We start from the raw sequence: 115,343 nt of genomic DNA on the forward strand, positions 1-115,343 counted from the left end.
GAAAAGGCCGACAAAGCTTCCGACTTTGCCGACCTCTTTAATCGTAGCTACTAAGCACTAACAAAACCACTTCTAGTGGTTCAAGCGCAGCGTTTCAAACCTCCACCTTTGGTGGAGGTCATGACTTTGCCGGCGTGTCCAGGCCGACCGCCGCGGCAATGAAATCGGCAATGGCAAGAGTGTCATCGAGGTCGAAGACGGGAAGCGAACCGGCATCCTCTACGGGATGATCGGCGGCGATGGCGACGATATGCCCATCGTGCGGAGCGAGCGGTTCGCGGTTGGATGCTTGCAACCGGCGGGCCTCGATCTTGGGGATCGGCTCGCGCTTGTAGCCTTCGATCAATACGAGGTCGCAAGGGGCGAGGCGTGCCAATATCTCTTCGAAACCCGGTTCGGGTTCGCCACGCAGCTCGTGCATGATGGCGTAACGCGTCCCGGAAACGATGGTGACCTCATGGGCTCCCGCCTCGCGATGGCGGAAGCTGTCGGCGCCGACCTTGTCGATATCGAAATCATGATGCGCATGCTTGATCGTCGAAATCCGATAGCCTCTCCGGGTGAACTCGGTCACCAAGCGCACGGCAAGGCCGGTCTTGCCGGAGTTCTTCCATCCCGCGATGCCGAAGATTCTGGGCCGTGATGTCGTCATGGCATGCTTTCCAGTGCCGCCAGCCATTTCTCCGCTTCGATCAGATCGGCAGGCGTATTGATGTTGAAGAAAGGGTCGAGAGGGCCGATCGGTGTTTCGACCGCGGCAAAATCCACGCGCCGGACCTGATGGCGGGCAAGAAAATCCCTGACGCGCCGCTTTTCGTCGGAGACGATCCACGTTCCCAAGTCGGCGGCGATGGAGACCGGCCAGAGGCCGAAAACGGGATGGTCCTGGCTCAGCGACGCTGCGATCGCAATCTCGTTGGGGCCTTCGATGGCCTGTGCCAGCCGTGGAGCAAGGTCGAGCGGAAAGAAGGGGCTGTCTATGGGGAGCGTCGCGACGTGAGAGGCGTGAGGATAGCGCAATGTCGTGTCCTGCATTGCGGCAAGCACGCCCGCAAGTGGCCCGAGCTTCCCGGGGATCCGGTCGGGAACGAGGTCCATCCCCATGGTGTCGGGCCAATCGGTGTCGGCATTGAGCGCGATCGGCTTCATCTGCCGCTGCGCGATGCGTGCGGCGATGCGAGCGAGCAGACTCTCTTCGCCAAGCAGGGAAAATGCCTTGTTTGCGCCCATGCGGCTCGATCGTCCTCCCGCAAGGAGAACGACGGGAATGTCTTCCGTATTGGCGATGAAGCCGGGCATGGTTGCGACCTCAGGCGGGAACGCGGGGTTCTGATTCCTGCGCGACAGGCTCGGCGCTCCGCCGCTTGCTTTCGCGATAGAAGGTATAGATGCCGGAGGCGATGACAATGGCCGCGCCGAGGATGGACCAGCCGTCCGGCATTTCCCCGAAGGCGATCAGGCCCAGCAGGGTGGACCAGATGAGGCTCAGATAGCGGAATGGCGCGACGAAGGAGATTTCGCCCATGCGCATTGCAAGGATGACCGCCTGATAGCCGATCAGCACGAGAACGGAGGCCAAAAGGATCTGGAGAAGCGATGTCGTGCTCACCGGCTGCCAGCCGCCAAAGGGAACGATGCACAAGGCTCCGAAGACGGAAATGGATATGGCGGTGCAGAGCGTGACCATCAGCGACGGCACCTCCTTGTCGATGCAGCGCGTCGCCAGATCGCGGGCCGCGGTTGCAAACATGCAGGCGATGGCAAGGAGGGCGGCCGTCGTGAACCCTTCGCGACCGGGCCGGATGATGATGAGCACGCCGACGAAACCAACCGCGATCGCCGTCCAGCGCCTCCATCCCACCGGCTCCTTCAGGAAGATCATTGCGCCGAGCGTCACGGCAAGGGGCACTGCCTGCTGGATAGCGGAGGCATTGGCGATGGGCATCATTCCAAGAGCGGTGATATAGGTTGCCGCCGCCGTCGCTTCACAGGCGATGCGCAGCGCGATCATCGGCTGGAGCATGACCTTCCAGGATCGCAGGGCGCCCATGCGGCGGGCGAGGAGATAAACGAAAAAACTCGTGAACAAGCCGCGAATGAAGATGATTTCGCCTGCGTTCATGGAGGCGATAACCGCCTTGGACAGCGCATCGCTGCAGGAGAAACCGGCCATGGATGCAGCCATGAAAAGCGCACCCTGCGTATTCTTGGTCAGTCGCATGAGAAAATTGAGTCCCCCGAGGTATTCGTCTGGAGTAGCGCCGTTTTCCATAAATTGGAATCGATTGTGCGCCTGCCTTGGCCGAATTCGATTGTGCGCTGCGGTGGAGTTGTTGCGCCTGGAACAGTTTTTTCGCGCAATGGTCGTATGATTGTGCGGTGGTTGTAAGATTTTTGCCGATATGGCGGCTTTTGCTCGGGCAATTAATTCTTATTCAATCTTATTTCCCGACGCTCGCTGCGGTTTTGCATGAGGCATAAGCCCTACCGCAGCGCAGCAGGAATGACGATCCCGCCTTCGCTGGAGATTTTTAATAATCCAGTTGAGGCGCCGCATGTTTTTCATTGATCGTCTTTTGCAAGGCCGCAGGATTGTCACCAAGGTTCTTATTTTCGTGGTGCCGCTGGTGGTTCTCATCGCCGGTGTCGGCCTGGCCGGTTATCACACGGCCAATATTCTGAACGGTCATATGACCGTGACGCGCGCCACGATCGAAAATATCAGCGACTTCGAAAACCTGCAGGCGGCGCTGCAGGAGTTTACCGCTTCGCCGTCCGAAGAGACGCGCCAGGCGCTGGCGGATAAAATCGATGCACAGGAGCAGGGCGTCCATCGTCTGAGCGGGCTGTTGAGCGACGATCAGCGGGCCAAGATCGTTCAGGTCAGCGAGCTTGCCGCCAAGATGCGTGCGCAGGAGACAACGCTCTGGGCGATCCGCCAGAAGCAGGACAGCGATGTCGATGCCATCCAGAAGGCGGTGCAAAGCATCGAGGCGATCGCCAAGGCGGCCGGCAAGCAGATCGACATCATCCGCAAGGATTTCAGCGACAAGGAAACCTTCGCCAAGGAACTGCTCTACGATGCCGCTGCCTATAAGGGCCTGTCGGAGAAGATGAGCAACTTGCGTATCCAGGTGCAGATGGCGGCCGATTCCACCGAAGAGATTTCGGACGCGCGCACCTACGCCGATGCCATTCTCAAGCAGGTAACCGTTTCCAAGGCGCTGGTCTCCAAGCGTGGCGCTCCTCTCGTTGCGAACGCTTCCGATGCCGCCGACAAGCTCGACGCAGTGCTGAAAAGCTCCGGCACGCCCGACCAGAAGGTCGAGGCGATGGGGCCGATCCTGCAGAGCTTCGTGAAGATCGAGGGAGAAATGACCCTGCAGTCGGCCAAGAACAGCGATACCGCTGCCGATCGCTTTGTCAGCCTCGACAAGATTATCGACGGCCAGAAAGAGCTTCTGGATCATGTCGACCAGGCCCTTGGTGTTGTCGACCGCCTAACGCTGCATGCGTCTCGTATGGAAAATGTCCGTGACTCAGCATCGCGCGATCTCGTCCTTGCGGATCTCAAGGATCTGCAGGCGGCCGCTGCCCGCATTTCGGAGCTTGGACAGACCAACGCCACCATGCGTGATTTCACGGCGCACATGAAGCCGTTGATCGATGGCCTCACCAATGGATCGGCCGATCTGCTGCAAACCGCGGCCGACTGGAAGACGACGCGCGTGCAGTCCAATGGCCTGCTCGCCGAAGCGATGACCTCGCTGCGCGGCTTCGTCGCCCAGGCCCAGGAGCTCGGCAAGGAAGACAGCGAGCGTTCGGCCAATGTCTCGGTCATCGCCATGATCGTCGGTACGCTGCTTGCCATCGTCGGCGGCCTGATGCTGGTCGAGACCTTGCGCGGCCCGCTGAAGCGCGTCACCGAAATCATGACGCGCCTTGCAAGCGGCGACCTCGAGGTGGCGATCGACGGCCGCAATCGCGGCGACGAGATCGGCGACATGGTGCGCTCGGTCAGCGTCTTCCGCGATGCGGCGCTCGAGAATGTTCGATTGGAGCGAGAAGCCGAGAGCGCCCGCGCGTTGTCGGCAGAGGAGGCGGCCCGCCGCGCCGCCGAACGCTCCCGCATCGAGGCCGAGCAGAAGCAGGCGCTCAATGCGCTGGCCGACGTTCTCGCAAAGCTTGCCGACGGCAATCTGGAAGAGGGCATGCGCGAGGATCTCTCCGCCGACTTCGTGGAAATGGCCTTCACCTACAATCATGCCGTCGAAGCCCTTCGCGAGACTTTGACGGATGTCCGTTATACCGCTGAAGAGATCAAGGGCGGCACCGGCAACCTTGCCATGTCGGCTGACGATCTGGCGCGGCGCACCGAACAGCAGGCCGCTGCCCTCGAAGAAAGCTCGCGCGCGCTGCATCGCCTGAGCGACGTCGTACGCTCGACCGCCGATCGCGCGCGGCAGACGGCGAGCTCCGTCAACGAAACGCAGGCCTACGCGACACAGTCCGGCGAGGTGGTCGCCAAGGCTGTGGGCGCCATGAGCGAGATCAACCGCTCGTCGGAGAAGATCGCCACCATCATCGGCGTCATCGACGAAATCGCCTTCCAGACCAACTTGCTGGCGCTGAATGCCGGCGTCGAGGCTGCCCGCGCTGGCGAAGCGGGCCGCGGCTTTGCCGTGGTGGCGCAGGAAGTGCGCGAACTGGCGCAACGCTGCGCCAATGCTGCCAAGGAGATCAAGGGCCTGATTTCGGCAAGCTCCGCCCAGGTGCAGAACGGCGTTCATCTGGTCGAGCAGACCGGCGCGGCGCTGGCGGAGATCATCAGCCACGTCACCGGCGTCCAGAAGCTCGTTGCCGATATTTCTTCGGCTACCACCGAGCAGTCGACCGGGATCGAGGAAGTGACCCGCGCCGTTGCCGAAGTGGAGCTGATCACCCAGCGCAATGCGGCCATGGTCGAAGAAAACAACGCCGAGATCCACGGTCTGCGCCAGCGTGTCGATACGTTGTCCGAAAAGATCGACCGCTTCCGGACCGGTGAAGACGAGGTGAATTACGCGGAGTACGGCAACGCGGAGGCGCGCTATCGCGCCGCGTAGCGAGGGTGTCTACCAAAGAAACGCCATCACGAACAACAGCGCCGGGCCCATGGTCCGGCGCTTTCGATTGAGGCTTACTGCGGCGTTCGTCACGAGGCCGGCGAGTTACCGGCCGAGATGAAGCGTTTCGCCATCGGCGGGGATCAGCAGCCGCGAGGGATCGAGACCGGCAGCATCTGCCGCCTGGCGGAGATCGTGCCGCGTCACGGTGGCGTGATCGAGCGCTTCCATATGGGTTGCGACGATGGTCGCCTGAGGCGCCATGCGGCTGACTTCCAGCGTCTGCTCCGCATCCATGACGATCAGATCGCCGTCCCAGCGTGCGCCGCAGGAGTGCGTGACGATGATGTCGGGCGAAACTTGCCGGATCGTCTCGACGACCGGCGGATAAAGCACCGTATCGCCTGCCCAGTAGACGGTAGGCTCGCCTGCCGCCTCCAGCGTGAAGCCGATCACGGAGCCCATCTTCTCTGCTACGGGGCCGACGCCATGGCTGCCTTGGCGCGGCGTGATCGTCAGCCCTTGCCATACGGTTGATTCGGTGAGGGGCGTGACATCTGTGAAGCCGGCCTCGCGGATATTCTCTTCGTTGCCGGGTTGGCAGAGGATCGGCAGCGACTTCGGGACGCGCTCTTTCGCCACACTATCGAAATGATCGGTGTGCAGATGCGACACGATCACCAGTTCGACGCCCTCGAGGATGTCGTCGATCGGGCGCGGCAGCTCCGTCATCGGGTTGGGGGAACGGCCGGTGAAGGATGGAAGACTGTGGCGCGGCGCGAAATAGGGATCGATCAGCAGCACATGGCCGCCATAGATTACCTTCAGCGTCGCATTGCGAATAAGCTCAAGCTGCATGTTGATTTTCTCGATGGGGTTTAGCCGCCGGTGACACTCATGTGGCGTGAGACCGCCGGCCGATTGTGCGTGCGGTCGATGATGAAATCGTGGCCTTTCGGCTTGCGGGTAATCGCTTCGTCGATTGCGGTGTGCAGCAGGGCGTCGTTTTCGCTGGCGCGTAGCGCCGTGCGCAGGTCCGCCGCGTCATTCTGGCCAAGGCACATGTAGAGCGTGCCCGTGCAGGTGAGCCGCACGCGGTTGCAGCTCTCGCAGAAATTATGGGTCATCGGCGTAATGAAGCCGAGGCGGCCGCCGGTTTCGGCGACTTCGACATAGCGGGCCGGTCCACCCGTCTTGTAGGGAATGTCGCTCAGCGTGAACTGGCGCTCGAGATCGGCGCGCAACTCGGAGAGCGGCAGGTACTGGTCGGTGCGATCCTCATCGATCTCGCCCATGGGCATCGTTTCGATGACGGTCAGGTCCATGCCGCGACCATGCGCAAAGCGCAGCAGCTCGGGAATTTCGGTCTCGTTGAAGCCCTTGAGCGCGACTGTATTCAGCTTGATTTTCAGGCCAGCCCTTTGCGCCGCATCGATTCCCTCCATGACCTTGGAGAAGTCTCCCCAGCGGGTAATGGCGTGGAACTTGTCGGGATCGAGCGTGTCGAGGGATACGTTGATGCGCCTGACGCCGCAATCGTAAAGCTCGTCGGCATGGCGTGCGAGCTGCGAGCCGTTCGTCGTCAGCGTCAATTCGTCGAGATCGCCTTTTTGGACGCTCTTGCCGAGCTGCCGGACCAGAAACATGATGTTCTTGCGCACCAGCGGCTCGCCGCCGGTAAGCCTGATCTTGCGCACGCCCTTGGCGATGAAGGCGGAACAGAGCCGGTCGAGTTCCTCGAGGGTCAAGAGATCCTTCTTCGGCAAGAAGGTCATGTGCTCGGCCATGCAGTAGGTGCAGCGGAAATCGCAGCGATCAGTAACCGAAACACGCAAATAGGTGACGGCGCGACCGAAAGGGTCGATCATGGGGGTCGCATCCGCCTGAAGCGGCGATGCGTTGCCAATGTTGCCGACGATGGTGTTCACTCATGCCTCCGTTAGATTCCTAATGTGGGCATAGGCGATTGTTGCGTCAAGGAAAATGCTTTTCGATTACACTTGCGCGTGACAGAGCGGCGGCATAATTCTCGGAATGACACTGAAAGGCGTGGGGAAATCGATGAGCGACGTTTGGCCGACCGAATTGCGGGTATCGAAAGACCGTCATCACCTCAGGGTGACATTCGATAACGGCGCGAGCTTCGACCTGCCGGCGGAAATGCTGCGCGTGCTGTCGCCTTCGGCCGAGGTGCAGGGGCATGGCCCGGGACAGAAAGTCACCGTACCGGGCAAGCGCAATGTCGGCATCATGTCCATCACGCCGACCGGCAACTATGCCGTGCGCATCGGATTCGACGACATGCATGACACGGGCATCTTCACATGGTCCTATCTGCGCGAACTCGGCGAGAAGGGTCATGAGCTTTTCGCGGCCTATGAGGCCGAATTGAAGGAAAAGGGTCTCAGTCGCGACCCGAGCGGAAGGCCGCACTAGCACAATCTCCATCAACGGAAAGAAGGGCGTAGGCATGATCCTTGGGGGTAGGGAAAACTGGCTTCGCGCCAAGGGCAGCAAGAACGAGAGCAAGGTGTCTTTCGTCGAGCTGTTTTTCGATCTGGTGTTCGTTTTCTCGATTTCGCAGCTTGCGCACGCGCTGGCGGAGCATTTCACGCCGCTGGGGGCGCTCGAAGCCATCATGCTGATCTTCGCGGTATGGTGGGTCTGGGTTTTCACCGCATGGGTCACCAACTGGCTCGATCCGGATCGCATGCCGGTGCGCATCATGCTGTTCACGCTGATGTTCGCGGGGCTCATCCTCTCGGCCTCGATCCCCGAGGCTTTCGGCGAGAAGGCGATCTATTTTGCCGGTGCCTATGTCTTCATGCAGGTCGGCCGCTCGCTCTTCACGGTCTATGCCCTGAAGGATGCGAGCCAGGCCAACCATCGCAATTTTCTGCGCATCACGAGCTGGCTCGTGCTGTCAGCTGTCTTCTGGATCGCCGGCGCACTGATCGAAGGCGAGGCGAGGGTCATACTCTGGCTGATCGCCCTCGCCATCGAATACGCAGCGCCCGCGCTCGGCTTCCGGGTGCCCGGCCTCGGTAAGTCGACGACGGCGGACTGGGATGTATCGGGCGCGCATCTGGCGGAGCGTTGCGCGCTGTTCATCATCATCTGCCTCGGGGAAGCGGTGCTGCAGGCCGGCAAGACCTTTGCCGAGCAGCCGGTGACGCCTTTGATCGTGGCGGTGTTCATTACCGCTTTCGTCGGCACGGTTGCGCTCTGGTGGATCTATTTCCAGTTCGGCCATGAAAGGGCGGCTCATCGCATCGAGCATGACGACACGCCGGGCAGCATGGCGCGGCAGGCGTTTACCTACGCGCATATTCCCATCCTCGCCGGTATCATCCTCAGCGTCGTTGGCGATGAATTCCTGTTTGCGCATCCCCACGATGCCGCCGACATGCATGCCGCGGCCGCCGTTCTCGGCGGCCCGGCGGTCTTTCTGTTTGGAAACCTGTGGTTCAAAGGGGTGACCACCGGTCGGCCGCCGCTGTCGCATATGGTGGGGCTCGCCGGGCTGGCGCTGCTGCTGCTGACCCTGCCGATGGTCGTGGTCTACCAGCTCGGCATTCTCGCAACGGCGGTGCTCGTCGTCGTCGCCATCTGGGAGTTTGCGTCTTTGAACCGCGTCGTTCCCTCCGCGCGCTCGGCCGGCGATCACTGATCGTCGGCAAACTCCAGCGGTTCGCGTTCTTCCTGTATCAGGAGGCCGACGACGCGCTCCATATGCACCGCAATGGCCTCGCACTCTTCGATCGGCGCGTGCGAGAGCATGCGATCGATGAGGGCGGTCTGGATGGTCATGGCTTCCTTCGTGACGCGCCGTCCTTCCTCCGTGAGGTAGAGGCGCAGCACGCGCTTGTCGTGCCTGTCGCCGCGCCGCTCGATCAGCCCTCGCTTTTCCATCTGCGGCAGCAGCATGCTCATGTTGGACCGGCCGACCAGCAGCTTGCGGGCGAGTTCCTGCTGGGAAATCCCTTCGAAGCGAAACAGGTTGACCAGAATGTCGAGATGCGGCGGCTTGATGTCGAGATGCGCCAATGCCCGCGATAGCGATTGCTGCATGAGCTGGCAGGCGCGCGCCACGGCGATCCAGCTTCGAAAACGCGGATGGTCCCAGGGAAGGGATTGATTTTTGTTCATCGTTGTACTTTATTGTTCATAGTTGAACATTATCGGAATCCCACTATGCCATCCTTTGCGCTCAAGGTCACCCGGTCGGGACTGTCCGGCCTCGGAAGGCTGTCGCCGCGGCTTGCCGGCAAGGCAGCTTTCCGGCTTTTCTGTCTGACGCCCTCGCGCCAGCCGCGTGGTTCCAAGGCCAAAGCGGCCCATATGGAGGGGAGGGAGCGCCTCCTCACGGCCGAGCAGGTCATGCTGCCGTTTCCCGGCGGCCGCGCAATGGCCTATCGCTTCAATGGCGGAGCGAAGGGGCTGCGAAAGCGCTACCTCGTCGTGCACGGCTGGGGCTCCAGCAGCGAATACATGTCCGAGCTCACGCTTTTTCTGGCAAACAGCGGCGCGGAAGTGATCTCGCTCGATCTTCCCGGGCACGGCCGCTCCGGTGGGCGGTTTCTGAACGTGCGTTTGGCCGTCTCGGCCATCGCTGCCGCTTCAGAGCGCTTCGGCACCTTCGATGCCGCTATCGGACACTCTTTTGGCGGTGCGTCTCTGGCGCTGGCGTGTGCGGGCTTTCTGCCTGATATCGAGCCCTTTTCCCCAGGCAAGTTGGTTCTGATCGGAGCGCCGAGCGCCATGGGATGGCTGTTCAGGGACTTTGGCCGGTTGATGGGTCTCGGGCCTGCGACGCAGGCGGCTTTGGAAGACGAGGTGCGCCGGGTGACGGGCAGGACGCTTGCTTCCTATGACCAGAAGCGCGGCGTTCTCGATCCGAACCGGCCGGTCCTGGTGATCCATGCCGAGGACGACAAGGAGGTCAGCGCCGATCATGCGCGCACCTATGCCGCCGAGGGATCGCATGTCCGCCTCTTCTGGGCCAACGGCTTCGGGCATCGGCGCATCGTCAGCGCCGCCCCAGTGTTTGAGGCAATCGAAGCCTTTCTCGCGGAGGCTCCGAAGGCGGAAAATCCGCTCGAAAACGGCGACGGGACGGTGCTATCGTTCTACCGAACCCCGCTGCGTCGCTCGTCATAGCGAACTTGCGTCGCGCGGGCTTAGGGCAGATCGCCACAAAACGCGCGAGGCAGCATGCGTATCGTTACGTCCATCGAGGAACTGAAAGAGCTCTACGGCGTGGTCGGCGAGGCGTCGATTACCAAGGTGACGGGCGTTCTGACGCCGCTCTATCGCCGGATGATCGAGGCTTCTCGGTTCATGGCGCTGGCAACGGTCGGGCCGGAAGGGCTGGATTGCTCGCCGCGCGGCGATCTCGGCGGTGTCGTTCGTGTCTGGGATGAAAAGACCCTGCATCTCCCCGATTGGCGCGGCAACAACCGCGTCGATTCGCTTGCGAACATCGTGCGCGACCCACGCGTAGCATTGATGTTACTGGTTCCGGGGTCGAACACGACGATGCGGCTCAACGGTCGCGCGGTCGTCTCCATCGAGCCGTCCTTGCTGGAAAGTTTCGAGATGGACGGCAAGCATCCGCGTTGCGTCGTCGTGATCACGATCGACGAGGTCTATTTCCAATGCGCGCGGGCGGTGATGCGGGCCGAACTGTGGAATGCCGAACGGTTTGCCGATCCGGCAAGCCTGCCGAGCCCAGGGATGATGCTCAAGGCGGCGAAGGGCGATTTCGATCAGGAGGCCTATGATCGCGAGTGGCCGGCACAGGCGGCCAAGACGCTTTGGTAGCGGGATGCTTTTGTAAGCAAGCCGCCGGCATGCCTGGGAAAGCAGCGCCGGCGGTTGGTTGGCTTCGCTTCTAGTTCTTGTAGATGAGCCAACTTTTGGTGAAGTCCTTCTGCATGCCGTCCTGATAGACGCTCGAGCAGTTACGGCCGGCATTCTTGGCGCAATAAAGCGCAAGGTCGGCCTTGTTGTAAAGCTCGCCGGAATCGGTGGCCTCGGAGGCCATGCAGATGCCCAGAGACAGAGTGATCGGACCGTAATCGACCCTGGTGCGGGAATTCTTGAACGGCGTCATCTCCAGCGTGCGGCGGATTCGTTCGCAGACTATGGTGACTTCCTCGATGCTGGTGGCTTCCAGGATCAGAGCGAACTCCTCGCCGCCGACACGGGCCACGAAGACATCGCGCCGGACATTGGCGCGGATGATGGAGGCAACGGTGGCGAGAATCTTGTCGCCGACCGGATGGCCGTACGTGTCGTTGATTCTCTTGAAGTGATCGATATCGGCAAGCACCAGCGCCGTCGTCTGTCTGGTCAGCTGATTGTCGAAGATGGCGACCAGCCGGTCCTCGAAAGCGCGGCGATTGGAAAGCCGGGTCAGAGCATCGGTATTGGCGATGCGTTTGTACTCATCCAGTTCCTTGCGGACCAGCTCCATTTCCTGGCTGCGCTGGACGACGTTCTCGACCGTCTTTTCACCCTGAGCCATGGTATCGCCGGTTGCCACGGCGAGCATGTCGATGGCGCTGCGCAGCAGTTCCGCGCTGTTATGGCTCCGTGAGCTTATGCTTTCGCAGGTCTCGCCGAGCAGGCGATTGTAGCTCTGGAGCGTAGTCTGTTCCTGGCGCAAGGCGCGCAGCACGCCATCCAGCTCGGTCGTCAGGCGGGCGTGCGCATCATCGAAAACACGGCCCGCATGGTGCGGAAAATATTTTGCTCCGATCGCGTCCAGTTCCTCCTGGGTCGCGCTCTTGCCGAGAGCTGCCAATTCCCGGGTCAGCGCGGGATTGGAGCCGATATAGGCTTCGTAAAAAAGTTCGTAGTTGCGCGGAATAGGTGCGACCCCCATGGATCGCATGGCGTAGGTAATCTGCCCTGCCACGTCGGGAATTTGCGCCTTGGGCGCAATCGCCGTACTCATCGGTGAGCTCCGTACATGTATTTGTTAATTCCCTCTTCTACTTATGCAGAGATTCTTTGAAAAAATATTAAGGAGATGGTTATGAGAAATCCTCTGTCATTACGGCTCTATTCGAAGAAACTACAATTCAGGCACGTTTTACAGAAGAGGACGCCGTCGGCGCCCTCCTTTGATCAGCTCGATATCACGCGTTGACCTTTATCCCAGATTGAGCTCCTGGAAGAAGTCGTTGCCCTTGCCGTCGATGACGATGAAGGCGGGAAAGTCCTCGACCTCGATCTTCCAGACGGCCTCCATGCCGAGCTCCGGATATTCCAGCACCTCGACCTTCTTGATGCAGTCCTGGGCGAGGCGCGCGGCAGGGCCGCCGATCGAGCCGAGATAGAAGCCGCCGTATTTCTTGCAGGCTTCGCGCACCGCACGCGAGCGGTTGCCCTTGGCGAGCATGACCATCGAGCCGCCGAACGACTGGAACTGATCGACATAGCTGTCCATGCGCCCGGCAGTGGTCGGGCCGAAGGAGCCGGAAGCGTAGCCGGCCGGCGTCTTTGCCGGGCCGGCATAATAGACCGGATGGTTCTTCAGATATTCCGGCATGCCTTCGCCTTTTTCCAGGCGCTCGCGGATCTTGGCATGCGCCAGATCGCGCGCGACGATGATGGTGCCGGTGAGCGACAGCCGGGTCTTGACCGGATGCTGCGACAGCTCGGCCAGGATATCGGCCATCGGCCGGTTGAGATCGATACGGATCATCGATTCGGAAAGCTTCGCCTCGTCGATCTCGGGCATATACTTGGACGGATCGGTCTCGAGCTGCTCGATGAAGATGCCGTCGCGCGTGATCTTGCCCTTGGCCTGCCGGTCGGCGGAACAGGAAACGCCAAGGCCGATCGGCAGCGAGGCGCCGTGGCGGGGCAGGCGGATGACCCGGACGTCGTGGCAGAAATACTTGCCGCCGAACTGGGCGCCGACGCCGAGGCTCTGCGTGAGCTTGTGGATTTCCTTCTCCATATCGGTATCCCGGAAGGCATGCCCGCTTTCGGAGCCTTCCGTGGGAAGACAGTCCAGATATCGCGTCGAGGCGAGCTTGACCGTCTTCAGGTTCATCTCCGCCGAGGTGCCGCCGATGACGATGGCGAGATGGTAGGGCGGACAGGCTGCCGTGCCGAGCGTCAGGATCTTCTCTTTCAGGAAATCCAGCATGCGATCGTGCGTGAGCAGCGACGGCGTGCCCTGATAGAGAAAGGTCTTGTTGGCCGAGCCGCCGCCCTTGGCGACGAAGAGGAATTCATAGGCGTCGGTGCCTTCCTCGTAGATGTCGATCTGCGCCGGAAGGTTGTTCTTGGTATTCTTTTCCTCGAACATCTTGATCGGCGCGAGCTGCGAGTAGCGCAGGTTCTTCTTTTCGTAGGCGTCGAGCACGCCCTTGGCCAGCGCGCCGCTGTCGCCGCCCTCCGTCCAGACCCGGCGGCCTTTCTTGCCCATGATGATGGCGGTGCCCGTATCCTGGCACATGGGAAGTACGCCGCCGGCGGCGATATTGGCGTTCTTCAGCAGGTCGTAGGCCACGAAGCGGTCGTTGTCGGTGGCTTCAGGATCTTCGAGGATCGAGGCGAGCTGCTTCAGGTGGCCGGGGCGCAGCAGGTGGTTGATGTCGGCAAAGGCCGTTTCGGCAAGCAGGCGAATGCCTTCGGGATCGACGGTCAGGATTTCCTGGCCCTTGAACGTATCGACGGAAACATAATCGCCTGAAATCTTGCGATAGGGGGTCGTGTCGTCGCCGAGGGGGAATAGATCGTCAGCCATGTGGGAAACCTTTCAAGCCGGATGGCGGAGGAGGATGTTTGGAAACGATCTAAATGCGGCTCGTGTCAAATGCAATCGGCTGAAAACCGGCTCGGCGCGTCAAAAACGCCATTGTCAACGAGGCGTAGACAATCGGTGCTGAAATCACCGGCTTCTAAGAACAGTCAACGAGGAGCACATTCAGGCCAAGCGGGAGGGCGAGGGCGCCCGGACCCGAAGCAGGGATCTGAGATCATGGATATCTCGCACAATCACCATCACCACATCTCGCCGGCCGTCATTGCGGCTGTTGTCGCCGGGGTCGGCATATTCGGTCTCGTTCAGGGTGGCTATCTGAAGGGTGCGTTTCACAAGGAGATCCTCGCCAGGATCGATCCCGCCACTGTCCTGATCGCCACGGAGACGATTCCGCAGGAGCGGCGGGCTACGATGCCGAGCGACGAAAGGCTGAGCTCGGTAAGCGTCCACTAGGGAAAGACGGGGCAGGTATTCCGGACGAGCCGTCCGGTGCCTGCCCCCTTTTCGATTTTACTTCGGGCCGATCATCGTTTCGGGCCGGACGATGGCATCATATTCCTCGGAAGATACCAGCCCGCTTGCCAGCGCCTCTTCCTTGAGGGTCGTGCCGTTCTTGTGTGCCGTCTTGGCGATCTTGGCGGCATTGTCGTAGCCGATCTTCGGGGCAAGCGCCGTCACCAGCATCAGCGAGCGTTCCAGGCCGGCCTTGATGTTGTCTTCGCGGGCCTCGATGCCGACGACGCAATTGTCGGTGAAGGAGATGGCGGCATCGCCGAGCAGCTGCACCGACTGCAGGAAATTATAGGCCATCATCGGATTGTAGACATTCAGCTCGAAATGGCCCTGGCTGCCGGCAAAGGTGAGGGCGGCGTTGTTGCCGAAGATGTGGATGCAGACCTGCGTCAGCGCCTCGCACTGGGTCGGATTGACCTTGCCCGGCATGATCGACGAGCCCGGCTCGTTTTCCGGCAGCGCCAGTTCGCCGAGGCCCGAGCGCGGGCCGGAGCCGAGCAGACGGATGTCGTTTGCGATCTTGAAGAGTGCCGCGGCTGCCGTATTGATGGCGCCGTGGCTGAAAATCATCGAATCGTGCGCTGCGAGCGCTTCGAACTTGTTTGGAGCGGTGACGAAGGGCAGGCCGGTGATCTCGGCGATTTCATCGGCGACTTTTTCGGCGAAGCCGATCGGGGCGTTGAGGCCCGTTCCGACGGCCGTTCCGCCCTGGGCGAGTTCGCAAAGGCCCGGCAAGGTCAGTTCGATGCGCTTGATCGAGGATGCGACCTGCGCGGCATAGCCTGAAAATTCCTGGCCGAGCGTCAGCGGCGTCGCGTCCTGCGTATGGGTGCGGCCGATCTTGATGATGTGGGCGAAGTCGGCGACCTTCTTTTCCAGCGCCGCATGCAGATGCCGCAGGGCGGGCAGCAGGTGATGGACGATCTGCTCGGCGCAGGCGATGTGCATGGCCGTGGGGTATGTGTCGTTCGACGACTGGCTCATGTTGACGTGATCGTTCGGATGCACCGGCTTCTTCGAGCCCATGACGCCGCCGAGCATTTCGATCGCTCGGTTGGAGATCACTTCGTTGGCATTCATGTTGGACTGCGTGCCCGAGCCGGTCTGCCAGACGACCAGCGGGAAATGCTCGTTCAGCTTGCCGTCGATGACCTCCTGTGCCGCGTCGACGATGGCCTTGCCGATCGCGGGATCGAGTTGCCCGAGCGCAATGTTGGCGCGCGCGGCCGCCTGCTTGACGATGCCGAGGGCGCGGACGACCGATAAGGGCTGCTTTTCCCAGCCGATCTTGAAGTTGCCGAGCGAGCGTTGCGCCTGTGCGCCCCAGTAGCGGTCGCTGGCGACCTCGATCGGGCCAAAGGTATCGGTTTCGGTGCGGGTGGCAGTCATGTTCCTGGTCCTGCTTTCCATTGAGACGGATAGCAGCCATATAGGCCTGAACGGCGCCCATGAAAACATCAAAGCGCTATTTCATGATTATAATCATCATGTTTTAGCACGCTCCCGGGAGCGTGCTTTTTTTGACACGCTCCGCATATATTCGCAGAGGCGCATTTTCCGCCCCTCAAAAAGCCTGGGAAATTTCAATAAAAGATTAACCAATAATTTCATAATTTTGTGTGAACTGAACCGCGAAAAATGCCGCCGCTTCGTAACGCGAAGTTGAGGCATTGAACGAAAGGCGGGGTCTCGCCGTTTTCATAGTAGTGGGTATACGATGTCTGGGACATCGCGGCCGAGTTGAAAACAGCACCGTCAAGCTCGAAGTTACCGCACGATACAGGGACTGATTAGAGAATGAAACTTGCCATCAAAGCCACAGCATCCGTCCTGGCTCTCTCCTGTTGCCTTTCCTCAATCGGCGCAACCTCCGCAAGTGCCATGACTCTCATGGATTTTATCCGTGGCGGTCAGGGGCGTCAGCAGAGCACGCAGGTTTCAGCCCCCGTCCCCGAAAATCCGGGGCAGGCCGTGCTGAACCCCGACCAGCCGCCGCAGGCCAAGCAGCCGCTGCCGACCGTCAGTGCTCCGAAATACTATACCTATAAGGCCGACTCGATGCGGCTGGTGTCGACGGCGCATTTCTCCGATCCCGTGGTGACCGGTGCCGTCGCGGACGCTTCGCCGGCTCCCGTCGCAGTCGATACCGAGGCTTCCCAGCGCCGCTATCTGGCGGATGCGCGTGTCATGGCGACCAATGACATCGCCAAGGCCATCGAGGCTTATTACGCCGATCAGAGCAAGCCGCTTCTCTGGGTCGCCGATCATGCCGTCAGCGAAAAGGCGAAGGCTGCCATGGGCGTCCTCGCCGATGCCGGCTCCGTCGGCCTCGACCCCGCGGATTACGCGGTGACGCCGCCAAGCGCCGATGCTGCAAACGCCGATCCGGTGATGCGTGACCGCGCCCTGATGCAGTTCGAGCTGGCGCTTTCCAGCAAGGTGCTGATGTTCGTCCAGGATACGATCCGCGGCCGTCTCGACCCGAACAAGATCTCCGGCTACCACGACTTCAAGCGCAAGGACGTCAACCTGACGGCAATGCTCGATGTGCTGCGGGCAAGCCCGGATGTTTCCGCCTATCTCAACAGCCGCAACCCGTCCAACCAGCAGTTCGCGTTGCTGAAGGCGGAGCTTGCGAAGCTGCGCGCCGAGTCCGGATCGGACGGCAGCAACATTTCCATTTCCTTGACCGGCACCCTGAAGCCGGGCGGCAGCTCGCCGGAAATGGCCAATATCGTCAAGGCAATCCAGCATCGCGGCTCCGATGCGCTGAAGGCGGCTCATGCCGATCTTTTCGACGCCTATCTCGGAACGCCGGACTATACGCCTGAGCTCGTCTCTCTGGTCGAGGACTTCCAGAGAGAGAAAGGGCTGACCTCGGACGGTGTCATCGGTCCTTCCTCCATTCGCGCCATGGTCGGCGAGAACAATGACGTGAAGATCCAGAAGTTGATCATTGCGATGGAGCAGCTGCGCTGGCTGCCGGCCGAACTCGGACCGCGCTACGTCTTCATCAATCAGCCCGCGTTCATGGTTTATTACTACGACAACAACCAGGAACAGCTGTCGATGCGTGTCGTCGTCGGCAGCAAGCAGCACCAGACTTTCTTCTTCGAAAACCAGGTGCAGACGGTTGAGTTCAACCCCTTCTGGGGCGTTCCGCAGTCGATCATCATCAACGAAATGCTGCCGAAGCTGCGGGCCGATCCGAACTATCTCGACCGCATGGGCTATCAGGTCGAAGTAGGCGGCCAGGCCGTCGCATCGTCCAGCGTCGATTGGTACGGTTCGACGAAGAGCATCTCGGTTCGCCAGCCGCCGAGCAGCGACAACGCTCTCGGCGAGCTGAAGATCCTCTTCCCGAATTCGCATGCGATCTACATGCATGACACACCGCAGAAGAGCTTCTTCAAGAAGGACATGCGCGCGCTCAGCCACGGCTGCGTCCGCCTCGCAGATCCGCGCGCAATGGCCGCCGCTGTGCTTAACACCACGGTCGACGACGTCGCCAAGCAGATCGCCACCGGCCAGAACAAGGGCGTCTCCGTGCCGCAGAAGTTCCCGATCTACATCGCCTATTTCACGGCATGGCCGAACAAGGATGGCGTTATCCAGTATTTCAACGACGTCTATGATCGCGATACCGCGACGCAGAAGGCGATCGATGCGACCTCAAAGGCACGCACTGCTCAGATCTGAGGTCCGTTCGATCCTAAAGTCATGACCTCCACCAAAGGTGGAGGTTTGAAACGCTGCGCTTGAACCACTAGAAGTGGTTTTGTTAGTGCTTAGTAGCTACGATTAAAGAGGTCGGCAAAGTCGGAAGCTTTGTCGGCCTTTTCTTGGTTCCGGATATATTGTCTGACGACCTGCTCATTATAGCCCGTCGTCGACACGAAATACCCACGTGCCCAAAAGTGATACCCTTTGTAGCGGCGCTTACGCGCGTACTTGTTGGCAATGTAAAGAGCCGTCTTGCCCTTCAAAAATCCAACTATATGCGCGACCGAGTATTTCGGCGGGATCGATATCAACATGTGGACATGATCGGGCATCAAATGACCCTCTTCGATCTGGCAGCCCTTTTGCTGAGCCAGACGACGTAAGAGTTCACCCAACTCTCGACGCACATCCCCGTAGAGTCTTTTCGTTCGGTATTTGCTGCCAAAAACAACGTGATATTTGCAGTCCCACGTCGCATGCGAGAGCGATTGCTCATCCATATAACCTCCTTGTTTGAAGTCTGGGCCACGCCAGCGGTTCAAGCAGGAGGTCTCTCAACTACCGTGTAAAACTCGTCCAGTCCTCCACCGTAGGTGGAGGTTTATTCTTGATATAAGTAAAAGGCGGCCCATCGGCCGCCTTTTTCAATTCGCCTTGCGGGACGATATCCGGCGCTGTCCAGGCGTCTCAATCCTTGGCCTCGATGCGCCATTCCCGACTGCCGAAAGTAACATCGAAGCGTGAAAGGAAGGAGCGGCCGAGCAGCCCATCGATCTCATCACCCAAAGCCGCGTTATCATCCAGGATGACTGTGGTGATGTCGCTGGCCTCCACCTTTCCGACCTTGACCGTCGCCGCGGTCGTGTGGGTGGCATGGGAAACGCCGTTGGCCGTCTGCAATGAAATTCCATTGCCGTCATCGACGGGCAATTTGGCTTTTTCGGCAAAGGCCTTGTTCACCGCCACGAAACTTGCGCCGGTATCGACGATGAACCTGCCTTCCGTGCCATTGAGCGATACTCTCGCGACGATAACGTTCTTGCCCTGCGTCGGAAAGCGATCGCTGCCAGTGGCATAGTTCGAGGCGCATTTGCCCTCGTTCTCATATTCCTTGATGATGCCGCGTACGACGGCCGTGTCGTTGCGATCGGGATTGGTGGAGACCCAGAGCTGGAGCGGCCCGATCGCCTCGCAATAGGCGCCGAGTTCGCGATAGCTGTTCGAGATTCCCTCAAAGACGGTGCTATTCAACGTGGCGATATCATCGGTCAGACCGATGACCGAATAATAGTCATCGATTGCATCGCGATACTTCTTCGCGCTTTGCCGGATCTGTGCCCGCTGGTAGTAGAGGCCCGGCATTCCCGGCGACATCGCGATCACATCGTCGGAGATCCTCAGCGCCTCATCGAAATCGCTGAGATCGCCGAGGATACCGACGGCGGCGCTCAAGGCGACGTTGGATGGCGTGCATTTGTTGGAGAAGGCGACGAAGACCTTGGCCGCTTCGCGACGATAGCCCTGGTTCTGCAATTCCGTGGCAAATTTATAGGCTGCATTCCAGTCGCAATGTTCGCGCCGCAGCATATCGAGATCCGCGGCCATGGCCGCTCTGCCTGCAACGACGTTCGGCAGCGGAGTGATGTCGAAATGCTGATACACGGCCAGTAGCGCCGGATCAGGGGGCGCCGATGTTGCTTGCTCCACATAACCGACGACGCGGTCGCCGTAGATGTAGAACCAGATGCCGGCGCACAATGCGGCGCAAATGACGAGTGTCCTGACGATTGGAGCAAACCACCCTCTGCGGTTTGGCAATCTACCGGCGTTGCGGTCTTCGGGATCTGCTGCGAGCAAGGGGGGCGCTCCACCATCGAGTTACCTTCTGCCTCGGCAACGATCCTGCAGAGAGCTTTTCCTCATGCAGTGGCGGTGCTGGCAGCAAGACGTCGATAGGTTGTGGCGGAAGCGCGTGAATCGCGCAAGGTCCGCTACAACCTGGCCCATTGAATCAACAGAGATTTTAGTGGCTCAGGCGGCCAGCAGCCCTTCGACGAGTTCCGGCGTGAGTTCGTCGTAGTGGTATATGATCCTGTTCGGGCCGAGCGTTTCGATGCCGACGTCGGAATAGCCGAAAGGAACCGCGATCGAAGGCACGCCGGCGTTTCGGGCAACGAGGATGTCGTTGACGCTGTCGCCGATCATGACCGTGCGCGCGATGTCGCCGCCGGCGCGCTCAATCGTGCCGATCAGGTGTTCGGCATTCGGCTTGCGCACGGTGAAGGTGTCGCCGCCTGTTATGGTCTCGAAGTAATGGGTCAGCTCAAGCCGGTCGAGCAGCGTGCGAGCGAGCGATTCCATCTTGTTGGTGCAGACGGCCAGCTTGTAGCCTTGGCCCCTGAGCGTGGTAAGCGCTGCCAGAAGCCCCGGGTAAGGCTGCGTGACGCCCGGCATCGTCTCGGAATAATGAGTGATGAAGCGTTGCAGGAGGGCGGGCAATTCCTCCGATGTCAGCGTATAGCCGTGCAGCTTGCACGCCCGCTCGATCATCACCTGCGCGCCGTTGCCGACGAGATGCGTCACGTCGTCGTAGCTGACGGGCGGAAGCTTGAGGGCGGCGATCGTATAGTTGAGGCTGACGATGAGGTCCGCATGCGTGTCCAGCAGCGTGCCATCGAGATCGAAGACGACAAGGGGAGATTTCACGAGGAATCGGCCTTTGCATAGAAAAGAGAGCGTCTTTCGGAGTTAGAAGATCACGCGGGCAATTGCAACCGAAGGAGCCCGGAAGCCTTGGGAAAGAGGCGCGGGGATTTCTATATCACGCCATTATTTTGGCTTTCGTTTGGTTGGAGAGCCGTGTAAACAGCAGACCAACGTAACAATGGGAGCAGGTGGCGCATGGACGCCCGCCAGATGAAAATCGAGGCTGCGAGGGCGGCTCTGGCTCATGTCGAGAGCGGCATGCGGCTCGGGATCGGCACCGGCAGCACTGCCGAGGAGTTCGCTCGGCTGCTCGCCGAGAAGGTGTCTGCGGGACTTTCGATCCAGGGCGTACCGACGTCCGAGAGGACGGCAAAGCTTTGCAACGAGCTTGGCGTGCCGTTGAAGTCGCTCGACGAGCTTCCCGAACTCGATCTCACCATTGACGGCGCCGACGAAGTGGATGGCGCGCTGACCCTGATCAAGGGCGGCGGCGGCGCGCTGCTGCGCGAAAAGATCGTGGCCGCTTCCTCCGCGCGCATGATCGTCATCGCCGATCAGAGCAAGGTCGTGGAGACGCTCGGCGCCTTTCCGCTGCCGATCGAGGTCAATCCGTTCGGTCTTGCGTCCACCCGTATCCTCATCGACAGAGCCGCTTCGCGCCTTGGCCTTTCGGGTTCGCTCAACCTGCGCCAATCGGGTGGCGACACCTTTGTCACCGATGGCGGGCATTTTATTATTGATGCATCTTTCGGCCGCATTCCTGATGCAGAGGCGCTGTCGAGTGAGCTCAATTCGATTCCCGGCGTTGTCGAACACGGGCTCTTTATCCATATGGCGACATTGGCGATCATTGCCGGCCCTGCCGGTGCGCGCACGTTGCAGGCGAACAATACATAGGAGCACTCATCTCATGATCAAATTTGCGGGTCTTGGCCGTCTTGCCGCTGCAACCATCCTTCTTTCCGGCATTGCCTTTGGCTCTGTGAACGCTCAGGAAGTTTCCGAGGACCAGATCAAGGCTGCGCGCGCCGCGATTAATGCTCTGGGCATCACCAACCAGTTCGACAACATCCTGCCGAACCTGGCCGAGCAGCTGAAGAGCACGATGATCCAGGCCAATCCGAATTTCGGCGATGCCATCAATTCGACGGTCGATGCGACCGCTCTGGCGCTCGCACCGCGCCGTGCCGATCTCGAGCGCGAAGCTGCCATCACCTACGCCAAGGCCTTCTCTGCGGATGAACTCAAGGCGATCGCCGATTTCTACAATTCGCCGGCCGGCAAGAAGCTCCTCAAGGATGGGCCGCTTGCCACCCGCGAGCTCTACAAGGCTGCCGACATCTGGAGCCAGGGCATTTCGCGCGATCTCGCCAACCAGAGCAACGATGCTCTGCAGAAGGTCGTCAAGCAGCCGGTCCTTGCGCCGGACGCCGGCGCCGCCGCGCAGCCCGCGCCGAAGCAGTAATCCACGGCTCGCCGCCACGCCCGTTCCGGAAGCTGGGTTTCATGCTTTCGCTGTGAGTGGCAGGCAGTTGCAAATTCGAAGCCCGGATCGATTCCGGGCTTTTCTTTTTTGGCCGCGGCTCCCTATATGAAAGCCGACCCCCAATGGCGCGTCGCGCGCATGTTCATGTCTATAGGAGCCATCGATGCCCTCGTTTGATTTCGACCTTTTCGTAATTGGCGGCGGTTCCGGCGGCGTGCGCAGCGCGCGCGTGGCCGCGTCGCTCGGCAAGAAGGTCGGCATCGCGGAAGAATATCGCTATGGCGGCACCTGCGTCATCCGCGGCTGCGTGCCGAAGAAGCTGTTCGTCTACGCGTCGCAATACAGCGAGCATTTCGAGGATGCGGCCGGTTTCGGCTGGACGGTCGGCGAAAGCAGTTTCGACTGGAACAAGCTGATCGAGGCGAAGGACAAGGAAATAGCCCGGCTGGAGGGGCTCTACCGCAAGGGGCTCGACAACGCCAAGGCCGAGATCTTCGATACCCGCGCCGAACTGGTGGATGCTCACACGGTCAAGCTGCTGAAGACCGGCCAGACCGTCACGGCGGAAACGATCGTCATCGCGACCGGCGGGCGGCCGAACCTGCACACGGCGTTGCCGGGGCATGAGCTTTGCATCTCCTCCAACGAGGCCTTCCATCTGAAGGAGCTGCCGAAGTCGATCCTGATCGCCGGCGGCGGCTATATTGCCGTCGAATTCGCCAATATCTTCCACGGGCTCGGCGTCGAGACGACGCTGATCTATCGTGGCGCCGAAATCCTGTCGCGCTTCGACCAGGATTTGCGCAAGGGCCTGCACGAGGCCATGGAAGAGAAGGGTATCCGTATCCTTTGCCACGACATCCTCTCGAGCATCGAGAAGGTGGAGGGCAGGCTGCTCGTCCGGACCAAGAACGACAAGGTTCTGACGGTCGATACCGTCATGCTGGCGCTCGGCCGCACGCCGAATACCGAAAATCTGGGACTTCAGGCTGCCGGCGTTGCGATCAACGATCAGGGTGCCGTCATCGTCGACGAATATTCGCGCACGTCCGTTCCGAACATCTACGCGCTTGGTGATGTCACCGACCGGGTACAGCTGACGCCTGTCGCGATTCATGAAGCCATGTGTTTCATCGAAACCGTCTACAAGAACAATCCGACGCGGCCGGATCACGAGCTTATTGCGACGGCGGTGTTCTCGCAGCCTGAGATCGGCACGGTCGGACTGACCGAGGAAGAGGCGGCGAAACGCTATCCGGAACTCGAAGTCTATCGCGCGCAGTTCCGGCCGATGAAGGCGACGCTTTCCGGCCGCAGCGAGAAGACGATCATGAAGCTGATCGTCAATGCTGCCGACCGCAAGGTAGTCGGTGCCCATATTCTCGGTCACGAGGCCGGCGAGATGGCGCAGCTGCTCGGCATCACGCTCAAGGCCGGCTGCACCAAGGACGATTTCGATCGCACCATGGCGGTGCATCCGACCGCGGCGGAAGAATTGGTGACGATGTATTCGCCAAGCTATCGGATCCGCAACGGCGAGCGCGTGTAACGTGCCCGATAGGGGCAGGGATCGTCTCCGCCACAAAAGATTCGCACAGTAGTTCGTCTGCCTTTGCAAGCAGGCGGCAAAGGTTTATAAGCGCGCGTTATTTACGACGACGGGCCGCCCGGCCGAGATCGGGCGCACAAGCAGGTGAGTGAGATGGCAGAGAATTGGACCCCGAGCAGTTGGCGGCAGAAACCGATCCAGCAGGTGCCGGATTTTCCGGACAAGGCAGCGCTTGCAGAGACCGAAGCGCAGCTCGCAAGCTATCCGCCGCTGGTTTTTGCCGGTGAAGCTCGCCGCCTGAAGGCGCATCTTGCCAATGTTGCCGAGGGCAACGGCTTTCTGTTGCAGGGCGGCGATTGCGCCGAAAGCTTCGCCGAGCATGGTGCCGACACGATCCGCGACTTCTTCCGCGCCTTCCTGCAGATGGCCGTCGTCCTGACGTTCGGCGCGCAGCTGCCGGTCGTCAAGGTCGGCCGTATTGCCGGCCAGTTCGCCAAGCCGCGGTCTTCGAACATCGAAACGCAGAATGGCGTCTCGCTGCCGAGCTATCGCGGCGACATCATCAACGGTATCGACTTCAACGAAGAGTCACGCATCCCCAATCCGGAACGGCAGATGATGGCGTACCGCCAGTCTGCCGCGACGCTGAACCTGCTGCGCGCCTTCGCCATGGGTGGCTATGCCAACCTTGAAAACGTGCAGAAGTGGATGCTCGGCTTCGTCAAGGACAGCCCGCAGGGCGAGCGCTACCGCAAGCTCGCCGACCGCATCGGCGAGACCATGGACTTCATGCGCGCGATCGGCATCACCGCCGAGAGCAATGCGAGCCTGCGCGAGACCGATTTCTTTACCAGCCACGAGGCGCTGCTTCTGGGCTATGAAGAAGCCTTCACCCGCGTCGACTCCACGACCGGCGACTGGTACGCGACCTCCGGCCACATGCTCTGGATCGGCGACCGCACGCGCCAGGCCGATCACGCCCATGTCGAGTATTTCCGCGGCATCAAGAACCCGATCGGCTTGAAGTGCGGTCCTTCGCTTCAGGCGGACGATCTGCTCAACCTGATCGACATCCTCAATCCTGCGAACGAAGCCGGCCGTCTGACGCTGATCTGCCGTTTCGGTCACGACAAGGTTGCCGACAATCTGCCGCGCCTCATTCGCGCGGTTGAACGTGAGGGCCGCAAGGTCGTATGGTCATGCGATCCGATGCACGGCAATACGATCACGCTCAACAACTACAAGACGCGCCCGTTCGAGCGCATCCTGTCGGAAGTGGAAAGCTTCTTCCAGATCCATCGCGCCGAAGGCACGCATCCGGGCGGCATCCATATCGAGATGACCGGCAAGGACGTGACCGAATGCACGGGCGGCGCCCGTGCCGTCGGCGCCGAGGACCTGCAGGACCGCTACCACACGCATTGCGACCCGCGCCTCAATGCCGACCAGGCACTCGAGCTGGCCTTCCTGCTTGCCGAGCGGATGAAGGGCGGCCGCGACGAGAAGCGGATGCGCGCTCACGGCTGAGCGAATGCAGATATGAGAATGGTGAAACGGGTCGGCTCCACGCCGGCCCGTTTCGCTTTTGTACGGGTCGTATCAATGCGGCTGAAAGGTCCTTCATTTCTTTGAGATTGACCGCGGCAAGGTTCTCGGGAAGGCTCCCCGAAAATCGGGAGCGACTATGACAAGCGAACATACCGGAGGCTGCCTTTGCGGCAGCGTACGTTTAAGAACCAGCGGCAGACTGCGAGAGGTCGTCGCCTGCCATTGTTCGCAGTGCCGCAAGCAGACCGGGCTCTACTATGCCGCGACCAACGTGGCGGTCGATACGCTTTTCATCGAAGGGGAGGAGTCGATCACCTGGTATCGCGCCAGCACCTTCGCCCGCCGCGGCTTCTGCAAGACCTGCGGCTCCGCGCTGTTCTGGGCGGCGGATGGCGCCGACGAAATATCGATCATGGCGGGGCTGTTCGACCAGCCAAGCGATTTGCGGCTCGCCTATCACATTTATTGTGCCGACAAGGGCGACTATTACGAAATCACGGATGGCCTGCCGCAATACCGGCAAGGTCGGCCCGGATTGTTGACGGCGGGGCCTTCGGAATAGCGTTTGCCGGGGCAGGGCGTCTCTGCGTGGCGGATCGCCAGCCGTCTCGCTATTTGCGGATGATCGCCTCGATCGCCGATCCGATGATTTGGGGCACAAAGGCCAGCATCGCGATCAGCGACCATTTCCACAGGGCCTTGTATTGTTCCTGCTCGGCCATCTGCGGGGCGGAGACCAGTTCGTTCCTGAAATAGATGCAAAGCGCGAAAGCTATGACGGATAGCGCCGCAAACAGCGCCAGCGACACGAAAGCGGCTTTGCGGCCGAGCGTGGAGAGGCAGGCGACGGTAATGACCGTCAGCACGCAAGCAAGGCCCGCGCCGGTCGAGAACGCGGCATCCGCCCATTGTGGGTGAACGAGCTCGGTACCGCGAAAGATCCCTTGCCATGCTGCGATCCAGCTCAACAGAGCCGTGGGCGTGAACCGGAGTAGCGTGGCGAAGATCTTCATTGCGGTGCTTCGATCCAGGCCGGCGCGAAGAACGAGCCGACGACGATCTTGTTGCGATCCAGAATTTCGTATCTCGCGTTTTCGAGCGTCGGATTTTTGGGCATCGAAACGGTGAAGCTGATTTCGTTTTCTTCGGGGTTGGCGATTTTCCAGCTCATGTCCTTGAAGGAGGAGGCCGCACGCAAATAGGCCGCAGCCGGGCTTTCGCTTTCAAGCCTTATCGTCATATCCAGCGGATTGCCTTCGTCGCGGCCTTCGATGCGGGAGAATCTGTAGGCTATGTTCTGCCGGTAGTTTCCCTCGCCATCGAGGTGCGTCGATGTTTTTCCTTCGATTTTCAGCATCGTGTCGTGAGACTTCTCGCGGTCCGAAGGGGCGAAAAGCTTGAAGAGCGTGTCGATATAGTCGGGTATCTTTTCGAGAATCCTGTCGCCGACACTGGTCGCTACGGGTCGGCAGCCGTCGCTATCCTGCTTTTGCATCTGCGTGCTGTCGGTGGCATGGCCGAGATACGGATCCACCAGCATTTCGGAGAGCGGCCCATATTCGAGGCAGGAATGCGCATCGATCGTCTGCCGGTTCACGAAGGTTCTCGATGAAGGCACCGCTTCACCCGGGAGCACGTAGCTTTTAGGCCCGGGTATTTTCCAATCTATCCAGAGATCCTTGTCTCCGTTGTTTTTAACGCAGCTTTCATAGACCTCCACATTTGCATCCCTATAGACACGGCTGGACGTTTCGAACGCGATACCGTTGAGCTGATGCGGCTTTACGATCTTGCTCGGACACTCGTCGGCTGAAGCGCCGTACACAGGCACGAGCAGGATCATGGCGGTCGAAATCGCCAAGAGAGACAGAGTGTGAAATTTCATGCGGCAATCTGGCATAAGCGGCCTCGCTCGGTGATCGCGTTTCGGGATCAACTCTTCAAGGATACAAACAGATTTCGGATGCTCTGATGCCGATCGGAACTTAATACTTGTGGTTTTCTACCGTCCGTCTTCGCGAATATATTAGATTTACGGCCGAGCCGGAAGCTTTAGTTTTTAGACACGCTTCCGGCGCTTGCTTCCATGTGCCTTCTAAGGACGGCAAATTCTTCCCGCAATGTGGCAAGCTCCGTCAGGACCTGCATATCGATCTTCTGGTGCAGCGAGAGAACTTCCAGTTCGGCCTTGAGATTGACCTCATAGTCCTTGGCGGCTTCGAAGCGGTCCCGCTCGGCCTGCCGGTTCTGCGACATCATGATGATCGGAGCCTGGATGGCCGCAAGCATGGAGAGGACAAGGTTCAGGAAGATGAAAGGATAGGGGTCGAAGGCGCGCGTGGTCAGAAGGATGGTGTTGATGAGGCACCAGAAGACCAGGAACAGCAGAAACGCGACAATGAAGCCCCAGGAGCCGCCGACGCGGGCGATACCGTCCGCCAGACGCTGTCCGGTGGAGGATTCTGCCTTTATGGCCGCATTGATATCGGTGGATATGATTTTCCGCTCGTGCGCTTTCGCGAGGACGCGCTTTTCGATGTCACCGAGTTCATCGGCTGACTTGTCGAAATGCAGATGAACGAAGTTGGGCAAATTGTGCATAAGGGGGCTCCGGGAATCCTGATGGCATTCGATGCAACTATTCGACCAATGGGAAAAAATGCAACGGCGAAAGAGCTTTGGTCCCGATCGCGTAGGGAGCGACGGTATTGCTCCGCTTTGTGGCAACGGCATTGCTGTGCGGGAACAAAGGCTCGCATGTTCGAGGTTCTGGCCAGCCGAAAAGCCTCAGCCGGCCGCTTGCACTATCGTTGATGACGTCGAAGCTCGGATGCCGGTACGCCGGACCGCGTTCGTATCGTCATGCCTCGGCCAATGCGTCAGGGGAATTGTTCCCTCGAATCGCAGCGCGGGCTCTAGCTGCTTTCCTGGCCGACAATGTCCGCATGGGTGGGGAAGAAACGCTCGAGCCCATATTGCTGTCCAAACATCATGTCATGCTGCAGATAGCGGTAGTCGCGCATCATAGGGTCGATATCCTGCTCCTTGCGCGCCCAGTCCGGGAAAGCCTGGTTGTCTCGGGTCGCCAGCTGATAGCGGTCGACGATGTTGTATTTCTTCTGCACGCGGCCCAGGAACCCGGTGTAGAAAGGGTGCTCGTAGCCGGCGGTTTTCAGCAGCTGGTAGGGCAGCTGCGAGGGGCTGATGGTGCCGATGTCCTTGCGGGCGCCCTTCTTGCTCGACCAGATGACGAGTGGCGTCTCGTGCTCCTTCTTCATGACGTCGAGCGGCGCTTTCCGGGTCGCGACCTGCTGCGGCATATAGCCGGTGTCCGGGTAGACGTTGCCGAGGGGCGGCAGATGATCGCCCCAAAGGACGACGATCGTTTCGCGGTCGCGCTTTTCGGCCCAGTCCATCAACATCCTGAGGCTGGCGTCGGCTTCGCGCACGCCCTGCGCATAGGTGGCAAGCGTCGCGCGGTCGTCATCGTTCAGATTTCCGCCGATACCGACGGTATTCTCAGCGTAGCGGTTGGCTTCGTAGGGGCCATGTCCCTGAAGGGTGACGGCAAAGAAGAAGAACGGGCGCTCGGCCGCGTCGCCCTCGCGCATGATTTCCTTCATCAGGGAGTCGTCGGCGGCGAACATGCCGCGCTTGTCCATGGGCGGCAGGGTTTCCTGCGTATGGAATTCCTCGAAGCCAAAAGCCTTGTAGACCTCGTTACGATTCCAGAACCAGCCGCTGAAAGGGTGAAGGGCGCGCGCCGTATAGCCTTCACCACGGAAGAAGGTGGCAAGCGAGGGCATCGGGCGGCGCACATATTGCTGATAGGGAATGCTGCCATAGGGCAGGAAGGCGTTGGAGAAGCCGGTCAGCGCCTCGAATTCCACATTGGCGGTCATGCCGCCGAACTCCGGCGAGAAGACGTTTCCGGATTGCCGGGCGCGGATCGTCGGCATCGGATCGGGCGTGAAGGCGATGTTGGAAAGCCGTGTCGGATCCCAGAGGGATTCGCTCATCAGCACGATGACATCGGGCTTCTGGCGCGGACCGGAGAGATAGCCGTAGTTCCGCGCCGGTATGGCGTCGATCGCGTTCGATCCGTAGCCGGCCGGTGACTTGACGTCGGCCATGGGCAGATTGAGCGCGAAGGCGATGACGAAGCCGTTATGGCTATAGTTTTCCTTCTGGTCCCAGACGATCGGAATGATGCCCAGCTTTTCGCGAATGAACGAATATTGCGTCGGGTCCATCTGCGAGACGAAAAGCGCTGCCAGCGGCAGACAGATCGAAAGCCTGCCGAGGCGCTCCTTCGGCGAGAGCGCTGCGGCATGACGCCGGATATAGCGCCAGAGCAATGTCATGGCGGCTAGGCAGACGACGATGCCGGCGACGAGCGCGACCGCCGTCCAGGGGCGATCCCTGACCATGACCGGCATCAGCTCCATGATCTGCCGTACGAACAGCAAGTCGGAGGGATAGAGCGGGTCGGACAGATAGTTCTGCTTCTGACTGGAAATGAAGGCAGGCACGACGAGCAGCGGCGCGACGATCAACGCCGACAGGTGCACGCGGCCGATCAACGCGTCGAGGATGAGCATCGTCAGCATGACGATGCCGACCGTTGCCAAGCCGGGGCGGGCGGTCGAAAGCAGATAGGACGGGATGGGCGCGAACTCGCCGCGTGCGATCCATTCGACGGCGATGACAATGGACAAGGAGAACAGCATGGTCAGCGTCAGACTCAGAAGCAGGCGCACGACAGCGGATCTTTGTCTCGCTGCGCCGATCTTCTGGAAAAGAGCAAGCCTGCCCGCCAAGGCGGACTCGATGACCAATGCGACCAAGGATTTCTCCAAATGCTACAAAGTATTCATAGAAGTGTCATGCTTCTGTCATGAACGGTGGATGAACCGCAAGGCAGGCTTAGTAATTTTCCGAGTAAAAATACCGCCTATGCGAGCAGCTCGATCTTTGACGCCTGGCGGGGAAGGAAGGCGGTTGCGGAAGAAAGATGCCGTCGTTAAATGTATGGCATGACAGAGCAAAGCCCGATTACCCACACCATCCGCATCGCCGTCGCGCAGCTTAATCCGACGGTCGGTGACGTCTTAGGCAACCTCGCCAAGGCGCGAGAGGCGCGGGCGGAAGCAGCGCGCGAAGGCGCGCAGCTCATATTGCTGACGGAATTGTTCATTTCCGGCTACCCGCCGGAAGATCTCGTGTTGAAGCCGGCCTTCATTCGCGCCTGCTGGAAAGCGGTGGAAAGCCTTGCGGCAGATACCGCCGACGGCGGCCCTGGCGTCGTTATCGGTTTTCCCCGGCAGGACGATACCGGCCGCTACAATTCGGTAGCCGTGCTGGACGGCGGCAAGGTCATCTTCATCCGGGACAAGGTCGACTTGCCGAACTATGGCGAGTTCGACGAGAAGCGGGTTTTCGACGAAGGGACGATCGCAGGGCCAGTCAATTTCCGTGGCGTCCGTATCGGCATACCGATTTGCGAGGAGATCTGGAACGATCTCGGAATCTGCGAGACGCTGGCGGAAAGCGGTGCGGAAATCCTGCTGGTCCCCAATGGTTCGCCTTACTATCGCGGCAAGGTCGATGTCCGTCATCAGGTCGCTTTGCGGCAGGTGATCGAGTCGGGCCTGCCGCTCATCTTCGCCGCGCAGGTCGGCGGTCAGGACGAACTGGTTTTCGACGGCGCAAGCTTCGGCTTCAACGCCGACAAGACGTTGGCCTTCCAGATGAGCCAGTTCGAAACCGCCCTGGCGGTCACCACCTGGAAGAAGAACGGCGATGGCTGGCACTGCGCCGAAGGCCCGATGGCGCATATTCCGGAAGGCGAGGAGGCGGATTATCGCGCCTGCCTGCTGGGCTTCCGCGACTATGTCAACAAGAACGGCTTCAAGTCCGTCGTGCTCGGCCTTTCCGGCGGCATCGATTCCGCGATCTGCGCTGCGATCGCCGTCGATGCGCTCGGCGAGGAGCGCGTGCGCACTGTTATGCTGCCTTACCGCTATACGTCGCAGGATTCGCTGAAGGATGCGGCCGACTGCGCCAAGGCGCTTGGCTGCCGCTACGATATCGTGCCGATCGAGGATCCTGTCACCGGCTTCAGCTCGGCTTTGTCCGACCTGTTCGAAGGCACGGAAAGCGGTATCACCGAGGAAAACCTGCAGAGCCGCGCCCGCGGCACCATCCTGATGGCGATCTCCAACAAGTTCGGCTCGATGGTGGTGACGACGGGCAACAAGTCGGAAATGTCTGTCGGATACGCCACACTCTACGGCGACATGAACGGCGGCTTCAATCCGATCAAGGATCTCTACAAGATGCAGGTCTATGCGCTGTCGCGCTGGCGCAACCTGCATGTGCCGCCCGGCGCGCTCGGGCCTTCGGGCGAGGTGATCCCCTACAACATCATCGACAAGGCGCCTTCGGCGGAGCTCCGGCCGAACCAGACGGACCAGGATTCGCTTCCGCCCTATCCGGTGCTCGACGATATCCTCGAATGCCTGGTGGAGAAGGAAATGTCCGTCGAAGAGATCGTGGCGCGCGGCCATGACATCGCGACGGTGCATCGCGTCGAGCATTTGCTCTATCTCGCTGAATACAAGCGCCGCCAGTCGGCGCCGGGCGTGAAGATCACCAAGAAGAATTTCGGCCGCGACCGTCGCTATCCGATCACCAATCGGTTCCGCGATCGCTGATCGCGCCTTCATCGCAGGAAGAGGACGAATGCGCAGCTCGGTCGAGATCTACAACATCCGCACCGGCGGGAACCGGGTTGTCTGGCAGACGGACCAGCTGGTCGAGGCGCCGAACTATTCGCCGGATGGACGCTATCTGCTGCTGAACGGCGATGGGCTGCTGTATCGACTGCCGCTGGATGGCAGTGGCGAGGCCGCGCCTGTCGATACCGGCTTTGCGACGCGATGCAACAACGATCACGGCATCTCGCCCGATGGCTCGCTGATTGCGATTTCCGACAAGACCGAGCATGGCAAGGCCTGCATCTATGTCTTGCCGGCAGAGGGGGGCACGCCAAGGCAGGTGACGACCAATCTGCCGTCCTACTGGCATGGCTGGTCTCCGGACGGAAAGCGTTTCTCCTACTGCGGCATCCGTAACGACGTCTTCGATATCTACACGATTTCGATCGACGGCGGCGAGGAGACGCGGCTGACACACGGCGAGGGCCGCAACGACGGCCCTGATTTCTCAGCCGACGGGCAGTGGATCTACTTCAACTCGAGCCGCACCGGCCTGATGCAGATCTGGCGTATACATCCCGATGGCACCGGCCTGCAGCAAGTGACCCATGACAATTACGGCAACTGGTTTGCGCATCCGTCGCCGAAGAACGACAAGGTCGTCCTGATCTCCTACGATCCGGACGTCTTCGATCATCCGCGCGACCTTAATGTGCGGATGCGGCTGATGGACATGGATGGCAGCAATATCACGACGCTGTTCGAACTCTTCGGCGGCCAGGGCAGCATCAACGTGCCGAATTGGTCACCGGATGGTGATGCGTTTGCCTATGTGCGTTACGAGCCCGTCTGACCCTCTGGACAGAGTGCAACCGGCGCTATAGATCTGGGTGCGTTCGCAGGGCGCATCCGATCCGCGGGAAGGGCAAGGCCCACCTGATGCACGTAGAATGAGACTGCCACACCTCTTTTCAGTCTGTGGGCGCGGATACCGGACGTAAATGGAAGGAGGTCTATCGTGACCACGCGCTCTTTGGCGAGCACCGCCACACTCGATTCCCTGAAAAAGCAGGCCAAGTCTTTCCTCAAGGCCGTTCAATCCGGCGATGCGTCGGCATGCAGCCGCGTCGCGCCGTATTTTGCCGACATCGCCCATGTCGGACTGCAGGACGTCCAGCTCGTCCTCGCCCGCGAATTCGGCTTCTCCAGCTGGACGAAGCTCAAGGCGCATCTGGAAAGCGGCGACCGCAAGCATATTCCGCGAGATCAGCTGGCCAACGGTTTCCTATCGCTCGCAACGGTCTCCTATTTTGGCAACATTCCGGCCGATCCAGCGCGCTTCGATGAGGCGCGGCAGTTGCTCGAGGAAAATCCGGATATTGCCGGGGAGAACATCCATATTGCCGCGGCGCTTGGGGATGCCGATGGCATCGGGCGCTGGCTGGATCGCCAGCCGCAGCTGCTCGACCGCAGGGGCGGGCCCTACGACTGGTCTCCGTTGATGTATGCCGCCTATGCCCGCCTGCCGGGCAGATCCAGCCTGCCGGCCGCCCGCGAGCTCGTCAGGCGCGGGGCCGATGTCAATGCCTTCTTCCTCGATAGCGGTCAGTATCGGTTCACCGTGCTGACCGGTGTCTTCGGGGAGGGCGAGGCGGGAAAAATCCGCCAGCCGCAGCATCCGGATTGCAATGCTTTCGCGCGTCTGCTGCTGGAGGCCGGCGCCGAAGCCAATGACAGCCAGGCGCTTTACAACCGGATGTTCGAGCCGGACGATACGTGCCTGACCCTCCTGCTGGAATACGGTCTTTCGGCCGAAGACAGGAACAATTGGCTGGTGCGCGAAGATGGCAGGCTGGTCGCAAATTCGCAGACCGTGTTCGACTATCAGCTGGCATGGGCGCTGGAGCATCGCATGGGCTCGCGCGTGCGCCTGCTGGTGGAGCATGGCGCCGATGTCAGCAGACCGGTTAACGGCAGAACACCCTATGAATGGGCGCGTCTTGGCGGCGACAGCGAGCTGGCGGCATATCTGGTGCGCAAGGGCGCGGTCGCGGTTCGCCTAAAACCGGCGGATTGGGCTTACATCCAGATAAAGAGCGGCGATATATCCGCCGATCAGATCAACGCCGTTTTCAGGCAAATGCCGGGCGGGGACGACCTCGATATCGCGGCGGCGTTGCAGAAGGCTCATCCCGCCATGCTGCACGAAGCTGCCGGCGACAACGATCTCGGCGTCGTCCGCCGGATGCTGGACCTCGGTGTCGACGTCAATGCCATGACCAGCCGCACGCCGCTGCATGAAGCAGCGCTTCATGGCAATATGGACATGGCCAAGCTGTTGATCGAGCATGGTGCCGATACCACCCTGCGCGATCCATATTTCGCCGCGCCGGCGATCGGCTGGGCCGAATACAACGGCAAGGCGGAAATGGTCGAGTTTCTGAAAGCCTATCCGCTCGATGTCTTCGCTGTCGCGGCCTTCGGCCAGGTTGAGCAGTTGACGGATCTCCTCAACCGACATCCGGAGCAGCTGGATATTCGCTTCGGCGACATCCGCCCGCACGGGCAGCCTACCGATCGAGATTGGATGACGCCGCTCGGCTTTGCCATCGGCAACCGGCGGGCTGACGCCGTGCGTTTCCTGCTTGAGCGCGGTGCCGACCGCGCGGTCAGAGATGCATCCGGAAGGTCCTATCGCGATCTTGCGCAGGAGACGGATGACGATGTCATCGTTTCCCTGCTGCGCCAGCCCGGTACGGCTTGAAAACATGGCGGCCGGAGCTGTTTCAAAGAGAATGGACAGGGCTTTCCGGCCCGCTTTGCGTGAAAGCGAATAGATGGGGCGGTCAGGCGAGTATGAAACGCTTGGCCGCTCTATTGCGCCTGCTGCGGCCCGGTTGCCTTCGGGTGCTTCAAGTCGATGCTGCCCTGATCGGTCGCCAGAAATTGGGGGCCGACTTGGCGGACCTTGTGGGCTGAAGGATCGTAGGGGCGATCCGGCGGAAACTGCTGCGGTTCGGCTTGCGTTACCGCCGGCGCTTTCGTCTGGGGTGCCTGCCGTCGCTCGAGACTGGAATTCTTCTGGAGCCTGGGCGCTTCGATGACGGTGATGGAGCTTTCGGGCTGCGCCAGGGACTGTTCCTGCGGCACATAGGCATCCAGTTTCGTGCGGGTGTCGATGACGATATCCGGCGTGGCGGAAGCCGGCAGGCTGCAGCCGTTCCGTTGCATCGTATCCAGCAATTGCCGGCGCTGCACGGTCACGACATCGTCTCGGCCGTGGCTCTGCTCGCGCTGGTCCATCAGCGTGGCAAGATCGTGCCGCATCTGATCGAGCGACGTCCTCATGTCGTCGCAGGCGCCCTGATCGTCCTGTCCTTCGATCGCCACGCCGCCATAGTCTACGCAACCCTGATTGCGCAGATCGCTCATTGTCCGGCGGATCATCATGTTCTGCTGCACGATGTCGCGCGACAGCTGGCGCGTCTCCTGGCTCGCGCCGATCACTTCGTTGATGTTCACGTAGCGACCGCGCAATTCGTCGCAGAAATTAACCTGCGCGAAGCTGGGTGTGGCCGTCAGCAAGGACAGCAAGGCAAAGGAAGCGTATTTTGTGCCGCGATACACGGTTCTTCTCTCGAAAGCGGTTCGATTCCGCTGAAGCCTATACCTTCGAGCTTAACAACGTATCCATCAAAACACATGGATTTCGAGAGGAATTTTACGAAATTGCAACTCGCAGCCGCCATCCGGCGGCTGCGAGAAAGAGTTGATCAGGCAAGCTGCGATGCTTCAACCACGGCGAGAGCCGCCATGTTGACCACACCGCGGGACGTGACCGAAGGCGAGAGTATGTGGGCCGGAAGCGCCGTGCCGAGCAGGATCGGGCCGACATGCAGGCCATCGGTCATCGTCTTGACCACGCCAAGCGTGATGTTGGCGGCATCCAGATTCGGGAAGACGAGCAGATTGGCTTCGCCGGAAAGCGCGCTGTCCGGCATGACATGGCGGCGCAGGCTCTCGGAAATGGCGCTGTCGCCGTGCATTTCGCCGTCGATTTCCAGGTCGGGCGCGGCTTTGCGCACCAGCGCCAGAGCGTTGCGCATCTTTGTCGCGCTTTCGGATTCCCGGGAACCGAAGTTGGAATGCGAGACGAGAGCGGCGCGCGGCTCGATGCCGAAGCGCTTGATTTCCTGCGCGGCCAGCACGGTCGATTCCGCGATTTCCTCGGCGGTCGGATTAAACGTCACATAGGTATCGGCGTAGAAGGTGGTGCCGCGCTGCGAAATAAGCAGGCTGAGCGCGGAGAAATCCCGAACGTCCGGCCGCTTGCCGATGACCTGCCGGACGACGCGCAGATGGCGCTCGTAGCGGCCTTCGAGGCCGCAGATGAGCGCATCGGCTTCGCCGCGCTTCAGGGCCAGCGCGCCGATCACGGTCGTGTTGGTACGTACGATCGTGCGAGCGGCTTCGGGGATGACGCCGGCGCGGCCGACGAGCGAGAAATAGAGCTCGACATATTCGCGGAAGCGCGGGTCGTCTTCCGGGTTGATGACGGCGAAATCGGTATGCGGGCGGATCTTCAGGCCATAGCGCTTCAGGCGGGTCTCGATGACGGAAGGACGGCCGATCAGGATCGGGACGGCCGTGCCTTCTTCCAGCAAGACCTGGGCGGCGCGCAGCACGCGCTCGTCCTCGCCTTCGGAGAAGACGACGCGCTTGCGTTCGGCGATCTTCGCGGCCGCGAAGATCGGCTTCATGATGAAGCCGGAGCGGAAGACGAAGCGGTTGAGCTCGTCCATATAGGCGTCGAAATCGGTGATCGGACGCAGCGCCACGCCGCTGTCGGCAGCCGCCTTCGCCACGGCCGGCGCGATGCGCAGGATGAGGCGCGGATCGAAGGGCGAGGGGATCAGGTAGTTGGGGCCGAAGACTGGCGTCTCACCGGAATAGGCGCGGGCGGCGACGTCGGACGGCTCCTCGCGGGCGAGAGCGGCGATGGCGCGCACGGCGGCCATCTTCATCTCTTCGTTGATCGTCTTGGCGCCGCAATCGAGCGCGCCGCGGAAGATATAGGGGAAGCAGAGAACGTTGTTCACCTGGTTCGGGAAATCCGAACGGCCGGTGCAGATCATGGCGTCGGGACGGGCCGCGCGGGCGAGATCCGGCATGATTTCCGGCGTCGGATTGGCGAGCGCCATGATCAGCGGCTTTTCCGCCATCTGCTCGAGCAGTTCCGGCTTCAGGACGCCGGCGGCCGAAAGGCCGAGGAAGACATCGGCGCCCGGAATGGATTCGGCCAGCACGCGCTTATCGCTGTCCTGCGCGTAGATCGACTTCCATTCGTCCATCAGGACGTTGCGGTCCTTGTAGACCAGGCCTTCGATGTCGTGGACCCAGATGTTTTCGCGCCGAGCGCCGAGCGTCACGAGCAGGTTGAGACAGGCGAGTGCCGCGGCCCCTGCGCCGGAGGCGACGATCTTGACGTCTTCGATCTTCTTGCCGGCCAGTTCCAGCCCGTTGAGGATGGCGGCTGCGACGATGATGGCGGTGCCGTGCTGATCGTCGTGGAAGACCGGAATTTCCATCTTCTCGCGCAGGCGGCGTTCGACGTCGAAGCATTCCGGCGCCTTGATGTCTTCGAGGTTGATGCCGCCGAAAGTCGGCTCGAGCGCCGAAATCGTGTTGACCATCTCATCGACGGTGGGAGCTGCAATTTCGATGTCGAAGACGTCGATGCCGGCGAACTTCTTGAAGAGAACGGCCTTGCCTTCCATGACGGGCTTGGAGGCGAGCGGGCCGATATTTCCAAGGCCGAGCACGGCGGAGCCGTTCGAAATCACGGCAACGAGATTGGCGCGCGACGTATAGTCGGCCGCCGTTTCCGGATTGTCGCGGATGGCTATGCAGGGGGCTGCGACGCCCGGGGAATAGGCGAGCGCGAGGTCACGCTGGTTGCCCAGCGGCTTGGTCGCCTGAATTTCCAGCTTGCCGGGGCGGGGATAGCGATGGAAATAGAGCGCCTGTTCGTCGAGATTTCCGCTCGCCATGTTCTTGGCTGCTTTCGAAGTGTCGTTCGTATCCAAGTCGCGTCTCCATTCCTGCCTGCGCTAGAGCCCCCTGCATACATCAATCGCTCCGCCTTCACAGTATGCAATCGACGTCGCAATGCGTTTTTGCCATGGCAAAACTGAATTGCCTTTTCTGCAATGGTGACACGACGGCCTTCTCGCGGGTCGCATTTGTTGCGCGCGCGTCGTCGGTCATTCGTTGCGCCGATGTCGGTTGCTTCGATCCTTTAGCTCTTTCGACGGGATGGCGTGATGGTGCATGGCTGGATGAGCGGCACATACTGCGAAGAGCCATGTTTCGCCTTGGTGTTGCCAGTTTTTCAAGCGACCGTCCGGACCTTGCGATCGCGGCGGGACGCGGCTGAACCTGGCCTATAAGCCGTCAAACACAGGGCTTGTCATCTTCCTGAAACACGAGTCTGGTTTTGGAATAGCCAAGGTAGGATAGGGCACGGACAAAAAGTTCGTGAATGAAAACATGGACACCCGGCGATTTCGAACGCTGTTCATTTCTGACGTGCACCTGGGCTCGAAGGCCGCCAAGGCGGACTACCTGCTCGACTTTCTCCGCTATCACGAAGCCGACACCATCTTCCTGGTCGGCGATATCGTCGACGGCTGGCGGCTGAAGCGAAACTGGTACTGGCCCCAGGATTGCAATGACGTCGTACAGAAGCTTCTGCGCAAGGCGCGCAAGGGCACGCGCATCGTCTATATTCCCGGCAACCACGATGAATTCCTGCGGGATTTCCCCGGCATGCACTTCGGCGGCATCGAGGTCGCGCAGCGCGCCATTCACGAAACGGCCGACGGCAAGAAGTATCTTGTCCTGCACGGCGACGAATTCGACGTCGTCGTCCGCAACGCGCGTCTGCTCGCCTATCTCGGCGATTGGGCCTATGACATGGCCATCCTGATCAATATCGGTCTTGCAGCGGTGCGCCGCCGCCTCAACATGCCTTATTGGTCCTTCTCGGCCTGGGCGAAGCTGCAGGTGAAGCACGCCGTCAACTTCATCGGCGAATTCCAGCGCGTCGTCGCCGAAGAGGCCAGGCGCAACGATGCCGATGGCGTGATCTGCGGCCATATCCACCATGCCGTCATCGAGGATCTGGATGGCGTGCGCTACATCAACACCGGCGACTGGGTGGAAAGCTGCACGGCGATCGCCGAGCACGAAGACGGCACCTTCGAGCTCATCACATGGCGAACCATCCTGGAGACGCAACCGGCAGGTTCCCCGGCAGAGGAATTGCTGCGGCCTCTCGGCGCTCAGGCGGCGTAAGTTTTACGCCTCTTCACGGCCCTGATAATAGCGTGTCATAATTATTGATCGCTTAAGAACGGCTGCGCCTCGGGATTTTTCCGAAACGTTACGGTTTTGGCCATTTCTCGCCATAGTCGTGCTCACGATAGCGTGATAGGGACAAATCAGTTCCCCTTCAGGTCTGTCATGATTCCCGCGATAAAGTCCTTCCAGGGCGAGGGTGCGCCCCCGTATTTCCGCTTGCGCACCGCCTTGTCCTATTGCGCGCCGTTGTTCGTCAACGGAGTTGCCCTGCCGTTCTTTCCCGTCTGGCTGGCGGGGCTGAATTTCAACGACCACGAGATCGGTCTCGTGATCGCCATTCCCATGGTCGTGCGCGTTCTCGTGACGCCCGTCATCGCCACGCTGGCCGATCATATGACGGAGCGCGCCGACGTGCTTCTATGGTCCGGCGCCCTTTCGCTTCTGACAGCGATAGCGCTCTACTGGACCAGCGATTTCTGGCCGGTGCTTCTGGTGTACGGCATCCAGGGCGCGACTTATGCGCCATACGTGCCGGTGGTCGAATCCATCGCCATGTCGGGCGTGCGACGTTGGGGGTTCGATTACGGCTCCATGCGGGTCTGGGGATCGATCACCTTCATCCTCTCGACCCTCCTCGGCGGTCAGCTGATCAGTATGTGGGGCGGAACCACCGTGTTGCCCGTCATGGTGGCAGGCTTCATCCTCACGACGCTGATGGGGCTGTTCGCCCCGCGCATCGGACCGACGCGCCGCCAGAACCAGCCGATCAACCTGCAGTCGCCGACCGGGAATTTGCGTTCTCCGCAGCTGCTCATAACCATGATCGGGGTATCGGTGCAGCAGTCGAGCCACGCGATGCTTTATACGTTCGCGTCGATCTACTGGCGCAAGCTTGGCTTTTCGGGTGCCGAGATCGCCGTTTTGTGGAGCATCGGCGTCGCGGCCGAGGTCATGGTCTTCTTCCTGTCGAAAAAATTGAGCCGGCGGTTCAGCGCATGGACGCTGATCTTCTTCGGCTCGAGCATGTGCATTCTGCGTTGGGTCCTGTTTCCGATCAATCTCGGTTTCATCGGCTATTTCGTGCTGCAGTGTTTTCATTCCTGCACCTATGCCTGCGTCCATACGGGCATTCAGCGCCGCATCGTCGCATCGGTCCATGAAACGCAGGAATCATCCGCCCAGGGCGCCTACTATTTCTACAACGGCATGTTTCTCGGCCTGATGACGCTGGCATCCGGATATCTCTATGCGTGGCTCGACCTCTCGAGCTACTATGTCATGGCCGGTGTCGCCGCCCTGGGCCTCGCCATGGTCGTTTTCGCCTATGGGCTGAGGACCAGAAACCCGGTGATTGGCGGAGGCGCTCACGGCGTATCCTGACACGGCTTAACAAATTCATTTGGATATCAAAAACCCGTGACATATGTTGTCGGCGGCATGAGATGGATATTCCCTGTTCGGTCGGTGTATGAAGCATCGATTCCAGCGAGCTCTCCGAGTCGGTATGTTGTGACAGATTTGAAAGACGCATGAATTTGAAAGCAGCCGAACAGAAGTCCGACGCACCGAGGATCGATGATGCGCCCGAGGGTGCAGGCCATCGCTATCGACTTGAGGGCAATTGGCGCAGCGCCAACGTGCATGGCGTCTTGCGACAGATCGAGCAGTTGTCGAAGCGCAGCTCCGGCGGCGAGGTCGTGATCGATCTTTCAGGCCTCTCGGATGTCGATACCGCCGGCGCGCTGCTGATTCGTCGTCTCAAAGAGAGTCAGGAAGCACACCAGGCTCATGTTACGATCGAAGGATCGGACCCCCATATCGACGAATTGCTGACGGCCTTCGATGCGCATCCGGACGATCAAGCTGCATCGCCGAAGCCGGAGAAGTCCTTGCCGGAACGGCTTTTCGCGCCCATCGGCAAGAGCGTCTACGACATATGGGGCAATCTCGTCGCCGCCATGTACATTTTGGGTTCGGCGGTGCGCGGCGCGCAGCTCAAGTTCGGGCGCGGCAGCGGCGTTTCGCCGGCTTCGATCATCAATCAGATCGACCATATGGCGGTGCGCGCCGTTCCGATCATCCTGCTGATGTCGTCACTGATCGGTGCGATCATCGCGCAGCAGGGCGCTTTCCAGCTGCGCTATTTCGGTGCCGAGGTCTTCGTCGTCGATCTGGTCGGCATCCTGCAATTGCGTGAAATCGGCGTGCTTCTGACGGCGATCATGATCGCCGGCCGTTCCGGCAGCGCAATCACCGCGGAAATCGGCTCGATGAAGATGCGCGAGGAAGTGGACGCGCTGAAGGTCATGGGCCTCAATCCCATCGGCGTGCTCATTTTCCCGAGGCTCGTGGCTCTGACGGTTGCCTTGCCGCTGCTGACAGTCATTGCCAACTTCGCTTCGCTTTTCGGCGCTGCCATGGTCGCATGGGCCTATTCCGGCATCACCGTTGCGACCTTCATTTCGCGCCTGCACGAGGCGATCAGCCTTTCCACGGTCATTTCGGGCATGATCAAGGCGCCGTTCATGGCGCTGGTCATCGGCATCGTCGCGGCGGTGGAGGGATTGAAGGTTGGAGGCAGTGCCGAGTCGCTGGGTCAGCATGTGACCTCATCGGTGGTGAAATCGATTTTCGTGGTTATCCTGATGGACGGGCTGTTCGCCATGTTCTACGCAGCGATCGATTTCTGAGGGATGTCAACGATGAGCGCGCTTCACTCGGAAATCCCATTGGACAAGGATGAACATGGCAGGGACATCGTGCTGTCGGCGCAGGATGTCACCGTTGCCTTCGGGTCGAAGGTCGTCCTCGACAAATTGAACCTGAACATCTATCGCGGCGAAATCCTGGGATTTGTCGGGGCCTCGGGTGCCGGCAAGTCCGTTCTGCTGCGCACGGTACTGCGATTGCTGCCACGCCGCTCGGGCAAGATCGAGATTCTCGGCGAAGATTACGACAAGCTCGACGAGCAGGACCGCAACCGGCTGGACATGCGCCTCGGGGTGCTCTTCCAGCAGGGCGCGCTGTTTTCTTCGCTGACGGTGAAGGAAAACATCCAGGTGCCGATGCGGGAATATCTGGATCTGCCCAAGGAGATGATGGACGAGCTGGCGCTGATGAAGATCCGCATGGTGGGTCTGGCTGCCGACGCCGCCGACAAATATCCGTCCGAGCTTTCCGGCGGCATGATCAAGCGCGCCGCGCTGGCCAGAGCCCTGGCGCTCGATCCGGATCTCGTCTTTCTCGACGAACCGACATCGGGTCTCGACCCGATCGGCGCCTCGGAGTTCGACGAGCTGATCGCGAGGCTGCGCGACACGCTCGGCCTCACCGTTTATATGGTGACTCACGATCTCGACAGCCTGTTTTCCGTCTGCGACCGTATTGCTGTTCTCGGACAGAAGCGGGTATTGGTGGAAGGCACGGTCGAGGACATGCTCGCCTGTGATGACCCCTGGGTGCAATCTTACTTCAGGGGAAAGCGCGCACGCTCGATCGTGCCGCGGGAAGACATCAGGGAACGCAACGACGACAAAGGCGCAAGCGCCCACAGCCGCGAGAAGTGACTGGAGACAATGGAAACCAAAGCCAATTACACGATCGTCGGGTTCTTTACGCTGCTTGTCATCGCGGCCGCCTTCGGTTTCGTCTACTGGATGGCGGAGTATGGCCGGGGCGGTCCCATGGTCGAACTCGTCGTGCGCATTCCCGGTTCGGCGAACGGATTGAGCGTCGGCTCGCCGGTTCGCTTCAACGGTATCCAGGTCGGGTCTGTTCAGAGCCTCTCCATCGACGCCGATGATCCAAACTATTCGCTGGCTTTTACGCAGGTGCGCGCGGATGCGCCGGTCTACACCTCGACCAAGGCCATCCTTGAAATCCAGGGTCTCACGGGCGCTGCCTATATCGAGCTTTCCGGCGGCCGCAACGGCGACGAAAACATCCTGAAGCGCTCGATCGATACCGGCAAGCGGGCGGTGCTGCTCGCCGACCAGTCGAGCGTGACCAACTTGCTGACGACGGCGGACAAGATTCTGAACCGTGCCAACGACACGATCGGCGACATCCAGGGCTTCGTATCGGATTCGCGCGGACCCTTGACCGATACGGTGCGCAACGCGCAGAAGTTCTCCAAGGCGATTGCCGACAATTCCGACAATATCGACAAGTTCCTGGCAAGCGTCGGCCAGCTTTCCGATACCTTCAAGACGGTATCGACCCGTGTCGATTCGACGCTGGACGCGATCGAGAAGCTGGTGCGTGCGGTCGATGCGCAGAAGGTCAACGACGTCATAGCCAATGCGGACAAGATCACCGCGAACGTGGCGGATGCGACGACCGATCTGAAGGCGACGGTCGCAAGCTTCAAGCAGACGGCGGATACGTACAACACCTTTGGACAGAACGCGCAGAAGACGCTCGATCGCGTCGATGCGATCGTTGCGCAGATCGATCCCGCCAAGATCAAGGGATCGGTTGACGATATTGCCGACGTGACGAAACAGGCGCGCGTCGCGGTCGCATCCATACGGGATGTCGCCAATTCGGTCGCGGCCCGTCAGCAGGACATCGATCAGACGATCGCCAATGCCCGCGATATCTCTACGAAGCTCAATGCGGCGTCCGGCAAGGTGGATGGCATCCTCACCAAGCTTGATTCCCTGCTTGGCAGCGACAGCACGCAATCGCTGTTTGCCGAGGCCAAGGATACGCTCCAGTCCTTCAAGAACATGGCTGACAACCTCAATTCTCGCATCGGTCCGATTGCCGACAATCTGCAGCGGTTCTCCAGCAGCGGCCTGCGCGATGCGCAGACCCTCATCAACGACATACGGGGCACGGTTGACAATCTGAATAGCACAATCACTAATTTTGACCGCAATCCGCAGCGACTGATTTTCGGTGGCGATACGGTCAAGACATATGACGGCCGCGCGCGGCATTGATGAAGAGCGATATCTGGTCTCCGGGGGATAAGCTGAATATGGTCGGTTGCGTGTCGAGTGAGCGTCATCAGGTGTGGAAAGCTGTGATCGCATTGCCGTTGCTTGCGGCCCTGCTTGCAGGCTGTGGAACCTCTTCCAACAACGATACCTACGATCTTTCCGCGTCGGTGAAGGCGAACGGGCCATCGGTCAAGAAGCGCCAGATCCTTATTCCGCCGCCGACCGCATTACAGGCGCTGGACAGCAACCAGATCGTCATCCGCGTTTCGGGTTCGGAGATCCAGTATCTCGGCAAGTCGCAATGGAGCGACAAGCTGAGCCGGATGGTGCAGTCGAAACTGGTCGAAGCGTTCGAAAACACCGGCAAGCTCGGTGGCGTCGGCGTGCCGGGGCAGGGGCTTGCGATCGACTATCAGATCGTCACGGATATCCGTGCCTTCGAGATCAATGCATCGGGCGGCCAGAAGACGGCTACGGTCGAAATCTCGGAAAAGATCCTGAACGACCGCACGGGTACGGTGAAGGCGCAGAACGTCTTCCGCAAGGTCGTGCCCATCAGCGGCAGCAGCAATCCCGATTTCGTTCGTGCGCTTGACGCTGCGTTTGCAGGCGTGGCGGGTGAGCTCGTCGACTGGACCTTGCGCTCTCTCTAGGCGCGGATTTCCGGAAGCACTGCGCAGCTTATTCGTTTTTGCCATATGGTTCCGAACAGAGGCGGCTGTGCACCTTTGCCGGAGCCATCCTAGCGCTCCATAAGCTCTTTCAGCGTTTTCAGGTCCCGCATGACGTGCGCAGCGTCAGCCGCGAACTGTTGCTCGTCCATGCCCGGGAGCCGGAGCAGCGTGAACATGACCTCGCTGCCATCGCCGTTCGGTACGATGCGCAACGTATTGTGAACCTGAAGGCCGGATTCCAGTGTCACCCGATGGTCGATGACGCCGAAATCGTTGGGCGGCGCGAAGCGCACGCGGGCCGTCCCAAGGGTGCCTTCTGCGATCCAGTCATCGCCGTCCTGCGTCAGTCCCGATGCCAAGCCGGAAGCCCATGACGGCATGTTTTCCGGGCGGCTGGCATAGTCGTAGACCTCTCTCCAGTCGCGATCGATGGAGATGTGCACGATCTTTGCGCTCATGGTCGACATGGTGGTTTCCTCCTCTATATCATCCTGCATACGGCTCTGAACGGTCGTGTAGACGCTGGTTCGGAAATGCATGAATCACGAATCCCGCAACATTCTTGCACAGTCCTGCAAAGGGAACGATTCACGGCTCGCGAAGGCTTGCCGTTTTTCGTCCGGAGTGCAACAACAACCCCCAACGCAGGGCTGTCGCCGGTCGCGCCGAGCGTCGGCGGGATTGCGTCATATCGGATGTTGCTGCGTCTTCCGGGTCTTCAGGGTGGGGCCGGATGCAGTCAACGAGTCACTGGAGGATTGTCGTGGAAAAGGCAGAAATCGGGCTGATCGGTCTCGCTGTGATGGGATCGAATCTGGCGCTCAACATTGCCGAAAAAGGCAACAAGATCGCGGTGTTCAACCGTACCCCGCAGGTAACGGATGAATTCTACGCGAATGCGGGCGCTCTCAAGGACAAGATCATTCCTTGCAAGACGATCGAGGAGTTCGTCGACGCGATCCGACCACCGCGGCCGATCATCATCATGATCAAGGCCGGCGATCCGGTCGACCAGCAGATGGCGGCGCTGCAGCCCCATCTCGACAAGGGCGACATCATGATCGACGCCGGCAACGCCAATTTCCGCGATACGATCGCCCGCTTCGACCGGCTGAAGGACACCGGCCTGACCTTCATCGGCATGGGCGTGTCCGGTGGTGAGGAAGGCGCGCGCCACGGCCCGTCGATCATGGTCGGCGGAACGGAGGAATCCTACAAGCGCGTCGAAAAGGTCCTGACCTCGATCGCCGCCAAATACAATGACGATCCTTGCGTTGCCTGGCTCGGCAACGGCGGCGCCGGTCATTTCGTCAAGACCATCCATAACGGCATCGAATATGCCGACATGCAGATGATCGCCGAGATCTACGGCATCCTGCGCGATGGCCTCGGCAAGAGCGCCGCCGAGATCAGCTCCATCTTCGGCGAGTGGAACAAGGGCCGCCTCAACTCCTACCTCATCGAGATCACCGAGAAGGTTCTGGCGGCCAAGGATCCGGCAACCGGCAGCGCCGTGCCCGATATCATTCTCGACAAGGCCGGCCAGAAGGGCACCGGCAAGTGGTCCGTCATCGAAGCGCAGAACATGGGCATTCCGGCGACCGCCATCGAAGCCGCCGTCGCTGCGCGTAGCCTCTCTGCCATCAAGAGCCAGCGCGAGGCCGCCGAAAAGATCTTCGGCAAGCCGGACTACAAGTTCCCGATCGCGTTCGGCCCCGACCTGTTAAAGGATCTCGAGCTCGCATTGTTTGCTGCCAAGATCGGCGCCTACGCTCAGGGTTTTGCCGTCATGGCCGAAGCGTCGAAGGAGTTCAACTGGTCGCTGCCGATGCCCATCATCGCCAAGATCTGGCGTGCCGGCTGCATCATCCGCTCGCAGTTCCTCGACGAGATCACCAGCGCCTTCACGAAGACGCCGGATGCGGCGAACCTGATCGTCACTCCGGCTTTCGCCGAAATGGTGAAGGAATCGATCCCGTCGCTGCGGCGTATCGTTTCGGCTGCGACAGCCGCCGGCCTGCCGGTTCCGGCGCTGGCTTCGGCATTGACCTATTTCGATGCCTACCGCCAGGCTCGCGGCACGGCCAACCTGATCCAGGCCCAGCGCGACTTCTTCGGCGCTCACGGCTTCGATCGCGTCGATGGCAAGGATATTCACCACGGCCCTTGGGGCAGCGGCGCCCACGGCTGATAGAACCATCGAACTCTATGTGAAAAGGCCCGCCGGAGAGATCCGGCGGGCCTTTTGTCGTCAGCTCTTTGGCCAATCGGGCTCACTGATGCTTTGCAGCAGTTGCGGTTCTATCCCGTCGATGCGAGCGATAACGGCCTTGGCCAGCTCGCGGCCGCCGTGGCGCACGTCCTCGTAGATCGTGATGATTTCCGGGCGGATCCAGTTCAGCACATCGGTCGATTGCTTGGCGACCATATCGATGTCGCGGCCGAGGCGAAATCCGGCCGCTTCGATGCCCGCGTTGACGGCAATGGCGCCGCCGCCGCTAGAGCAGACGATACCATCCGGTGGATGCGACGAGCGCATCAGCGCCTCGACGCTGTCCCTGATATCGGCCAGGGGGGCGTCGGTCGTCACCCTCAGGGGAATTTCCTCGGCGCCGAATTCGTGCAGGCCGATCTGGAAGCCGATGCGGATGTGCGAATAATAGGTGAGCTTGCTGGCGGGCTGCAGGAGCGCGAGGCGACGCCGGCCCTTGGCGACCAGGGCCCGAACGGCCTCGTGAGTGAAGGCTTCGTTGTCAAAGTCGTGGAAGGGGTGAACGATGCCCATGTCCGTCCGCCCGTGCGTGGCGAAGGGCAGGCCGCGTTCGTGCATCAAGCGGACGCGCGGATCGTCCGGCTCGGTTCGCGATATGATGACGCCGTCTGCGGAGCCCGTGTCGAGAATATAGCGCACCGGCAGCAGGGGATCCTTGCTGTGCGAATGCGGGGTGATCACCAGATGATACTGCGTGCTCGCAAGAACTTCCGAGATGCCGAAAACCATCTGGCTGGTGAATCCCATGATTTCCTCATCGATGCTGAGCACCAGTGCAATGACATTGGTCTTGCCGGTCCTCAGGCGCACGCCGGCGCGATTCGGCTGATACCCCAGCTGCCGGGCGACCATGCGCACGCGCTCCTTGGTCTCCGCGCCGATATCCGAGGCATCCTTCAATGCGCGCGAAACGGTGGTAATCCCGAGTCCCGTCATGAAGGCGATGGTCTTCAGCGTTGGTCGTTCGGGTGCGGACGATGTTCCGCCCCCTGAGATTTTCTTATTGTCCATTCCGTTCAAGCTCGCCTCCCGGCCGCCTCCCGCAGCCAATCCGCTTATATTGCCCACATGCCCGCCGCAAGCATAGACGCAATGCGACACCTCTTGGACTAATGTTAAAAACTGTAACGATACAGTTCAAAAGTCGAGTGCTATTTTGATGCGCGTTTCCGTTGATACTCCCTTGGTTGTGTCAGACGGCACAACCGAGAAAAACTCTAGCGGCAAAGCGATGAGGTGGTGTGTTATAGGAACGGAGCAGAATATATGACGTATTATCAATGATATATGGCATTTTTCGTCAAGAGAATCCGGTTCGCGTCACATTGCGGTACTTCCGTCTTCCACAGGAGGGATATAATTTTAGGTTGTATAATCGGTCGCTGCTAAAAAATTACAGATAGGCGGTTGCGTGTCGAAAATGATTCGACTACGTTTTTCCGGCAACGTTTCAGTGAGGGAGGAGAACTCATGAATATTCGTTTGATGGCTGCCGCTTTGCTTGCATCTGTCGCGATTCCGGCTTTTTCAGTAAATGCGACCGATCTTGAGGTAACGCATTGGTGGACATCGGGCGGTGAAGCTGCTGCCGTGAAGGTTCTGGCGGATCAGTACAATGCTCTGGGCGATAATCACTGGGTCGACGGCGCGATCGCCGGATCCGGTTCCACGGCAACGCCGCTGATCGTCAGCCGCATTCTCGGTGGCAACCCCATGGGCGCAACGCAGCTCAATACGGGCCGCGACGCCGAGGAACTAGTCAAGGCCGGCCTTATGACCGATCTGACGGATCTCGCCGAAAAGGAACACTGGAAGGACATCATTCGTCCGGCCAGCCTGCTGGCTTCCTGCACTTACGAAGGGCGCATCTATTGCGTTCCGCTCAATATCCATTCCTGGCAGTGGCTTTGGCTCAACCGGCATGTCTTCGAAGACAACGGCCTGAAGGTTCCGGCCAACTGGGATGAATTCGCGGCCGATGCGCCGAAGCTGCGCGAGAAGGGCATCGTTCCGCTCGCAACCGGCGCCCCGTGGCAGGTGGACGGCGTCCGCAACGTCATGCAGGTCGGCATCGGCGGCAAGGACACCTATCTGGCGATCTACGACAAGAAGAACGCCGATGCGGTCAACAGCCCCGAGAACCGCAAGGTGTGGGATGCTTTCGCACAGGCTCGCGACATGGTCGATGATAGCTATTCGGGCCGCGACTGGAACGTCGCCACCAACATGGTCATCACCGGCAAGGCCGCTGGCCAGATCATGGGCGACTGGGCGCAGGGCGAGTTCGGTGTCGCCAAGCAGGTTGCCGGCAAGGACTATGACTGCCTGCCGGGTCTCGGCTTCCACGCGCTGCTCGATACCGGCGGCGACAGCTTCTACTTCCCGAAGAACAGCAATGCCGACATCACCAAGGCGCAACTCGAGCTTGCAAGCATGCTGGTCTCCAAGGAAACCCAGGTGAAGTTCAACCTGGCCAAGGGCTCCCTGCCTGTTCGCGGCGACGTCGATCTGGCTGCTGCCAACAGCTGCATGAAGAAGGGTCTGGAAATTCTGCAGAACCCGGACAACGTGCTGCCGGGTGTCACGCAGCTGCTCGATCCCGATACCCGCGGGCAGATGACCGATCTCGGACTGCAGTTCTTCTCGTCGAAGATGACCGTCGACGAGGCGCTCGCAAAGCAGGCCGACATCATCAAGCAGGCGCACTGACACACGACCATCCTATCAATCGCGATGGCAAGCATCGGGGCGGGCGAGGGTTCTCGCCTGTCCCGATGCGCGCCACCAACGGAGGTATCGATGGCTAACGCTGTCCGGCCACTTGGTTTGTTCCGCAACCTCAATGCGAAGATCGCCGCCATCCCGATGGTGCTGACCGTGATCGTCGTCTTCGTCGGTTGCACGCTCTGGACCGTCATCTATTCGTTCACCGACTCGAGGCTGCTCCCCAGCTCCAATTTCGTCGGCCTGGCGCAGTATCAGCGCCTGTGGGGCACCGATCGCTGGAATATTTCGATCGGCAACCTCGCCACTTACGGCATTCTCAGCTTGATTTTCGCCTTCGTCGTCGGCTTCTTTCTTGCCGTGCTGATGGATCAGAAGATCCGCTTCGAGAATACGTTCCGAACCATTTTCCTCTATCCCTTCGCTCTGTCCTTCATCGTTACCGGCCTAGTCTGGCAATGGATCCTCGATCCGGCGCTCGGGTTGCCGAAGTTGATGCAGGATATGGGATTCACAAGCTTCAATTTCGCGCTGCTCGGCAATCAGAAGACCGTGCTCTATGCGCTGGTCATTGCCGGTCTCTGGCAGGGCACCGGGCTTGTCATGGTGCTGATGCTGGCGGGTCTGCGAGGGATCGACGGCGAGATCTGGAAGGCGTCGCGCGTCGACGGCATTCCTGCCTGGCGGACCTATATCTTCGTTGTCATTCCGATGATGCGGGGCGTCTTCGTCACCACGCTCGTTATCGTCGCCTCGGGCATCGTGCGCGTCTACGATCTCGTCGTCGCCATGACATCAGGCGGACCGGGCTTCGCGTCCGAGATGCCGGCCAAATACGTCTACGACTTCATGTTCCAGCGTTCCAATCTGGGCCAGGCGCTTTCCGCCTCCACCGTCATGCTGGTCACCGTGTTCATCTTCGTCGTGCCGTGGGCTCTCATCGAGTTCCGCCAGAAGCGCCGGTAAGGGAGGAACCCATGGCACTTGCCGCTACCATCGAACCTTCGGGCACCAAGCCCAAGCGCCGCTTCGAACCGCGCACGATCATGCTTTACGGCATTCTCGGGCTGGCCGCGCTCTACTATCTCCTGCCTCTCTATGTGATGGTCGTCACCTCGCTCAAGGGAATGCCGGAAATTCGCATGGGCAACATCTTCGCGCCGCCCATGGAAATCACCTTCGAGCCATGGGTGAAAGCCTGGTCGCAGGCCTGTACCGGCCTCTACTGCCACGGTATCCAGATCGGCTTCTGGAACTCGGTGAAGATCCTCGTTCCGAGCGTCATCGTTTCGATCGCGATTGCGTCGGTCAACGGTTACGCGCTGGCGAACTGGCGCTTCAAGGGATCGGAAGTCTTCTTTACGATCCTGCTGTTCGGCGCGTTCATTCCCTATCAGGTCATGCTCTATCCGCTGGTCATGGTGCTGCGCGAACTCCATCTGTTTTCCACGCTCGGCGGCATCGTGCTCGTGCATACGATCTTCGGCATGCCGATCAACACGCTGCTGTTCCGCAATTACTTCGCCTCGCTTCCGCCGGAGCTTTTCAAGGCGGCGCGCGTCGATGGAGCGGGCTTCTGGCAGATCTTCCTGCGCATCATGCTGCCCATGTCGCTGCCGATCTTCGTCGTCGGCATGATCATCCAGATCACCGGCATCTGGAACGACTTCCTGTTCGGCGTCATCTTCGCCGGCACGCAGAACTATCCGATGACCGTGCAGCTCAACAACGTCGTCAACGCCGTGCAGGGCGTGAAGGAATACAACGTCAACATGGCCGCAACGCTACTGACCGGCGCGGTGCCGCTTATCGTCTATTTCGTGTCCGGACGGCTCTTCGTCCGGGGCATCGCCGCCGGCGCAGTGAAGGGGTGATCCATGAACAGCAGCGTTTCCATCAAAGACCTTTCGCTGAATTTCGGTGCGGTCAACGTTCTGAAAAATCTCAATCTCGAGATCAACGACGGCGAGTTTCTGGTGCTTCTCGGCTCGTCGGGCTGCGGCAAGTCGACCTTGCTCAACTGCATTGCAGGGCTGCTCGACATCAGCGAAGGGCAGATCTTCATCAAGGGCAAGAACGTCACCTGGGAGGAGCCCAAGGACCGCGGCATCGGCATGGTGTTCCAGTCCTACGCGCTCTACCCGCAAATGTCGGTCGAAAAGAACCTCTCCTTCGGCCTGCGCGTCGCCAAGGTGCCGGGAGATGAGATCAAGAAGCGTATCGCGCGTGCCGCCGAGATCCTGCAGATCGAGCCGCTCCTGAAGCGCAAGCCGGCCGAGCTTTCGGGCGGCCAGCGTCAGCGCGTCGCCATCGGCCGCGCCCTGGTGCGCGATGTCGATGTCTTCCTCTTCGACGAGCCGCTGTCGAACCTCGATGCCAAGCTGCGCTCGGAACTGCGCGTGGAAATCAAGCGGCTGCACCAGTCGCTGAAGAACACGATGATCTACGTCACCCACGACCAGATCGAGGCGCTGACGCTCGCCGACCGTATCGCCATCATGAAGAACGGCGTCATCATGCAGCTCGACGACCCGACGACGATCTACAACGAGCCGCGCAACCTTTTCGTCGCCGGCTTCATCGGATCGCCGTCCATGAACTTCCTGCGCGGCGAGCTGGTCAATCGCGAGGGCAAGGTGGTGTTCGCGACCAATGACGTGCTGTTCTCCCTCGATGGCTACAAGGCAGGCGAGGCGTTGCAGGCCGGGCGCAAGGTCGTGCTGGGTGTTCGCCCGGAACATATCAAGGTCAATGAAGAATTGGCTTCGGGCGCGGAGGTTCACAATGCTACCGTCGATATCGAGGAGCCGATGGGCGCCGATAACCTGCTGTGGCTGAAACACGCCGGCCATACCATGTCGGTCCGCGTCAACGGTTCCCGGCGTTTTGGCCCCGGTTCGGCTGTGAAACTCGGCTTTGACATGTCTCTCGCATCGCTCTTTGATGCGCAGACAGAACTCAGAATCTGATCCCATGCTCGGAGGCGGCAAAGCCGCCTCCGTCTTACAGCGGTCCGGGGAGGTCCGATGTCGTCTTCGATCAATGATAACTTCACCGTCGATCTGGCCGGGTCGTGGAGGCTGACGTCTCCCCACAGCGACCATTCGCTTTCCATGTCGCTACCCGGTGATGTCCACACGGCCCTCCACGCGGAAGGGCTCATCCCCGATCCTTACTTCGGTCGCAACGAAGAAGTGGTGCAGTGGGTCGCCAAGCAGGACTGGGAGCTGACGCGCAGCTTCACGCTCGATGATGCCGGCGGAGACTGGTATCTCGACATCGACTATCTCGATACGGTCGCGAGCGTCTACGTCAACGATGCGCTGGTGCTGGAGGGCAACAACTGCTTCCAGCGTTATCGTCCCGATGTCTCGAAGGCATTGAAGACGGGTGAGAATACCATTCGCATCGTGCTGCATTCGAGCATCGCGACCGGGGCCGCGCTCCAGGCGAAACAGCCCTTCTACATCCCCTACAGCACCGGCAATTCTCCGATCCCTAACGGTAACATGCTGCGCAAGCCGCAATGCCATTTCGGCTGGGACTGGAACATTGCGATCGCGCCGCTCGGGCTCTACGGCACTATCGCGCTGAAGAAGCTCGAGATCGCCCGCATCGAGAATGTCGTCACCCAGCAGATCCATAATGACGACGGTTCCGTCGATCTCAAGGTGACGGTGGCGCTGTTCGCCAAGGGAACCGGCATCGCGCAGCTCTATTTTTCGCTCGATGACGAGCGGGTGCGCCTCGATGTCGGCGTCAATGCCGGCGAGACGTCCATCACTCATGTCTTCCATGTCGACAAGCCCAGGCTCTGGTGGCCGGCCGGCAATGGCGAGCAGGCGCTTTATGCCCTGTCCGTCGAAACCAGTTTCGAAACCGTCACGCGGCAGATCGGCCTGCGCACGGTCGAGTTGATGACCGACGAGGACGAGGCCGGAAGCCGCTTCGCGCTAAAGGTCAACGGCCGCGAAATCTTTGCCCGCGGGGCCAACTGGATCCCGGCCGATGCCCTGTTCTCGCGCTCCAAGCCGGAGCTGACCGAGGATCTGCTGCAATCTGCGGCGGCCGCCAATATGAACGTCATCCGCGTCTGGGGCGGCGGCTTCTACGAACATGACTGGTTCTACGACACCTGCGACCGCTTGGGGCTGATGGTGTGGCAGGACTTCATGTTCGCGTGCAATCTCTATCCCTCCACGGGCGATTTCCTGGAAAATGTCGAGGCGGAGGTGGACTATCAGGTGCGCCGGCTGGCGACACATCCTTCCATCGTTCTCTGGTGCGGTGATAACGAGCTGGTGGGAGCGCTCACCTGGTTCGAGGAATCGCGTAGGGATCGCGATCGCTATCTCGTTTCCTACGACCGGCTGAACAGGACGATCGAGAAGGCGATGAAGAAGGCGTTGCCGGATGCGATCTGGTGGCCGTCCAGCCCGGCTTCGGGCTATCTCAATTTCGGCGATGCCTGGCACGCCGATGGCTCCGGCGACATGCATTACTGGTCGGTCTGGCACGAAAACAAGTCCTTCGACAATTATCGCACCGTGCGTCCGCGCTTCTGCTCGGAATTCGGCTTCCAGTCCTATACGTCGCTGCCCGTCATCAAGACCTATGCCGACGCGAAGGACATGAACATCGCTTCTCCGGTCATGGAGCTGCACCAGAAGAATGCCGGCGGCAACGAGCGCATTGCCGGCACGATGTTCCGCTACTTCCGCTTCCCGAAGGATTTCCCGAATTTCGTCTATCTGAGCCAGGTTCAGCAGGGCCTCGCCATCAAGACGGCGGTGGAATATTGGCGCTCGCTGAAGCCGCATTGCATGGGCACCATCTACTGGCAGCTCAACGACACCTGGCCGGTGGCCTCCTGGTCCAGCCTGGACTATGGCGGCCGGTGGAAGGTCATGCATTATCTGGTGCGGCGGTTCTTTCAGCCGGTATCGGTCGCGGCAATTCCGTCCGAGGACAACAAGACCATCCGCTTTTCACTGGTCAACGACACCAACGCCGACATCACGGCCGATATTTCGGTATCGCTGTTGAAGCTCGACGGTGAGCGCGTGCCGCTGACGACTGCCCATGCGGTCTGCACGCCGGATGCGGCGATTACCGCATTGTCGATCGACGCGGATCAGGTGCCGGCCGATTGCCTGCTGGCGTGGCGTTTCACCGCATCGAACGGCATGGGCGGCGAGGGGCATTATGTCCACGGTACCTACAAGGCGCTCGAGCTTCAGCCCGCCGGCTTGACGGTGCTCAGGGAGGAGACGACGGAGAACGGGACGGTGGAACTCACTGTCACCGCCAAGGGACTCGCGCTGTTCGTGATGATCGAGAGCGAGGTAGAGGGGCGCTATTCCGATAACGCCTTCGATCTTGCCGCCGGCGAAAGCCGCCGCATCGTCTTCACGCCGGCAAGCCCATTGACAGGCGGCATGCCGGACTTCCGTATCTACGATCTGGAAACGAGCCAGTCGGTGGCCGGCCAATCGACGAATTGAGCTATTCGCGCCGCCACGGCGGCAATTTCGGGGCCAAAAGCCCAAGACAGACGGCCGGGAGGCCATTGGAGGAGTATCGATGACGAAACTTGGATTTCAGCTTTATAGCGCCCGCAATTTCCAGCCTTATTCGGAGATCTTCGTCAAGCTCGGCAAGGCCGGCTACGCTGAGGTCGAAGGCTTTGGCGGCATCTATGCCGATCTTGACGAGACGGGTCTCAAGAATCTGCGTGCCGAACTCGACAAGAACGGCCTGACCTTGGCGAGCGGCCATTTCAGCCCGGATTTTCTCGACGGCGAAGTGCAGAAGTCACTGACCATTGCCAAGACCCTCGGCATGGATTCGATCTATGCGCCGCACATCGCTGCCGACCAGCGCCCGACGGACGCCGCCGGCTGGCGCGCTTTCGGCAAGCGCCTGCATGAAATGAGCAAGCCCTACAAGGATGCGGGCTTCGAGTTCGGCTGGCATAACCATGACTTCGAATTCGTGAAGCAGGCCGACGGTTCGCTGCCGATCGAGCAGATCTTCGAGGCCGCGCCGGATATTTCCTGGGAAGCCGATATCGCCTGGGTCATCCGTGGCGGCGGCGACCCCTTTGCCTGGATTGAAAAGCTGGGTCCGCGCATCACGGCCGTTCACGTCAAGGACATCGCGCCGGCCGGCGAGAACAAGAACGAAGACGGCTGGGCCGACGTCGGTCACGGCACGGTTCCGTGGGCGAAGCTGCTCAAGGCTCTGGCCGGCACGAAGGCCAAGCATTTCGTCGTCGAACATGACAATCCGAGCGACGTCGATCGCCTGATCACACGCTCCATCGCATCCTTCAAGAGTTTTTGAGGCACTTCCAAATGGCTAAGGAACTTGGCGTCGGCATCATCGGATGCGGCAATATTTCAACGACTTATTTCTCGCTCTCACCGCTCTTCAAGGGCCTGAAGGTGCTGGCCTGCGCGGATATCAACATGGATGCGGCGCGTCTGCGCGCCGAGGAATACAAGGTCAAGGCCCAGACCATCGACGAACTGCTCGCCAATGACGAGCTTGACGTCATCGTCAACCTCACCATCCCGGATGCGCATTTCCCGGTTTCCAAGCGCATCCTCGAAGCGGGCAAGCACGTCTACTCGGAAAAGCCGCTCGTGCTCACCTTGGAGCAGGGCGAGGAGCTGCGCCGCATCGCCAAGGAAAAGGGGCTGGCCGTCGGCTGCGCTCCCGATACTTTCCTCGGCGGCGCGCATCAGCTCGCGCGCAAGTTCATCGATGACGGCGGCATCGGCCGGATCACTTCGGGCGCCTGCTACGTCATGAGCCCGGGCATGGAAATGTGGCATCCGAACCCGGACTTCTTCTTCCTGCCCGGCGGCGGCCCGATCCTCGACCTCGGACCGTATTATATCGCCAACCTCATTAATCTGATCGGCCCGGTGAAGCGCGTCGGCGCGATGACGTCGATGGCGTCGGAAACCCGCACCATTACCAGCCAGCCGCGCAATGGCGAGACCATCCCGGTGAAGACGCCGACGACGATCCAGGCGCTGCTGGAATTCGTCAGCGGCGCACGGATCACGCTGACGGCAAGCTGGGATGTGTGGTCGCACCGTCACGCGAATATGGAGCTCTACGGCACCGAGGGCTCGCTCTACGTGCCGGACCCGAACTTCTTCGGCGGGACGGTGGAAGCCAGCGGTCGCGACAAGGATATCAAGCCGCTGGAAAACTGGGCGCATCCGTTCGGCATCGCCAATCAGGAAAGCCCGAGCGGCCCGCGCGCCAACTATCGCACGGCCGGCCTTGCCGACCTTGCCGCGTCGCTGATCGACGGGCGTGATGCGCGTTGCTCGCTCGACCGCACGCTGCACGGCGTCGACGTGATGACGTCGATCCTGAAATCGGGCGCGGAAAACCGCTTCGTCGATCTGACCACGACCTGCACGCAGCCGGCGGCGCTCTGCATCGAAGAGGCGCAAGCGCTCTTGAAGTAAGCGCAGGAAAAGCTAGTTTGCGCGCGGGTGAACAACCCGCGCGTTTTTTCATCTCGAAGGAATAGTTATCATGGCTTGGCAACCGGCATCCGACCGCTATGCGAAAATGAAATACAACAGGGTCGGTCGCTCCGGCCTGAAGCTGCCGGCGGTCTCGCTGGGGCTTTGGCACAATTTCGGCGGCGACACGCCGCATGACCGCAAGATCGACATGTGCCGCACGGCTTTCGATCTCGGCATTACCCACTTCGATCTCGCCAACAATTACGGACCGCCTCCCGGCAGCGCCGAGACCGCTTTCGGCGAAATCCTGCGCACGGAATTCGCCGGCCTGCGCGACGAGCTGATCATCTCCTCCAAGGCGGGCTACGACATGTGGCCGGGCCCCTATGGCGAATGGGGCAGCCGCAAGTATCTGATCGCCTCCTGCGACCAGAGCCTGAAGCGCATGGGCCTCGACTATGTCGATATCTTCTATTCCCACCGCTTCGATCCGGATACGCCGCTCGAAGAAACCTGCGGCGCGCTCGACCATATCGTCCGTTCGGGCAGGGCGCTCTATGTCGGCATCTCCTCCTATAACTCGCAGCGCACCCGCGAGGCTGCCGCGATCCTCAAGGACCTCGGCACGCCTTGCCTCATTCACCAGCCGAGCTATTCCATGCTCAATCGCTGGGTCGAGGATGACGGTCTGGTGGATACGCTCGAAGATCTCGGCATCGGGTCCATCGTCTTCTCGCCGCTGGCGCAGGGCATGCTGTCGACCAAGTATCTCGGCGGCATTCCGGACGACAGCCGTGCGGCGCAGAACCACTTCCTGAAGCGCGACTTCATCCGTCCGTCGATCATCGACAATATCCGCAAGCTCAACGAGATCGCCGAAAAGCGCGGCCAGACGCTGGCGCAGATGGCGATTGCCTGGGTTCTGCGCGGCGGCCACATCACCTCGGCCCTGATCGGCGCCAGCCGTTCGTCGCAGATCGTCGATTGCGTCAAGGCGCTCGACAATCTCGAATTCACGGCGGAAGAGCTGAAGCAGATCGATGTCTATGCCCGCGAGGCCGACATCAATCTCTGGGCCAAGTCGGCCGAACGGGACTGACAATCATAAAACGCCCGGAACCAGGTTCCGGGCGTTTTACTATATACTGCCGCTCGTCGAGGTCTCTGGAGGAGAGAGTTTCATGATCCGCAATCCGATCTTGCCGGGTTTCAATCCCGACCCGTCCATCTGCCGTGTCGGCGAGGACTACTATATCGCCACCTCGACATTCGAATGGTATCCGGGCGTACAGATCCATCATTCGCGCGATCTGGTGAACTGGACTCTGGTCCGGCGGCCGCTGGAGCGTGCGTCGCAGCTCGACATGCGCGGCGAGCCCGACAGCTGCGGCATCTGGGCGCCTTGCCTCTCTTATGCGGACGGCCTGTTCTGGCTCGTCTACACCGACGTCAAGCGCTACGACGGCAACTTCAAGGATGCCCATAACTATATCGTGACCTCCCCGAGCATCGAAGGCGAGTGGTCCGAACCGGCCTACGTCAACTCCTCGGGTTTCGACCCTTCGCTCTTCCATGACGATGACGGGCGCAAGTGGTTCGTCAACATGCAGTGGAACCACCGCACCGAGAGCTACGGCGGCTCGCCGAAGACGCCGGCTTTCGACGGTATCCTGCTGCAGGAATGGGATCCGGTGGAAAAGTCGCTGAAGGGGCCGATCAGAAACATCTTCGCCGGCACGGAGCTGGGGCTAGTCGAAGGGCCGCATCTCTTCAAGCGCAACGGCTGGTACTATCTGACCACGGCCGAAGGCGGCACCGGTTATGACCATGCCGTGACGATGGCCAGATCGCGCGACATTGCCGGCCCTTACGAATTGCATCCGAACAAATACCTGATCACATCGAAGGATCATCCGGAAGCGTCGCTGCAGCGTGCAGGTCACGGCCAATATGTCGAGACGCATGACGGCCAGTTCTATCACACGCATCTTTGCGGACGGCCGTTGCCGCCGCATCGCCGCTGCACGCTCGGTCGCGAGACCGCTCTGCAGAAATGCCTGTGGAAGGAAGACGGCTGGCTCTATCTCGAGAACGGCACCGCCGTTCCGGATGTCGAAGTGCCTGGCCTGAATGGTGCACAGCGCATCGAAAAGCCGCGCCGCAGCGGCTATAACTTCGACGAACGCCAATTGCCGATGGATTTCCAGTGGCTGCGCACGCCGCAACCGGAGCGCATCTTCAGCCTGACGGAACGTCCGGGGCACTTGCGGCTCTTCGCCCGCGAAAGCATCGGTTCCTGGTTCGAGCAATCGCTTGTCGCCCGTCGTCAGGAGCATCACAGCTTCCGCGCCGAAACTGTCGTCGAATTCGAACCCGACACCTATCAGCAGGTTGCCGGACTGACGCATTACTACAATCGCTTCAAGCTGCATGCCATCGCCGTGACGCTGCACGAGAAGCTCGGCCGCTGCGTCACCATCATGACCTGCCCGGGCGACTACCCGAACGGCCGGCTGAGCTTTCCGATCGAGGGCGGTGTTGCCGTGCCGAACGGGCGGATTCAGCTTGCCATGGAGGTGCGCGACAACGACCTGCAATTCTTCTGGCAGGCGGAAGGCATGGGCGCATGGCAGGCTGTCGGCCCGGTGCTCGACGCCGGCGTCATCTCGGATGAGGGCGGCCGCGGCGAGCACGGATCCTTCACCGGCGCTTTTGCGGGCATGTTTGCCTTCGATACGTCGGGGCGGGCAAAGACGGCGGATTTCGACTGGTTCAATTACGATGAGTTGTGAGGCTGTCGACGGCTGGCGGCGGTGCGGGCACAAGGTCGGGCCGACCGATCGGGTCCATTACGGAATTGTAATTCGACTGTCAGATTCGTTTCATGTCTGTCACGATAAGGTCGCGCGCAGATTCTGAAATGAGGAAACAACCAATGAGAAAAATCTTCACTGTCCTTCTCACGGCGTCCGTCCTGGCGATGCCGCTGGCTGCGACGGCGCAAGTCAGGCCGGCACCGGCGGCCAAACAGACGGCTGTCCAGAAAGACGTGGTGAAGAAGAAGGTGGTTGTCCGCAAGGGCGGCTGGGTCAAGGGGCGCCGCCTTTCTGCTTCCGACCGCCGCCGTGCGGCGGAAATCGACTATCGCGCCTATCAGCTGTCCACACCTCCGCGCGGCTATCACTGGGTTCGCATCAACACGAACTTCCTGCTGGTCGGCATTACGAGCGGCCTGATTTCAAAGGTGCATGAAGCCCGGTAGGCTGGTCGCGATCATTATCGAATAAAGCAAGGGCGGCTCACAAGGACCGCCCTTTTTTCATGCCGAAAGCCGGACCAACGCCCCGAAGTCATGACCTCCACCAAAGGTGGAGGTTTGAAACGCTGCGCTTGAACCACTAGAAGTGGTTTTGTTAGTGCTTAGTAGCTACGATTAAAGAGGTCGGCAAAGTCGGAAGCTTTGTCGGCCTTTTCTTGGTTCCGGATATATTGTCTGACGACCTGCTCATTATAGCCCGTCGTCGACACGAAATACCCACGTGCCCAAAAGTGATACCCTTTGTAGCGGCGCTTACGCGCGTACTTGTTGGCAATGTAAAGAGCCGTCTTGCCCTTCAAAAATCCAACTATATGCGCGACCGAGTATTTCGGCGGGATCGATATCAACATGTGGACATGATCGGGCATCAAATGACCCTCTTCGATCTGGCAGCCCTTTTGCTGAGCCAGACGACGTAAGAGTTCACCCAACTCTCGACGCACATCCCCGTAGAGTCTTTTCGTTCGGTATTTGCTGCCAAAAACAACGTGATATTTGCAGTCCCACGTCGCATGCGAGAGCGATTGCTCATCCATATAACCTCCTTGTTTGAAGTCTGGGCCACGCCAGCGGTTCAAGCAGGAGGTCTCTCAACTACCGTGTAAAACTCGTCCAGTCCTCCACCGTAGGTGGAGGTTTATTCTTGATATAATCAAAATCCCCGGCGCTGCGGCCGGGGATCGGGCATTCGTCTTTCGTCCATCCTAGCTCAGACGGCCGGCGGCGTGGGCCAGCATCGTGTAGACCTTGCCGGTGTCCGAGGTGAGATAGGATTGCGTGATCGTGCGATCGCGGTCCGTACGGGCGACGTCGGCGAGCAGCTTTTCGAAATCGGCGATGTAGCGATCGACTGCCGTGCGGAATTCCGGCTCGCGGTCGTACTTGCGCTTGATTTCGTCAAAGGTCTGCTGGCCCTTGAGCGTGTAGAGACGGCGCGTGAACACATCGCGCTCGCCACGCTGGTATCGACGCCACAGGTCGACCGAGGCGTCGTGATCGATGGCGCGGGCGATGTCGACCGAAAGCGAGTTCAGCGACTCCACGACATGGCGCGGGTTGCGCGCGACCGGGGCGGGCGCTGCTTCAGCAGCCGGCTTGGGCGCCGCCTGGCGGGCCGGCTGCAGGCCGGCATTTTCGTCACGCGAAGCGCCGCGCAGCAGGTCGCTGATCCAGCCGCCGCCAGCCGTTTCCTGGCGGGCAGGAGCCGGCGTTTCGGCCGGACGCTGCGGCTGAGCCACCGGACGGTCTGCGGGAATGGATCCGCGCAGACCCAGAGCCTCGATCGAAGGCTGCTGCGGCTGCGGCTGGGGGGCGGGCTGCTGCACAGCCGGCTGGGGTGCAGGCTGCTGTGCGGCGGGTTGTTGCGGGGCTGGCTGTTGCGGCCGCGGGGCGGTGGCCGCCGGCGCGGGGGCAGGAGCTGCGGGCCGCGGGCGCTGGGCCGGCTGCGCATCTGCAAGCGCACGAGCCGCCGGTTCGGAAATCTCTAGCTGCTGTGTCGAGCGGCCGACGATCTGCGAGATGTCCTGCAGGGCCTTGATCTGTTCGGCAACGGCGCGGCGCATGGCTGCGGCGCTTTCCTTTGCTTCTTCCGGAAGGTCGAAGGCGCCGCGCTTCAGTTCGCTGCGCGTCAGGTCGAGTTCGCGGCGGATATCGCCGGCCGAGCGGCGGATCTCGTCCGTCGCGCCGGCGAAGCGGCCGACGGCGTCGTCGACTGCGACACGCAGCGTCTCGCGCAACTGCTGTGCTGTCGTATCGGATGTCTTGCCCGCATCGGCCAGCATCTGCTCGACCTCGGACAGCGAAGCCGTCAGGCCGCCGCGCAGGCGGTTGGTGAGGTCGGTGGAGCGGCGCTCGGCGTTGGCGAATGTGCCCTCGACGGCCTGGCTTGCTTCTTCTCCAGCCTTTGCCATCGCGCCACGCATAGCCTCTGCCGCATCCTCGGCGCGCTTCTCGGCGTCGGAGAGAACGCGACCGATATCCGCGAAGGAGGATTGGACGCTCTGGCGCAGATTGCCGGTGACCTGATTGGAGCGCTGTTCCGCGCGGTCGAAGGCGGTTTCCACCATGGAGCCAAGGGCGCGCATGGTGTTTTCGATCTCTTCCGAGCGTTGCACGAGCCCGACGGCCAGGTTCTGCAGGGCTGTTTCGCGTTCTTCCAGCGTCGATACGAGGTTCGACTGGGCGGCGCCGAGAAGCTGCGAGGCCTGCGACAGCACCTTGGAGTGGTCGTCGAAGCGACCGACGATGCTGCCAACCTGCGACAGGGTCTGGCCGGTGATCTCCGACAGCTTGTCCACCTTGCCTTCGAGGAGGCGGCTGGAGGCCGAAACCATCTCGCCGGCCTTGGTGGCGGATTCGGCGAAGCGAGTGGAAGTCGCGGTGAGGCGGTCATCGACGCTTGCGAACTCGGCAGCGGCATTGGTCAGCAGGCCGGCGATCGCGGAATTGTTGTCCGCAAGGCGCGCGATGATACCATTGACGCTGGCAAGCAGATTGTTTTCCAGCGCGTTGACGGTGCTGACCGCGTGTTCGGTCCGCGATGCGATCGCGCTGATCAGCGCGGCGTTTTCGACGCGGAGACGCTCGGTGCTTTCCTGGGCTGCCGCGGAGATGAGGGCTGCCGCTTCCTGTCCCGTCGCCGCGTAACGATCGACGATCGGGCGGGCCTTCTCGTCGATGAGGCGGGAGAGCTCGGTGGAGCGTCCGGCCAGCATCGAGTTCAGCTCGCGGGTGCGCTCGTCGAGCGAGGTGCGGATGGACGAGCCACGCGCTTCCAGTGCCTTGTCGACATCGGCAAGCGTGCTGTTGATCTCGCGGGTGCGTTCTTCCAGGGAGGTGCGGATGGCCGTGCCGCGCTCATCGAGGGCGCGTTCGACCTGAGCCATGCTGGAGACGATCTGCTCGCTGCCGCTGGCCAGCGTATTGCGGATGGCCGCGCCACGGGCTTCCAGGGACTGCTCTGCCGAAGACAGGGCCTGCGAGATCGTGTTGACCTGATTGCTGACGAGGCCTTCGGCTTCCGCAACCTTGTTGATGATCGCGTTGCCTGCTTCCGAGAAGGTCTGGGCGACGGCAGCCGCCTGGCTTGCCAAGCGGTTCTGCGTTTCCGAGACGCGGTTGACGATATCGTCGGAGCGCTCGGTCATGACGCGTGCAAAGACATCGCTGTGGCTGCCGAGGTTGTCGGCAAACTGCTGCCCGGTGTTGGCAAGCAGGTCGGCCGTGCGTGTCGCTTCCGTGTCCATGCCCTGTGCAGCATCGGCGACGGCCGTCCGCAGCGTGGTTGCGAGATTGGCGGCCTTGCCTTCGATCGTGCGGTTGACGGCTTCGAGGCCGAGATTGAGGGCGCGATCCATGGTCGAAAGGCGCTCTTCGATACGGGCCGCGGCCTGGCTGCCGCTGTTGTCTATCTGGGCTGCGCCGCTCGCCAGCGTCTCGGAGAGACGGTTGCCGGCGGCGTCCACCTGCGTGGCAACGCCGGTAACGCCTTCGTGGATGCGGTTTTCGAGGGCCGACAAGCTGGCCTCGACACGGGAGCCGGTCTCGGCGAAGCGGCTCGTCACGCCGTCGATCGTCTGGTTCAGGTTGGAAGACAGGGTATCGGCCGAGCGCGCGATGTCGCCCGCGGCCTGCTGGATGCGGCCGGCAATATCGCCGGCGCCGCTCTTCAGGCGCTCTTCCAATGTCCTTGCGCTGGCGTCGATGGTCTGGCGCAGCGAGGCTTCGCGGTCTTCGAGCGACATTTCCAGCATGCTGGCGCTTGTGGCGATGGAGGTGCCGATGGCGGTCGTCTGTTCGAGCAGCGTGTTGTCGATCTGCGCATGGGCGTCGCGCAGGGCGAGGTTGATGGCGTTGCTGCGATCGTCCAGCGTGGAGCGCATGCGCTCATAGGCGGAAGCCAGGTTCTGATCCATCTGCGACAGACCGGCGCCGAGCGTGTTTTCAAGATGGCGCGTCGTCGTGCCGAGAACGGTTTCGACGCGGCCGCTGTTGCTGTCGAGCATTTCGGACAGAGCGTCCGTATGGGCCGTCAGCGAGCGATCGAGGCGATCCTGGTTTTCGTTATAGGCGGCACGGATGGCGTCCGCCTTGTCGCCGAAGGCGCCGGCAACGCGAGCTTCAGCGCCCGAGACGCTGTCGAGCAGGGCGTTGGCGCGTTCTTCCAGGGTGCTTTCGAAGCGGTTCTGGTTTTCGGCGAGCGAGATTGCGAAGGCCATGCTCTTGTCGTCGAGCGTGTTGGTCAGTGCCTCATGGCCGCTGGTGACGGTGTGGGCAATCGCCTTGGCACTGTTTGCCAGGGTTTCCTCAAGCTTGGCATGGTTTTCCGAAAGGGCGATGGCGAGCGACATCGTCCGGTCGTCGAGGCTGTTGACGATCTTGTCATGCGTGCCGGCAACGGTTTCGGAGAGAGAGACAAGTCGGCTCGATACCGCATCTTCAAGCCGGGACTGGGTATCGGCGAGCGAAATGGCCAGCGCCATCGCTTTGTCGTCGAGAGCATCGGCAAGGGCGTTGTGGTTGCTGGTGAAAGCGTTGGTGATCGCCTCGGCGCGGTTGGCAAGCGTTGCTTCCAGGCGCGACTGGCCCGAATTCAAGGCATCGGAGAGAGCTCTCGTCTTGCCTTCGAGCGTATCGGCAACACGGTCGGCATGGCCGGACACGGTATCCTCAAGGCGGGCCTGAGCTTCCGACAGCGCGATGGCAAGCGCCATCGTCTTGTCATCCAAGGTGCTGGCGACGCTTTCGGCATGGCCGGAAACGGCGCTCTCGAGGCGGGCGTGGCCTTCGGAGAGAGCAATGGCCAGAGCCATCGTCTTGTCGTCGAGGGTGCTCGCGACGCCTTCGGCATATCCGGACACGGTATTTTCCAGCCGCGCATGGCCTTCGGAAAGAGCTTTGGCCAGTGCCGTCGTCTTGTTGTCGAGAGTGTTCGAAACGCTTTCGGCATGACCGGAGACCGCGTTTTCGAGGCGGGCCTGACTTTCGGAGAGGGCAATGGCCAATGCCATCGTCTTGTCGTCCAGGGTGCTCGCAACGCTTTCGGTGTGGCCGGCGATGGTGCTTTCGAGGCGTGCCTGGCTTTCGGAAAGCGCGATGGCGAGCGCCATCGTTCTATCGTCCAGCGCCTCGGCCAAGGCATTGTGATTGCCGGCAAAGGCCTTGATGATCGCCTCGGCGCGGTGGGCGAGGGTCTCTTCGAGCCTGCTCTGACCGCTCGTCAGGGCGGAGGCAAGAGCATTGGTCTTGCCTTCGAGCGTGTCGGCGACACGTTCGGCATGGCCGGCAACCGTGTCTTCCAGGCGCGCCTGGTTTTCCGAAAGAGCAATGGCGAGCGCCATCGTCCGATCGTCGAGGGCGTTGGTGACGCTTTCCGTGTGACCAGAAACGGTGTTCTCCAGGCGAGCCTGACCCTCGGCAAGCGCGCGGGCGAGTTCCCTGGTCTTGGCATCGAGCGTGCCGGCAACATGTTCCGCATGACCGGAAACGGTGTCTTCCAGGCGGGACTGGCTTTCGGAAAGGGCGATGGCCAGCGCCATCGTCTTGTCGTCGAGCGTGTCGGCGAGCTTGCCATGCGTGTCGGCAATCGTGCTGGCGATGGTATCGGCACGGGTCGCCAGCGTGTTCTCGAGCCGAAGCTGGCTTTCGGCCAGCGAGATCGCCAGCATCGATGTGCGCTCGTCGAGCGCGGCGGTCAGATGTTCATGAGAGCCGCTGACGGCATTGGTGATTGCTTGAGAACGCTCGGCAAGCGTCTGCTCGAACCGGGCCTGATTGTCCGTCAGCGCGCCAAACAGCGCGTTGCTGCGGGCTGCCATGACGGTGTCGATACGCTCGTGGGCGGAGCCCAATGCCTGGGTGATCTCGCTCGTGCGGGCGGAAAGGGTATTGTTGATGTCGTTGGCGCGGCCGGCGAAGGCTGTGGTCAGTTCTTCGGTGCCGCTTTGCAGGGCAGCCGAGACGTCCCGCGTTACGCCCTGCACGGCCGAGGTGAAGGCCCCGGCATGCGAGGCGAGCGTGGTGTTGAGGTCGCTCGTGCCGGAGGTGAGGGCGGACGAAATGCCCGTCGTGGCGTTCTGCAGCGCCGACGTGATCTCGTTCGCCCTGGAGCCGATCGCGCTTTCCAGCACTTCCTGGCCGGTTGCCAGTGTCGTTGCCAGCGCGAAGGACTGGTCGGTGAGGTGCGAGCCGAGGCGCTCGATGCTGGAGGTCAGAATGCCTTCCAGCGCGTCGGAATTGCTGCCGAGGCTCTGGTTGATGCTGGCAAGGCTTTCCGAAAGCTTGGTGTCCAGCGTGCCGGCGCGCTTGTCGAAGGCGGAGGTGAATTCCGACACGCGCTCGTCGAAAGCGGTCGAGAGCTGTGCGATCGTCGACTGGAAGCGTTCTTCGAAGAAGCCGGAGCGCAGATCGATATCCATGATGGCGTCGTCGGCCGTCGACTGCAGGCTCTGGCGGAAGCTCGAGCCCTTTTCGTCGAGCGCGGTGTTGAGGCGGGACAGTACGTTGTCCAGCGTTCCCGTGATGGACCGCTCGCCGCCGGTAAGGCTCTCGCTGATCTCCCTGGTGCGCGCGACCAGCGTTTCATTGAGCTGACGGGCACGCTCGTTGAGCGCGGAGTTCAGCTTTTCGGTGTTCGCGTCGAGCGTCGATGCGCGGGTCTCAAACTGGCCGAGCAGGTCCTTGCCGCGTTCGGACAGGGTCGACGACAGGGATTCCAGGCGGGTGTCGAATTCGTGGCTGAGGGCGAGGCCCGAAGCGTTCAGATTCTGCAGCAGGCTATCGGTCTTGGCGGCAAGCAGGGTGCCGAGCGCCTGGACGGCGGAATCCGACTTTTCCATCAGCGCCGCGGCGCGCGTATCGATCATCGACGCGAAGGCTTCGCCCGATGTGGAGAGGCGTACGGCGATTTCTTCGGTCGCGAGAGACAGGTCTTCCTTGATCTGGTCGTGAACACCGACGATCGACGAGCGGATGCGCTCGGCGTGATTGACGATCGCATCGCGCTCCGTGCCCAGTTCGTGGACGAGGCCGCGCACCCGCAGTTCGTTGTCGGCGTAGCTGCGTTCAAGCGCGTTGACTTCGGTATGGACGAGCGTTTCGAGCTCGGTGGCGCGCGCAATGGTGCGCTCGATGCCTTCGTTCATCGCCGATACTTCGCGGCGGACGGCCTGGCCGACCGTCATGATGCGTTCGGAGGCGATGGTTTCGGGCTCGACGAGGCGCAAGGCAACCTCGGCCATGGAGCGGGCTGCGTTGCGCATGTCATGGGCACGCGAGATCATCATGCCGAAGGCATAGAAAAGCAGTACCGGAACAATGATGCCGACGATGCAGGCGATGACGCCCGGCAGGGCGGCCAGATCCGCTACCGAATGGATGTTTCGGATCTCCGAGCCGTATAGCATGAAGGCAAGGCCGACGCCGCCGATGATCCAGAACAGCGAGAAGATCGTGGCGTTGCGCACCGCGTGGCTCTGGGAGCCTCCGTCGAGCGCCCTGAGAAGGCTTGCGGAGCTTGCCCGGTTGCCATCGTTGGCGGCGGCAAGGTTCGGATTTTTCGGCGCCTCGGCGGGGCGGGGCGTTGCCGTAGGGGCGGCTGCGCTGCGCGCGGCGCCGGCCTGGCGGGCTGCATCATCCCTGGACTGCTTTATCGGCTGTTTCGGCGGTTCAGACACATTTCGCTCCGGGATATCGGGCGTAGTGCCGCTGCGAGACTCCAAGCTCTCGTCACTGAAATCGATCTGCAAAGCTTCGTCCAACGCCTGGAAGGCCTTGTCCTCGACCGACTCGATGTACTTTTTGTTCGCCATGCGGTTACGCCTCGTTACAACTCACTCGGGCTTGCCGCGTCTTTTCCGGTAATTCCGCCGCGTCCGGAAAAGACGAACCCTGCCTCCCGTGGGGCCTCCGCATCCGGTCGATACCGAGGTTGGATTTCCCATTACATTTCAGAGTGGATAACTGGTTTTTCAAACGGATGTTATGAAAACATTACCATCATCCACTTCCTGGGCAAAGGCGTGTGCCATCTACCCAATTCAATAGTATCGTAGTGACACATTCCCCCAGTCCTGACAATTAATTCCACCTTAAAGACAGTGGATCATTAAGGCGTCATTAACCTTCTTTGCTCGTATAACGTCATGAAAATCCAAGATTCTGCGCATGTTTAACGCACGTTAACCATGTCCGGAGTTTTAGGCCCTCAATGTGCCAAAATTTAACTGGATGGCCATGCCCGGGCCGCAACTATGCGGCAGGTCCCTAAAACAGTCCTAGATAAAAGACGGGAGCATTGGCACATGGCAGCTTTGAACATCGCGTTTGAATCTCCGGATAATTCACGGGGCTCGGCCCCGTCACGGGAGCGGGCGATCGATCTCGTTCATCTCGGAAAGCAGACGATGGGCGACAAGGCGCTGGAAGTCGAGGTGCTGCAGATGTTCGCCAGGCAGGCCCGTTCCTGCCTGCAGGAAATCGGCAGCGGCGATCCCAAGCGCATCGAGGCGGCATCGCACAAGCTGAAGGGGGCGGCGGGCGCCGTCGGTGCCTTCCGCGTGGCCGATGCGGCCGGCGCCCTCGAGAGCAATACCGGCGACGCCGCGCGCATGGCGGCCGTCACCACCTGCGTCGTCGAGGCCGAGAACTTTATTCTGAAGATTTCGCGCTGAACCTTGCTCGAAGACAGCGACAATCCATCCTTGCGCCGCCAGACGGTTCAAACCGTTTCGGCGGCGCAAATGTTGACTGCCCCAGCGATTTGTTGGAAGTAAAATTCCGATCGTCCTTCATTCACGAAATTCGGAATTCACCCACATGACCCAATTGACCATCGTCGCCTTCGACGGCACGCGCTTTGACCTCAATGTCGACGAGGGATCCACAGTGATGGAAAATGCCGTGCGCAACTCCGTTCCGGGCATCGAAGCCGAATGCGGCGGCGCATGTGCCTGCGCCACCTGTCATGTCTATGTCGACGAGGCGTGGACCGAAAAGGTCGGCAGCCCGCAGGCGATGGAAGAGGACATGCTCGATTTCGCCTTCGACGTGCGGCCGACCTCGCGTCTCTCCTGTCAGATCAAGATGACGAGCGCTCTCGACGGGCTCGTCGTCCATGTGCCGGAGCGCCAGGCCTGACGGCTGGTTTCCTGCTTAGCTTGTCGCGGATAGTGGGGATTGCCCGTATTCATCGGGCAAGCCTTCGCCCTGATAGCCCTCAAAAAGATGCCCCGCTCAGCTGATGCAGCGAGCGAGGCAAGGCGGGCGCATCACCGACAGGCAAGGGAGGAAACACCTGCGGCTTAGGACGCGCCAGGAGAACACGTAGCGCATGCTTCAAGAACAAACCCAGGCTGCGTCGAAGAGCGAATAAACCCGCCAACGCAGGCACTCTCAATTCATCTTTCTGAGATCCCCAACCGGTATTCCTCGAATCATCCGGTGTGTTTATCTCTGTAATTCATAGGAAAAACCTATTTCAGATTCTCGTAAAGTTCAAAGAGCATCGCGGCGGGACGATTCACAGATATAGTGGCTGTTTTCCCACAGTCGGCAGCTGTGCGATGGCTTTTTCCCTGAAATTAAGGGGAGTAGAAGGCCTATGGCTGCCCGGTTTGGCGGCTGCGATAGTAAAGCAATCTCTGCATCCGGTTTTGGAAGTTGATCGCCTCGATGCGGTCGAAGCGTGCCTGATCGGCATCGTGGCGTTCGGTTTCTCGTGCCGTCACCTCGTTTGCCTTTTCCTGAAGAGCATCGCAATCGCCGGCCGATGGCAGGGAAAGGATCTGCTGTTCCATCTGGCGCGCATGCTGGCGGGCGATCTCGACATGCCGGTTCTCATGGCGGCGGATATCGGCGGCCAGCGTGTCCCATATCATCGAAAGCTGCTTGTTCGCATGCCGCCGGTCGCGCCACCGCGGCAGGATGATTTCGGTGTCGACAGTTACCTTGACGCCGGAAATGTAGCAACGCCCGTTCTCTTCGCTGTAGGTCGCGTTGCCGCCGAAGCGAATTTTCGTCGCGCCGGGGTGATGGCTGCTCGATCCCATGGCAAGCGGCCCGCTCTGGTTCAGGGCAGCGTCAAGCTCGTCGGCGGTGCTGCCCTTGATGTCGAAATAGGAAACGGATTTTCGGGCAATGACTTCGGCATCGGCCGTGCCGGGTATGCAAAACGCGAGCAGCAAGGCACATGAAATGCTGAACTTATGGGATGCAAGCGGCATTCGTGTCGCTACCATGTTGAACTTCCGCGAACCTTGCGGCATAGCCACTGTGAGCGCAATATCAAGCGCAAGGTTTTTTCAATTTCAATGGGATGGGACGGTTCGTGACTGAGCTTCGCAGCCAAATCTGGCATGTCGCGCATGGGCGCAGCATCGACGTCGGCCAGAAGAGCCTCATCATGGCCGTCGTCAATGTGACGCCGGATTCCTTTTCCGACGGCGGGCACTACGAGGCCGTCGAGGTGGCCGTTGCCCATGCTTTAGCTTGCGTCGAAGAGGGTGCCGGCATCATCGACATCGGCGGCGAGTCGACGAAGCCCGGTGCCGCTGCCGTGAGTGCCAGCGAAGAGCAGGGGCGGGTGCTGCCCGTCATCGAAGCCCTGCGCGGCAGAACCGATGCGCTGATATCGGTCGATACCTATCGCGCCGCTACGGCGCGGCTGGCGATCGGGGCCGGTGCTCATATCGTCAACGACGTTTTCGGCCTGCAGCGCGAGCCGGATCTCGCGGACGTGGCGGCGCAAACAGGGGCCGGGCTCTGCATCATGCATACCGGCCGTGACCGGCAGAAGCTACCCGACGTGATCGACGACCAGATTTTCTTTCTCAACCGCTCGCTCGAGATTGCCGCCGCAGCCGGCGTCGACAGGCAGAACATCGTGCTCGATCCCGGCTTTGGCTTCGCCAAGGAGAATGCCGAGGAGAATCTGGAATTGATGGCAAGGTTCAATGCGCTGCTTCGCCTCGATCTTCCGTTGCTGGTGGGCACATCCCGCAAGCGCTTTATCGGCACCATAACGGGTCGCGATGCGCCTGATCGGGATGTCGGCACCGCCGCGACGAACGCGATCCTGCGTTTGCAGGGAGCTGCCATATTCCGCGTACACAATGTCGCAATCAACAGGGACGCGCTGGCGGTTGCGGATGCTATTCTCAGGACGCGCGCGAGACTTAAAGCTTGATCCTCGAAGCCAGGGAACGGTTTTCGGACCCCCTCGTGCCTGTTCGAAACGGAGAGACGCCATGAGCGCTGTGACATATACCATTACCTTGCAGAATTGCGCCTTCTTTGCCCGCCACGGCGTGCATGACGAGGAGGAGTTCCTCGGCCAGCGCTTCTTTGTCGATGCCGAGCTCGATGTGGACGCGGGCGACGCGCTGGAGCGCGACTCGATCGACGACACCGTGAACTACGGCATCGCATTCAGTGTCATCGAGGAAATCGTGACCGGGCGGCGGCGCTATCTGATCGAAGCGCTGGCGCTCGATGTGGCAAAGGAATTGTGCCGACGTTTTCCCAGTATCCGCCGCGCCAAGATCACGGTGCGCAAGCCCAATGCCCCGGTTCCGGGCGTCCTCGATTACGTGCAGGTGAGCATTGAGCATTTCGCCTGAAGATGCGGCCGTGCGCGCGACGCTCGGCCTGGGTGGCAATCTGGACAACCCCGTCCACGCAATGGCGCTTGCCTTGCGGACACTCGATGCGCGCGCCGATTGCCAGGTGATTTCGGTGTCGCGGCTTTACCGCACGCCGCCCTGGGGAAAGACGGATCAATCCTTCTTTTACAATTCCTGCGCCGCCATCGATACGACCCTGGCGCCGGAGACATTGCTGGACGTCTGCCTCGATATAGAGCGGCAGATGAAGCGGGTTCGAATCGAGCGTTGGGGGCCGCGGACGATCGATATCGATGTCCTGACCTATGGTGATCTGGAACGAATCGAGTCGCTGCTGACGATCCCGCATCCGCGCATGACGGAACGGGGTTTCGTGCTGATGCCGCTTGCGGACTTCGCGGCCGATCTTGTGGTGAAGGGCCGGACAATCGGCAACTGGCTGGAGAGCGTCGATGTCGAGGGCATCGAGATCGCAAATGAAAGCCGTGACTGGTGGCGAACGGCGTGACCATGGATATAAAAGAAAAGGCCGGCGAAATAGCCGGCCTTTTTCTATTCCCGAAATGATGTCCGAAGACTACTGGATCGACCCGACAGCCATCTGGTCGACATCGGCGCGCTTGAGCGTGACGCCGATGACCGGCACCATCTGTTCGCCGACCTTCACCGAGATGGTGACGTTCATCGACTTGCTGTCCGCAAGGCGGGCGATCATGGCGCCATTGAGCTTCTGTCGGTTCAGTCCGAGGACGACGGTGCCGTCATTGACCGTGCCCGAGGTAACGTCGAGGCCCTTGCCGGCCGCGCCGTCCAGGAACTTTCCGCTATAGGAGCCGCCGCTCTGCGTGATTTCCGCAGACATCGGCTGCTGGAAAACACCGACGCGGCAGGTGCCGTCGAGCTTGACGCCCGCATTGCCGCCGTCGGACGGCTTGCCGGTGAGGTTGCAGGTGAACTTCGTGCCCTTGTACTTGCCGGCCACGATTTCGCCGGGACCGCTCCATACGCCGGATATCGACTGGAAGAAGGCCTTGTCGCGGGGCGCCGCGTCGGCTGATTGCACCCAGACGCCGGTCGGTATGGCGGCGGCGGCAAGGCTGCTTACAAGAAGAAATCGACGCGAAAACATGGACATTCCCTAGCGAGGCGGAACCGTAAAACTGGTTCTCACTTTTGCCCTAGAATGGTTAATGCTTGGTTTCCGAGACGCTAAAACACTGGTTTTGCGGGTGATCACGTCGGATTGCGGCCGGTGACGTTCGGCGTGAGGTCGCCGGCGAAATCGGCAATGCCCGGTCTCTTGAGCGACTTGAAGGGAAGCGGCCGGCAGAGATCCATCGCCGCAATTCCGATCCGGGCCGTCATCATGCCGTTGACGACGCCTTCGCCAAGGCGCGCGGAAAGCTTCGATGCCAGGCCGTGGCCGATCAGCTGCTGGACGATGCTGTCGCCGACGGCGATGGAGCCCGTGACGGCCAGGTGAGCGAGCACATCGCGCATCAGCCTCACCATGCCGAGCGTGCCGGGCCGGCCGCCGTAGAGCTCCGCCATGGCGCGGATCAGTTTCGCCGCCTCGTACAGGACGTAGAGAATATCGACGAGGGCCCGGGGGCTGATGGCGGTCACGACCGAGACTCGTTTCGAGGCGCCGAGAATCAGTGCGCGGGCGCGGCGGTCGAGCGGCCCGAGGAGCTCACGCTCCGCGAGATCGATCAGCTGCGGCGCATCGATGATGTCGTCTTCCGCCGCCTTCAGCGTTGCGCGGCCTCTTGCCGTGTCCGGATTGGCTTCGAGCAGCGAGCAGAGGCGCTTGACCAGCGCTTTGGCGCGTGCCGGCCGGGTTTCGACCGCTGCGGCTTCCGCCTCGGCCTTGATGGTCTGCACTGCCGCCAGCCGCATCATCCCGGCCGTTTCGCGGACGACCATCGCCAGAACGGCCAGGATGCCGACGATCACGACCGCAAGAGCGGTATAGCCGAGCCAATCGGCCCGGCTGAACAGATCGCGGATGAGCTGATCCGTCCACAGGCCGAAGGCGAGCGACACCAGAATTCCCAGCGCGCCGAGCGCCACCTTGCCGAAGGAGAATCCCCTGCGACGGGGCTTGGCGATAGCGTCCCCGCCGGAATCGGCGCCAAGGGTGGGATTGATGAACGGATCCTCGGCGTCGGGCGTGAGCACGATATCGGTATCGAAGCTTTGCGGCCTGCGCGCCGCCGGCGGGGTCGCCTTGATATCCGTCTCTCTTCTGGAGACCTCGGGTTCCAGGGCAAAGGCAGCGGGGCGGCGGTTACCGTTCTGGTCGTTGTCGGTCGGTTTCGTCATGCGAGACGGTCTCCGAACAGGAACTGCATGGCGCGGTCGAGGCGGATGTGCGGCACCGAGAGCTTGATGCCTCCACCGGTTTCGTCCAGCTCCGGCGGGCGGAACCGCACGACGTTCACCTCGGGCAGATGGACTTTTGCCCCATTGGATTCGAGGGCTTCGAACAGCCAGCGCGGGTTTTCCGGGAGGTCGCCCGGAAAGACCGCCGTCTTGCGATTGCCGTCGAACGTCTCGCCCGCGATGGTTTCGTTGTCCATCGGCGTGCCGACGATGACGGGCAGCGTCTGCCCGTCGCGGGTTACGGTGGCTTCGCGGGTCGCGCGCACCGAGGCGATGGCCATCACGTCGATGCCGGCGCCCGCCATGCCGATGCGCTCTATGGCGCGTTCGACGAGCCGGCGCGTCAGCGCCTCGAGCCGGTCATGGCTTTCATGATGAAGGTGGTCGGCCTTGGTCGCGGCAACGAGCACGCGATCGATGCGGCGGCCGAGCAGCGAGGAAAGGAGAGAGTTGGTGCCGGGGCGAAAGCAGGCCAGCACGTCGGTCAGCGCCCGCTCGAGATCCTGCACGGCTTCCGGGCCGCGATTGATGGCCTGCAAGGCATCGACGAGAACGATCTGCCGGTCCAGGCGGGCGAAATGCTCGCGAAAGAACGGTTTGACGACGACGGCCTTATACGCCTCGTAGCGGCGCTCCATCATGGCCCATAGCGAACCTTTGGGCGCGTTGCCTTCTGCCGGCAGCTTCAGCGGCGCGAAGGTGAGGGCAGGCGAGCCGTCGAGATCGCCCGGCAGGAGGAAGCGGCCGGGCGGCAGCGTCGAGAGCGAGCGTTCGTCGGATTTGCAGGCCTTCAGATAATCGGCAAAGGCGGTGGCGAGGTCGCGGGCTTTCATTTCGTCCGCAGGCGCGGAGACGTCCGTCGCATCCGTCATCACCAGCCAGTGACTTGACAGCTCGGCGCGAATGCCGGTGTTCGCCAGTGCCAGTGTTTCCGCGCTGAAGGTGCGGAAATCCTTGGCGAGCAGCGGCAGGTCCAGCAGCCATTCGCCCGGATAGTCGACGATATCGATAGACAGACGCCCCGGCGAAAACAGGCGGTTCCAGCCGCTGGCGCTTTGATAGTCGAGCGTGATGCGCAGCTCGGAGATGGCCCGCGTCGAATCCGGCCAGATGCGGTCTTTGACGAGTGCGCGAATGTGGTCCTCGTACTGGAAGCGCGGCACGGCGTCATCGGGCTGGGGTTCGAGGCGAACGGCGGAAACGCGACCGGATTGCACCGGCTCGAACAGCGGCAGACGCCCGCCGTTCAGGAGGTTATGCACCAGGGAGGAGATGAAGACGGTCTTGCCCGAACGCGAGAGGCCGGTGACGCCCAGACGAATTGTCGGATTGACGAGGCCGGCTGCGCGATCGGCGAGATTGTCAAAGGCGATCAGGGCGTCGTCGGTAAAAGAGGTCAGGCTTGGGGGCAAAGGCGGGATCCCTGGATGACAGCGTGACCGTGAATATAGGGATCGAAACTTGCTCCGAAAAGATGAACGGGTTTCCGCCTGCAATCGGGGCAGGCGCTCGTCGTTTCTTATTGCTGGACGTTCCTACTCGGTGACGAAGTCGGTCAGAACCCAGCCCGATGGCGACGAGTCGATAACGGCGAGCCCGGCCGTCGGAAATCCGCGTGGGAGAGTGTCGGCCAATGCATCGCGCCCGATCAGGGAGGCGAGCGTCAGCTCGATGATCGGATTATGCCCGACGAGCATGACCGAGTCCTGATCGGTCTGGCCGGCAATGAGCGACAGGTAAATATCCAGCGTGCCGTTATAGATGGCATCGACAAAGCGGAATTCCGTCGAGGGCATCACGGCGCGGCGCATGGCCTCCGCGGTCTGGCGGCAGCGTAGCGCCGTGGACGAAATGACGAGGTCCGGCTTGTAGCCTTTGTCGGCGGCTTCGTCCGCGACGATTTCCGCAGCCGCATAGCCGTTGTCGCTCAGGGAGCGGTCGAAATCCCTCTGGCCGGGCGCAGCCTGCTGGGCCTCGGCGTGACGCAGGAGATAGATCCTGAAAGGCGGCGGCGAAATGCTGGTCATGGCGAAATTCCGGAGTTGGATTTCCTTAATGACGTAGCGTCTGTTCACATATGCCGTCAACTGCCGCGCGACCCGTCCGAGGGGCGCAATGAGCCGGCCTCACGCGAAGGTTACAGACGCGGCAAATTTGATCGCGGCGAAGAAATGATGAAAAAATAGACCCTTAGCCGAATTTTATGACAAATTTAAAAATCAGTTGACAGCATCTATTTGGCTTGAATCGGCCCTATCGGTTGGGATATACAGCCCAGCCATATGAGATGTTCTTCAGGAGAATCGCGTTGAGTGAGAAGATCGATCTTAGCAATTATGTGCCCTCGGAAGACGAGGAGTTCATGAATACGAACCAGCGGGCCTATTTCCGGTCGAAGCTGGTGGCCTGGAAAAATGATATCCTGAGAGAAGCGCGCGAAACACTGGATCATCTGGCAGAAGAAAGCGCAAACCATCCCGATCTTGCCGACCGGGCTTCTTCGGAAACAGACAGAGCCATCGAGCTTCGGGCTCGTGACCGCCAACGTAAGCTTATCTCGAAAATCGATGCCGCATTGCAGCGTATCGATGACGGTACTTATGGCTACTGTGAAGAGACGGGTGAACCGATCGGCCTGAAGCGTCTGGACGCTCGTCCGATCGCGACATTGTCGATCGAGGCACAGGAACGCCACGAGCGCCGCGAAAAAGTTTATCGCGACGAATAAGCGAACTGCCGGTCTCGGCCGGGCTTGCAAAAATAAAAGGCACGACAGGGATAGCTGTTCGTGCCTTTTTGATTCGCGGTGTTTGACGCCCGGCGCTACTTGTCGCGGCTGACGCTCATTTCGCCGAAGATGCGAGCGACTTCCTGCTGGAGGGCGCTGTCCGCCCCGGTCATCGGCGTGAGCTCGGGTTCGACACGCTTTGCCGGGCCTGGAGTTTGCGATGGTGCTGGTGCTGGTGCCGCACTCGGCTGTTGCTGCACCTGCTTAGGCGGCGTCACATTGGGAATGATCCGTTCGGCGGTCAGATTCTTCGACATTTCCGCTTCCAGCACGCGCTGGAAATCATTGCCGGGTTCCGCAGCACGCTGGGGCGGGATGGAAACTGCGGGCTCGACAGGCTCTGGCCGGGCGGGAGCAGGCTGCTGCTGCGGCAGGACGACATGGCGGGCGGCGTCCAATATATCGGCGGCTTCGGCTTCGCTGATTGCAGGAGCGGGTTGAGGAGCCGGCTGCTGCGGTTTGACTGCAGCCGGCTGCGGGCGTTCGGCCATGCGTGGTGCCGGTGTCGGTTCTGGCGCAGGCGTGGGTGCAACGGTCGGCTCGGTGCGCAAATAGGCTTCGATCTTGTCCTCCGTGGATTGCCGACGCTGTGGAAGCGCGACGGGAGGAGCATCAAGCTCGGGTGTCTTTTTCTGGAGTTGCTGCGGATTTTCATATGCGACGGGAATCTCGACGGGCGTTGCGGCGGCGCCTGCTCGCGTGGCGTCGGAAATACCAGACTCGATCACGATATCGGTGGGGCCGCCGATCATGATCAGATGTTCGATCCCGTCGCGCCGGACGAGCACGAGGCGGCGGCGGGCATCGACGGCGGCGGCGTCGAGCACCTGCAGCCGGGGCTGGCGGTTCTTGCCGCCACGCACGAAGGGAGAGGGCGCCCGGCTGCGCAGGATCCACAGGATGCCGATCAGGACAAGAAGGGCAATGCCAACCCCACCGGCTGCGAGAAAGAAACGGCTGCCATAGGCTCCGGCGATGTCGTCCAACATGTCGAGATACTCCGTAATTGTCCCGATGTCGCGGTCTGTTTGCAACCAGGGCGAGTAGTTGCTTTGACCTTGCCTCTCATATGCGGCGATCATATGAACAGGATTGGGCCGGAGACAAGAAGAGATTGCAGTCCGTTGTGCGCTATTGCCTGTGAATTCAAGCCTTTCTGGCCCGGCAAAGCTTTTTGCCGATGACGCAAATTGATAAAGAAGATTCGAAAGGTCCGACTCCCGCGATCCCTAACGTGTATGACATGTCGCAAGGAGAACGGCTGGTACGAGGGGTTTATGACGAAGCAGCGTCCGTCCGACGAGTATAGCGTGCCGCTGGTGGATCGCGGAGTTCGTTCGGGAACTGCGCTGCGCATCATTTTGCTTGCGCTCGTTCTCATGGCCGCGGCCGCGGCCTTCGTCGTCTTCAAGAGCCAGCTCGACAATGAGGCGGTGCTCGGCGGCCTCGGCATTCTTGCCATGGTCGGCATCTTCTTCCTGGTTTCCTCGATCATCGGTTTCGTCGAGGTGATGCCGCAGCCGCAGTCCGACAGCCTGGCGCGCTCGTTTCTCAACAGCCACCCGGACGGGACGCTGATCACCGATGAAAAGGGGCGCATCGTCTACGCCAACACGGCCTATGGACGGCTGACCGGCGCCACGAAGGCGACGGAGGTGCAGTCGCTGGAAATGCTGCTGTCGCGCAATCGCGAATCCAATGAGGCTCTTTATCGTCTTGCCAACGGCCTGCGTGACGGCAAGGAGGGATCCGAGGAGTTCCGCCTGCTGAACTCGCTCGGACCCGCGGACGGGAACAGCAACGGGGCGCATTGGTATCGGCTGAAGGCGCGTGTGCTGCCGCCGGAACAGGGCAGCAGCAAAATTCTGCATATCTGGCAGGTTACAGACATCACCTCCGAGCGTGACGACCAGGAGCGCTTCTTCAAGGAACTGCAGAACGCGATCGATTATCTCGATCACGCACCGGCGGGCTTCTTTTCCGCCGGCCGCAAAGGCGAGATATTCTATCTCAATGCGACGCTTGCCGAATGGCTGGGCTTCGATCTGACGAAGTTCGTGCCGGGTTCGATGACCATCGGCGATCTCGTGGCCGGCGAGGGGCTGGCGCTGATCCAGTCCGTTCAGGCGGAACCCGGATTGAAGAAGACGGTGACGCTGGATCTCGATCTGCGCCGCTCCAATGGCCAGAGCCTGCCGGTGCAGATCGTTCACAGCGTCACGTCGATGCGCGACGGTGCTCCCGGCGAGAGCCGCACCATCGTCCTGACCCGGCAGAGCGGTGTGGGCACCGAGCAATCGGCTTCCGCGGCCGCGATGCGTTTCAGCCGCTTCTTCAACAATACGCCGATGGCGATCGCTTCCGTCGATGGCAACGGCCGCATCCTGCGGACGAACGCGCCGTTCCTGAAGCTCTTCGCGGATCTGGTTTCGCGTGACGATATCGAGCGTGGAGCTGCGCTAGAGACCATCGTCAATGACAGCGACCGGTCGCGGCTGCAGCAGGCGCTGGTTGCAGCAAAGGATCGGCAGGGCGATATTCCGCCGATCGACTCCCGCAATCCGAAGGACGACACGCGGCATTTCCGCTTCTATGTCAACGCCGTCATCGACCAGACCGACGAGGCGCCGGAGGAGGCTGCCATCGTTTATGCCGTTGAAGTGACCGAGCAGAAGGCGCTTGAGACACAGATGGCGCAGACGCAGAAGCTCAATGCCGTCGGCACGCTCGCAGGCGGTATCGCGCACGACTTCAACAATGTGCTGACCGCGATCCTTCTGTCTTCGGACCATCTGCTGCTGCAGGCCAGGCCCTCCGATGCCAGCTTCGCCGATCTTATGGAAATCAAGCGCAACGCCAATCGCGCGGCGGTGCTGGTGCGGCAGTTGCTCGCCTTCTCGCGCAAGCAGACGATGCGGCCGACGATCCTGAACCTGACCGATGTGATCGGCGATCTGCGCATGCTGGTGGACCGGCTGCTGTCGGGCACGCACGTCAAGCTCGACGTCGATTACGGCCGCGATCTCTGGCCGGTGAAGACCGACCTGTCGCAGTTCGAGCAGGTGCTCATCAATCTTTGCGTCAATGCGCGCGATGCCATGCCCGGCGGCGGCACCCTGACGCTGCGCAGCCGCAATCTGCTTGCGGCCGATGTCAGTGCCTTCAATTATGCCTATCTGCCGCATGAGGACATGGTTCTCATCGAAGTCAGCGATACCGGCACGGGTATTGCGCCCGAAATCATGGACAAGATTTTCGAGCCTTTCTTCACGACGAAGGAAGTAGGCAAGGGCACCGGCCTCGGCCTTGCAATGGTCTACGGCATCATCAAGCAGTCCGGCGGCTACATCCAGCCGGAGTCGGAAGTGGGCAAGGGAACGACCTTCCGCATCTTCCTGCCGCGGCACATTGTCGAAATGCCCGCCGTAACGGAAGCGAAAGCGCCGGAAGGCCGGGGTGCCGCTGCCATGGACCAGAGCGTCGCGGCGGTGGCTCCGCCGGAAGAGCCGGCCGATCTGACCGGCAAGTCCGCGGTCGTGCTCCTCGTCGAGGACGAGGAGGCGGTGCGCCGCGGCGGAAAGCGCATGCTGGAGACGCGCGGCTACACCGTCTACGAGGCCGGCTCCGGCGTCGAGGCGCTCGACATCATGGACGAACTCGACGGACAGGTCGATGTCGTCGTCTCCGATGTCGTCATGCCTGAAATGGACGGACCGTCATTGCTGCGGGAACTGCGCAAGAAATATCCGGATATGAAGTTCATCTTCGTTTCAGGCTATGCCGAGGATGCGTTTGCCCGCAATCTGCCGGCGGATGCGCAGTTCGGCTTCCTGCCGAAGCCATTCTCGCTAAAGCAGCTTGCCGTCGTGGTGCGCGAGACGCTGGACAAGAAATAGGCGAAGGGACGATTTTTGTCCCTGCATGTTGCCGATCGCAGCAAAAAGGTGCTACCCACCGCGCATGATCGACATTGCCAAGCCCATTTCCCTCATGTGGTGGCGCTCCATCTAGGAGCGGCAGTCGTCATGTCTTGAAATCGACCCTGCCGCCGTGATCCGGCAGGCATGTCCATTTCCGTCTTCCTTCCCGATTGCGGCGGCTCCTTTTGCGGAGCAACAAAATGTTTTCCCCCATCGATACCCGTCCCGTCATCCTGACGGGCGACCGGACCACCGGTCCGCTTCATCTCGGTCATTATGTCGGGTCGCTGAAAAGCCGCGTCGCGCTTCAGCAAAGCCATCGGCAGTTCCTGCTGCTGGCGGATACGCAGGCGCTGACGGACAATGCCCATGATCCCGAAAAGGTTCGTCGCAACGTTCTCGAAGTCGCCATCGATTATCTCGCTGTCGGCATCGATCCCGCGCTGACGACGATCTGCGTTCAATCCGCCCTGCCGGCGCTGGCGGAATTGACGCTGCTCTACCTGAATTTCGTCACCGTCAGCCGGCTGGAGCGCAACCCGACGATCAAGACAGAGATCCAGATGCGTGGTTTCGAACGGGACGTGCCGGCCGGCTTTCTCTGCTATCCGGTGGCGCAGGCGGCCGACATCACCGCCTTCAAGGCGACGGTCGTTCCCGTCGGCGAGGATCAGGCACCATTGATCGAGCAGACCAATGAGATCGTCCGCCGTCTCAACCGGCAGATCGGGCGCAATATTCTGGTCGAGGCCGAGGCCATGGTGCCGCGTGTGGGCCGCCTGCCTGGCGTCGATGGAAAAGCGAAGATGAGCAAATCCCAAGGCAATGCCATTCCGCTCTCGGCATCGCCCGATGATATCAGCGACGCGGTGCGGCGCATGTATACCGACCCGGACCACTTGCGCGTCAGCGATCCGGGGAGGGTCGAGGGAAATGTCGTCTTCACCTATCTCGATGCTTTCTGCGACGACCGGCAATTGGTCGAAGACATGAAGGCACATTATCGTCGCGGCGGCCTCGGCGACGTCACCCTGAAGAGACATCTGGAAGAGGTGCTGCAAACGCTGCTCGCGCCGATCCGTGAGCGGCGCGCGCGCTATGCCGCCGCGCCGAACCATGTCATGGATGTCGTGCGCGAGGGTACGCGAAAGGCAAGGGAACGGACGCAGGCGACGCTTGCGGAGCTGCGATCCGCCTTGGGCCTGTTTACGCTGGATTGAGCATTCCGCGGAAAGGCAACGAGACCTTTCTGTCGGGAACGAAACGAAAGCGGCCTGACGCTTCAGGGAAACGCCAGGCCGTATTCCAACATGAGATGGTGCGACGCTCTGATTATTCGGCCAGAGCGACGGCGATTTCGGCGGCCAGACGTGCGTTGTTCTCGACAAGCGCAATGTTGGTCTTGAGGCTGCGGCCTTCCGTGATGTCGAAGATGGTGCCCAGCAGGTAAGGCGTCACGGCCTTGCCGGAGACTTCGTCGCGCTCTGCGCTGTCGATGGCGCGCTGGATATAGATTTCCATTTCCTCACGCGGGATTTCGGCGGCTTCCGGCACAGGATTGGCGATCAGCATGCCGCCATCGATGCCGAGCTGTTCGCGCGTCGTCTGGAAATTGGCGATGGCGGCCGGGCTGTTCAGCGTCAGCGGGCTTGCGAGGCCGGAAGAGCGCGACCAGAAGGCCGGGAACTCGGTGCTGTCATAGGTCACGACCGGAACACCACGGGTTTCCAGCACTTCGAGCGTCTTCGGAATGTCGAGGATCGCCTTGGCGCCGGCGCACACGACGATGACGCCGGTGCGGGAAAGCTCTTCAAGATCGGCCGAAATATCGAAGCTCTCTTCTGCGCCGCGATGCACGCCGCCGATACCGCCGGTGGCGAACACCTTGATGCCGGCACGGGCCGCGGCGATCATGGTGGCGGCAACGGTGGTGGCGCCGGTGCGGCGCTCGGCGATCGCGAAAGCGATGTCGGCGCGCGAGACCTTCATGGCGCCTTCCGTCTTGGCCAATGCTTCCAGTTCTTCCGGCTCGAGACCGATATGCAGAGTGCCGTGAATGACGGCTATGGTCGCCGGAACGGCGCCTTCCTGGCGAATGATCTCCTCGACGCTGCGGGCCATCTCGATATTGCCGGGATAGGGCATGCCGTGGGTGATGATGGTCGATTCCAGGGCGACGAGCGGTGCGCCGCGCAGCTTGGCGGCGGCGACTTCCTTCGAATAGGAGATCGGAAGCAGTGGCGAGATAGGCTGGGTCATTGTCGTTTCCAATTCACTGAAACAGTATACGCGTTTTGAACAGGCTTCATGACAGAATTTCGGCCTTGGGAACAAGGGCCAAGGTTGTCTTTAGCAGTTCCGGAGAGAGATTTTCTGCCGTGGCATACGGGGACTGCACGGTGATCGCCGCGGCGGCGGCGCCGTGGCGGACGGCTTCCGCGAGATCGTGGCCGGCAAGCAAAGCGGACAGAACACCGGAAGCGAGGGAATCTCCCGCCCCGGTGACATCGGCGACATTATCGACGACGGGCGGCTGCAGGCTGACGACGGCATCGCGCGAGAATGCGATCAGCGCGCGCTTGCCGCGGGTGATCACGCCATTGCGCAGGCCGAGCGCGCGCAACGCGCCTATCCATTCGCGCGGATCTTCCGGGCGGCTTTCGGTCAGCGCGGCGGCTTCGGCCTCATTGAGGAACATATGGTCGATGCCGGCAAGGCTCGGCTTCAGCCGCACGACTTTTGCGGGCGAGATCGCAATGGCGGCGACGGGCTTGCCGCATGCGGCGGCCCTTGCCGCAATCGCTGCCAAAGTCTCGGCCGGCAGATTGGCGTCGCAGAGAACGAGGTCGGTATCGTCGAAAGCGTCGCGGACGGAACGAATCGACAGCCGCCTCGGAACGAACAGCTTGTAGAGTTCCATATCGGCAAGCGCGATGACGAGATTGCCGTCATTTTCCAGGATCGCGGTATAGCTCGGCGTCTTGCGGTCGAGGAAGACGAAGGGCCGATCGTCGATGCCGGCATGGCTGGCGGCTTCCGCCACCATCTCGCCTGAAGGATCGCCGCCGCGCGGCGAGATCAGCCGGACGTCGAAGCCGAGACGCGCAAGGTTGCGGGCTGCGTTGAAACCGCCGCCGCCGGGTTCCTCGAACCATCCGCCGGGATTGCTGGCGCCGGGCGCCGTCTCGCCGAAGATGCGGCCGCGCCGGTCGATATGGGCGCCGCCGAGAACGAGAATCTTCTTCGCCATATGGTTATCCTCAGCAATCGGAAAGACGAATCGGGCAGGGCAACGGCACGTCCGAATTAATCGCCCCGGATCCGTAAGTGTCTGGGAAGAAAGAAGAAAACAAAAGTAGAACGGAATTCATTTTACCTTTTTCTTTCAATTGCTTGTTGTGTCCTTGCGATAAAAGAACAAATAGAGTACAGAATTCTCATCGGCGGCGACATTGCTAGAGCGGCTTCAATAACCTAAAGGTGGATCGAATGTCTCAGAATTCTTTGCGGCTTGTAGAGGACAAATCGGTGGATAAAAGCAAGGCACTTGAAGCGGCACTCTCTCAAATTGAGCGGTCGTTCGGCAAGGGCTCGATCATGAAGCTCGGCTCTAACGAGAATGTGGTCGAAATCGAAACGGTTTCCACCGGCTCTCTGAGCCTCGATATCGCCCTCGGCATTGGCGGCTTGCCGAAGGGACGCATCATCGAAATCTATGGGCCGGAAAGCTCCGGCAAGACGACGCTGGCGCTGCAGACCATTGCTGAGGCCCAGAAGAAGGGTGGCATCTGCGCCTTCGTCGATGCGGAACATGCGCTCGATCCGGTCTATGCCCGCAAGCTCGGCGTCGACCTGCAGAACCTTCTGATCTCGCAGCCGGATACCGGCGAGCAGGCGCTTGAAATCACCGACACGCTGGTGCGCTCCGGCGCCGTCGACGTTCTCGTGGTCGATTCCGTCGCGGCATTGACGCCGCGCGCCGAAATCGAAGGTGAGATGGGTGACAGCCTGCCGGGCCTGCAGGCCCGTCTGATGAGCCAGGCACTGCGCAAGCTCACGGCTTCGATTTCGAAGTCCAAGACCATGGTGATCTTCATCAACCAGATTCGTATGAAGATCGGCGTCATGTTCGGCTCGCCGGAAACGACGACGGGCGGCAATGCGCTGAAGTTCTATGCCTCGGTTCGCCTCGACATCCGCCGTATCGGCGCGGTCAAGGAGCGCGAAGAGGTGATCGGCAACCAGACCCGCGTCAAGGTCGTCAAGAACAAGATGGCGCCGCCCTTCAAGCAGGTCGAGTTCGACATCATGTATGGCGAAGGCGTTTCCAAGACGGGCGAGCTGGTCGATCTCGGCGTCAAGGCCGGTATCGTCGAAAAGTCCGGCGCCTGGTTCTCCTATAACAGCCAGCGTCTCGGCCAGGGCCGCGAGAATGCGAAGATCTTCCTGCGCGACAATCCGGATCTCTCCCGCGAGATCGAATTGTCGCTGCGCCAGAATGCCGGCCTCATCGCCGATCGCTTCCTGCAGAATGGCGGTCCCGACGCCGATGATGGCGACGCGTCCGGCGAATAATGATTTCCGGGGAGCAATTCCTGGCTTGAGACTAGACTAAAAAACCGAAACCGGCCGTATTGTCCAAGGGATGTGCGGCCGGTTTTGTTCGTGCGGCTGGACAGCGCCCGGAGCGAACGATAAAAGCCACTGACTTTGATGCAAGTTGCCGAGCGCAGTACTGAAGGGCCCCATATGAGCGGTGTGAATGAAATCCGGTCGACCTTTCTCGACTACTTTAAGAAAAACGGCCACGAGATCGTGCCGTCGAGCCCGCTCGTACCGCGCAACGATCCGACATTGATGTTCACCAATGCCGGCATGGTGCAGTTCAAGAACGTTTTCACCGGCCTTGAGCAGCGTCCCTACAAGACGGCCTCGACGGCGCAGAAATGCGTTCGCGCCGGCGGCAAGCACAACGACCTCGACAATGTCGGCTATACCGCCCGCCATCACACCTTCTTCGAAATGCTCGGCAATTTCTCCTTTGGCGACTATTTCAAGGAGCGCGCCATCGAGCTTGCCTGGAACCTGATTACCAAGGAATTCGGGCTCGACGCCAAGCGTCTGCTGGTCACGGTCTACCATACCGACGACGACGCCTTTAACCTGTGGAAGAAGATCGCCGGCCTTTCGGACGACAAGATCATCCGCATCGCCACGAGCGACAATTTCTGGGCGATGGGCGATACCGGTCCCTGCGGCCCCTGTTCTGAAATATTCTACGACCACGGCGATCATATCTGGGGCGGCCCTCCCGGCTCTCCGGAAGAAGATGGCGACCGCTTCATCGAGATCTGGAATCTCGTCTTCATGCAGTTCGAGCAGATCACCAAGCAGGAGCGTGTCGATCTGCCGCGTCCGTCGATCGATACCGGCATGGGTCTCGAGCGCGTTGCCGCCGTTCTGCAGGGCAAGCACGACAACTATGATATCGACCTGTTCCGCGCGCTGATCGAAGCCTCCGAAGAGGCGACGGGCGTCAAGGCCGAGGGCGAACATCGCGCCAGCCATCGCGTCATCGCCGACCACCTGCGTTCCTCCGCCTTCCTGATTGCCGATGGCGTGCTGCCGTCGAACGAAGGCCGTGGCTACGTGCTTCGCCGTATCATGCGCCGCGCCATGCGCCATGCGCAGTTGCTCGGCGCCAAAGAACCGTTGATGTGGAAGCTCCTGCCGGCGCTGATCCAGCAGATGGGCCGGGCCTATCCTGAGCTGGTGCGCGCCGAAGCGCTGACGTCCGAGACGCTGAAGCTCGAGGAGACCCGTTTCCGCAAGACGCTGGAACGCGGCCTGTCGTTGCTGAACGATGCCACCTCGGATCTGCACAAGGGCGACAGCCTGGACGGCGAAACCGCCTTCAAGCTCTACGACACCTATGGCTTCCCACTCGATCTGACGCAGGACGCACTGCGCGCCCGCGGCATCGGCGTCGATATTTCCAGCTTCACCGATGCGATGGAGCGGCAGAAGGCCGAGGCACGCTCGCACTGGACCGGCTCCGGCGACAAGGCGACCGAAACCATCTGGTTCGAGCTCAAGGAAAAGAACGGCGCGACCGAATTCCTCGGCTACGACACGGAAGCAGCCGAAGGCTTCATCCAGGCAATCGTCAAGGACGGCGTTGCCGTCGACAGCGCTGCTGCCGGCGACAAGGTACAGATCGTCGTCAACCAGACGCCGTTCTATGGCGAATCCGGCGGCCAGATGGGCGATACCGGCGTCATTTCCAGCGATAACGGCAAGCTGACGGTCGGCGACACCCAGAAGAAGGGCGAGGGCCTGTTCGTTCATATTGCCGAGGTTTCGGACGGTGCGATCAAGGTTGGCGATGCCGTCGTGCTGACGGTCGATCACGCAAGGCGCTCGCGCCTGCGCGCCAACCATTCCGCCACCCACCTGCTGCATGAGGCCCTGCGCGAAGTGCTCGGCACCCATGTCGCGCAGAAAGGCTCGCTGGTTGCGCCCGAGCGCTTGCGCTTCGACGTCTCCCACCCGAAGCCGATGACGGCCGAGGAGCTGAAGGTCGTGGAGGAGATGGCGAACGAGATCGTTCTGCAGAACTCTCCGGTTACGACCCGGCTGATGAGCGTCGACGATGCGATCGCAGAAGGTGCGATGGCGCTGTTCGGCGAGAAGTACGGCGATGAGGTGCGCGTTGTGTCCATGGGGCAGGGCGTGCATGGCGCCAAAGCCGGCAAGCCCTATTCCATCGAGCTCTGCGGCGGCACGCATGTGTCCGCCACCGGCCAGATCGGTCTTGTCCGCATCCTCGGCGACAGCGCCGTCGGTGCCGGCGTGCGCCGTATCGAAGCCGTCACCGGCGAATCCGCGCGCAGCTATCTCGCCGAGCAGGACGAGCGCGTGAAGAACCTCGCCTCGACGCTGAAGGTCCAGCCGGCAGACGTCGTTTCGCGCGTCGAAGCCCTGATGGACGAGCGCCGCAAGCTGGAGCGCGAATTGGCCGATGCCAAGCGTAAGCTTGCCATGGGTGGCGGCCAAAGCGGTTCTGCCGATGCGGTGCGCGAGGTCAATGGCGTCAAGTTCCTGGGCAAGGCCATTTCCGGCGTCGATCCCAAGGACCTCAAGGGTCTGGCGGACGAGGCCAAGGCTGGCCTCGGCTCGGGCGTCGTGGCGCTGATCGGCGTTTCCGAGGATGGCAAGGCCAGCGCGGTCGTCGCCGTTACCGAAGACCTGATCGGCCGCTTCAGCGCCGTCGATCTCGTCCGCGTCGCTTCGGCCGCCCTTGGCGGCAAGGGCGGCGGCGGCCGTCCCGACATGGCCCAGGCCGGTGGCCCTGATGGCGGCAAGGCCGACGAGGCGCTTGAGGCTGTGGCTGCAGCTCTCAACGGCTAATACGCCAATTTCCCATTGATAATCAAAAGTGGCGGATGCTTCGGTATCCGCCATTTTCTTTTGCGGCGTAACTCCGCAGGATTTGTCAAATCCGGTTATGGTCTTGTCGGGCCGATCGGTTTGCAAGAGGTTTGACATGAGTGGTGGAACGGCGTGGACGCTTTACGAGACCCGGTTGCGGCGGGTTTCGGCCTATATCCATGAGCATCTGGATGACGAGCTCGATATGGAAAAGCTCGCCGAAATCGCCTGCATGTCCAGCTATCACTGGCACAGGATCTATCGGGCGATCTATGGCGAGACGGCGGCGGCCACGGTCAAGCGGCTGCGGCTGCATCGCGCCGCCGGCGATCTCGTCAACACCCGTCTATCCATCCGCGACATTGCAAAGCGGTCGGGCTATCCCAACCTCCAGTCGTTCAACCGCATCTTCAGGTCCGTCTACGGCATGCCGCCGGCGCGATATCGGAATGAGGGAAGCCATACGATCTTCGAACCCAGTACCCAAGGAAGGATCACGGTCTTGTTCGACGTTACGCTTCGCACCATCTCCCCGATGTCACTCATCGGTGTCGCCCATCGCGGCTCCTACATGCAAATCGGCCAGGCTTTCGAGACACTGTTCGGCACCATCTTTGCCCGCGGCCTTGCGGGGCCCGACATGCGCATGATCGGCGTTTATCTCGACGATCCCGATGTCGTCGCGGCGGAGAAGCTGCGTTCCTATGCTTGCGTCACCGCCGGCGAAGGAACGGCGGCCGATGCGCCGCTGGAGCGGCGCTCGGTGGATGGCGGAGATTATGCCGTACTGCGCCACAAGGGCCCCTATGCCGATATGCACAAGGCCTATCAATGGCTCTACGCGCAATGGCTGCCGGCCTCGGGGCGCCAGCTCCGCGATACCGTCATGTTCGAGGAATATATCAACAATCCGCGCGACGTGCCGCCGACGGAGCTCCTGACCGATATCTACATGCCGCTGCAATAGCGGCATGTAGGGTGGTCGAGGACTCTCTCTTAGAGCTTTGTGTTTTCAGGCATTTGCCTGCTTGGGCATCGCGGCGTCGTCAAGTTCGTTGCCACGGCGATACGCGTCGCGGTCGCTGACGCGGCTCCAATAGTCGATGAAAGCCGGGCGCTTCTCGATCGTCCCGAAGGCGAGGCCCCAGCCGACATGCGAACCGACATAGACGTCGGCGGCCGTGAAACGGTCGCCGGCGATGAAGGGCGAGGCGCTGACGGCCCGTTCCAGGGTGTCGAAGACATGGTCGAGACTGCCGCAGCCGGCCATGCGCAGGCGTTCGGTGGGGATTTCGAAGCCGAGGGCGCGGTTGGTCACCGCCATCTCCATCGGCCCGGCGGCGAAGAACATCCAGCGGAAGTAGTTGCCGCGTTCGGCGGCGGTCGGCGCAAGACCGGCCTGCGGGAATGTTTCCGCCAGATAGGCGCAAATGGCCGCGCCTTCTGTGACGATGGTCTCGCCATGCTTGATGGCGGGCACCTTGCCCATGGGATTGACCGCAAGATACTCCGGCGCCTTCATCGTCGTGCCGAAGTCGAGATACTCGGTGCGGTAGGGTTGGCCGATCTCCTCCAGCATCCAACGGGCGATGCGTCCGCGCGACATGGGGTTTGTGTAGAAAACGAGTTCCTCGGCCATCTGTCTCTCCCTTTTGTTGCGCGCATTCTTGCCATCGCTCCACTCCGGCGGCAAGATTCCAGGCAAAAAGTCATGACCTCCACCAAAGGTGGAGGTTTGAAACGCTGCGCTTGAACCACTAGAAGTGGTTTTGTTAGTGCTTAGTAGCTACGATTAAAGAGGTCGGCAAAGTCGGAAGCTTTGTCGGCCTTTTCTTGGTTCCGGATATATTGTCTGACGACCTGCTCATTATAGCCCGTCGTCGACACGAAATACCCACGTGCCCAAAAGTGATACCCTTTGTAGCGGCGCTTACGCGCGTACTTGTTGGCAATGTAAAGAGCCGTCTTGCCCTTCAAAAATCCAACTATATGCGCGACCGAGTATTTCGGCGGGATCGATATCAACATGTGGACATGATCGGGCATCAAATGACCCTCTTCGATCTGGCAGCCCTTTTGCTGAGCCAGACGACGTAAGAGTTCACCCAACTCTCGACGCACATCCCCGTAGAGTCTTTTCGTTCGGTATTTGCTGCCAAAAACAACGTGATATTTGCAGTCCCACGTCGCATGCGAGAGCGATTGCTCATCCATATAACCTCCTTGTTTGAAGTCTGGGCCACGCCAGCGGTTCAAGCAGGAGGTCTCTCAACTACCGTGTAAAACTCGTCCAGTCCTCCACCGTAGGTGGAGGTTTATTCTTGATATAAGAAAACCCGGCGCTGAGGCCGGGTTCTCTCAAGTTCCGATGCCTGCAAGGCTCAGGCAGCCATGGCCTTCTGGAGGTTTTCGTCGATCTTGTCGAGGAAAGCGGTGGTCGACAGCCAAGGCTGATCGGGGCCGATGAGCAGCGCCAGATCCTTGGTCATGAAGCCGGCTTCGACGGTATCGACGCAAACCTTTTCGAGCGTGGAAGCGAACTTGGCGAGTTCGGCATTGTCGTCCAGCTTGGCGCGATGGGCGAGACCGCGGGTCCAGGCGAAGATCGAGGCGATCGAGTTCGTCGAGGTTTCCTGGCCCTTCTGATGCTGGCGGTAGTGACGGGTGACCGTGCCGTGCGCGGCCTCGGCTTCGACCGTCTTGCCGTCCGGCGTCAAGAGAACCGAGGTCATCAGGCCGAGCGAGCCGAAGCCCTGGGCAACCGTGTCGGACTGGACGTCGCCGTCGTAGTTCTTGCAGGCCCAGACGTAACCGCCGGACCACTTCAGCGCGGAGGCGACCATGTCGTCGATCAGGCGGTGCTCATAGGTGATGCCGATTTCGTCGAACTTCGCCTTGAACTCGTTCTGGTAGACTTCCTCGAAGATGTCCTTGAAGCGGCCGTCATAGGCCTTGAGGATGGTGTTCTTGGTCGACAGGTAGACCGGCCACTTGCGCATCAGGCCGTACATCATCGAGGCACGGGCGAATTCGCGGATCGATTCGTCGAGGTTGTACATGGCCATGGCAACGCCGGCGCCGGGAGCGTCAAAGACGTCCTTCTCGATGACCGTGCCGTCTTCGCCGACGAACTTGATGGTCAGCTTGCCCTTGCCGGGGAACTTGAAGTCGGTGGCGCGGTACTGGTCGCCGAAGGCATGGCGGCCGACGACGATCGGCTTGGTCCAGCCCGGAACCAGGCGCGGCACGTTCTTGCAGATGATCGGCTCGCGGAAGATGACGCCGCCGAGGATGTTGCGGATCGTGCCGTTCGGGCTCTTCCACATCTGCTTGAGGTTGAATTCCTTGACGCGGTCTTCGTCCGGCGTGATCGTCGCGCACTTGATGCCGACGCCGTGCTTCTTGATGGCGTTGGCGGCATCGACGGTGACCTGGTCGTTGGTCGCGTCGCGGTTTTCGACCGAGAGGTCGTAATAGTCGATATCGATATCGAGGTAGGGGTAGATCAGTTTGTCTTTGATAAACTGCCAGATGATGCGAGTCATTTCGTCGCCATCGAGATCGGCAACGGGGTTAGCGACCTTGATCTTCTTCATACTTCTGCCTCGTTTAAGCTGATGGGACCGGATGGTCCTGTGGTGAATGTGAAGTCCCGAGCGCTATAACACCGCAAGCCCCGAACGCAAAGCCGGTAGAGCCCTCGAGATCGCGTTTTTGATCATTCGTGACACCGGTCGCTTTTTGATATCCGGCCATTGCCAAAGCGGTCGATGCGTCTAATGTCGCCCATGTTTTGCCTGTCGCAACGGAATCATATCATGCAGAAATTTGCCGCATCCGCGCTTGTCGTCACATTCCTTCAGTTCTCGTTCGGCGCGCATGCGGCGTTGGCCGCCGATGCGACGGCGCCGGTCAAGGCCATCATGGAGGCAACCGTTTCGAACTGGGCGGGCGGCGACAGCGACTGGCAGGATATTTTCGACGAAAGCAGGCTGAAGGATATCTATAGCAAGGATTTTGCGGCGAAATATGAGGCTGCGGCCCAGTTTCCCGCTGCCGATGAGGACGGCATCTCGCCATTCGATTATGACGTCATCGTCAACGCGCAGGACGCCTGTCCGCTGGAAGAGCTGAAGATCGCCGCCCAGCCGCCCAAGAACAATGTTACGGAGGTGCTGGCAACCTTCAAGAAATCCACCTGCATGGGCTCCGATGCCGACTATCAGAAGGTGACGACCGTGCGCTTCGAGGTGATCGATGAAGGCGGAAGGCCCGTCGTCGACGATATCGTCACGGATGACGACAACGGCAATCCGAGTTCGCTCAAGAGCGTGATGCAGGATCTCGTCAAACAGCAGCAACAGCCCACGGATCAGCAACAGCCGGCCAATCCGCAATAATCCAGCGGGATTCATCCGGCCGGCGATGCGCAAAAACCTTGCCGACCGTCGCCTGTCTCGCTATTGCGACCCGTCATTGGCGCGACTAGGCTCGCGCGCGGAGATTAAGGCATCATGGCAGGCACGAACAGCGAACGTCCACTTCTGGCCGAGGGGCCGGCCATTATTCTGGTCGAGCCGCAGATGGGTGAGAATATCGGCATGGTGGCGCGCGCCATGGCGAATTTCGGACTGGTCGAGCTGCGTCTGGTCAATCCGCGCGACGGCTGGCCGAACGAGCGGGCGCAGGCGACCGCCTCGAAGGCGGATCACATCATCGAGGCGACGAAGGTCTACGATACGCTGGAGCAGGCGATAGCAGATCTCAATTTCGTCTATGCGACGACGGCGCGCGAGCGCGATGGCTATAAGCCCGTTCGCTCGCCTGTCGTTGCGGCGGAGACCCTTCGCGCCCGGTTCAAGGCAGGTGAGGGCACCGGCATCTTGTTTGGGCGTGAACGTTGGGGCCTGACGAACGAGGAAGTCGCGCTGGCGGACGAGATCGTGACCTTCCCCGTCAATCCGGCCTTTGCTTCCCTGAACATCGCCCAGGCCGTGCTGCTGATGTCCTATGAGTGGATGAAGTCGGGCATGGAGGATGTGGGCGCGGTGCCTTTCCAGGCGATCGAGCAGCGGCCTTCGACGAAGGATCAGCTCTTTGGTCTCTTCGACCAGCTCGAGGAAGCGCTGGATGCCCGCAATTATTTCCATCCTGCCGGGAAAAAGCCGAAAATGGTCGACAATCTCCGCGCTGTCCTCTCGCGCCGGGCGTTTACCGAACAGGAAATCAGCGTCTTGCGCGGGGTGATCTCGTCTCTCGACCGCTTCACGCGAAAATCCCCGCGCGGCAGCGGCTCGCATCCCCGGTCTGGCAAAATGCCCTCGAAAGCTCCCAAGGAAACCACGAGCGATGACAGCAACGGCGAATGAGCTGAAACCGGTCCTCGTGTTCGATTCAGGGATCGGCGGTTTGACCGTGCTGCGTGAAGCGCGGGTGCTGATGCCGGAGCGCGGTTTCATCTATATCGCCGACGATGCCGGTTTCCCCTATGGAGGCTGGGAGGAGCGGGCGTTGAAGGAACGCATCGTCGACCTCTTCGCAAAATTGCTTGCTCAGTACGATCCGGAAGTCTGCATCATCGCCTGCAACACCGCCTTCACGCTTGTCGGCGCCGACCTGCGCGCCGCCTTTCCGCAGATGACGTTCGTGGGCACGGTGCCGGCGATCAAGCCGGCTGCCGAGCGAACCCGCTCCGGTCTCGTCTCGGTGCTCGCAACGCCGGGCACCGTCAAGCGCGCCTACACGCGCGACCTGATCCAGTCCTTCGCCACGCAATGCCATGTTCGGCTGGTGGGGTCGGAAAATCTGGCACGCCTGGCGGAAGCCTATATCCGTGGCGATGCGATCGCCGATGAGGCTGTCATGACGGAGATCGATCAGTGCTTCGTCGAGATGGATGGCCGCAAGACCGATATCGTCGTGCTCGCCTGCACGCATTACCCCTTCATGGCCAATATTTTCCGCAGGCTCGCGCCGTGGCCGGTCGATTGGCTCGATCCGGCCGAAGCGATTGCGCGACGGGCGCGCAGCCTGGTGCCGCAGGCGACCGATGCCGTCCATCCCGACAATTTCGATTTCGCAGTGTTCACCTCCGGCGCGCCGGATTTTCCGACCCGGCGGCTGATGCAGGGTTTTGGACTGAAGGCTTGAAGATGACCGAAAAAGTTTCGTTGCGTAAACTCGACCTTGCGGACATGCCGGCGGCTGCAGCCGTTCACCGGGCCTCCTTCGACGAGCGGCTTCCGACGCTGTCCGGGCTGCACACGCCGGAGGAAGACGTCGGTTTCTGGAGTGCCGTCGTATTCAAGGATTGCCAGATCTGGGGCGCGGAGGAGGGTGGCCGCCTGGTCGGCGTCATTGCTTTTCTCGAAGATTGGATCGATCAGCTCTACGTCCTGCCTGAGGCACAAGAGCGCGGTATCGGCAGCCGCCTCCTCGATGTCGCCAAATCGGCCTATCCGGTCCTTTCGCTCTGGACATTCAAGAGAAATGCGCCGGCGCGTCGCTTTTACGAAAAGCATGGCTTCTTCGTGGTTGACGAGTCGGACGGGGCAGGCAATGAGGAAAAGGAACCGGATGTGCTTTACAAATGGGAAGCACGCTTGCACCGGATGTAATGCAAGGTCTGACTGAGCGGCGGGATATTGGGAGCTCGATAGTTGATGTCTTTTGAGAATGATTTCTGTGTTGTTGTCGAGGCAAGCCATGCGTCTGCGTGAATGCCACAACTTCCATGATTTTCGCCTTCTCGCGAAAAAGCGTCTTCCCGGCCCGATCTTCAACTATATCGACGGCGCAGCCGACGACGAAGTGACGCTGCGGCGAAACACATCGAGCTTCGAAAGCTGCGATCTCGTTCCCAACGTCCTGCGCGGGGTCAGCGAGATCGACATGTCCGTCACCGTCATGGGACAAAAGCTTGCGACGCCCTTCTATTGCTCGCCGACGGCTCTGCAGCGTCTATTCCATCATCAGGGCGAGAACGCGGTCGCTGCCGCGGCGGCCTCGCTCGGCACGATGTTCGGCGTCTCCTCGCTCGGCACGGTCAGCCTCGAGGAAATCCGCAAGAAGCACGAGGGGCCGCAGGTCTACCAGTTCTATTTCCATAAGGATCGCGGACTGAACCGGGCGATGATGGAGCGGGCGAAGGAAGCCGGCGTCAACGTGATGATGCTGACGGTCGACAGCATTACCGGCGGCAATCGCGAGCGCGATCTTCGCACCGGATTTTCTATTCCCTTCAAGCTCAATCTGGCGGGCGTCACCCAGTTCGCCATCAAGCCGGCCTGGGCGCTGAACTATGTGACGCATGAGAAATTCCGCCTGCCGCAGCTCGACGAGCATGTGGACATGAGCGGCGGCGCCATGTCGATCGGCAAGTATTTCACCGAGATGCTCGATCCGTCGATGAACTGGAACGATGTCGCGGAAATGGTGAAGCATTGGGACGGGCAGTTCTGCCTGAAGGGCATCATGTCGGTCGAGGATGCCAAGCGCGCGGTCGACATCGGATGCACCGGCATCGTGCTTTCGAACCATGGCGGCCGGCAATTGGACGGCTCGCGTTCCGCTTTCGATCAGCTGGCGGAGATCGTCGACGCCGTCGGCCATCGCATCGATGTGATGATGGATGGCGGCATCCAGCGCGGCACGCATGTTTTGAAGGCCCTGTCGCTCGGCGCCAAGGCAGTCGGTCTCGGCCGCTTCTATCTCTATCCTCTGGCCGCTGCCGGCCAGGCGGGTGTCGAGCGCGCACTGAGGCATTTGCGCACCGAGATCGAGCGCGACATGAAGCTGATGGGCTGCACCTCCGTCAGCCAGTTGTCGCGGGCCAATCTGCGGTTCCGCTGACATCGCGATTGCCTGTGGGTTTTTTCAATCCACGGGCGCGAAGCTTGGAAATCTTTGCTAGACGGAGGCGCGTCCTTTCAGAAAGATGGGACGCATCCGCGTTTGATTCTCGTTCATAGGGGAAGTGCATTGCAGGTCGGCATCGACATGGGAACGGCGTCCGGCGGGACCAGCGCCCAGCTCGATATCGAGGAGCTGCTGGCAACCCGTCTCCTGGTGCAGGGCAATTCCGGCTCCGGAAAATCGCACCTGCTGCGGCGGCTGCTGGAGCAGTCCGCGCAATGGGTGCAGCAGGTCATCATCGATCCCGAAGGCGATTTCGTCACGCTGGCCGACAAGTTCGGGCATGTGGTGGTCGATGGCGAGCGGACGGAAGCCGAGCTTGCCGGCATCGCCAACCGCATCCGCCAGCATCGTGTCTCCTGCGTACTGACGCTCGAAGGGCTCGATATCGAGCAGCAGATGCGCGCCGCCGCCGCCTTTCTCAACGGCATGTTCGATGCCGATCGCGAATTCTGGTATCCGGTGCTGGTCGTGGTCGACGAAGCGCAGATGTTTGCGCCTTCGGTTGGCGGCGACGTCTCGGAAGATGCGCGCAAGATGTCGCTCGGGGCCATGACCAATCTGATGTGCCGTGGCCGAAAGCGTGGTCTTGCCGGCGTCATCGCGACGCAGCGACTGGCCAAGCTCGCCAAGAACGTCGCGGCCGAAGCCTCCAACTTCCTGATGGGGCGCACCTTCCTCGATATCGACATGGCCCGCGCCGCCGACCTGCTCGGCATGGACCGGCGGCAGGCGGAAATGTTCCGAGACCTGAAGCGCGGCAATTTCGTCGCGCTCGGACCCGCACTCTCGCGCCGGCCGCTGCCGATTACCATCGGTGCGGTGGAGACCTCGGCGCGTTCCTCCAGCCCGAAGCTGATGCCGCTGCCGGATGCGCCGCAGGATGTGGAAGACCTGATCTTCACGCCGGATCCGGAAGAGTTCACGCGGCCCGTCGTGCGCCGTACGACGCCGGCGCCGCGTCCGACGACCGATATTCTGGCCGAGCTTTCCCGCTCCGTGCCGGCGGCAAGTCCGGCGCCGGCTGAGCCGAAAATCAGCCAGCCGGAGATGTCGAGCGAGGATCGCGAGGCAAGGGTCGGCGCCGTCCTTTCGGAGATCCTCGACGATCCTGCTTCCGGCTTCCGGACGGATTCGGTGCTCTATCAGGAATTTCTCGTGCGGCTGCGCATGCGCCGCGTTCCCGGCGCGCCGATGAGCCTGGCGGAGTTCCGCCGCCGCGTGGCGATTACGCGGTCCGGTGCCGACGAAGAGATCATGGCGACGGATCGATGGGCCACGGCCCTGTCGCTTTCATCGAGCGTGACCGACGACCTGCAGGGCGTGTTTCTGATGCTGGCCAAAGCAGCCATCAGTGGCGAGCCGTGCCCGTCCGACGCCCGCATCGCCCGTGCTTACGGCACCCATTCGGCGCGTCGCGCGCGTCGTCTCCTCGGCTATTTCGAGGAGCAGGGCAGCGTCGTCGTTCATACCGATTTCTCCGGCCGGCGCGTCGTCGCGTTTCCGGATATGGATTGTCAGACCGCGCCGGGCGATGCCAATGCGCCCGATATGGATGGTGGCGAGCGGGCCGCGGCGGAATAGCTGTCGTATTCTCGAACAAGAGCATCCGACGCTGTTGACATTTTCATGACGCCCCCTTAAAGACCGCCCCAACACCGGGCAGAAATGTCCGGTGTTTCATTTGACATGTCCCGTGGCTTTCTCCGTTCGCTAATGTGAGAAGCCTGTCAGAGCTCGAAAACAGAGTTCAGAGGAGGGCGTGTTTCCTTCGCGGTTCGGCAACGGACCGCGGCAACGTTTGAAAGGAAATGCGATGAGCAAGCGCGAATCGTCCAAGTACAAAATTGACCGCCGTATGGGCGAGAACATCTGGGGTCGTCCGAAGTCCCCGGTAAACCGTCGCGAATACGGCCCGGGCCAGCACGGCCAGCGCCGCAAGGGCAAGCTCTCGGACTTCGGCGTGCAGCTGCGCGCCAAGCAGAAGCTGAAGGGCTACTACGGCGACCTGCGCGAGAAGCAGTTCCGCGCCATCTTCGCCGAAGCTGACCGCCGCAAGGGCGACACCTCGGAAAACCTGATCGGCCTGCTCGAATCGCGCCTCGACGCGATCGTCTACCGCGCCAAGTTCGTTCCGACCGTTTTCGCAGCGCGTCAGTTCGTCAACCATGGCCACGTCACGGTGAACGGCGTTCGCGTCAACATCGGTTCGTACCGCTGCAAGGCTGGCGACGTTATCGAAGTTCGCGAAAAGTCCAAGCAGCTCGTGACCGTTCTGGAATCGGTTTCGCTCGCTGAGCGCGACGTTCCGGACTACATCGAAGCCGACCACAACAAGATGGTTGCGACCTTCGCTCGCGTTCCGGCCCTCAGCGACGTTCCTTACGCCGTTGTCATGGAACCGCATCTGGTCGTCGAATTCTATTCGCGTTAATAAGCGGATAACTTTCTTGATGAATGAAAAGCCGCTCGGTTCGAGCGGCTTTTTTGTCTTTGGAGCGCCTCATGACGGATTTGCAGGCCATTCTCGACGGTATTTACACGGAGCTTTCGCCGCGCATCGGTGAAGGCAAGGTTGCCGACTACATTCCCGAACTGGCAAAGGTCGATCCGAAGCAGTTCGGCATGGCGATCGCTACCGTGAACGGCGATGTCTACAGCATCGGCGATGCCGGCATTCCCTTCTCCATCCAGAGCATTTCCAAGGTCTTCATGCTGACGCTGGCGCTCGGCAAGGTGGGCGAAAGCCTCTGGAAGCGCGTGGGACGCGAACCCTCCGGCACGGCCTTCAATTCCATCGTTCAGCTGGAGCGGGAAGAGGGTATCCCGCGCAATCCCTTCATCAATGCGGGTGCGATCGCCGTCAGCGATGTCGTGCTGGCCGGACATGAACCGCGCGAGGCCATCGGCGAGCTGTTGCGCTTCGTGCGCTATGTGGCCGACGACGAATCGATCAGCATAGACGACAAGGTCGCGCGTTCGGAGACGCAGACCGGCTTTCGCAATTTCGCCCTGGCAAATTTCATGCGCGCCTACGGCAATATCCACCATCCGGTCGAGCATGTGCTCGGCGTCTATTTCCATCAATGCGCGCTTTCCATGAGCTGCCAGCAGCTTGCCAGGGCGGGGCTCTATCTCGCCGCGCGCGGCAGCAACCCGATCACCGGCCATTCGGTCGTGTCGCCGAAGCGGGCGCGGCGCATCAATGCGCTGATGCTGACCTGCGGCCATTATGACGGCTCCGGCGATTTTGCCTATCATGTCGGCCTGCCGGGCAAGAGCGGTGTCGGCGGCGGCATCATGGCGGTCGCGCCGGGCATCGGCTCGATCGCCGCCTGGTCGCCAGGGTTGAACAAGGTCGGTAATTCGCAGCTCGGCGCGGTCGCGCTGGAAATGCTGGCGGCTCGCACAGGCTGGTCGGTATTCGGCGATTGATGCGGTGTCTTCTTGGCGTGCTTTCTGCTATCAGCGTGGCAAGATACTGAGGACGATGGAATGAATATCGCAACTGCGGTGATGGACGAAATCGATATCGAGGCTGAAGACGGCGGCTCCGGCGTGCATCCGATGTTTCTCGATGCCCCTCGCTCAGTCTCCTTCAATAAGCTGCGCAAGCGCCTGTTGCGGCAGGTGCGTCAGGCTCTGGAAGATTTCCAGATGCTGAAGGGCCAGAAGCGCTGGCTGGTCGGGCTTTCCGGCGGCAAGGATTCCTACGGGCTCCTGGCGCTCCTGCTCGATCTGAAGTGGCGTGGTCTGCTGCCGGTGGAGCTTATCGCCTGCAATCTCGACCAGGGCCAGCCGAACTTCCCGAAGCATATATTGCCCGAATATCTGACGAAGATCGGCGTTGCGCATCGCATCGAATATCGCGACACCTATTCCATCGTGAAGGAGAAGGTGCCGGAGGGCGCGACCTATTGTTCGCTCTGTTCGCGCCTGCGCCGCGGCAATCTCTACCGCATTGCCCGCGAGGAGGGGTGCGACGCGCTGGTGCTCGGCCATCATCGCGAGGACATCCTCGAAACCTTCTTCATGAACTTTTTCCACGGTGGCCGCCTGGCCTCTATGCCGGCAAAACTTCTGAACGACGAGGGTGATCTGATGCTGCTGCGGCCGCTTGCCTATGCGGCGGAGGATGACCTCGCCAAGTTTGCCGCCGCCATGCAGTTTCCGATCATTCCCTGCGATCTCTGCGGCTCGCAGGACGGGCTGCAGCGCAACGCCATGAAGGACATGCTTGCCGACATCGAGCGGCGCATGCCGGGCCGCAAGGATACGATGCTGCGCGCGCTGGCGCATGTGAATCCGTCACACCTGCTCGATCCGAAATTGTTCGACTTCGCCGGCTTGATGACCGGAGGGTCTTCGGTAGGACGAACGGCGGCAGATTAGGTAGTTTTGCCACACCGATGTCATCGAATCGGGCATAAGAGGAAGCCCTTTCAAAACAAAGGCCTCCGATGATTTTCTCCGATGCAGATTTCGACCACCTGATGACGACTGTTGCCGAGGCGGCGGCACAGGAAATCCTCCCGCGCTTCCGCAATCTGGTCGCCGGCGACATATCGGAAAAGACCTCGGCCATCGATCTGGTGACAGAGGCCGATCTGCTGGCCGAGCAGCGTATCACCGCAGCGCTGAAAGCGCGTTTTCCGAGCGCACTTATCGTTGGAGAGGAGGCCTATGAGGCCGACAAGTCGGTCGTGCCCGCTCTGGCGCATGCGGAGCTGGCCTTCGCCATCGATCCGGTCGATGGCACGTTCAATTTCGCGGCCGGCCTGCCGGTGTTCGGGACGATGGTGGCCGTCGTTGCCAATGGCGAGACGATCGCCAGCGTGATCCACGATCCCGTGCTCGGCGATACCGTGACTGCCATGAAGGGTTCCGGCACTTTCCTGCGTCGGCAGGCAGGGCAGGCGAGGCGGCTTTCCGTGGCTGCGCCGGCTCCCCTGAGCGCGATGACGGGCGCCATATCCTGGGCTCATATGGATGAACCGGACAGGTCCCGCATCTGCAGCAATCTCTCGAAGGCCCGCATGGCCTTTGCGCTCAATTGTTCGGCCTACGAATATTGGATGGCGACATCCGGCAAGTGGCATTTCATCGGCCATTCCAAGCTGATGCCATGGGATCATCTCGCCGGCGTGCTCGCGCATCAGGAAGCTGGCGGCTATACCGCCAAGTTCGATGGTTCGCCCTACAAGCCCGGCGAAACGGAGGGCGGCATCATCTCCGCGCCGGACGAGGAAAGCTGGCAGATGATCCGCCGCGAGATCATCGGTGCCTGAAAGCAGAAGGAAAGAGCATGACATCGCTTGTTGACGTTACGACCCTCGCTCATGTGCTGCGACGCGCGGCACAGACGGAGATCCTGCCGCGTTTCCGCAGGCTGGGCAGCGACGATGTCCGCGCCAAGAGCGAGGCGACCGATCTGGTGACGGAAGCCGATGAGCGTGCCGAATGCATGATAAAGGCCGAGGTTTCCCGGCTTTGGCCCGAGGCGCTCTTCGTCGGCGAGGAATCGGTTGCCGCCGAGCCGGCGCTGCTGAACAAGCTGCAGGATGCCGATTTTGCCATCATCGTCGATCCGGTCGACGGCACATTCAACTTTGCCGCCGGCATTCCGGCATTCGGCGTCATGGCTTCGGTCGTCTCGAAAGGCGAGACGGTCGCAGGCATCATTTTCGATCCGATGGGCGACGATTGGGTGCTGGCGGAGCGCGGCAGCGGCGCATGGCTGCGCCGGCCCGATGGCGAGATGCTGCGTCTCAAAGTGACCGGGCCGGTTGTGCTCGACGAATTGGTCGGCATGGCAGCCACGGGCTACCTACCCAAGGCAAAGCGCGCCGAGATCATGGGCAATCTCGCCAAGGTGCGCTACGCGACCAGCTATCGATGCGCGGCCCATGAATACCGGACCCTCGCGGGCGGCTATGTGCACTATCTCATGTACAACAAGCTGATGCCCTGGGATCACCTGGCGGGATCGCTGATTTCGCAGGAAGCGGGCGCCTATGTCCGTCGTTTCGATGGCTCGCCCTATCTGCCGCATCATCTCGATGGCGGGCTGCTGGCGGCCGTCGACAAGGATACCTGGGAACTGCTGCGGCGCGATGTCTTTACTCTTTAGGGCGGCCCATACGGGCTTATAGCCGGGGCGACCACTTGGAAAGTGGCAGCGGGAGAGCTATCTTCCTTGCAACATGCAGGAGCCTTGGTGGGCGCCTGCTGCCGGGATGAGGTCGATGTCCGAGACAAGCCGCAAGCTGACCACTATCTTCTGCGCCGACGTGCAGGACTACTCGCGTCTTATGGGCAAGGATGAGGAGGGGACGCTATCGATCCTCCGTCGTTATCGCGATGCGATGAAACGACTGATCGAGGCGCATGGCGGCCGGGTCATCAACACCTGGGGCGACGGCGTCTTTGCCGAATTTCCAAGCGTCGTCGAAGCAGTACGCGCAGCGATCGACACCCAGAACGAGCTTGCCGGCTATAATGCCTTCTGCGATCCCGACAAGCAGATGCTTTTCCGGATCGGGCTCAATCTCGGTGACGTGATTGCCGACGGCGACGATCTTTATGGCGATGGCGTCAACATCGCCGCCCGGCTGCAATCGCGCGCCGCCGCGGGCGGCATCGTCATTTCCAGCACGGTCTACGACCAGGTCCGTAACAAGGTCGCGGTCGGTTTCGATTTTCTCGGGCAGTTGGAAGTCAAGAATATCGAGGGTGGCGTGCCGAGTTACGCAGTGCGTATCGGAGGCATGCAGGTCGTCGATATCGCCTCCGATTATCGGCCGGCACCGGAGCCCACCCCGGCGCGCGCGCCGGATGTCGCGACGCCGGAACCTGCTCTGCAGGATTGGCGGCGCAGCATCGGAGTGTCGCTTGTCGTCGTCATCGGCCTTGCCGCCTTCAACCTCATGAGCTGGCATGGCGAATTCTGGGCAAAATGGCCCATACTCGCCATCCTCTGGGTTGCGGCGTTCCGTTTCGTTCGAAGCAACAAGCAGATCGATATCGGCATCGCCAGCATGGCCATCACCGGTGTCGGTCTCATGGTGATCAATATTTTCACCTGGCACGGCACACCCTGGGCGATCTGGCCCCTGCTGGGGCTTGCGATCGCCGCGGCGCTGCGCTGGGTCAATCGCCCGCGCAGCGACGCATAAAACGAGGCGCAGCGCCGCTTAGACGTGCCCCATCCCTGGTTCCAGGGCCGGCGTATCGCCGGGATGGGTGAAGAGCTTGCCGCGCTCCGCCCACAGTGTCGCCAGGATCGACAGCACGCCGAACACCGTAAAGCCGGCGATCATCGGCTGGGCGGTGCCATCGAACATCTGGCCGACGATGCCGCCGAGCACGACGCCGCCAGTTGTCGAGACGGAGCTGGTGATCGCGGCTGCCGTTCCGGCCAGATGGCCCATGGGCTCGAGGCTGATGGCCATGCAGTTGGTGGTGATAACGGCGAACATCATCAGCATCACGGAAATCAGGATGTAGATGAACGTGAAGCTCGGCTGACCGGTCATGCCGACGACATAGCCGATAATGCCCAGTACGGTGAAGATAATCATGGCTGCGTGCGAAATGCGGCGCATGCCGAAGCTGCGAACGAAATAGCCGTTGGCGAACTGCGCGACCGCCGTGCCTGCAGCGGTTGCCGCGAAGGCGATGGGAAACCAGTCGCCCAGGCCGTAGACTTCGCCGAAGACCTGCTGCACGGAGACGATGTAGGCGCAGATCACGCCGGTATAGAGCGTCAGGCCGATCATGTAGCCGCAGGTGATGCGGTTGGTCAGCACGGTTTTGAAGCCGGACAGGACGGACGCGACCGAAAGCGGCAGGCGCTCCTCGACCGGCAAAGTCTCCTTCATGCGGAAGAAGGCGACCAGGAAGAGGCCGGCGCTGGCGATGCCGAGCAGGATGAAGATCCACTGCCAGTTCGAATAGGCAACGATCATCTGGCCGACGAACGGCGCGACCATCGGCATGATCATGAAGACGATCATGACATAGGACATCACGCGCGCCATTTCGCGGCCGCCGAAGCAATCGCGCACGATGGCAAGCGTGGTGATGCGAACGGCCGCGGCGCCGACGCCCTGGGCAAAACGCATTGCGAGCAGCGCGAACAGGCTGCCGCTCCACGCTGCCGCGAACAGGGTGACCGTATAAAAAGCCAGACCGCCGAGCAGGATGCGCCGGCGGCCATAGGTATCCGAGAGGCTGCCGAAGAAGAGCTGGCAGATGCCGAAGCCGAGGAAATAGACGCCGATGACGAGCTGGGTGTCATTCGGGTTGGCGACATGAAGCGACTGGCCGATGTTCGGAAGCGCCGGCAGCATGCTGTCGATGCCCATCGAGATGCTGGCCGTCATCAGGGCGATCGTGATGATGAATTCCACGATGCCGAGGCCGATGCGATTGGAGCCGGACTGTGCCGACGACTGAGGCGGGGTTGTCATTCGAATATGCCTGTCAATGTAAAGCGAGGGACTGATCAGCCGGCGGCGGCGCGTTCTGCGGTCGGAACAGCCGCCCTTTCTCGGCGATCAGGACGAAAAGGATGCCGACGAGGGAAACGGTGAAATAGCCGATGATCATCGGCGTTGCCGTGCCGTTGTAGAACTGGCCGATGCAGGCGCCGATCGATGCGCCGCCGACCGTGCTCATGAAGCCGAGCACGGAGGAGGCCGTTCCGGCGACGTGGCCGAGCGGCTCCATCGCGAGCGAATTGAAGTTCGAGCCGATCCAGCCGAACTGGAACATGGCCAGCGCGAAGAAGATCATGAACAGCGGGAAGGGCATCGGCGCCGGCCCGTAAATCTGCACCAGCAGCCAGCAGAACGTGACGCCGGTGAAGCCGAGCAGGGCGGTGTGGGATAGCCGCCTCATGCCGAATCGCCCGACGAACTGCGAGTTGACGAAGGAGGAAAAGGCCATGAACAGCGCCACGCCACCGAAGGCCAGAGGCGCATAGACGCCGAGGCCGTAGATGTTGTTGTAGATCTGCTGCGCCGAGTTGATGAAACCGAACAGCGCCCCGAACAGGAACGTGCTGGCAAGGGTGTAACAGAGGGCCACGCGGTTCGTCAGAACCATCTTGAAGCCCGATGCCACCGACCGGACCGTCAGCGGGCGTATGTTCTCAGGCTTCAACGTCTCCGGAAGCCGGAAATACATCCAGAAGCCGACGAGGGTCGCCATCGTGCCGATGAAGACGAAGATCATGTGCCAGGTGCTGACCAGCATGATGACCTGGCCGCTGCCCGGCGCGATAACGGGCACGATCATGAAGACCATCATGATCAGCGACATGACTTCTGCCATCGCCCGGCCGCCGAAGACGTCGCGGACGATGGAAATGGTAATGACGCGTGTCGCTGCCGAACCGAGGCCCTGGATAAAGCGCAGGGCGAGCAGACCGGCGAAGGACGGTATGAGGGCGATGCCGAATGCCGAGATGACGTAAACGACGATGCCGATCAGCAAGGGTATGCGGCGCCCGAAGCGATCCGACAGCGGACCGTAGACAAGCTGCGCCGAGCCGAAGCCGATCAGATAGGCCGTCACCACATACTGCCGGTGATTCTCGTTCATGACGCCGAGACTTGAGCCGATCTGCTGCAAGGCGGGGAGCATGATGTCAATTGCTAGCGAATTGATCGCCATCAGGAAGGCCGCGAGTACGATGAACTCGCGCTTGCCCATGGGCAGTTGCCCATGGGACATAGCCTGGGATGTAGTCGTCACGGTTTTATTCCCATAAACATATCAAGGCGCCGCCCGGCGGCAGCGCCTTATCGATCGAATTGAACATGGAAACCGGACGAAGAGCCCGGTGACCGATCAGGAAGCGGCGCGAACGCTGATGCCGTTTTCCTGGAAATGCTGCTGCAACTCGCCCGCCTGGAACATTTCGCGCACGATATCACAGCCGCCGATGAATTCGCCCTTCACATAAAGCTGCGGAATGGTCGGCCAGTTGGAATAGTCCTTGATCCCCTGACGGATTTCGGCGTCGGCAAGGACATTGACGCCCTTGTAGTCGACACCGATGTAGTCGAGAATCTGGACCACCTGGCCGGAGAAACCACACTGCGGGAACTGGGGCGTGCCTTTCATGAAGAGAACGACGTCGTTGTTCTTAACTTCGTTTTCGATGAATTCGTGAATGCCGCTCATTGTCCAGTTCCTTTCACATGCGGGGTCAAGGCCCGCAGCGTTAAATCTGCTTCTTAAATAGCAAGCGACCGGCAAGATTTCCAGCCGCAAAACATACGTGCCGTCTTTTTCATCGCATGAATGGATTTTCGGTATCAGCGGCCATTGCAGGTCGCGAAAACGGTCAATTGGCCATGTTTTCTGAACAGTGCGTTTTGAAAACGCGTCTTCAACCCAATGGCTGAACAACACATATAAAATAAAAGCAAGGGACGATTAATATTAGGTTGCTATTCATTTTACAGGCAGCCGGTATGTTTGTTAGAGTCCGTCGATGATGCGATTTGGTGCGTATCGGTTCCTTGTGAGCATTGCATTTGATTTTTGAGGGAGCGGACACCATGAGCCACCATCATTATTCCGACGGGCAGGTTGGTGAAGAGCGGGAATTCTACAGTTCCGAAGATACGAGCGAAGGCGAACGGGAATATTACGAGCATGTGCGTACGCCCAAAGCTTCGGTCCTGAACAGCGCCGTGACCGTGAGCGCCATCGTGTTGATTCTGAGCATTGCCTTCGGTTATCGCGCTTCGACCGCTCCGACACCGCAGCCGACCTTGCCTCCCATTGTCGAAAAGATCATGACCGCGCCGCCCGCGGATTCGTGTGCCGAAATCTCCCCATATCCGCGCCGTGATTGCTGATATATTCTGGTTTCCTGCCTTGTCACCGCATGGCGCGGCGAAAAGACGGTGCGCGACATCGGCTATATGCTTTCTCGCGTCGGTTCGAGGGCGCAGACGCGTGATCCTATCTTTTTGTTTTTGGGATGATTTGTGATGCGCTGCCATGAAAAAGCCAGCAGCCCGTGGTGTTGCCGATCCGCAAAATACATCGATGTGCTGGCGCGCGCCGGGGACAGACCACAATATGGATAATATCAAGAAGAGGGTGGTTCTCCACTTCCCTGGCTTCGAGCCGTTGGATGCCGCCGCGCATCGCGCTCGCTACGAGCGTTCGGCTCGCCAGAGCGCTGCCGTGTGGGATTTTTCCGCCTCGATCGAGGAATTGAAGAATTTCGGACGGGCACCCTATTTCGACGTCACCGCGACGGGTGCCGACTGGCAAACGCAGAGCCGCGTTCATATCGTCGATCACAACGATCTGGTGGCTGTGCTGAACGGCAGGCCATTCTTTACGCGATTGCTGCATGGTTATCTTGCGGCTGCAAAAGTTGCTTTCACCGGCGGGATGGTCGGCTATTTCCGCCATGCCTGGCGTTTCGGCCTGTTCTTCATCTTTCCGTTTCTGCTGATGCTTGCGGGGTTTCTCGCCAGCCTTTTGATCGCATTCACGCCCAACATCCTCGGGTTGCCGGCCTGGAGCCATATCGGCAGCATTGCCCTGGCCGTCGCTTTCTTCGTTTATGTCTTTCTGCCGCAGGCTGAAAAGCTGCACACTCTGCATCTCTTTTCCGACTGGGAGATGGCCGTGGCGATGGCGGGGCTGAACGGGCTTGGCGCCGAGCAATGGCTGGAGGCGAGCGCAATCAGCGTGCGTCAGGCGCTGGATGAGCCCGATATCGACGAGTTCGTCATTTCCTCGCACAGCATGGGTTCGTCCGTCGCGACCCATGTGCTCGGCCTGCTGCTCGAACGCGAGCCGGACCTGCTGCAGGGCAGGCGCGTGGTGTTCACGACGCTTGGAAGCGCCATCCTGCAATGCGCGCTCATGCGGTCGGCATCCGTGCTGCGCTCACGCGTGGGGTTGATCGCGCGCTGCAAGGAAATCTTCTGGCTCGACGTTCACTGTCTGACCGACGCTATTCATTTCTACAAGGCGAAGGTTGCCGCCGTTTGCGGCCATGAGGATGCCGAGCAGGCCTCCATCCTGTATGTGCGCTTCAAGCAGATGCTGTCGGCAAAGCACTATGCCAAGATCAAGCGCGACTTCCTGCGGGTTCACCGGCAATATGTGCTCGGTCCGGACGTGAAGGCATTCTTCGATTTCACGCTGATGACGGCTGGTCCGCTGCCGGCCTCGCTTTTCGCCGAATTCTCGCCGAAGAAACTGCCGGAGCTGACATTCAACTCCGGCGAGGAAGCGCAGGCGCTCTCAATCGGGCGCTGAAGTCTGCAGCGCAAGGGCGTGCAGCACGCCGCCCATGTTGCCCTTCAGGGCATCGTAGACCATCTGGTGCTGCTGCACGCGGCTCTTGCCGCGGAAGGCTTCCGCGACAACTTCGGCGGCATAGTGATCGCCATCCCCGGCCAGGTCGCGAATCGTCACCTTGGCTCCTGGAATGCCGGCCTTGATCATGTCTTCGATATCGCCGGGGTTCATGGGCATGAGTGGTGTACCTCGATCTATTCAGCGGCAGCGAGCGCGCTGCCATCCATAAAGGCAGGAAACCACGATTCATGCGCCTCGCGCAACTGCTCAACCGAAAGCGTTAACAGGCCATCGATGGCCAGCGCATTGCCGCCGACTGTACCGAGGCGGCGGAAGGGCACGCCGGCGCTTTCCGCATTGATGCAGACGAAATCCGCGAGATCGGCAGGTACGGCGATGACGTAACGGGCCTGATCCTCGCCGAAAAGGGCGGCATGGGACAGGGTCTTGCATTCGGCGAGATCGATGCGCAGCCCCTTGCCCGAAGCGATCGCCATTTCCGCGAGTGCCAGTGCAAGACCACCGGACGAGATGTCATGGCAGGCCGTGACCTGGCCGTTGCGGATGGCCGAGCGGATGAAATCGCCGTTGCGGCGTTCGGCGAAGAGATCGACTTCCGGAGCCGGGCCATCGGTCGAGCCGAGAATATCGCGGAGATAGATCGAAGAGCCGAGATGGCTGCCATCAAGGCCGATCATCAGCACATGATCGCCTTCGGAGGCGGAGCCGATGCGTGCCATCGTCTTCCAATCCGGCAGCAGACCGACGCCGGCGATGGTGGGGGTCGGCAGGATCGCGACGCCATTGGTTTCGTTGTAGAGCGAGACGTTGCCCGAAACGATGGGGAAATCCAGCGCTCGGCAAGCTTCGCCGATGCCTTTGATCGCGCCGACGAACTGGCCCATGATTTCAGGCTTTTCCGGATTGCCGAAGTTCAGGTTGTCGGTCGCAGCCAAGGGCTCGGCGCCCGTCGCGGTAATGTTGCGCCAGCATTCGGCGACGGCCTGCTTGCCGCCTTCGAACGGATCGGCTTCGACATAGCGCGGGGTGACATCGGACGAGAAGGCCAGCGCCTTGGTGGGATGCCCCTCGACGCGGACGACGCCGGCATCGCCGCCGGGAAGCTGCAGCGAATTGCCCTGGATCAGGGTGTCGTACTGCTCGTAGACCCAGCGGCGGCTGGACTGGTTCGCGGAACCGACCAGCTTCAGCAGCGTCTGGCCATAATCTTCCGGAGCTGCGACCAGTTCGGCCGGCAGAGCGGCGCGCTTGTCGGATTCGCGCCACGGGCGGTCATATTCGGGAGCCTGATCACCGAGATCCTTGATCGGCAGGTTGGCGACTTCCTCGCCCTGATGGATGACGCGGAAGCGCAGGTCGTCCGTCGTCTTGCCGACGATGGCGAAATCCAGTCCCCATTTGACGAAGATCGCCTTGGCGACGGCTTCCTTTTCCGGCTGCAGCACCATGAGCATGCGCTCCTGGCTTTCCGACAGCATCATTTCATAGGCTGTCATCTGCTCTTCGCGCACCGGCACCTTGTCGAGGTCGAGCTCGATGCCGAGGTCGCCCTTGGCGCCCATTTCGACGGCGGAGCAGGTGAGGCCGGCCGCACCCATGTCCTGGATGGCGATGACGGCGCCTGTCTGCATCAGCTCAAGGCAGGCTTCCAGCAGGCACTTTTCGGTGAAGGGGTCACCGACCTGAACCGTCGGGCGCTTTTCCTCGATCGATTCATCGAACTCGGCGGAGGCCATGGTTGCGCCGCCGACACCGTCGCGGCCGGTCTTGGCGCCGAGGTAGACGACGGGCAGGCCGACGCCCTTGGCCTCGGACAGGAAAATGGCGTTGGACTTGGCAAGGCCGGCCGCAAAGGCGTTGACCAGGATGTTGCCGTTGTAGCGTGCATCGAACTCGACTTCGCCACCGACTGTCGGTACGCCGAAGGAATTGCCATAGCCGCCGACGCCGGCAACGACGCCGGACACGAGATGCCGGGTCTTCGGATGGTCGGGCTCACCGAAACGCAGAGCGTTCATGGCAGCGACCGGGCGCGCGCCCATGGTGAAGACGTCGCGCAGGATGCCGCCGACGCCGGTCGCAGCACCCTGATAGGGTTCGATGTAGGATGGATGGTTGTGGCTCTCCATCTTGAAGACGACGCAGTCGCCATCGTCGATGTCGACGACGCCGGCATTTTCGCCAGGCCCCTGGATGACGCGCGGCCCCTTGGTGGGCAGGGTGCGAAGCCACTTCTTGGAGGACTTGTACGAGCAATGCTCGTTCCACATGGCCGAAAAGATGCCGAGTTCGGTGAAGGAAGGCTCGCGGCCGATCAGATCCAGAATGCGCTGATATTCATCCGGCTTCAGGCCGTGGGAGGCAATCAGTTCGGGGGTGATCTGGATCGAATTGGAAATGGTCATGGGCGCTCGAGGGTCCTTGCCTGTAAAGGGTTTGAAAGCCGGTCAGGGGATCGGGGTCTCTTTAGCGCAAGTCTCCCTGTCGTGCGACAGGAAAATCACCGGCGTTCACAAGACGCCGGCCGTCAGGATGCACGAACTGCGGATACGGCCATTTGCGGCCGCGCCGCGCGCGTCAGAATTTGTAGCCGACCATGACACCCGCCCGCGTCATGCCGCCATTGGGGCCGTCGCAAAGATTGGCATGCGATGCATGGGCAATCTGCGCCATCACGTTCCAATGGTTGTCGAAATTGTAGCCGATGCCGGCATATTCGTGGAAGAGGAGGCGACAGCCGAGCATCGGGCCGTGATCCTGCCAGTCGTTGAGATTGCCGCTGTGGACCGTTCCGCCGAAGCCGACTTCCGTGAAGATGCCGTTGCTGTGCGTCAGCGTCCACGAAAGGCCGCCATAGACCTGCGTGGCGGAGCCTGCGGTGCCGATCGACGTTCCGACGTGAATACGTGGATGGGCGAGCTGATCCTTCCAGTCGGCGGTCGGATTGTAACCGAATGGATTGAAGAGCACCTGTACGTCCGGAAAGACACCCTTCTCGTGATCGTAACCGTTCTGAATGGAGCCGCTTGCTCCAAAACGCAATTCATCGAAGACCTTGGCGTCGGAGGCCACGGCAACCTTGTCCGCGGCGGTCGCGACGGATTGCCCTGCGATGAATATGGAACTGACTGCCAGAAAACTCGTAACGAAACGCTTGCTCAAATGACCTGCAAAAATGCTACCAGTAGCCATGCACTCCCCCTGGTATGGCGGGCGAATCTCCTCCTATTGATAGAATGGCAAACTGCCGGGAGTCGAGACGGCCCAAACGGAATTTAAGGGGGTAACTCTCGATAAATCGGGGGGGCTTGCTTAAATGTGACTATCGTATCCCGACGAGCCGTTTTCGAGCAAATGACGCAGGGTCATGAAGCCCGCCGCGACGTCTTCCCGGCGCGGTGGAGACGAGAAAGCGACGCGCACGCGATGGTAGACTTTCTCGATACGGGCCGCCTTGAACTCATCCTCGTCATCGATCAGCACACCCTCCGTCAGGGCGGCATTCTTGAACGTACCGGACAGCCAGGGCTCCGGCAGCTTCAGCCACAGGAACGGCAGATGCGGATGCGAGTTGAACTCGAAGCCCGACAATGCCTCTCGGGCCAATTGCTCGCGGGCCTTGATTTCCTCGACGGATTTGCGGCGCAGTTCGAGCGCATGGCCACCCAGCACGAGCCGGGCGCAGGTTTCGGCCAGAATGAAGGGCAGGCCGCCCGTCGTCATCTTGTGGGTGACCTTGATGCGCTGGGCGAAATGGGGCGGGCAGGCGACCCAGCCGCCGCGTACGCCCGCCGTCACGGACTTCGACAGGCTGCTGACGACGAAGGTCCGTTCCGGCGCGATGGCGGCCATGAGCGGGTTCTGGTCGCCGGTCATGCCGCCGTAGAGATCGTCCTCGATCAGCCAGACGCTGTGCCGGCGCGCGATGGCGGCGATCGCCCGGCGTCGTGATTCCGGCATTGTCACCAGCGTGGGATTGTGTGCCGTCGGCATCAGGAAGGCGAGGCGCGGATGCTGCTGCTGGCAGAGCCGCTCGAAATCCTCCGGGATCATGCCGTGCTCATCCGAATCCACCAGGATCGAGCGGCGTCCGAGGAGGCGCGCGGCACGGCTGATCTGCGTATAGGTGAGGTTCTCGAAGACGATCTTGTCGCCCGGCGAGGTGACGGCCGATATGACGGCGATGGCGCCGGCATGGGCGCCGAGCGTCGGCACGATTGTATCGATTGCCGGCTGCCAGCCGTTCCGGGCAAGCCAGATCTGTCCGGCCTGAAACCAGCTTGCCGGGAAATTCCGGGAGTAGGAGGAAATCTCCGTCTGATGCTCACTGCTGATGTCGGCGAAGAGCCTGCCGATGATTTCGCCCTGGCCGATATCGGGGGCGGCGGTCGTGTCGAAGCGGATCTTGGCGTCCGGCGTATTCAGCCCGCGGGTGCCGGCAAGCGCCTGCGTGATCGGATCGACGAGCTCGATCTGTTTGCCGTTCAGGCGCTCCAGCACGTAGGTGCCCCGGCCGACTTCGCCGGCCACGAGGCCCCGTTCGTGCACGAGGGCATAGGCCCTGCTGACCGTGCCTATGGTGACGCCGATATCGTAGGCAAGATTGCGCTGCGGCGGCAGCTTAGTGCCCGGCGGCAGAACGCCGTGCGTAATCGCGTTCTCGATGCTGTCGGCAACACGGATGTAGACCGGACCAGTCCCGCTGGAAATGTCAGGAAGCCAATTTGTCATAATGACAATTTCCTAGATTGTCTCCCTCCTTGAGTCAAGTCTATGACTCAATTTGTATCGTTTGGCTCGGTACATCAAAATTGTCACCATCATGCGAGAATGAAAATGAGTACAATAGATGCAATCTGTTCGGCCGATGTGCAGGAATCCTGCTCGGCTGATATCGCAAAGGGGGCGGCGCAGCCAAGGCCGCATCCGATGCGTCGGCTTTGGGCCTTCTATTTGCGTTGGCTGGAGAAGCGCGAAAGCCGGTGGGTACTGCGCGAGCTGACGGACGATCAGCTGCGCGATATCGGCCTGACGCGCCGCGAGGCGGCAACGGAAGCGAAGAAGTCGTTCTTCTGGGATTGAGCGCGGTGGACGCAGTCCTGCGCGCGGCGTGCGGCCTTCGGGATGGCTTACGTTAGATCCAGAACCGAATGAACGAAGTCCACCCGTTCCCCGACGCCGATTTTCGGCAGGATGTGAACCTCGTAGCCGAGGGCCGGATAGGTGGTGCGCAGCCGTTCATATTCCGCAACCGCCGCCGAAAAATCGTGCCGTCGCTCGTGGTCGCCGACATATATTTCCGGCCATGGCGGCGTCAGGAAGACATGGCTGTTGTAGCGATGCGATTGGCCGAGCGAAGCCAGGACTTGCTCGCCCGTCAGATGCTCGATCGCCGATGCCGCATCGATCAATCCCCTGTCGAAAAAGACCGTGCCGGAAGTTGCCTTCGCTTTCTCGCGATCGGCCAGCGACATGGCGATTGCCCGGCGCGCGAACGCCGGTGCGTCGACCCATGGCAAGGCGGAGCCGTCGCCTTCCAGTTCCTCGATGACGATGCGCCGCCCCGGCTCCTCGACAGTGGAGTGACCACGGCGCTTGAGCGCTTCCAGCAATGTGGATTTGCCGCCGCCGGAGCAGCCTGAAAGAATGACAAATCTGTCCATGACAACGATCCCTGATGTTGAGGGCAGGTCATGCGTCGGTAGCTGGTTTGCCGCTGAGGCGGAAGGCCTCAGGCCTAGCTGCAGTTCTTGGAGCCCGCGGCCCAGCGGTTGACGTCGCCCGTGATGCGGCCGCCGGAGGCGCCGCCCATCATCGGACCGAAGGCCTGCAGCTGCGCGGGATTGCCTTCCGCCTGCACAACGAGCGACGGCCTGCCGGTCGGATGTTTCTTGTCGACCACGAGGATGCGCGGACGACCGGTGAAGGAGTTGAGCTCCGGAGAGAGCTGATAGCCGGAGAAGGCCGGATCGGACGACTTGAACCAGCAGGCGCTGGCAT

At 60.9% G+C, this 115,343-nt stretch carries 100 protein-coding genes (1 of these 100 running past the window's edge); 58 read left to right on the forward strand and 42 right to left on the reverse strand.

All coding sequences use genetic code 11. The annotated features are described in order from the left end of the window. Positions 1 to 118 precede the first annotated feature (118 nt). Genes mobB through GR212_RS25645 form a run of 3 tightly spaced genes read right to left on the reverse strand, consistent with a single transcriptional unit; the run spans position 119 to position 2,221 of the window. Positions 119 to 652, reverse strand: a complete 534-nt coding sequence (gene mobB, locus GR212_RS25635; protein ID WP_163990852.1) for a molybdopterin-guanine dinucleotide biosynthesis protein B — start codon at positions 650 to 652, stop codon at positions 119 to 121. After that, complete coding sequence (gene mobA / locus GR212_RS25640; protein ID WP_163990853.1) at positions 649 to 1,299, reverse strand: molybdenum cofactor guanylyltransferase MobA; 651 nt, start codon at positions 1,297 to 1,299, stop codon at positions 649 to 651. Before mobA ends, mobB begins: the two co-directional genes overlap by 4 nt. Positions 1,300 to 1,309: 10 nt before the next feature. After that, positions 1,310 to 2,221, reverse strand: a complete 912-nt coding sequence (locus GR212_RS25645; protein ID WP_163990855.1) for a DMT family transporter — start codon at positions 2,219 to 2,221, stop codon at positions 1,310 to 1,312. A 334-nt stretch (positions 2,222 to 2,555) separates the two neighbouring features. Here GR212_RS25645 and GR212_RS25650 point away from each other — a divergent pair, with 334 nt between their 5' ends. Continuing rightward, positions 2,556 to 5,105, forward strand: coding sequence for a methyl-accepting chemotaxis protein (locus tag GR212_RS25650; RefSeq protein ID WP_163990857.1), 2,550 nt, complete (start codon positions 2,556 to 2,558; stop codon positions 5,103 to 5,105). A gap of 105 nt (positions 5,106 to 5,210) precedes the next feature. Here GR212_RS25650 and GR212_RS25655 read toward each other — a convergent pair whose 3' ends face one another. Further along, positions 5,211 to 5,963 carry an MBL fold metallo-hydrolase gene (locus GR212_RS25655; protein WP_163990859.1) on the reverse strand — a complete coding sequence of 251 codons (753 nt, stop codon included), beginning with the start codon at positions 5,961 to 5,963 and terminating at the stop codon, positions 5,211 to 5,213. A 20-nt stretch (positions 5,964 to 5,983) separates the two neighbouring features. Further along, complete coding sequence (gene moaA, locus GR212_RS25660; protein ID WP_163990861.1) at positions 5,984 to 7,033, reverse strand: GTP 3',8-cyclase MoaA; 1,050 nt, start codon at positions 7,031 to 7,033, stop codon at positions 5,984 to 5,986. A 133-nt stretch (positions 7,034 to 7,166) separates the two neighbouring features. On the opposite strand from moaA, the gene GR212_RS25665 reads away from it, so the two are divergent. After that, complete coding sequence (locus tag GR212_RS25665) at positions 7,167 to 7,541, forward strand: gamma-butyrobetaine hydroxylase-like domain-containing protein (protein WP_163990863.1); 375 nt, start codon at positions 7,167 to 7,169, stop codon at positions 7,539 to 7,541. A gap of 34 nt (positions 7,542 to 7,575) precedes the next feature. Further along, positions 7,576 to 8,775: a low temperature requirement protein A gene (locus GR212_RS25670; RefSeq protein ID WP_163990865.1), complete on the forward strand. Its 1,200-nt coding sequence runs from the start codon at positions 7,576 to 7,578 to the stop codon at positions 8,773 to 8,775. On the opposite strand, the gene GR212_RS25675 is transcribed toward GR212_RS25670, so the two are convergent. Further along, positions 8,769 to 9,254: a MarR family winged helix-turn-helix transcriptional regulator gene (locus GR212_RS25675; protein WP_163990868.1), complete on the reverse strand. Its 486-nt coding sequence runs from the start codon at positions 9,252 to 9,254 to the stop codon at positions 8,769 to 8,771. The two genes, GR212_RS25670 and GR212_RS25675, sit on opposite strands and share 7 nt — an antisense overlap. A 45-nt stretch (positions 9,255 to 9,299) precedes the next feature. Between GR212_RS25675 and GR212_RS25680 the strand changes: the two genes are divergently transcribed. Continuing rightward, on the forward strand, positions 9,300 to 10,265 hold the full coding sequence (locus tag GR212_RS25680) for an alpha/beta hydrolase (protein ID WP_163990870.1): 966 nt from the start codon (positions 9,300 to 9,302) through the stop codon (positions 10,263 to 10,265). A gap of 54 nt (positions 10,266 to 10,319) precedes the next feature. Beyond that, the gene (locus tag GR212_RS25685; RefSeq protein WP_163990872.1) at positions 10,320 to 10,928 is read left to right on the forward strand and encodes a pyridoxamine 5'-phosphate oxidase family protein; all 609 of its coding nucleotides are present in this window, start codon (positions 10,320 to 10,322) and stop codon (positions 10,926 to 10,928) included. A gap of 70 nt (positions 10,929 to 10,998) precedes the next feature. On the opposite strand, the gene GR212_RS25690 is transcribed toward GR212_RS25685, so the two are convergent. Together GR212_RS25690 and GR212_RS25695 are read right to left on the reverse strand one after the other, a co-directional pair. Continuing rightward, complete coding sequence (locus GR212_RS25690) at positions 10,999 to 12,066, reverse strand: GGDEF domain-containing protein (RefSeq protein WP_163990873.1); 1,068 nt, start codon at positions 12,064 to 12,066, stop codon at positions 10,999 to 11,001. 198 nt (positions 12,067 to 12,264) lie between these two features. Next, a complete protein-coding gene (locus GR212_RS25695; protein ID WP_163990875.1) occupies positions 12,265 to 13,872 on the reverse strand; it encodes a fumarate hydratase in 1,608 nt (535 codons plus the stop codon). Positions 13,873 to 14,106: 234 nt separating this feature from the next. Here GR212_RS25695 and GR212_RS25700 point away from each other — a divergent pair, with 234 nt between their 5' ends. Then, positions 14,107 to 14,343 carry a hypothetical protein gene (locus GR212_RS25700; protein WP_163990877.1) on the forward strand — a complete coding sequence of 79 codons (237 nt, stop codon included), beginning with the start codon at positions 14,107 to 14,109 and terminating at the stop codon, positions 14,341 to 14,343. A 57-nt stretch (positions 14,344 to 14,400) separates the two neighbouring features. Here the strand turns inward: GR212_RS25700 and fumC are convergent, their stop codons facing one another. Next, positions 14,401 to 15,792 (reverse strand): class II fumarate hydratase, encoded by a 1,392-nt coding sequence (gene fumC / locus GR212_RS25705; RefSeq protein ID WP_163990880.1) that lies wholly within the window; start codon positions 15,790 to 15,792, stop codon positions 14,401 to 14,403. Positions 15,793 to 16,200: 408 nt separating this feature from the next. On the opposite strand from fumC, the gene GR212_RS25710 reads away from it, so the two are divergent. After that, complete coding sequence (locus GR212_RS25710) at positions 16,201 to 18,102, forward strand: L,D-transpeptidase family protein (RefSeq protein WP_163990882.1); 1,902 nt, start codon at positions 16,201 to 16,203, stop codon at positions 18,100 to 18,102. Positions 18,103 to 18,191: 89 nt separating this feature from the next. On the opposite strand, the gene tnpA (GR212_RS25715) is transcribed toward GR212_RS25710, so the two are convergent. The 3 genes from tnpA (GR212_RS25715) to GR212_RS25725 form a co-directional block, all read right to left on the reverse strand. Then, the gene (gene tnpA / locus GR212_RS25715) at positions 18,192 to 18,626 is read right to left on the reverse strand and encodes an IS200/IS605 family transposase (protein ID WP_113356627.1); all 435 of its coding nucleotides are present in this window, start codon (positions 18,624 to 18,626) and stop codon (positions 18,192 to 18,194) included. A gap of 187 nt (positions 18,627 to 18,813) precedes the next feature. Continuing rightward, positions 18,814 to 19,983: an aspartyl protease family protein gene (locus GR212_RS25720; RefSeq protein ID WP_163990884.1), complete on the reverse strand. Its 1,170-nt coding sequence runs from the start codon at positions 19,981 to 19,983 to the stop codon at positions 18,814 to 18,816. A gap of 174 nt (positions 19,984 to 20,157) precedes the next feature. Beyond that, entirely contained in the window at positions 20,158 to 20,832 is a 675-nt protein-coding gene (locus tag GR212_RS25725) for an HAD-IA family hydrolase (protein WP_163990886.1), read from the reverse strand. Positions 20,833 to 21,027: 195 nt separating this feature from the next. Here GR212_RS25725 and rpiA point away from each other — a divergent pair, with 195 nt between their 5' ends. The 5 genes from rpiA to GR212_RS25750 all read left to right on the forward strand — a co-directional run bounded on the left by rpiA (position 21,028) and on the right by GR212_RS25750 (position 25,977). Further along, the gene (gene rpiA, locus GR212_RS25730; protein WP_163990887.1) at positions 21,028 to 21,729 is read left to right on the forward strand and encodes a ribose-5-phosphate isomerase RpiA; all 702 of its coding nucleotides are present in this window, start codon (positions 21,028 to 21,030) and stop codon (positions 21,727 to 21,729) included. A gap of 13 nt (positions 21,730 to 21,742) precedes the next feature. Continuing rightward, a complete protein-coding gene (locus tag GR212_RS25735) occupies positions 21,743 to 22,297 on the forward strand; it encodes a DUF2059 domain-containing protein (RefSeq protein ID WP_163990888.1) in 555 nt (184 codons plus the stop codon). A gap of 184 nt (positions 22,298 to 22,481) precedes the next feature. Next, entirely contained in the window at positions 22,482 to 23,867 is a 1,386-nt protein-coding gene (gene gor / locus GR212_RS25740; protein WP_163990890.1) for a glutathione-disulfide reductase, read from the forward strand. A 153-nt stretch (positions 23,868 to 24,020) separates the two neighbouring features. Beyond that, positions 24,021 to 25,394 carry a class II 3-deoxy-7-phosphoheptulonate synthase gene (locus GR212_RS25745; protein ID WP_163990892.1) on the forward strand — a complete coding sequence of 458 codons (1,374 nt, stop codon included), beginning with the start codon at positions 24,021 to 24,023 and terminating at the stop codon, positions 25,392 to 25,394. Positions 25,395 to 25,551: 157 nt separating this feature from the next. After that, entirely contained in the window at positions 25,552 to 25,977 is a 426-nt protein-coding gene (locus tag GR212_RS25750) for a GFA family protein (RefSeq protein WP_163990894.1), read from the forward strand. A 49-nt stretch (positions 25,978 to 26,026) separates the two neighbouring features. On the opposite strand, the gene GR212_RS25755 is transcribed toward GR212_RS25750, so the two are convergent. The 4 genes from GR212_RS25755 to GR212_RS25770 form a co-directional block, all read right to left on the reverse strand. Next, entirely contained in the window at positions 26,027 to 26,428 is a 402-nt protein-coding gene (locus tag GR212_RS25755; protein WP_163990896.1) for a hypothetical protein, read from the reverse strand. Then, positions 26,425 to 27,300, reverse strand: a complete 876-nt coding sequence (locus tag GR212_RS25760; RefSeq protein WP_163990898.1) for a hypothetical protein — start codon at positions 27,298 to 27,300, stop codon at positions 26,425 to 26,427. The genes GR212_RS25755 and GR212_RS25760 overlap by 4 nt, the downstream gene beginning before the upstream one ends. Before the next feature lie 167 nt (positions 27,301 to 27,467). After that, the gene (locus GR212_RS25765; RefSeq protein WP_163990900.1) at positions 27,468 to 28,016 is read right to left on the reverse strand and encodes a DUF1003 domain-containing protein; all 549 of its coding nucleotides are present in this window, start codon (positions 28,014 to 28,016) and stop codon (positions 27,468 to 27,470) included. A 314-nt stretch (positions 28,017 to 28,330) separates the two neighbouring features. Further along, entirely contained in the window at positions 28,331 to 30,205 is a 1,875-nt protein-coding gene (locus GR212_RS25770; protein ID WP_348643540.1) for an LTA synthase family protein, read from the reverse strand. A gap of 246 nt (positions 30,206 to 30,451) precedes the next feature. Here GR212_RS25770 and GR212_RS25775 point away from each other — a divergent pair, with 246 nt between their 5' ends. From GR212_RS25775 to GR212_RS25785, 3 genes are all read left to right on the forward strand, one after another. Further along, positions 30,452 to 32,131 carry an NAD+ synthase gene (locus tag GR212_RS25775; protein ID WP_163990905.1) on the forward strand — a complete coding sequence of 560 codons (1,680 nt, stop codon included), beginning with the start codon at positions 30,452 to 30,454 and terminating at the stop codon, positions 32,129 to 32,131. Between the two features lie 28 nt (positions 32,132 to 32,159). Next, positions 32,160 to 32,987 carry a TolB family protein gene (locus tag GR212_RS25780; RefSeq protein WP_163990907.1) on the forward strand — a complete coding sequence of 276 codons (828 nt, stop codon included), beginning with the start codon at positions 32,160 to 32,162 and terminating at the stop codon, positions 32,985 to 32,987. A gap of 165 nt (positions 32,988 to 33,152) precedes the next feature. After that, entirely contained in the window at positions 33,153 to 34,898 is a 1,746-nt protein-coding gene (locus GR212_RS25785) for an ankyrin repeat domain-containing protein (RefSeq protein ID WP_163990909.1), read from the forward strand. A gap of 110 nt (positions 34,899 to 35,008) precedes the next feature. On the opposite strand, the gene GR212_RS25790 is transcribed toward GR212_RS25785, so the two are convergent. Next, a complete protein-coding gene (locus GR212_RS25790; protein WP_163990911.1) occupies positions 35,009 to 35,761 on the reverse strand; it encodes a hypothetical protein in 753 nt (250 codons plus the stop codon). A gap of 146 nt (positions 35,762 to 35,907) precedes the next feature. Beyond that, a complete protein-coding gene (locus GR212_RS25795) occupies positions 35,908 to 38,184 on the reverse strand; it encodes an NADP-dependent malic enzyme (RefSeq protein WP_432444409.1) in 2,277 nt (758 codons plus the stop codon). A gap of 499 nt (positions 38,185 to 38,683) precedes the next feature. Between GR212_RS25795 and GR212_RS25800 the strand changes: the two genes are divergently transcribed. The 6 genes from GR212_RS25800 (at position 38,684) to GR212_RS25825 (ending at position 45,095) form a co-directional block, all read left to right on the forward strand. Continuing rightward, positions 38,684 to 39,490 carry a UDP-2,3-diacylglucosamine diphosphatase gene (locus tag GR212_RS25800; RefSeq protein WP_163990916.1) on the forward strand — a complete coding sequence of 269 codons (807 nt, stop codon included), beginning with the start codon at positions 38,684 to 38,686 and terminating at the stop codon, positions 39,488 to 39,490. A 168-nt stretch (positions 39,491 to 39,658) separates the two neighbouring features. Beyond that, positions 39,659 to 40,876, forward strand: a complete 1,218-nt coding sequence (locus tag GR212_RS25805; protein ID WP_163990917.1) for an MFS transporter — start codon at positions 39,659 to 39,661, stop codon at positions 40,874 to 40,876. Between the two features lie 149 nt (positions 40,877 to 41,025). Continuing rightward, complete coding sequence (locus GR212_RS25810; protein ID WP_163990920.1) at positions 41,026 to 42,186, forward strand: ABC transporter permease; 1,161 nt, start codon at positions 41,026 to 41,028, stop codon at positions 42,184 to 42,186. A 12-nt stretch (positions 42,187 to 42,198) separates the two neighbouring features. After that, a complete protein-coding gene (locus GR212_RS25815; RefSeq protein ID WP_163990921.1) occupies positions 42,199 to 43,062 on the forward strand; it encodes an ABC transporter ATP-binding protein in 864 nt (287 codons plus the stop codon). Between the two features lie 9 nt (positions 43,063 to 43,071). Continuing rightward, positions 43,072 to 44,442, forward strand: a complete 1,371-nt coding sequence (locus GR212_RS25820) for an MlaD family protein (RefSeq protein WP_163990923.1) — start codon at positions 43,072 to 43,074, stop codon at positions 44,440 to 44,442. Between the two features lie 38 nt (positions 44,443 to 44,480). Further along, positions 44,481 to 45,095: an ABC-type transport auxiliary lipoprotein family protein gene (locus tag GR212_RS25825; RefSeq protein ID WP_163991124.1), complete on the forward strand. Its 615-nt coding sequence runs from the start codon at positions 44,481 to 44,483 to the stop codon at positions 45,093 to 45,095. 89 nt (positions 45,096 to 45,184) lie between these two features. Here the strand turns inward: GR212_RS25825 and GR212_RS25830 are convergent, their stop codons facing one another. Then, positions 45,185 to 45,583, reverse strand: coding sequence for an SRPBCC family protein (locus GR212_RS25830; RefSeq protein ID WP_163991125.1), 399 nt, complete (start codon positions 45,581 to 45,583; stop codon positions 45,185 to 45,187). Positions 45,584 to 45,879: 296 nt separating this feature from the next. On the opposite strand from GR212_RS25830, the gene gndA reads away from it, so the two are divergent. Then, positions 45,880 to 47,307, forward strand: coding sequence for an NADP-dependent phosphogluconate dehydrogenase (gene gndA / locus GR212_RS25835; protein ID WP_163990926.1), 1,428 nt, complete (start codon positions 45,880 to 45,882; stop codon positions 47,305 to 47,307). Between the two features lie 60 nt (positions 47,308 to 47,367). On the opposite strand, the gene GR212_RS25840 is transcribed toward gndA, so the two are convergent. Continuing rightward, a complete protein-coding gene (locus GR212_RS25840) occupies positions 47,368 to 48,399 on the reverse strand; it encodes a LacI family transcriptional regulator (protein ID WP_163990928.1) in 1,032 nt (343 codons plus the stop codon). A 459-nt stretch (positions 48,400 to 48,858) separates the two neighbouring features. Here GR212_RS25840 and GR212_RS25845 point away from each other — a divergent pair, with 459 nt between their 5' ends. From GR212_RS25845 to GR212_RS25890, 10 genes are all read left to right on the forward strand, one after another. Further along, on the forward strand, positions 48,859 to 50,097 hold the full coding sequence (locus GR212_RS25845) for an ABC transporter substrate-binding protein (RefSeq protein ID WP_163990930.1): 1,239 nt from the start codon (positions 48,859 to 48,861) through the stop codon (positions 50,095 to 50,097). A 90-nt stretch (positions 50,098 to 50,187) separates the two neighbouring features. After that, positions 50,188 to 51,078 carry a carbohydrate ABC transporter permease gene (locus GR212_RS25850; protein ID WP_163990931.1) on the forward strand — a complete coding sequence of 297 codons (891 nt, stop codon included), beginning with the start codon at positions 50,188 to 50,190 and terminating at the stop codon, positions 51,076 to 51,078. A gap of 11 nt (positions 51,079 to 51,089) precedes the next feature. Next, the gene (locus tag GR212_RS25855) at positions 51,090 to 51,986 is read left to right on the forward strand and encodes a carbohydrate ABC transporter permease (RefSeq protein ID WP_163990934.1); all 897 of its coding nucleotides are present in this window, start codon (positions 51,090 to 51,092) and stop codon (positions 51,984 to 51,986) included. A gap of 3 nt (positions 51,987 to 51,989) precedes the next feature. Then, complete coding sequence (locus GR212_RS25860) at positions 51,990 to 53,081, forward strand: ABC transporter ATP-binding protein (RefSeq protein ID WP_163990936.1); 1,092 nt, start codon at positions 51,990 to 51,992, stop codon at positions 53,079 to 53,081. Between the two features lie 57 nt (positions 53,082 to 53,138). Beyond that, complete coding sequence (locus GR212_RS25865; RefSeq protein WP_163990937.1) at positions 53,139 to 55,616, forward strand: beta-mannosidase; 2,478 nt, start codon at positions 53,139 to 53,141, stop codon at positions 55,614 to 55,616. Positions 55,617 to 55,695: 79 nt separating this feature from the next. Continuing rightward, entirely contained in the window at positions 55,696 to 56,457 is a 762-nt protein-coding gene (locus GR212_RS25870) for a sugar phosphate isomerase/epimerase family protein (RefSeq protein WP_163990940.1), read from the forward strand. Positions 56,458 to 56,468: 11 nt separating this feature from the next. After that, positions 56,469 to 57,602, forward strand: coding sequence for a Gfo/Idh/MocA family protein (locus tag GR212_RS25875; protein WP_163990942.1), 1,134 nt, complete (start codon positions 56,469 to 56,471; stop codon positions 57,600 to 57,602). Positions 57,603 to 57,672: 70 nt separating this feature from the next. Next, on the forward strand, positions 57,673 to 58,704 hold the full coding sequence (gene mgrA / locus GR212_RS25880) for an L-glyceraldehyde 3-phosphate reductase (protein WP_163990943.1): 1,032 nt from the start codon (positions 57,673 to 57,675) through the stop codon (positions 58,702 to 58,704). An 82-nt stretch (positions 58,705 to 58,786) separates the two neighbouring features. Further along, positions 58,787 to 60,397 (forward strand): glycoside hydrolase family 43 protein, encoded by a 1,611-nt coding sequence (locus tag GR212_RS25885; protein ID WP_163990945.1) that lies wholly within the window; start codon positions 58,787 to 58,789, stop codon positions 60,395 to 60,397. Positions 60,398 to 60,540: 143 nt separating this feature from the next. Beyond that, positions 60,541 to 60,867 (forward strand): RcnB family protein, encoded by a 327-nt coding sequence (locus tag GR212_RS25890; protein WP_163990947.1) that lies wholly within the window; start codon positions 60,541 to 60,543, stop codon positions 60,865 to 60,867. A 158-nt stretch (positions 60,868 to 61,025) separates the two neighbouring features. On the opposite strand, the gene tnpA (GR212_RS25895) is transcribed toward GR212_RS25890, so the two are convergent. Together tnpA (GR212_RS25895) and GR212_RS25900 are read right to left on the reverse strand one after the other, a co-directional pair. Continuing rightward, positions 61,026 to 61,460 (reverse strand): IS200/IS605 family transposase, encoded by a 435-nt coding sequence (gene tnpA, locus GR212_RS25895; RefSeq protein WP_113356627.1) that lies wholly within the window; start codon positions 61,458 to 61,460, stop codon positions 61,026 to 61,028. 168 nt (positions 61,461 to 61,628) lie between these two features. After that, positions 61,629 to 68,732, reverse strand: a complete 7,104-nt coding sequence (locus tag GR212_RS25900; protein WP_163990949.1) for a hypothetical protein — start codon at positions 68,730 to 68,732, stop codon at positions 61,629 to 61,631. A 492-nt stretch (positions 68,733 to 69,224) separates the two neighbouring features. On the opposite strand from GR212_RS25900, the gene GR212_RS25905 reads away from it, so the two are divergent. Together GR212_RS25905 and GR212_RS25910 are read left to right on the forward strand one after the other, a co-directional pair. Then, complete coding sequence (locus tag GR212_RS25905; RefSeq protein WP_163990951.1) at positions 69,225 to 69,593, forward strand: Hpt domain-containing protein; 369 nt, start codon at positions 69,225 to 69,227, stop codon at positions 69,591 to 69,593. A gap of 145 nt (positions 69,594 to 69,738) precedes the next feature. Continuing rightward, a complete protein-coding gene (locus tag GR212_RS25910; protein WP_163990953.1) occupies positions 69,739 to 70,059 on the forward strand; it encodes a 2Fe-2S iron-sulfur cluster-binding protein in 321 nt (106 codons plus the stop codon). A gap of 461 nt (positions 70,060 to 70,520) precedes the next feature. On the opposite strand, the gene GR212_RS25915 is transcribed toward GR212_RS25910, so the two are convergent. Continuing rightward, positions 70,521 to 71,144, reverse strand: a complete 624-nt coding sequence (locus tag GR212_RS25915; RefSeq protein ID WP_163991126.1) for a DUF922 domain-containing protein — start codon at positions 71,142 to 71,144, stop codon at positions 70,521 to 70,523. Positions 71,145 to 71,236: 92 nt separating this feature from the next. Between GR212_RS25915 and folP the strand changes: the two genes are divergently transcribed. The 3 genes from folP (at position 71,237) to folK (ending at position 73,050) form a co-directional block, all read left to right on the forward strand. Then, positions 71,237 to 72,106: a dihydropteroate synthase gene (folP, locus tag GR212_RS25920; protein WP_163990955.1), complete on the forward strand. Its 870-nt coding sequence runs from the start codon at positions 71,237 to 71,239 to the stop codon at positions 72,104 to 72,106. A gap of 61 nt (positions 72,107 to 72,167) precedes the next feature. Further along, entirely contained in the window at positions 72,168 to 72,539 is a 372-nt protein-coding gene (gene folB / locus GR212_RS25925) for a dihydroneopterin aldolase (protein ID WP_163990957.1), read from the forward strand. Further along, positions 72,523 to 73,050 carry a 2-amino-4-hydroxy-6-hydroxymethyldihydropteridine diphosphokinase gene (gene folK / locus GR212_RS25930; protein ID WP_204326761.1) on the forward strand — a complete coding sequence of 176 codons (528 nt, stop codon included), beginning with the start codon at positions 72,523 to 72,525 and terminating at the stop codon, positions 73,048 to 73,050. The genes folB and folK overlap by 17 nt, the downstream gene beginning before the upstream one ends. A gap of 69 nt (positions 73,051 to 73,119) precedes the next feature. On the opposite strand, the gene GR212_RS25935 is transcribed toward folK, so the two are convergent. The 4 genes from GR212_RS25935 to GR212_RS25950 form a co-directional block, all read right to left on the reverse strand. Then, positions 73,120 to 73,671 (reverse strand): hypothetical protein, encoded by a 552-nt coding sequence (locus GR212_RS25935; RefSeq protein WP_163990959.1) that lies wholly within the window; start codon positions 73,669 to 73,671, stop codon positions 73,120 to 73,122. 104 nt (positions 73,672 to 73,775) lie between these two features. Then, the gene (locus GR212_RS25940; RefSeq protein ID WP_163990961.1) at positions 73,776 to 74,867 is read right to left on the reverse strand and encodes a YcjF family protein; all 1,092 of its coding nucleotides are present in this window, start codon (positions 74,865 to 74,867) and stop codon (positions 73,776 to 73,778) included. Next, complete coding sequence (locus GR212_RS25945) at positions 74,864 to 76,339, reverse strand: YcjX family protein (protein ID WP_163990964.1); 1,476 nt, start codon at positions 76,337 to 76,339, stop codon at positions 74,864 to 74,866. The genes GR212_RS25940 and GR212_RS25945 overlap by 4 nt, the downstream gene beginning before the upstream one ends. A gap of 123 nt (positions 76,340 to 76,462) precedes the next feature. After that, positions 76,463 to 76,954 (reverse strand): SixA phosphatase family protein, encoded by a 492-nt coding sequence (locus tag GR212_RS25950; RefSeq protein ID WP_163990966.1) that lies wholly within the window; start codon positions 76,952 to 76,954, stop codon positions 76,463 to 76,465. 281 nt (positions 76,955 to 77,235) lie between these two features. Here GR212_RS25950 and dksA point away from each other — a divergent pair, with 281 nt between their 5' ends. Further along, positions 77,236 to 77,655, forward strand: a complete 420-nt coding sequence (gene dksA, locus GR212_RS25955) for an RNA polymerase-binding protein DksA (protein WP_163990968.1) — start codon at positions 77,236 to 77,238, stop codon at positions 77,653 to 77,655. Between the two features lie 95 nt (positions 77,656 to 77,750). Here the strand turns inward: dksA and GR212_RS25960 are convergent, their stop codons facing one another. After that, positions 77,751 to 78,704, reverse strand: coding sequence for a flagellar biosynthetic protein FliO (locus GR212_RS25960; RefSeq protein WP_163990970.1), 954 nt, complete (start codon positions 78,702 to 78,704; stop codon positions 77,751 to 77,753). Between the two features lie 288 nt (positions 78,705 to 78,992). Between GR212_RS25960 and cckA the strand changes: the two genes are divergently transcribed. Then, positions 78,993 to 81,611, forward strand: a complete 2,619-nt coding sequence (gene cckA, locus GR212_RS25965) for a cell cycle histidine kinase CckA (protein ID WP_163990972.1) — start codon at positions 78,993 to 78,995, stop codon at positions 81,609 to 81,611. 224 nt (positions 81,612 to 81,835) lie between these two features. Then, the gene (gene trpS / locus GR212_RS25970) at positions 81,836 to 82,855 is read left to right on the forward strand and encodes a tryptophan--tRNA ligase (RefSeq protein ID WP_163990974.1); all 1,020 of its coding nucleotides are present in this window, start codon (positions 81,836 to 81,838) and stop codon (positions 82,853 to 82,855) included. Positions 82,856 to 82,967: 112 nt separating this feature from the next. On the opposite strand, the gene GR212_RS25975 is transcribed toward trpS, so the two are convergent. Both GR212_RS25975 and GR212_RS25980 read right to left on the reverse strand, forming a co-directional pair. Then, the gene (locus GR212_RS25975) at positions 82,968 to 83,894 is read right to left on the reverse strand and encodes a pseudouridine-5'-phosphate glycosidase (protein ID WP_163990976.1); all 927 of its coding nucleotides are present in this window, start codon (positions 83,892 to 83,894) and stop codon (positions 82,968 to 82,970) included. A gap of 46 nt (positions 83,895 to 83,940) precedes the next feature. Further along, positions 83,941 to 84,885, reverse strand: coding sequence for a carbohydrate kinase family protein (locus GR212_RS25980; RefSeq protein ID WP_163990978.1), 945 nt, complete (start codon positions 84,883 to 84,885; stop codon positions 83,941 to 83,943). Positions 84,886 to 85,124: 239 nt separating this feature from the next. On the opposite strand from GR212_RS25980, the gene recA reads away from it, so the two are divergent. The 3 genes from recA (at position 85,125) to GR212_RS25995 (ending at position 90,033) form a co-directional block, all read left to right on the forward strand. Then, a complete protein-coding gene (gene recA / locus GR212_RS25985) occupies positions 85,125 to 86,210 on the forward strand; it encodes a recombinase RecA (RefSeq protein WP_112797567.1) in 1,086 nt (361 codons plus the stop codon). Positions 86,211 to 86,384: 174 nt separating this feature from the next. Continuing rightward, positions 86,385 to 89,045 carry an alanine--tRNA ligase gene (alaS, locus tag GR212_RS25990; protein WP_163990980.1) on the forward strand — a complete coding sequence of 887 codons (2,661 nt, stop codon included), beginning with the start codon at positions 86,385 to 86,387 and terminating at the stop codon, positions 89,043 to 89,045. A gap of 136 nt (positions 89,046 to 89,181) precedes the next feature. Continuing rightward, a complete protein-coding gene (locus GR212_RS25995) occupies positions 89,182 to 90,033 on the forward strand; it encodes an AraC family transcriptional regulator (protein WP_163990982.1) in 852 nt (283 codons plus the stop codon). 45 nt (positions 90,034 to 90,078) lie between these two features. On the opposite strand, the gene GR212_RS26000 is transcribed toward GR212_RS25995, so the two are convergent. The 3 genes from GR212_RS26000 to GR212_RS26010 all read right to left on the reverse strand — a co-directional run bounded on the left by GR212_RS26000 (position 90,079) and on the right by GR212_RS26010 (position 92,662). Continuing rightward, entirely contained in the window at positions 90,079 to 90,705 is a 627-nt protein-coding gene (locus tag GR212_RS26000; RefSeq protein WP_163990984.1) for a glutathione S-transferase family protein, read from the reverse strand. Positions 90,706 to 90,845: 140 nt separating this feature from the next. Continuing rightward, a complete protein-coding gene (tnpA, locus tag GR212_RS26005) occupies positions 90,846 to 91,280 on the reverse strand; it encodes an IS200/IS605 family transposase (RefSeq protein WP_113356627.1) in 435 nt (144 codons plus the stop codon). Between the two features lie 167 nt (positions 91,281 to 91,447). Next, complete coding sequence (locus GR212_RS26010) at positions 91,448 to 92,662, reverse strand: NADP-dependent isocitrate dehydrogenase (RefSeq protein WP_163990986.1); 1,215 nt, start codon at positions 92,660 to 92,662, stop codon at positions 91,448 to 91,450. 222 nt (positions 92,663 to 92,884) lie between these two features. On the opposite strand from GR212_RS26010, the gene GR212_RS26015 reads away from it, so the two are divergent. The 12 genes from GR212_RS26015 to GR212_RS26070 all read left to right on the forward strand — a co-directional run bounded on the left by GR212_RS26015 (position 92,885) and on the right by GR212_RS26070 (position 104,155). Further along, positions 92,885 to 93,466, forward strand: coding sequence for a hypothetical protein (locus tag GR212_RS26015; protein WP_163990988.1), 582 nt, complete (start codon positions 92,885 to 92,887; stop codon positions 93,464 to 93,466). A gap of 114 nt (positions 93,467 to 93,580) precedes the next feature. Beyond that, complete coding sequence (locus GR212_RS26020) at positions 93,581 to 94,435, forward strand: RNA methyltransferase (protein WP_163990990.1); 855 nt, start codon at positions 93,581 to 93,583, stop codon at positions 94,433 to 94,435. Next, positions 94,416 to 95,216, forward strand: coding sequence for a glutamate racemase (murI, locus tag GR212_RS26025; RefSeq protein ID WP_163990992.1), 801 nt, complete (start codon positions 94,416 to 94,418; stop codon positions 95,214 to 95,216). Before GR212_RS26020 ends, murI begins: the two co-directional genes overlap by 20 nt. Before the next feature lie 2 nt (positions 95,217 to 95,218). Next, on the forward strand, positions 95,219 to 95,683 hold the full coding sequence (locus GR212_RS26030) for a GNAT family N-acetyltransferase (RefSeq protein ID WP_163990994.1): 465 nt from the start codon (positions 95,219 to 95,221) through the stop codon (positions 95,681 to 95,683). Positions 95,684 to 95,771: 88 nt separating this feature from the next. Further along, positions 95,772 to 96,917 (forward strand): alpha-hydroxy acid oxidase, encoded by a 1,146-nt coding sequence (locus GR212_RS26035; RefSeq protein WP_163990996.1) that lies wholly within the window; start codon positions 95,772 to 95,774, stop codon positions 96,915 to 96,917. A gap of 129 nt (positions 96,918 to 97,046) precedes the next feature. Beyond that, the gene (locus GR212_RS26040) at positions 97,047 to 98,564 is read left to right on the forward strand and encodes an ATP-binding protein (protein WP_163990999.1); all 1,518 of its coding nucleotides are present in this window, start codon (positions 97,047 to 97,049) and stop codon (positions 98,562 to 98,564) included. Positions 98,565 to 98,796: 232 nt separating this feature from the next. After that, the gene (rpsD, locus tag GR212_RS26045) at positions 98,797 to 99,414 is read left to right on the forward strand and encodes a 30S ribosomal protein S4 (RefSeq protein ID WP_047633114.1); all 618 of its coding nucleotides are present in this window, start codon (positions 98,797 to 98,799) and stop codon (positions 99,412 to 99,414) included. Between the two features lie 71 nt (positions 99,415 to 99,485). After that, on the forward strand, positions 99,486 to 100,415 hold the full coding sequence (locus GR212_RS26050; RefSeq protein WP_163991001.1) for a glutaminase: 930 nt from the start codon (positions 99,486 to 99,488) through the stop codon (positions 100,413 to 100,415). Between the two features lie 60 nt (positions 100,416 to 100,475). Continuing rightward, on the forward strand, positions 100,476 to 101,372 hold the full coding sequence (gene ttcA / locus GR212_RS26055; RefSeq protein WP_163991003.1) for a tRNA 2-thiocytidine(32) synthetase TtcA: 897 nt from the start codon (positions 100,476 to 100,478) through the stop codon (positions 101,370 to 101,372). Positions 101,373 to 101,440: 68 nt separating this feature from the next. After that, positions 101,441 to 102,268, forward strand: a complete 828-nt coding sequence (locus GR212_RS26060) for an inositol monophosphatase family protein (RefSeq protein WP_163991005.1) — start codon at positions 101,441 to 101,443, stop codon at positions 102,266 to 102,268. Positions 102,269 to 102,285: 17 nt separating this feature from the next. Beyond that, positions 102,286 to 103,110, forward strand: a complete 825-nt coding sequence (locus GR212_RS26065) for an inositol monophosphatase family protein (protein WP_163991007.1) — start codon at positions 102,286 to 102,288, stop codon at positions 103,108 to 103,110. 115 nt (positions 103,111 to 103,225) lie between these two features. Further along, the gene (locus GR212_RS26070; RefSeq protein WP_163991009.1) at positions 103,226 to 104,155 is read left to right on the forward strand and encodes an adenylate/guanylate cyclase domain-containing protein; all 930 of its coding nucleotides are present in this window, start codon (positions 103,226 to 103,228) and stop codon (positions 104,153 to 104,155) included. Positions 104,156 to 104,173: 18 nt separating this feature from the next. On the opposite strand, the gene GR212_RS26075 is transcribed toward GR212_RS26070, so the two are convergent. The 3 genes from GR212_RS26075 to grxD form a co-directional block, all read right to left on the reverse strand. Further along, the gene (locus GR212_RS26075) at positions 104,174 to 105,451 is read right to left on the reverse strand and encodes a multidrug effflux MFS transporter (RefSeq protein ID WP_163991010.1); all 1,278 of its coding nucleotides are present in this window, start codon (positions 105,449 to 105,451) and stop codon (positions 104,174 to 104,176) included. Positions 105,452 to 105,464: 13 nt separating this feature from the next. Then, a complete protein-coding gene (locus GR212_RS26080) occupies positions 105,465 to 106,697 on the reverse strand; it encodes a multidrug effflux MFS transporter (protein ID WP_163991128.1) in 1,233 nt (410 codons plus the stop codon). A 138-nt stretch (positions 106,698 to 106,835) separates the two neighbouring features. Continuing rightward, positions 106,836 to 107,171 (reverse strand): Grx4 family monothiol glutaredoxin, encoded by a 336-nt coding sequence (gene grxD / locus GR212_RS26085; protein WP_163991012.1) that lies wholly within the window; start codon positions 107,169 to 107,171, stop codon positions 106,836 to 106,838. 380 nt (positions 107,172 to 107,551) lie between these two features. On the opposite strand from grxD, the gene GR212_RS26090 reads away from it, so the two are divergent. Then, on the forward strand, positions 107,552 to 107,854 hold the full coding sequence (locus GR212_RS26090) for a hypothetical protein (RefSeq protein ID WP_163991014.1): 303 nt from the start codon (positions 107,552 to 107,554) through the stop codon (positions 107,852 to 107,854). A gap of 226 nt (positions 107,855 to 108,080) precedes the next feature. Continuing rightward, on the forward strand, positions 108,081 to 109,280 hold the full coding sequence (locus tag GR212_RS26095) for a DUF485 domain-containing protein (RefSeq protein ID WP_163991016.1): 1,200 nt from the start codon (positions 108,081 to 108,083) through the stop codon (positions 109,278 to 109,280). Here GR212_RS26095 and GR212_RS26100 read toward each other — a convergent pair. The 4 genes from GR212_RS26100 to GR212_RS26115 form a co-directional block, all read right to left on the reverse strand. After that, complete coding sequence (locus GR212_RS26100; protein WP_004108912.1) at positions 109,266 to 109,499, reverse strand: BolA family protein; 234 nt, start codon at positions 109,497 to 109,499, stop codon at positions 109,266 to 109,268. The genes GR212_RS26095 and GR212_RS26100 overlap by 15 nt on opposite strands. Positions 109,500 to 109,516: 17 nt before the next feature. Then, positions 109,517 to 111,748 (reverse strand): phosphoribosylformylglycinamidine synthase subunit PurL, encoded by a 2,232-nt coding sequence (gene purL, locus GR212_RS26105; RefSeq protein ID WP_163991018.1) that lies wholly within the window; start codon positions 111,746 to 111,748, stop codon positions 109,517 to 109,519. 172 nt (positions 111,749 to 111,920) lie between these two features. Further along, positions 111,921 to 112,535: an acyloxyacyl hydrolase gene (locus tag GR212_RS26110; RefSeq protein WP_163991020.1), complete on the reverse strand. Its 615-nt coding sequence runs from the start codon at positions 112,533 to 112,535 to the stop codon at positions 111,921 to 111,923. A gap of 120 nt (positions 112,536 to 112,655) precedes the next feature. Then, complete coding sequence (locus GR212_RS26115) at positions 112,656 to 114,074, reverse strand: PLP-dependent aminotransferase family protein (RefSeq protein WP_163991022.1); 1,419 nt, start codon at positions 114,072 to 114,074, stop codon at positions 112,656 to 112,658. A gap of 105 nt (positions 114,075 to 114,179) precedes the next feature. Between GR212_RS26115 and GR212_RS26120 the strand changes: the two genes are divergently transcribed. Further along, the gene (locus GR212_RS26120) at positions 114,180 to 114,425 is read left to right on the forward strand and encodes a DUF1127 domain-containing protein (RefSeq protein ID WP_163991024.1); all 246 of its coding nucleotides are present in this window, start codon (positions 114,180 to 114,182) and stop codon (positions 114,423 to 114,425) included. Between the two features lie 47 nt (positions 114,426 to 114,472). Here the strand turns inward: GR212_RS26120 and GR212_RS26125 are convergent, their stop codons facing one another. Next, positions 114,473 to 115,006 (reverse strand): AAA family ATPase, encoded by a 534-nt coding sequence (locus GR212_RS26125; RefSeq protein ID WP_163991026.1) that lies wholly within the window; start codon positions 115,004 to 115,006, stop codon positions 114,473 to 114,475. A 74-nt stretch (positions 115,007 to 115,080) separates the two neighbouring features. Beyond that, positions 115,081 to 115,343, reverse strand: the 3' portion of a protein-coding gene (locus GR212_RS26130) for a hypothetical protein (protein ID WP_163991028.1). The gene runs 145 nt beyond the window's last position; only the last 263 of its 408 coding nucleotides appear in the window; the start codon falls outside the window, past its right edge; its stop codon occupies positions 115,081 to 115,083.

This window comes from Martinezella lusitana (assembly GCF_010668395.1).
Classification (GTDB): domain Bacteria; phylum Pseudomonadota; class Alphaproteobacteria; order Rhizobiales; family Rhizobiaceae; genus Rhizobium; species Rhizobium lusitanum_A.

Excerpts from the sequence above, each read along its gene's own strand:
- mobB (WP_163990852.1), bottom strand. The coding sequence starts at position 652 with ATGACGACATCACGGCCCAGAATCTTCGGCATCGCGGGATGGAAGAAC.
- mobA (WP_163990853.1), bottom strand. The coding sequence starts at position 1,299 with ATGCCCGGCTTCATCGCCAATACGGAAGACATTCCCGTCGTTCTCCTT.
- GR212_RS25645 (WP_163990855.1), bottom strand. The coding sequence starts at position 2,221 with ATGCGACTGACCAAGAATACGCAGGGTGCGCTTTTCATGGCTGCATCC.
- GR212_RS25650 (WP_163990857.1), top strand. The coding sequence starts at position 2,556 with ATGTTTTTCATTGATCGTCTTTTGCAAGGCCGCAGGATTGTCACCAAG.
- GR212_RS25655 (WP_163990859.1), bottom strand. The coding sequence starts at position 5,963 with ATGCAGCTTGAGCTTATTCGCAATGCGACGCTGAAGGTAATCTATGGC.
- GR212_RS25665 (WP_163990863.1), top strand. The coding sequence starts at position 7,167 with ATGAGCGACGTTTGGCCGACCGAATTGCGGGTATCGAAAGACCGTCAT.
- GR212_RS25670 (WP_163990865.1), top strand. The coding sequence starts at position 7,576 with ATGATCCTTGGGGGTAGGGAAAACTGGCTTCGCGCCAAGGGCAGCAAG.
- GR212_RS25675 (WP_163990868.1), bottom strand. The coding sequence starts at position 9,254 with ATGAACAAAAATCAATCCCTTCCCTGGGACCATCCGCGTTTTCGAAGC.
- GR212_RS25680 (WP_163990870.1), top strand. The coding sequence starts at position 9,300 with ATGCCATCCTTTGCGCTCAAGGTCACCCGGTCGGGACTGTCCGGCCTC.
- GR212_RS25685 (WP_163990872.1), top strand. The coding sequence starts at position 10,320 with ATGCGTATCGTTACGTCCATCGAGGAACTGAAAGAGCTCTACGGCGTG.
- GR212_RS25690 (WP_163990873.1), bottom strand. The coding sequence starts at position 12,066 with ATGAGTACGGCGATTGCGCCCAAGGCGCAAATTCCCGACGTGGCAGGG.
- GR212_RS25695 (WP_163990875.1), bottom strand. The coding sequence starts at position 13,872 with ATGGCTGACGATCTATTCCCCCTCGGCGACGACACGACCCCCTATCGC.
- GR212_RS25700 (WP_163990877.1), top strand. The coding sequence starts at position 14,107 with ATGGATATCTCGCACAATCACCATCACCACATCTCGCCGGCCGTCATT.
- fumC (WP_163990880.1), bottom strand. The coding sequence starts at position 15,792 with ATGACTGCCACCCGCACCGAAACCGATACCTTTGGCCCGATCGAGGTC.
- GR212_RS25710 (WP_163990882.1), top strand. The coding sequence starts at position 16,201 with ATGAAACTTGCCATCAAAGCCACAGCATCCGTCCTGGCTCTCTCCTGT.
- tnpA (WP_113356627.1), bottom strand. The coding sequence starts at position 18,626 with ATGGATGAGCAATCGCTCTCGCATGCGACGTGGGACTGCAAATATCAC.
- rpiA (WP_163990887.1), top strand. The coding sequence starts at position 21,028 with ATGGACGCCCGCCAGATGAAAATCGAGGCTGCGAGGGCGGCTCTGGCT.
- GR212_RS25735 (WP_163990888.1), top strand. The coding sequence starts at position 21,743 with ATGATCAAATTTGCGGGTCTTGGCCGTCTTGCCGCTGCAACCATCCTT.
- gor (WP_163990890.1), top strand. The coding sequence starts at position 22,482 with ATGCCCTCGTTTGATTTCGACCTTTTCGTAATTGGCGGCGGTTCCGGC.
- GR212_RS25745 (WP_163990892.1), top strand. The coding sequence starts at position 24,021 with ATGGCAGAGAATTGGACCCCGAGCAGTTGGCGGCAGAAACCGATCCAG.
- GR212_RS25750 (WP_163990894.1), top strand. The coding sequence starts at position 25,552 with ATGACAAGCGAACATACCGGAGGCTGCCTTTGCGGCAGCGTACGTTTA.
- GR212_RS25755 (WP_163990896.1), bottom strand. The coding sequence starts at position 26,428 with ATGAAGATCTTCGCCACGCTACTCCGGTTCACGCCCACGGCTCTGTTG.
- GR212_RS25760 (WP_163990898.1), bottom strand. The coding sequence starts at position 27,300 with ATGAAATTTCACACTCTGTCTCTCTTGGCGATTTCGACCGCCATGATC.
- GR212_RS25765 (WP_163990900.1), bottom strand. The coding sequence starts at position 28,016 with ATGCACAATTTGCCCAACTTCGTTCATCTGCATTTCGACAAGTCAGCC.
- GR212_RS25775 (WP_163990905.1), top strand. The coding sequence starts at position 30,452 with ATGACAGAGCAAAGCCCGATTACCCACACCATCCGCATCGCCGTCGCG.
- GR212_RS25780 (WP_163990907.1), top strand. The coding sequence starts at position 32,160 with ATGCGCAGCTCGGTCGAGATCTACAACATCCGCACCGGCGGGAACCGG.
- GR212_RS25795 (WP_432444409.1), bottom strand. The coding sequence starts at position 38,184 with ATGGCGAGCGGAAATCTCGACGAACAGGCGCTCTATTTCCATCGCTAT.
- GR212_RS25800 (WP_163990916.1), top strand. The coding sequence starts at position 38,684 with ATGGACACCCGGCGATTTCGAACGCTGTTCATTTCTGACGTGCACCTG.
- GR212_RS25805 (WP_163990917.1), top strand. The coding sequence starts at position 39,659 with ATGATTCCCGCGATAAAGTCCTTCCAGGGCGAGGGTGCGCCCCCGTAT.
- GR212_RS25810 (WP_163990920.1), top strand. The coding sequence starts at position 41,026 with ATGAATTTGAAAGCAGCCGAACAGAAGTCCGACGCACCGAGGATCGAT.
- GR212_RS25815 (WP_163990921.1), top strand. The coding sequence starts at position 42,199 with ATGAGCGCGCTTCACTCGGAAATCCCATTGGACAAGGATGAACATGGC.
- GR212_RS25820 (WP_163990923.1), top strand. The coding sequence starts at position 43,072 with ATGGAAACCAAAGCCAATTACACGATCGTCGGGTTCTTTACGCTGCTT.
- GR212_RS25825 (WP_163991124.1), top strand. The coding sequence starts at position 44,481 with ATGGTCGGTTGCGTGTCGAGTGAGCGTCATCAGGTGTGGAAAGCTGTG.
- GR212_RS25830 (WP_163991125.1), bottom strand. The coding sequence starts at position 45,583 with ATGTCGACCATGAGCGCAAAGATCGTGCACATCTCCATCGATCGCGAC.
- GR212_RS25840 (WP_163990928.1), bottom strand. The coding sequence starts at position 48,399 with ATGGACAATAAGAAAATCTCAGGGGGCGGAACATCGTCCGCACCCGAA.
- GR212_RS25845 (WP_163990930.1), top strand. The coding sequence starts at position 48,859 with ATGAATATTCGTTTGATGGCTGCCGCTTTGCTTGCATCTGTCGCGATT.
- GR212_RS25850 (WP_163990931.1), top strand. The coding sequence starts at position 50,188 with ATGGCTAACGCTGTCCGGCCACTTGGTTTGTTCCGCAACCTCAATGCG.
- GR212_RS25855 (WP_163990934.1), top strand. The coding sequence starts at position 51,090 with ATGGCACTTGCCGCTACCATCGAACCTTCGGGCACCAAGCCCAAGCGC.
- GR212_RS25860 (WP_163990936.1), top strand. The coding sequence starts at position 51,990 with ATGAACAGCAGCGTTTCCATCAAAGACCTTTCGCTGAATTTCGGTGCG.
- GR212_RS25865 (WP_163990937.1), top strand. The coding sequence starts at position 53,139 with ATGTCGTCTTCGATCAATGATAACTTCACCGTCGATCTGGCCGGGTCG.
- GR212_RS25870 (WP_163990940.1), top strand. The coding sequence starts at position 55,696 with ATGACGAAACTTGGATTTCAGCTTTATAGCGCCCGCAATTTCCAGCCT.
- GR212_RS25875 (WP_163990942.1), top strand. The coding sequence starts at position 56,469 with ATGGCTAAGGAACTTGGCGTCGGCATCATCGGATGCGGCAATATTTCA.
- mgrA (WP_163990943.1), top strand. The coding sequence starts at position 57,673 with ATGGCTTGGCAACCGGCATCCGACCGCTATGCGAAAATGAAATACAAC.
- GR212_RS25885 (WP_163990945.1), top strand. The coding sequence starts at position 58,787 with ATGATCCGCAATCCGATCTTGCCGGGTTTCAATCCCGACCCGTCCATC.
- GR212_RS25890 (WP_163990947.1), top strand. The coding sequence starts at position 60,541 with ATGAGAAAAATCTTCACTGTCCTTCTCACGGCGTCCGTCCTGGCGATG.
- tnpA (WP_113356627.1), bottom strand. The coding sequence starts at position 61,460 with ATGGATGAGCAATCGCTCTCGCATGCGACGTGGGACTGCAAATATCAC.
- GR212_RS25900 (WP_163990949.1), bottom strand. The coding sequence starts at position 68,732 with ATGGCGAACAAAAAGTACATCGAGTCGGTCGAGGACAAGGCCTTCCAG.
- GR212_RS25905 (WP_163990951.1), top strand. The coding sequence starts at position 69,225 with ATGGCAGCTTTGAACATCGCGTTTGAATCTCCGGATAATTCACGGGGC.
- GR212_RS25910 (WP_163990953.1), top strand. The coding sequence starts at position 69,739 with ATGACCCAATTGACCATCGTCGCCTTCGACGGCACGCGCTTTGACCTC.
- GR212_RS25915 (WP_163991126.1), bottom strand. The coding sequence starts at position 71,144 with ATGCCGCTTGCATCCCATAAGTTCAGCATTTCATGTGCCTTGCTGCTC.
- folP (WP_163990955.1), top strand. The coding sequence starts at position 71,237 with ATGGGACGGTTCGTGACTGAGCTTCGCAGCCAAATCTGGCATGTCGCG.
- folB (WP_163990957.1), top strand. The coding sequence starts at position 72,168 with ATGAGCGCTGTGACATATACCATTACCTTGCAGAATTGCGCCTTCTTT.
- GR212_RS25935 (WP_163990959.1), bottom strand. The coding sequence starts at position 73,671 with ATGTTTTCGCGTCGATTTCTTCTTGTAAGCAGCCTTGCCGCCGCCGCC.
- GR212_RS25940 (WP_163990961.1), bottom strand. The coding sequence starts at position 74,867 with ATGACGAAACCGACCGACAACGACCAGAACGGTAACCGCCGCCCCGCT.
- GR212_RS25950 (WP_163990966.1), bottom strand. The coding sequence starts at position 76,954 with ATGACCAGCATTTCGCCGCCGCCTTTCAGGATCTATCTCCTGCGTCAC.
- GR212_RS25960 (WP_163990970.1), bottom strand. The coding sequence starts at position 78,704 with ATGTTGGACGACATCGCCGGAGCCTATGGCAGCCGTTTCTTTCTCGCA.
- cckA (WP_163990972.1), top strand. The coding sequence starts at position 78,993 with ATGACGAAGCAGCGTCCGTCCGACGAGTATAGCGTGCCGCTGGTGGAT.
- trpS (WP_163990974.1), top strand. The coding sequence starts at position 81,836 with ATGTTTTCCCCCATCGATACCCGTCCCGTCATCCTGACGGGCGACCGG.
- GR212_RS25975 (WP_163990976.1), bottom strand. The coding sequence starts at position 83,894 with ATGACCCAGCCTATCTCGCCACTGCTTCCGATCTCCTATTCGAAGGAA.
- GR212_RS25980 (WP_163990978.1), bottom strand. The coding sequence starts at position 84,885 with ATGGCGAAGAAGATTCTCGTTCTCGGCGGCGCCCATATCGACCGGCGC.
- recA (WP_112797567.1), top strand. The coding sequence starts at position 85,125 with ATGTCTCAGAATTCTTTGCGGCTTGTAGAGGACAAATCGGTGGATAAA.
- alaS (WP_163990980.1), top strand. The coding sequence starts at position 86,385 with ATGAGCGGTGTGAATGAAATCCGGTCGACCTTTCTCGACTACTTTAAG.
- GR212_RS25995 (WP_163990982.1), top strand. The coding sequence starts at position 89,182 with ATGAGTGGTGGAACGGCGTGGACGCTTTACGAGACCCGGTTGCGGCGG.
- GR212_RS26000 (WP_163990984.1), bottom strand. The coding sequence starts at position 90,705 with ATGGCCGAGGAACTCGTTTTCTACACAAACCCCATGTCGCGCGGACGC.
- tnpA (WP_113356627.1), bottom strand. The coding sequence starts at position 91,280 with ATGGATGAGCAATCGCTCTCGCATGCGACGTGGGACTGCAAATATCAC.
- GR212_RS26010 (WP_163990986.1), bottom strand. The coding sequence starts at position 92,662 with ATGAAGAAGATCAAGGTCGCTAACCCCGTTGCCGATCTCGATGGCGAC.
- GR212_RS26015 (WP_163990988.1), top strand. The coding sequence starts at position 92,885 with ATGCAGAAATTTGCCGCATCCGCGCTTGTCGTCACATTCCTTCAGTTC.
- GR212_RS26020 (WP_163990990.1), top strand. The coding sequence starts at position 93,581 with ATGGCAGGCACGAACAGCGAACGTCCACTTCTGGCCGAGGGGCCGGCC.
- murI (WP_163990992.1), top strand. The coding sequence starts at position 94,416 with ATGACAGCAACGGCGAATGAGCTGAAACCGGTCCTCGTGTTCGATTCA.
- GR212_RS26030 (WP_163990994.1), top strand. The coding sequence starts at position 95,219 with ATGACCGAAAAAGTTTCGTTGCGTAAACTCGACCTTGCGGACATGCCG.
- GR212_RS26035 (WP_163990996.1), top strand. The coding sequence starts at position 95,772 with ATGCGTCTGCGTGAATGCCACAACTTCCATGATTTTCGCCTTCTCGCG.
- rpsD (WP_047633114.1), top strand. The coding sequence starts at position 98,797 with ATGAGCAAGCGCGAATCGTCCAAGTACAAAATTGACCGCCGTATGGGC.
- GR212_RS26050 (WP_163991001.1), top strand. The coding sequence starts at position 99,486 with ATGACGGATTTGCAGGCCATTCTCGACGGTATTTACACGGAGCTTTCG.
- ttcA (WP_163991003.1), top strand. The coding sequence starts at position 100,476 with ATGAATATCGCAACTGCGGTGATGGACGAAATCGATATCGAGGCTGAA.
- GR212_RS26060 (WP_163991005.1), top strand. The coding sequence starts at position 101,441 with ATGATTTTCTCCGATGCAGATTTCGACCACCTGATGACGACTGTTGCC.
- GR212_RS26065 (WP_163991007.1), top strand. The coding sequence starts at position 102,286 with ATGACATCGCTTGTTGACGTTACGACCCTCGCTCATGTGCTGCGACGC.
- GR212_RS26070 (WP_163991009.1), top strand. The coding sequence starts at position 103,226 with ATGTCCGAGACAAGCCGCAAGCTGACCACTATCTTCTGCGCCGACGTG.
- GR212_RS26075 (WP_163991010.1), bottom strand. The coding sequence starts at position 105,451 with ATGACAACCCCGCCTCAGTCGTCGGCACAGTCCGGCTCCAATCGCATC.
- GR212_RS26080 (WP_163991128.1), bottom strand. The coding sequence starts at position 106,697 with ATGGGCAAGCGCGAGTTCATCGTACTCGCGGCCTTCCTGATGGCGATC.
- grxD (WP_163991012.1), bottom strand. The coding sequence starts at position 107,171 with ATGAGCGGCATTCACGAATTCATCGAAAACGAAGTTAAGAACAACGAC.
- GR212_RS26090 (WP_163991014.1), top strand. The coding sequence starts at position 107,552 with ATGAGCCACCATCATTATTCCGACGGGCAGGTTGGTGAAGAGCGGGAA.
- GR212_RS26095 (WP_163991016.1), top strand. The coding sequence starts at position 108,081 with ATGGATAATATCAAGAAGAGGGTGGTTCTCCACTTCCCTGGCTTCGAG.
- GR212_RS26100 (WP_004108912.1), bottom strand. The coding sequence starts at position 109,499 with ATGCCCATGAACCCCGGCGATATCGAAGACATGATCAAGGCCGGCATT.
- purL (WP_163991018.1), bottom strand. The coding sequence starts at position 111,748 with ATGACCATTTCCAATTCGATCCAGATCACCCCCGAACTGATTGCCTCC.
- GR212_RS26110 (WP_163991020.1), bottom strand. The coding sequence starts at position 112,535 with ATGGCTACTGGTAGCATTTTTGCAGGTCATTTGAGCAAGCGTTTCGTT.
- GR212_RS26115 (WP_163991022.1), bottom strand. The coding sequence starts at position 114,074 with ATGACAAATTGGCTTCCTGACATTTCCAGCGGGACTGGTCCGGTCTAC.
- GR212_RS26120 (WP_163991024.1), top strand. The coding sequence starts at position 114,180 with ATGAGTACAATAGATGCAATCTGTTCGGCCGATGTGCAGGAATCCTGC.
- GR212_RS26125 (WP_163991026.1), bottom strand. The coding sequence starts at position 115,006 with ATGGACAGATTTGTCATTCTTTCAGGCTGCTCCGGCGGCGGCAAATCC.